The sequence below is a fragment of the Streptomyces caatingaensis genome (assembly GCF_001187435.1).
Lineage (GTDB): Bacteria > Actinomycetota > Actinomycetes > Streptomycetales > Streptomycetaceae > Streptomyces > Streptomyces caatingaensis.
This window is the reverse complement of sequence record NZ_LFXA01000009.1, coordinates 564605-677428: the sequence shown is the minus strand read 5'-3', so window position 1 is coordinate 677428 and position 112824 is coordinate 564605. Positions and strand designations below refer to the sequence as shown.

Below are 112824 nucleotides of genomic sequence, written 5' to 3'. Positions count from 1 at the left end.
GCCGAGGACGTCCAGGGCGCCTGCGACGCCTACGACCGGGCGCTCGCCGAGGCGGGCGGTGTGGACCTCCAGCTGCTGGGCATCGGCACGGACGGCCACATCGGCTTCAACGAGCCCTGCTCGTCGCTGGCGTCCCGCACCCGGATCAAGACGCTGACCGAGCAGACGCGGCAGGACAACGCGCGCTTCTTCGCCGGCATCGACGAGGTGCCCCACCACGTCATCACGCAGGGCATCGGCACGATCCTGGAGGCCCGCCACCTGGTGCTGCTGGCCACCGGGGCCGGGAAGGCGGAGGCGGTCGCCCGCTCCGTCGAGGGCCCCGTCTCCGCACTGGTGCCCGCCTCGGCGCTCCAGCTGCACCCCCACGCGACGGTGGTCGTGGACGAGGCCGCGGCCTCCCGCCTGAAGCTGGCGGACTACTTCCGGGCGACGTACGCCGCGAAGCCGGCCTGGCAGGGGCTGTAGCCCCTGCCGGGGGTGGGTGCCTTCGCGGCGGGCGCGGTGTGGCCGGGGGGTGTCGCCCCAGCCCTCAGGCGCGCCGCCCCGCGATCGCCTCCGCCGCCGCCTCGCCGCACACCCGTGCCGCGCCATGCGTGGCGATGTGCACGGCCCCCACGGGGGCTGCCTGGTTGAGCCCCATCTCGACCACGATCGTGTCGGGCCGGGCCGCCAGCAGCGCGGACAGGGCGGACGCCATCCACGGATGGCGGTGCACGTCGCGCACGACGGCGACGACCCGCCGCCCGCCCGCCGCCGCCAGCACCGCGTCCGCCGACGCCGTCGACCGGTCGTACGTCCCGTTCGTCGTCCCCGGCAGGAGCCGGCCGAGCTCCGCCCCGACGCCCCACGGCGTCTCGTCGCCGACGGCGATGTTCGCGAGCGGGGTGAACGCCGCGACGTGCACGGGACCGTCGAGCGGGACACCGCCGCCCGCCGAGGCGGTCACCCGCAGCGCCCGCCGGGCGGCTTCGAGCCCGACCCCGGGCGCGGGGACGACGGAAGAGGCCGCGCCCGCCGCCCAGGAGGCCAGCGCCCGCACCCGCCCGGCCGCGTCCGCCAGCCGCTCCTCGGCCAGCTCGCCCTCCCGTACGGCCCGCACGAGCGCGTCCCGCAGCCGGAGCACGGTCGCCTCGTCCGCGAGCCCGCCGCCGACGCAGATCGCGTCGGCTCCGGCGGCGACGGCGAGCACGCTGCCCCGCTCGATGCCGTAGCCGTCGGCGATGGCCCGCATCTCCATGCCGTCCGTGACGATCAGGCCGTCGAAGCCGAGCCCGCCCTTCTCGGCGGGCGCGCGCAGCAGCCCGTGCAGGGCGGCGGGGCTGAGGGTGGCGGGCAGCCGGGGGTCGAGGACGGGCAGCAGGATGTGCGCGCTCATCACGGCCTTGGTGCCGGCCGCGACGGCCGCGCGGAAGGGCACCAGCTCCCGCTCCTCCAGCGTCCGCAGGTCCACGTCGATCCGCGGCATGTCGTGGTGCGAGTCGACCGAGGTGTCCCCGTGCCCGGGGAAGTGCTTGGCGCAGGTGGCGACCCCGGCCGCCTGCATGCCCTCGACGTACGCCGCCGTGTGCCGGGCGACGCGCTCGGGGTCGGCGCCGAAGGACCGGACGCCGATGACGGGGTTGTCGGGGTCGGAGTTGACGTCCGCGGAGGGCGCCCAGTTGAGGTTGACCCCGCAGGCGGCGAGCCGGCGGCCCAGCTCCCCGGCGACGGCCCGGGTCAGCGCGGTGTCGTCCACCGCGCCGAGCGCGAGGTTGCCGGGGAAGGAGGAGCCGGTACGGACTTCGAGGCGGGTGACGTCCCCGCCCTCCTCGTCGATCGCCACCAGCACGTCGTCCCGTTCGGCGCGCAACTGGGCCGTCAGGACGCCCAGTTGCTCCGCCGAGGCGATGTTGCGGCCGAACAGCCCCACGGAGGCGAGCCCTTCGCCGAGCCGCCGCAGCAGCCAGTCGGGGGCGGTGGTGCCGGTGAAGCCGGGCTGGAGGACGGTCAGGGCGTCACGGGTCAGCGTGTCCATGGATGTAGTGCTAGCCCTTCACTGCGCCGGAGGTCAGTCCTCCCACGGCCCTGCGCTGGAGGATGACGAAGAGGATGAGGATGGGGACGGCGAAGAGCGAGGAGGCGGCCATGGTGGCGCCCCAGTCGTCGCCGAAGGTGGTGCGGAAGCCGGTGAGCCAGAGCGGCAGCGTCTGCGCCGCGGGGTCCTTGCTGAGGATGAGGACGTAGGGGAACTCGTTCCAGGTGGTGATGAAGCCGAACAGCGAGGTGGCCATCAGCCCCGGCGCCAGCAGCGGGAAGATGACCTTGCGGAAGGCCTGCGGGCGGGTGCACCCGTCCACCATGGCCGACTCCTCCAGCTCCCTGGGCACCGCGGCCACGTAGCCGCGCAGCGTCAGGACGGTGAACGGCAGGACGCACAGCGTGTAGATGGCGATCAGCGGCGGCAGGCTGTTCAGCATGTCGGCGTCGCGCACCATCATGTAGTACGCGATGACCATGACCTCCCAGGGCGCCATCTGGGCCATCATCATCACGAGGATGAAGCCGCGGCGGCCGCGGAAGCGCATCCGCGCGATGGCGAAGGACGCCAGCAGGGCGATGACCAGCGACAGCAGGACGGCGACCAGCGTGGTGACGAGGGAGTTGGTGACGAACGTCCAGAAGCCGTCGGCCTCGACGGCCCGCCGGAAGTGCTCGGTGGTGGGGCTGGTGGGGAACCAGACCGGGGTGTCGCCGACGATGTCCTTGTTGGCCTTGAAGGCCGTGGCGAACATCCAGTAGACGGGGAAGACGAAGGCCAGGAACAGGACGACCGCCGTCGCCCCCGGCCAGACCCGGCCGAACAGGGAGCGCCTCACAGTTCGTCCTCCTCCTGCTTGAGCACCAGGCGCAGGTAGTAGGCCGTCATCGTCACCAGGATGAGGATGGTGAGGATGGAGATGGCCGAACCCATGCCGAAGTGCTGGTTGTTCATGCCCTCGACGAACGCGTAGACCGGCAGCGTCTCGGTGAGCCGGTCGGGGCCGCCCTCGTTGATGACGAAGACCTGGGTGAACGACTTGAAGATCCAGATGACTTCGAGGAACGTCGTCGCCAGGAAGAAGGGCCTGAGGAAGGGGAAGGTCACCGAGGTGAACCGCTTCCACACGCCGGCGCCGTCCAGCGCGGCGGCCTCGTACAGCTCCTGGGGGATGGTGGTCGTCGCCGCGTAGAGGTTGACCGCCACGAACGGCACCGACTGCCAGACGATCAGTACGGTGATGACGAAGAAGGTGGAGAACTGTCCGCCGGTCCAGTTGTAGTCGGCCATCGCGTGCCAGCCGAGCCGGTCCAGCACATAGTTGACGACGCCGAAGCGCTGGGCGAACAGCCACTGGAAGACGGTGGTGGTGGCGACGACGGGCATCGCCCAGGCCAGCACGAGCCCGAGGGAGAGCAGCAGGCGCAGCTTCTTGCCCAGGCGGGCGAGCAGCAGTCCGATCAGGCAGCCGATCACCATGATCAGCACGACGTTGGCGGCGGTGAACACGATCGACCGCAGGGTCACGCGCCAGAAGTCGGAATTGCCCAGCGTGTCGGTGTAGTTGCCCAGGCCGGTCCATTCGGTGGCGCGCCGGATGAGCTGCCGCCGGTTGAGGTTCTGGAGCGACAGCAGGCCGTTCTCGACCATGATCCAGCCGAGCAGCAGCACCGTGAAGACGGCCGCGGGGAGGATCAGCAGATAGGGAACGGCGCTCCCGGCCCGGCGGCCGTCGCGGCGGCGGACGGGCGGTGCCCCGCCCCTGCCGGCCGGCGGCGCGGCCCCGGCCGTCACCTCTTCGGTCTGCGCTGACATCGTCGTCCGCCTTCTCCCCTGTTCACTTGCACGGTGGTACGGCGGGCCGGGCGGGGGCCGCGGGCGGACCGTCGTCCACGGCCCCGCCCGCCCGGGTCACTGCTTCTGGCTCAGGCGCTTGTTGACGTCGCCCTCGACCTGCTTGGCCGCGTCCTCCGGCGACTTGCCGTTCAGGACGGCGGTCATGTACGCCTTGATCGGGTTGGGGGCGTTCTCCACCGCGGCCCACTCGGGGATCAGCGGGGTGGTGCCGCCGCCCTTGGCGGCCGGGGCGGCGGCCTCGGCGGCCGCGTTGCCCTTCAGACTGCCCAGCAGGGAGTCCTTGTTGGGGATCGAGCCGACCTCCTTGGCCAGCGCGGCCTCGTTCTTGTCGGACAGCGCGATCTTCAGGAACTCCTCGGCGAGGTCCTTCTTCTTGCTGCGCTCGGCGATGGCCAGGTTGGAGCCGCCGAGGAAGACGCCCTCGGGCTTGTCCGCGGTCTCGCCCGGGATGGTGAAGTAGCCGAGGTCCTTCTCGATCCGGGGGTTGGCCTTGATGGCGGTCGCCGCCTCCCAGCCCATGCCGATGAACGCGCCGGTCTTCCCCTTGGCGAAGACGTCGGCCTGCTGCGGGGTGGCCTCGTCCTTGTCCTTGGGAGCCTTGCTGAACGCCTGGTACTGCTTGTAGATCTCCATCGCCTTGGTGACCTTGGGGTCGGCGAGGTTGGAGACGTACTTCCCGCCGTCCTTCTTCACCAGGTCGGCGCCGGTGCCGACGGTGAGGCCGGCGAAGAAGTACCAGTTCTGGCCCGGGAGGTAGAGCGGTTCGGCGTCGCCCTTCTTCTGGATCGCCTCCAGGTCCTTGAGGAACTCGGCGCGGGTCTTCGGGACGTCCTTGATGCCGGCGTCGGCCCAGACCTTCTTGTTGTAGATGACGACGCGGTTGGCGGCGTACCAGGGGGCGGCGTACTGGGTCCCCTCGAAGACGGCCGGCTTGTTGAGGGACTCGGTCCAGTCCTTGCCGATCTCCTTCTTGAGGTCGCCGAGTTCGGCGAGACCGCCGGTCTCCGCGTAGGACGGGGTCTGGGTGTTGCCGACCTCGAAGACGTCCGGCGGCGTGGACTCGGAGAGCGCGGTGGTGAGCTTCTGCTGGATGCCGTCCCACTTCTGGACCTGGATGTCAAGCTTCGCGCCGGTCTTCTGCTCGAACTCGGCCTGCACCGACTTCGTCCAGCCCGGCGGGTTCGAGCCGTCCATGAACCAGACGGTGAGGGTCTTGCCCTTGGAGTCCGAGCCGGAATCCTTGTCGCCCTTGTCGGACCCACAAGCAGCCACACTCACCAACAAGGCCGCGACACCCGTCGCCGCTATGAGCCCACGCTTCACAGCACTCTCCTCAGGACCGAAAGTGGTCTTTAATGGTTTAGACCAGTGCCCGCAGCTTGGCCTAGACCTTTTGGGGTGTCAAGGGTGTATAAGAGTCGCTGTCGGCTCCGTTACCGGACCGACACCTGAGGATGACCAGGGCATCTCCGGTCCCCTCGGGCGGTGCGCGTGCCACCATGTGACGGCGATGGACGGAGGAGCCGGTGACGGCAGCAGGAGCGGAGTCGGGAAGGCACGCCATGGCGACCGAGGGCGGGACGACGGAGAGCGGCGGCGCCGGGGGCGGTGCGCGGACCGCCCGCGTTCCCAAGTACTACCGGCTCAAACGCCACCTCCTGGAGATGACCGAAACGCTTCCCCCCGGGACGCCGGTGCCTCCCGAGCGCACGCTCGCCGCGGAGTTCGACACCTCCCGCACCACAGTCCGTCAGGCGCTCCAGGAACTGGTGGTCGAGGGGCGTCTTGAGCGGATCCAGGGCAAGGGGACGTTCGTCGCGAAGCCGAAGGTCTCGCAGGCGCTGCAACTGACGTCCTACACCGAGGACATGCGGGCCCAGGGCCTCGAACCCACCTCCCAGCTCCTCGACATCGGCTACGTCACCGCCGACGACCGGCTCTCGGCCCTGCTGGACATCGCGCCGGGCGGGCGCGTGCTGCGCATCGAGCGGCTGCGGCTGGCCAGCGGCGAGCCGATGGCCATCGAGACGACGCACCTGTCGGCCAAGCGCTTCCCGGCGCTGCGGCGGAACCTGGTGAGGTACACCTCGCTCTACACGGCGCTGGCGGAGGTCTACGACGTCCACCTCGCCGAGGCCGAGGAAACCATCGAGACCTCCCTCGCCACCCCCCGCGAGGCCGGCCTCCTCGGCACGGACACGGGCCTGCCGATGCTGATGCTCTCCCGGCACTCCCTGGACGCGGAGGGCCGCCCGGTGGAGTGGGTCCGGTCGGTCTACCGGGGCGATCGCTACAAGTTCGTGGCGAGGTTGCGGCGGCCGGCGGAGTAGCGGGCGCCCGGCGGCACGCGGTCGCGGCCGGGGGTCCGGGGGTTGCCCCCGGAACAACACGGCGTCACGCGGCTGCGACGGCCGGCGGAGTAGGCGGACGCCCGGCGGGACCCCGCGCCGCCGCAGGAGCAAAGCACGTCCGGATACGGCCATCCCGCCGCTCCCGCCCGCCGGCGGGGCCCTGGTCTATGCCTATTGACGCCCATGACGGCGGCTCATAGTGTCACGGCCGCCGACCCTCTGGCTCTGCGAGAGGACGATCGTGACATCACCCACCGCCGAAGCGGCGGGCCCGCCCGACAGTGCGCCGGCCGGCCGGGGCGCACCCGATCCGGCCCCGGCCGCCGAAGCCGTCGGCCTCGGCCCGGCCCTCTCCCCCGACAAGATCCTCGCCCACCGCGCCCTGCTGCGCCGCTTCGTGGACGGCGCCCCGCTCCGCCCCGTCCACCTGCGCGTCGCCCTCGCCCCCCGGGACACCGGGGCCGGGGACGGGCTGTCCACGGACGACACCGTCCGTCTGCTGCGGGAGTTCGCGGCCGGCGGCGGACGCGCGGTCTCCTTCCGCGGCGGCCGCGAACCGACCGCGCACCCCGGTTACCCGACGGTCTGCGACGCGGGCCACGAAGCCGGCCTGCGGCTGGGGCTGGTGACCGACGGCACCCGGCTCGGCCGCCCGGAGGTGGCGGAGTGCGTCGCGTCCACCCACACCTGGGTGCGCGTCGCCTTCGCGTACGACGCGCTGATCCTCGACGACGTCGGCCGGCTGCGGCAGTCGGCCATCGACCCGGACTTCCGCATCGGCCTGCACTATGTGATCGGCGGCCGGAACCCGGCCGGGATCCCGGCCGCCGCCCGCGCGGCCCGCGGGGCGGGCGCCCACTACATCCGCTTCGAGGCCGCCCCGGGGGCGGAGGGCCCGGAGACGGCCGCCGCGCTGGAGGAGGCCGCGCTGCTCGCCGCACGGGACTTCGAGGTCCACGTGACCGGCCGCGACCGCTCCCCGGGCGGCCGCTTCCACCGCTGCCACTACAGCCGCTTCACCGCGACGGTCGCCGCCGACGGCCACCTCTACCCCTGTCCGCAGGTGCGGGCCGACCACCGCTACCGGACCGGGGACGTGGTCGCGGACGGCTGGACGGAGACCCTCGACGGCGGCGCCCGCGCGGCCTGGGAGGCGACGGACCCCCTGCGCGCCGGACTCTGCGGCTCCTGCGCCTACCGCCCGCAGAACGAACTGCTGGAGCGCCTGCGCGAGGACCGCGGCCTGCTCCCGGAGCACGCGCCGCCCGAGACCCCGGCCGGTCTCCACGCGGACTTCATCTGACGGGGCGTCATCCACCGCAGGGCGCGCCGAGGGCGCTCAGCTCCGGCAGCCGCCGCGCCGTCGCCCCGTCGGCCGGCAGGCAGGAGACGAGAGTGACACCGGGAGTGTCCAGCTCGGCCAGCTTCACGTAGTCGAAGGACAGCCGCCCGAGCCGCGGATGGTCGAACTCCCGCCGGACCGGCCGGAATTCGGCGATGTCGTGCGTGTGCCACCACCGAGCGAACTCGGCACTTCCGGCGAGGAGTTCGCCCGTCAGCCGGGCGAAGTCCGCGTCGCCCGCGTGGCGGTCGGCCGCCGCGCGGTACTGCTCCAGGAGCATGCGCGCCTGCCCCGGCCAGTCGACCAGCAGTGCGCGCGTCGCGGGGTCCAGGAACACCCGCCGCAGCAGATTGGGCCCGGGGCCGGGCCGGCGCGCGGGGTCGCCGATCAGCCCGGCCTCGGCCCGGTTCCAGGCGAGCAGGTCCCAGGTGGGCGACACCACGTAGGCGGGGTGGGGGTCGAGGGCGTCCACCAGGCGGCGCAGGGCGGGGCCGGCTTCCCGCGGCGGCTCCGGGGGGTTCCCGTCGGGCGGTGCCTCGCCCGCGAGCGAGAAGAGGTGCCGGGTCTCGGCGGGGGACAGCAGCAGCGCCCGGGCCAGCCCGTGCAGCACCTGCCGGCTGACGCCGATCCCGCGTGCCTGCTCCAGCCAGGTGTACCAGGTGACGCTGACGCCGGAGAGCAGGGCGACCTCCTCGCGGCGCAGTCCTGGGGTGCGGCGGCGCGGGCCGGCCGGCAGGCCGACGTCGGACGGGAGCAGCCGCTCGCGGCGCGAGCGCAGGAACGCGGCCAGGGCGCGCCGGTGTCCCCGGTCCGCCGTCGTGCTCGCCATGGGGTCCTCCGGCTCGGGTGGTACTGCGGCCACCAGCATATTTTCCGTCTGGAGCGGTCCGGCGGGGCGGGCGAGCGTCGTGGTCATGAAACGGACTCCACGATCCCCCGTCCCCGCCCTGGCCGTTCTGCTCACGGGCGTCTTCATGGCCGTGCTGGACACGTTCGTCGTCCTCGTCGCCGCGCCCGCGATCCAGCGGGACCTGCGTGCGTCGGACGCCGATGTCCAGCTCGTCCTGGCGGGCTACCAGCTGGCCTATGCCGTCGCGCTGATCACCGGTGCCCGGCTGGGTGATCTCCTGGGCCGCAGACGGGTGTTCCTGACCGGCACCGCCGTCTTCACCCTGGCGTCGGCGGCGTGTGCCGCGGCCCCGGGGGCCGGTGCCCTGGTCGCCGCCCGGCTGGTGCAGGGGCTCGGCGCGGCGCTGCTGTTCCCCCAGGTCTTCTCGGTGATCCAGGTGCTCTTCCCGGCGGGGCGGGGCGCTGGGGGCGCTCGGCGCGGTGATCGGTGCGGCGGGGGTGGCGGGCCAGCTGCTCGGCGGGCTGCTGGTCCCCGCGGACCTCTTCGGCATGTCGTGGCGGCCGGTGTTCTGGGTGAACGTGCCGGTGGGGCTGGCCGTGTGCGTCCTGGCCGCCGTGCTGGTGCCGGAGTCCCGCGCCCCGGGGGCCGGCCGGCTCGACCTGGCCGGGGCGGCCGTGCTGACCGTCGCCCTGTCCCTGCTGGTGGTGCCGCTCGTGGCGGGCCGGGAGCGCGGCTGGCCGCTGTGGACGTGGCTGTGCCTGGCGTCGGCGGCGGGGGCGTTCGCGTGCTTCGCCGCGGTGGAGCGGCGGGCGCGGTCGCCGCTGGTGCGGCCGGGGCTGCTGCGCGAACGGCCCTTCGCCGTCGGCGTCGTGCTCGTCGTGCTGGTCTACTCGGGGATCAACTCCTCGTTTCTGGTGCTGTCGTTGACCGTCCAGGACGGGCTGGGCGTGGGCACGCTGGGCGCGGGGCTGGTGTATCTGCCGTTCGCGGCGGCGTTCTTCGGGGCGAGCGTGGTGGCGGGCAGGTCGTCCGGGCGGCGGCCGCTGGCGTACGGCGCGGTGGTGTGCGCCCTCGGCCACGCGGTGGACGCCGTCGTGGCGCTGCTCGCGGGCGGCGCGCTGTCCCCCTGGCACCTGCTGCCGGGCCTGGCGCTCACCGGGGCGGGCACCGGGCTCCTGGTGACGCCGCTGATCGGCGCGGTCCTGGCGCGGGTCGCGCCGGCGGAGGCGGGGACGGCGTCCGGTGTCCTTTCCACGGGGCAGCAGGTGGGCGGCGCGGTCGGGGTGGCCGTGGTGGGGGTGCTGTACTACGGGGCGGTGGGCGGGGCGCCGGGGGGTGACGTGCCGGCGTACGGGCGGGGGCTGGCGGCCGCGTCGGTGTTCGACGTGGTGGTGTGCGGGCTGTCCTTGGCGCTGCTGCCGCTGCTGCGGGAGCGGCGGCCCGCGGCGCCCGTCACTCCCCGAGCAACAGACCCGGCAGCGCCCGCATGTCGTCGAACACCACCGTCCCCTCGCCCGCCAGCCACTCCGCGGGGGTGAGCCCTCCGCAGTAGCCGAACGACCGCATGCCCGCCGCGCGGGCCGCGCGCACCCCGTAGCGGCTGTCCTCGACGACGGCGCAGCGGGCCGGTGCGGCGCCCATCGTCCGGGCGGCGTGCAGGAAGAGGTCGGGGGCGGGCTTGCCGCGGGGGACGTCCTGGGCGCTGAACACCCGTCCCGCGAAGCGCTCGTGGAGCCCGGTGATGCGCAGGCTGCGGGCTATCTTCTCGTGACTGCCGTTGGAGGCGAGGCAGATGGGGAGGTCGATCTCCTTGAGCGCCTCGACGACCCCGTCCACCGGCGTCAGCTCGTTCTCGAACGCCTCCTCGCAGGCCCGCCGGTAGGGCTCCCACCACTCCGGTTCCGGGGACCGTCCGAGCCGTTCCTCCACCGCGCGGACGAGCTCGCCGTCCGACGCCCCGAGGAACCGTTCGACGATCTCCTCCTCGGTGAGGGGGCATCCGAGGTCCGCCAGCATCCGGGCGTCCAGCCGGACGGCGATCCGCTCGCTGTCGACCAGGACGCCGTCGCAGTCGAAGATGACGAGGTCATAGGACTCCTGTGTCATGCGCGCAGCTTACGGGCGCGGACCGCGTCCCACGGCGTCCCCGGGGACGTCCCGTTCGCGCAGGCGGGACGGGCGGGCGGTCCCCGTTCTCCCGTCCCGCGGCCCGGCCGTGGCGGGACGGGAGGGGGGCCGCCGAACCTGTGGCCACGCGGCACGGCAACGGCCCCACGGGGCACCGCACACGCCGTGGCGCACACCCAGATCCCGCGTACTTCGCGCATCCACCAGGAGCAGACATGATCTCCAGCAGCATCCGCCGGCGCCTCGGCCTGGGCATCGCGACCCTCGCCATCGCCGGCACCACCGTCACGGGCACCGCGTACGCCGCCGGGAGCGGCGCCTCCGTCCAGGGGGCGGGCGCCTGCCCCAAGGGCTACCTCTGCGTCTGGGGCGGCGAGAACTTCACCGGCCGGATGCAGAAGGTGGCGAAGGACAACCCGGACCTCACGCGGTTCGGCGGTCCGTTCGCCGGCACCATCCGCTCGTACTTCAACAACGGCAAGAGCTGCGACGTCCAGGTCTTCGGCGGGAAGAACTACTCGGGCGCGTCGGTGATCTACAAGCGCGGTGAGAAGGCCGGCCACCCGCACCCGGGCAGCATCCACTCCAACCGCTGGGTCAACTGCCGCTGATCCGCGGCCGGTCCGTCCCCGGCCGGGGGACGGGGACGGACCGGCCCCGCCGCACACGCGCCCGCGCCCCCGGCGACCTGACGATTTGATACCGATATCCGGACAGGGGCTGTCGCCCGGAGGCTCCCTCCCCTAGATTGCGTGCGCATTACGCGAGTTGATCGCGCATGTGCACGCTCACCACACGGGGACGGAGCCCTCGCATGTCCGAACCACCCTCCGAGGACAGGCGCAGACCTGTCGTGACGCTCCCGCTGGCCGTGGCGGGCCTCTGCCTCGCCCTCCCGTTCGGGGCGATGCTCTGGGTCGACTCCTACGCCCGTACGACACCGGAGTTCATCGGCATCCCCTTCTTCTACTGGTACCAGATGCTGTGGGTGCCGATATCCACGGCGCTGACCGCGGTCGCCTACGTCCTGGTGCGGCGGGCCGAGCGGGCCCGGAAGGGCGGGGCGCGGCGATGAACCACGGAGTCAACGGTGTGGCGCTGACCGTCTTCGTCCTCTTCTTCCTGGCCGTCACCGTCATGGGGTTCATGGCGGCGAAGTGGCGGCGGGCGGAGAACGCCGACAACCTCGACGAATGGGGGCTGGGCGGGCGCTCCTTCGGAACCTGGATCACCTGGTTCCTGCTGGGCGGCGACCTCTACACCGCGTACACCTTCGTCGCCGTCCCGGCGGCCGTCTACGCGGGCGGGGCCGCGGGGTTCTTCGCCGTGCCGTACACCATCCTCTGCTATCCGCTGGTGTTCACGTTCCTGCCGCGGCTGTGGTCGGTGGCCCACCGGCACGGCTATGTCACCTCCTCGGACTTCGTGCGCGGCAGGTTCGGGTCCAAGGGGCTCTCCCTGGCCCTGGCCCTCACCGGCATTCTCGCGACGATGCCGTACATCGCGCTCCAACTGGTCGGCATCCAGGCGGTGCTGGACGTCATGGGGGTGGGTGGCGGTTCCAACTGGTTTATGAAGGACCTGCCGCTGCTCATCGCCTTCGGTGTACTGGCCGCCTACACCTACTCCTCGGGACTGCGGGCGCCGGCCCTCATCGCCTTCGTCAAGGACGCGCTGATCTACATCGTCATCGCGGTCGCCATCATCTACATCCCGCTCCGCCTCGGCGGATTCCACGAGATCTTCGCGAAGGCGGGCGAGGCGTTCTCCACCAAGAATCCGGCGACCGGAAAGCCGCGCGGCGCGCTCGTCTCCGGACCGGACGCGCAGTGGGCCTACGCGACGCTCGCACTGGGCTCGGCGATGGCGCTGTTCCTCTATCCGCACTCGGTGACGGCGGTGCTCTCCAGCAAGAACCGGAACGTCATCCGCCGCAACACCACGATCCTTCCGCTCTATTCGCTGATGCTCGGCCTGCTGGCCATGCTGGGATTCATGGCGGTCGCGGCCGGGATCAAGGTGAAGAACGGCCAGCTCGCCATTCCGCAGCTCTTCGACGACATGTTCCCCGACTGGTTCACCGGGGTGGCCTTCGCGGCCATCGGCATCGGCGCCCTGGTGCCCGCCGCCATCATGTCCATCGCCGCGGCGAACCTCTTCACCCGCAATATCTACAAGGACTTCCTGCGCAAGGACGCGACCCCCGAGCACGAGGCGAAGGTGTCCAAACTCGCCTCGCTGCTGGTGAAGGTGGGCGCGCTGGTCTTCGTCCTCACCATGGACAAGACGGTGGCCATCAACTTCCAGCTGCTGGGCGGCATCTGGATCCTCCAGACCGTGCCCGCCCTCGTCGGGGGGCTGTTCACCCGCTGGTTCCACCGCCGGGCCCTGCTGGCCGGCTGGGCGGTGGGCATGGCGTACGGGACCTGGCGGGCGTACGAGACACCCAGCGCCACACAGGACCATTTCGGCAACACCAACCTCATTCCGTTCATCGGCGAGAAGGGCTACATCGGCCTGACCGCCTTCGCCCTGAACGTCGCCGCCGTGATCGTCCTGACGCTCGTCCTCAAGGCCGTGAAGGCCCCGGACGGCAGGGACGAGACCCGGCCCTCGGACTACACGGCGGACGCCGGCGACCCGGACGTGGCGGTCGAGCTGCCGCCGGCCACCGCGGGGGCGCCGGGCGGGCACTGAGGGACGGCCGGGCCGCGGAGCCGCTCCGCCCCGCGGCCCGGCCGCTCCCTCCTTCCCCCAGGCCGTCAGGCGGCGGTGCCCGACGGGGTCAGGCCCAGCGTGCGGAAGGCTATGCGCTGGTCGAACCAGATCAGGGTGACGGTCGCCGCGGACATCACCAGGCCCAGGACGAGGTGGGCGGCGGCCGACTCCACGACGACGCCCGCCGCGCCCAGGACGAGGTGGAGGGCGATCCGCGCCCCGATGAGGGCGAAGAGGACCTTCCGGGCGCGGCGGTCCTTCAGCATGGCCTTCATCAGCTTCTTCCGGCGGCCCATGACCGTCAGCCCCACGGCGAAGTTCAGCAGGCCCAGGGCGAGGAGCACCATCCACGCCCGGTCCCACACCTTGAGGAAGTCGAAGGCGGCGCCCATGACGCCCTCGAAGGTGAAGAACCACACCGGCAACGGCTTGATACCGGCCGGCGCGGCCCCCCGGCCGTCCACGGTGCCGTTCTGCGGCTCGGTGATGGTGTCGCTCATGGTCTCCGCCCCTCGTCGTCTCCGAACACCCACGATCCTTCCGGGCGCCGGGCCCCGGCGGCAGAGAGAGCCGTCACCGGTCCTCCATGACAAAAGTCAGGAGGTCCCATGCGATAGCACACTCCGCCGTCGCCTCGTGACATGACGACACAACATGTGGGGGCACGCGCGGGCCGCGCCACTAGATGTATGCTCGTCCTCGCTGTCGCCGCAGGGGAATCCGGTGGAAATCCGGAACTGTCCCGCAACGGTGTACGTGTGGGCGCATACCGCCCCGCCGCAGTCCGAGGACCTGCCGACAGTACGCCCGCGCCGGCCGCCGCCGGCGTGCGGTGTCGACCACGTCCGGGCCTCGAGGGTTGGGCCGGTGGACGCCTGCGCGCATGCCTCCGTACGTCCCGTACGGGGCCCCGCATGCCCGCGCGCGGCCCCCTGCGCTCCCAAGCGGCCTCCAGCCGAGTGAGGGAGAGCAACACGTGACGATCGCGCCTGTCGATCCGGTATCGGAGCAGGCGGCGGTGTCCGCCGACGGCCCCGGGACCGCGCTGCTGCGCACCCTGACGGAACTCACCGCGGACCTGCCCGCCACCGACCCCGGCAAGGTCGCCGCCGCCGCGCTGCGCGGCCGGCACGCCGGTTCGGACGAGGCCGAGCTGCGCTCCCTGGCCACCGAGGCCGCGGCCGGACTGATCGGCGAGGAGCCCGAGTACTCGCGGCTCGCCGCGCGCCTCCTCACGCTCGCCATCGCCGAGGAGGCGGCCGGGCAGGGCGCCGTCTCCTTCTCCGCGTCCGTCGCGACCGGCCACCGCGAGGGCCTGATCGCCGACGAGACCGCCGCGTTCGTGCGCACCCACGCCGAGCGGCTGGACGCCCTGGTGGACGCCGCCCTCGCCGACGGCGCCGACGACCGCTTCGGCTACTTCGGCCTGCGCACCCTGCACAGCCGCTACCTGCTGCGCCACCCGATCACCCGGAACGTGATCGAGACCCCGCAGCACTTCCTGCTGCGCGTGGCCTGCGGCCTCGCCGAAGACCACAGCGTCCGGGCGCTGGAGGACGTCGCCGAGCTCTACCGCCTCACCAGCACGCTCTCGTACCTCCCCTCCTCCCCCACGCTCTTCAACTCCGGTACGCGGCACCCCCAGATGTCGTCCTGCTACCTGCTGGACTCGCCGCTGGACGAGCTGGACTCGATCTACAACCGCTACCACCAGGTGGCGCGCCTGTCGAAGCACGCCGGCGGCATCGGCCTGTCGTACTCCCGCATCCGCTCCCGCGGTTCGCTGATCCGCGGCACCAACGGGCACTCCAACGGCATCGTCCCGTTCCTGCGCACCCTCGACGCCTCCGTCGCCGCCGTCAACCAGGGCGGCCGGCGCAAGGGCGCGGCCTGCGTCTACCTGGAGACGTGGCACGCGGACATCGAGGAGTTCCTGGAGCTGCGCGACAACACCGGTGAGGAGGCGCGCCGCACGCACAACCTCAACATCGCGCACTGGATCCCGGACGAGTTCATGCGCCGGGTCGAGGCGGACGCCGACTGGTCGCTGTTCTCCCCGGCCGACACCCCGGACCTGGTGGACCTGTACGGCGACGAGTTCGACGCCGCGTACCGGAGGTACGAGGCCGAGGGCAAGGCCGTCAAGACCATCCCGGCCCGGGTGCTCTACGCCCGGATGATGCGCACCCTGGCGCAGACCGGCAACGGCTGGATGACGTTCAAGGACGCCGCCAACCGCACCGCCAACCAGACCGCCGAGCCCGGCCAGGTCGTCCACTCCTCCAACCTCTGCACGGAGATCCTGGAGGTCACGAACGACGGCGAGACCGCGGTCTGCAACCTCGGCTCGGTCAACCTGGCCGCGCACCTCGGCGAGGACGGCGAGATGGACTGGGAGCGGCTCGACCGCACCGTCCGCACCGCCGTGACGTTCCTCGACCGCGTCGTGGACATCAACTTCTACCCGACCGAGCAGGCGGGCGCCTCCAACTCCCGCTGGCGGCCGGTCGGTCTGGGCCTCATGGGCCTCCAGGACGTCTTCTTCCGGCTGCGCCTGCCCTTCGACTCCCCCGAGGCGAAGGCGCTGTCCACCCGGATCTCCGAGCGGATCATGCTCGCGGCGTACGAGGCCTCGGCCGACCTCGCCGAGCGGCACGGCCCGCACCCGGCCTGGTCCGCGACCCGCACCGCGCGCGGCGTGCTGCACCCCGACCACTACCCCAACACCGAGCCCACCTGGGCGGAGCGCTGGGACGCGCTGCGGGCCCGCATCGCCGCCGTCGGCATGCGCAACTCGCTGCTGCTGGCCATCGCGCCGACGGCGACGATCGCGTCCATCGCGGGCGTCTACGAGTGCATCGAGCCGCAGGTCTCCAACCTGTTCAAGCGCGAGACGCTCAGCGGCGAGTTCCTCCAGGTCAACACCTATCTGGTGGAGGACCTGAAGAAGCTCGGCGTGTGGGACCGCACCACGCGTGACGCGCTCACCGACGCCAACGGCTCGGTGCAGGACATGCGGTGGATCCCGCAGGACGTGCGCGACCTCTACCGCACCGCCTGGGAGATCCCGCAGCGCGCCCTGATCGACATGGCCGCGGCCCGCACGCCGTACCTCGACCAGAGCCAGTCCCTCAACCTGTTCATGGCCGCGCCCACCATCGGCAAGCTCAGCTCGATGTACGCGTACGCCTGGAAGCAGGGCATCAAGACCACGTACTACCTGCGTTCGCGCCCGGCGACCCGGATCGCGCGGTCGGCCGGCGCCGCCGCCACCGTCCCCGTGCAGCAGTCGGCCCCCGACGCCGACGCCATCGCCTGCTCCCTGGAAAACCCCGAGTCCTGCGAGGCATGCCAGTAATGACGACCGCTCCCGAGCGTCAGACGACGAAGAACCTGCTCGACCCCGGTTTCGAGCTCACCCTCCGCCCGATGCGGTACCCGGACTTCTACGACCGCTACCGCGACGCGATCAAGAACACCTGGACCGTGGAGGAGGTCGACCTCCACTCGGACGTCGCCGACCTCGCCAAGCTCTCCCCGGGCGAGCAGCACCTGATCGGCCGCCTCGTCGCGTTCTTCGCCACCGGCGACTCGATCGTGGCCAACAACCTGGTGCTCACCCTCTACAAGCACATCAACTCCCCCGAGGCGCGGCTGTACTTGTCGCGGCAGCTCTTCGAGGAGGCCGTGCACGTCCAGTTCTACCTGACGCTGCTGGACACCTACCTGCCCGACCCGGACGACCGGGCCGAGGCGTTCGCGGCGGTGGAGAACATCCCGTCCATCCGCGAGAAGGCCCAGTTCTGCTTCAAGTGGATGGACTCGGTCGAGAACATCGACCGGCTGGAGTCGAAGGCCGACCGCCGCCGCTTCCTGCTCAACCTGATCTGCTTCGCCGCCTGCATCGAGGGCCTGTTCTTCTACGGCGCGTTCGCCTACGTCTACTGGTTCCGCTCGCGCGGTCTGCTGCACGGCCTGGCGACCGGCACCAACTGGGTGTTCCGCGACGAGACCATGCACATGAACTTCGCGTTCTCCGTGGTCGACACCGTCCGCGAGGAGGAGCCGGACCTCTTCGACGACGCACTCCAGCAGCAGGTCACGGACATGCTCAAGGAGGCCGTCGAGGCCGAGCTCCAGTTCGCCCGCGACCTGTGCGGCGACGGCCTGCCCGGCATGAACACCGAGTCCATGCGCGAGTACCTCCAGTGCGTGGCCGACCAGCGCCTCCAGCGCCTGGGCTTCGCCCCGGTGTACGGCTCGGAGAACCCGTTCTCCTTCATGGAGCTGCAGAACGTCCAGGAGCTGACCAACTTCTTCGAGCGCCGCGCCTCCGCGTACCAGGTCGCGGTCGAGGGCACGGTCGCCTTCGACGACGAGTTCTGATCGCGCGCCCGCGCCTGTGAGCCCCGCCGGACCGGGTCCGGCGGGGCTCCCCGTTTGTCGCTCCCGGTCCGGTAAAGGTGGGAACCGTCAGGACCGAACGACGGCAGGAGGCACCCATGCGGGTCATGATGATCGTCAAGGCGACCGAGGACTCGGAGGCCGGTGTGCTGCCGACCCCGGAGCAGATGGCCGAGATGGGCGAGTACAACGACGAACTCGCCGAGGCGGGCGTGCTGCTGGCCGCCGACGGGCTGTGGGCGTCGTCGGAGGGCGCGCGGGTGGTGTTCGCGGGCGGTGTCCCCAGCGTCATCGACGGGCCGTTCGCCGAGATCGGCGAGTTGATGGCCGGCTACTGGATCATCCGGGTCGCGTCGATGGACGAGGCCCGCGACTGGGCGAAGCGGATCCCGTTCCGGGACGGGGTCGTCGAGCTGCGCCGCGTCTTCGAGCCCGAGGACCTTCCGGCGCGGTAGGGGACCCGCGGGGCGGGACGGTGAGGGGGGACCGCTGGGCCGCCCCCCTCACCGTCCCGGCCGTTCCGTCTCAGCCCACGGCCTCGCGCACCAGGACCGGTTCGGTGCCGGCGTCGTGGTGGCCCGCGGCCCAGTTCTCCAGGGCGGTGCGGCAGGCGTGGTCGAGGTGGCGCAGCCCCGTCAGGTCGAGCTCGACGGGGCGGTCCTTGGGCAGCGCCTCCAGGGTCTCCATCATGCGGGGCAGGCGGAGGAAGGTGGCGTTGCCCGTGAGGCGGGCCAGGACCCGGCCGTCGGTGAGCTCGTGGACCTCCACCTGGACCTTGGAGGTCTCCCAGGCGCACTTCACGACGGCCAGCAGGATGCCGAACAGCACGCCCTCGAACATGCTGGTCGCCAGGATGCCCACGGCGGTGGTCACCAGGATCGCCAGCTCCCCGCGGTGCCGGCGCCACAGCGGGACGAACTGCCCGAAGGGGATGAGCTTGCAGCCCGCGTGGACGAGCACGCCCGCCAGCGCGGGCAGCGGGATGATCCCGACGGCCGCCGGCAGGGCCACGACGAAGACCAGCAGCCAGCCGCCGTGCAGGACACGGGAGAGCCTGGTGCGGGCGCCGGCCCGGACGTTGGCCGAGCTGCGGACGATGACCGCGGTCATGGGCAGGGCGCCGAGCAGGCCGCACAGCGTGTTGCCCACCCCCTGGGCCAGCAGCTCCCGGTCGTAGTGGGTCTTGGGCCCGTCGTGCATCCGGTCCACGGCGGCGGCGCTGAACAGCGTCTCGGCGGAGGCGATGAGCGCGAAGGTGACGGCGGTGCCGAGCAGCGGGCCGCTGATCGACGCCAGGTCGTTCAGCTCCGGCAGGTCGATCACGCCGGACAGACCGCGCACCTGGACGTGGGGGAGGTCCAGGCCGGCCGCCCAGGTCACGGCCGTGGCCAGGGCGACGGCGGCCAGCGGCGCGGGGACGAGCCGGGCCCGCGCCGGGAGCCGTGGCCACAGGACGAGCACGGCGACGGTGCCGGCACCGACCGCGCAGGCGGTCGCGGGCGGGCCGCCGTCGAGGACGTCCCCGAGCAGCCCGGGGAGGCCGGCCAGCTTGTCGAGACCGGCGCGCGGCTGCGGGACGCCGGCCATCGTGTACAACTGGCCGAAGACCAGGACGAGTCCGATGCCGGCCAGCATGCCGTGCACGACCGAGACGGAGATGGCCCGGAACCAGCGGCCGAACCGCAGGAGCCCCAGGGCGAGTTGGAGCAGGCCGGTGCACAGCACGAGGACGCCGAGCATGCCGAGGCCGAACTCCCGCACGGCTTCGAGCACCAGCACCGTCAGGCCCGCGGCCGGGCCGCTGACCTGGAAGGTGCTGCCGGGGAGCGAGCCGACGACGAGGCCGCCCACGATGCCGGTGATCAGGCCGAGTTCGGCGGGCACACCGGAGGCCACGGCCACGCCGACGCACAACGGCAGGGCCACGAGGAAGACGACGAGCGAGGCGAGGACGTCCTGACGGAGCGTGTCCGGTCGTTTCAGGGCGGAGAGCACGGTGGAAGGTCCCTTGTCTGTCGCTGCCGGACGGTTCACAGGGGGCGGAACGGCAGGGCGCCGTCGTCGGGGCGGTAGGCGCTGACGAGGCCGGTGTGGACCTCGTAGTACCAGGCGTGCAGGGCGAGCCGGCCGCTGTCGAGGCGCTCGCGGACGCAGGGGTAGGAGCGCAGGGTCTCCAGCTGGGCGACGGTGTGCCGCTGCACCGCCTCCGCCAGGTCGGGCGCTCCGGGGCGGGCCGTGCGGGCCGGGGCCCCGGGCGGCACGGCGTGGTCGAGCCAGCCCCGCACGGCCGGCACGGCGGAGAGGTCGTCGCCGCGGACGACGGCGCCGATCGCGCCGCAGTGGGAGTGGCCGCAGACGACGATGTCGCGGACTTCGAGCACGCCGACGGCGAATTCGACGGTGGCGGCCTCGCCGGTGGGGCGGTCACTGCGGTATTCGGGGACGATGTTGCCCGCGGTGCGCAGTTCGAAGAGTTCTCCCGGACGGGCGCCGGTGATGAGCGAGGGAACGACGCGGGAATCGGCGCAGGATATGAAGAGGACTTCGGGGGACTGGCCCGCCTCCAGGGCCCTCAGGCGCCGGGCGCGCTCGGGATCGGCGGCGAGGGTGGAGGCGAAGGAGCGGGCGTGGGCGACGAGTGTTCGCATGATGGCCTGCCTCGTGGTCGGGGCACGGTCGGCGTCCTGCGCGGCATTCTGCACCACCGCGGGAGGCCATCACTTTACCGACGCATTACCGCTCTGTGAACCCTGGAATTACTCCCCCAAACCGGACACGAAACGTTTCTTTTCCTCGAATCCGTCACCCCTGAATTCCCCTCTTTCCCTGGATGGGGGAATTCCGTGGAGCAGTCTTCCCCACGCTTTTCCGGAAGCGAAACGGCCGGTCCGCCGACGCCTCCGGGGAGTGCGGGCGGACCGGCCGTTCCGGCGGTCGCGGGCCGTCAGTCGTTGGCGACGACGGGGTAGCGCGGGGTGCCCTCGGCCATCTGCCGCAGGGCGTCCTTGCGGTCGCGCTTGGAGAGGCGGTCGATGTAGAGGCGGCCGTAGAGGTGGTCCGTCTCGTGCTGGAGGCAGCGCGCGAAGTAGCCCGTGCCCCGGATCGCGATCGGGTTGCCCTGCATGTCCACCCCGCGCACCACCGCGTAGTCGGGGCGGGCCAGCTCGGCGTAGGCGGTCGGGACCGACAGACAGCCCTCGTTGGAGTCGTCGAGCACCCGGCGGTCGGCCGGCAGGTCGTCCAGGACCGGGTTGCAGATGTGGCCCACGTGCCGGACGCCCTCGTCGTCCATGCAGTCGTAGACGAACACCTTCAGGTCCACACCGATCTGGTTGGCCGCCAGGCCGACGCCCTCGGCGGTGCGCTGGCTGGCGAACATGTCGTCGATCAGCTGGGCCAGCTTGTCGTCGAACTCCGTCACGTCCCGGCACTCCCGGTGCAGGACCGGGTTGCCGTAGACGGTGATCGGACGGGAGGTGCCGCGCTCACGGTGCGCGGCCTCGCGCGCCTCGCAGTCCTCGGTGTCCACGATGAACTCGTCGTTCACCGACTGGTCGGTGTCTTGCTGCGCCATGACCGCCGTAAGCCTCTCTCACAACCCGAATGCCATATCGTCCCTGGATCCGCAGGGCCACTCCAGGGTAAGGGGGCGCCGCGGGGCCCTCAGCAGACCTCTTCCAGATCGCGCCACTCGCGGGTGTCGGGGCTGTCCGCGACCCAGCCGTCCAGCAGGCCGCGCACCAGCCCGGCGGGGGCGGCGATGCCGCACTCGCGCTCGGGCACCCACAGCAGCCCGGAGCCGGCCGTGCGGTGGCCGAGCGGGCCGGGGTGGCCGGGCTCGCTGTGGTCGTGCGGGTCCAGGTGCTCGCCGTCGCCCTCGTCGCTGGGCATCCGGCTCTCCGAACACGTGCGGCACAGCAGCCGCACCGACGACGACCAGTCCTCGGCGGCGAACCCCGCGTCGGCGGCCAGCCGCTCCAGCGCGTCCCGGTCGGCCTCGGTGGCGGCCTCCAGGAGGACGACCCAGGTCGGCACCGGGGACGGCGCCCACAGCTCGATCTCGTCGAAGACCGGGTAGGACGGCCCGGCCGCGGTCACCCGCTCGCCGTGCGGGACGCCGTCGTGCAGCACGACCTCGCCCCAGCGCCGCCCGGACGACGGCAGCGGGATCGACAGCACCTCCATGCGCGCCGGGTCCAGCCGCCGGCCCCAGACCACCTCGGCCTCGCCCTCCGGCGAGAGCCGCACGGCCGCGCTGCCCAGCTCCATGCCGGCCGGCTCACCGGCCGGGCCGCCCTCGCCGGGCACCCGCAGCCCGTACGCCTGCCAGGCCCGCCGGGCCAGCGGCCAGTCCTGGAGCGCGGTGGCGGCGATGCCCACGTTCCACCAGTCGGGCGCGCCCGCCTCGCGGTCCAGCAGCGCCACCGCCCGCAGCCCCGCGGCGCGGGCCTGCTCCCAGTCGTGCCGGAACTTGTGCAGCAGCGCGAGGTTGAACCACGACTCGGACAGCCACGGCTCCATGTCGGCGGCGCGCGTCAGCAGCGCGCCGGCGTCCTCGTACCGGCCGTCGCCGATGAGAGTGAAGGCACGGTCGGTGGCCTGCCGCCACGACGGGGAAGGCCGGTGCCGCACCCTGCCGAAGATCCTCACGATGTCCGCCTGCTGGTTTCTCGACGTCCCGCGTGCACCCACGCCGGATGGCCCAGGTGGCCGGCGCCGTCCTCCCTGACGGCGGCCCGCCACTCCTTGCTCACGACCCCGCCCGTGAGCCGGGTCGTCTCCTCGGGGAGCCGCGCCCACCACGACCTGACGTCCGCGACAGCGCTCATGACACCCCCCGGTTCCCGCGTTCTCGTCATGCCCTTCGTCGCTCTTCTTCTCTTCGCATCCAACCATGCCCCGTCGGACGCCCGCTCATTACCCATGGGTTGGCCGGGCCGCCCGCGGGGCGCCGGGCGTCTCACACCTCCGTCCGCCCCGGCGCGTCCCGCGCGAGCACCCGCGCGAGCGCCTCCACCACCCGCGGCTCGTGGTCGAGGCTCCCCGCGGCCACGGCCCGGCGCAGCAGCCCCAGGGCGGCCGCCGGGCCGTGGCCCGTCCCGCAGGCCAGGTCCTCGTAGGCGTTGACGGTGCGCACCACGCGGGCGGCGAGCGGCTGCTCCCGGTACGGGTCGGCCTGGCGTTCCACGGCGGCCGCGACCTCGGCGGCGTCCACGCCCTCCAGCGGGGCCAGCCGGGCCACCGCGCCGCCCAGCCGGGCGAGGCGCCGCCGCTCCTCGGGCGGCAGCGGCTCGGTGGCCCCGGCCGGCACGGGGTCGAGGAGCGAGAGCTGGCCCACGTCGTGCATGAGGGCCGCGTACTCGACGACGCCGAGGCCCGCCTCCGTCATGCCGAGCTCACGGCCGACGGCACGGCTGAGCTCGGCTACGCGCACCGCGTGACCCGCGGGGGTGCATCCGGCGAGCTCGGTCGCGCGGGCCAGCGAGGCGGCGGTCCGCGCGCAGGTGCGCCGGGCGGCGCCGCGGCGGCGCGCGGAGACCTGGACGACCAGCAGCGGGAGGCAGCACAGCGGCAGCACCCACAGCCCGGCGACGGACGGCGCGAGGGCGGCGGTGACGCCGGTCGCGCAGACCGCGGGACCGATGCCGGGCAGGGCGCGCAGCTCGGTGCGGAGCGCCGCGGCGTAGCGGCCGCCGGCCCGGGAGCGGGCCAGCGCGGCGGCCAGGACGGCGTCGGAGACGGCCGTCAGCGCGAGCAGGAGCAGCAGCGACAGGACGTAGTACGGGCACGGCCCGGCGCGGTGCAGCGGCTGGAAGCACAGGGCGGCCAGGGCGGTGCCCGCCATGCGGCGCGCGAGCCGGTCCGGGGCCGGCGGGCGTCCCGCGGCCCCGGCCAGCGTCGCGCCGAGCACCACGGCGACCACCTGCGGCACGCCGTGGGTGGCCGGGGCGCCGCCGACCTCGCCGAGGAGGGCGTAGGCCAGCGATCCGGCGGCGGCGACGGGGGCGGCCTCGCGGTCGTCGCCGGGCGCGCCCGGGCGGTGGCGCAGCGCCTCGCCGAGGGCGATCAGCGCGCCGTAGGCGGCGGCGGTGCCGGGCTGGGCGAGGCCGTGCCGCACGGTCCAGGCCAGGGCGAGCAGCGCGCCGGCGGCCGCGGCCAGGTGCACGGCGCGGGCCAGGCTCATCGGTCGCCCCCCGGGAGAGGCGCGGCCTCCGGGCGGGGTGCGGCTTCCGGGCGGGGTGCGGTCCGGGCGCCCGGACCGTGATCAGGAGGGACGTTTCCGCAGTCCGGAACTGCGGTTTCCCGCGTCCCGTCCACCGTCTGCCAGCCCTCCCGGGCGATCGCCCGCGCCAGCGCCGCGACCATGCGCGGGTCGAAGTGGGAACCGGCGCAGCGGCGCAGCTCCGCGAGGGCGGCGGGGACCGGGCGGGCGCGGCTGTAGGTGCGGGTGGAGGTCATCGCGTCGAACGCGTCGGCGACGGCCACGATCCGGGCCGCCTCGGGGATCTGATGCCCCGTCAGGCCGTGGGGGTAGCCGGTGCCGTCCATGCGCTCGTGGTGGTGGAGGATCGCCTCCCGGGCCTCGCCGGGGAAGCCGATGCCGCGCACCAGCTCGTGCCCGTACTCGGGGTGGCGCTGGACGATGCGCCGCTCCTCGGCGGTGAGCAGGCCGGTCTTGCGCAACAGCCGGGTGGGGACGCCGAGTTTGCCGAGGTCGTGCAGGACGCCGGCGACGCGCAGGGCCTCCAGCCGCTCGCCGCCCACCCCCAGTTCGCGGCCGATCATCACGGCGGCCCGGCCGACGCGTTCGCCGTGGCCGCAGGTGTAGTGGTCCTTGAGGTCCACCGCCCGCACCAGCGCGTGCACCGCGGCCCGGCGGTCGGCCCGGTCGCGGCGGAGGCGGTCGAGCAGCCGCGGCGAGAGGGCGACGGGCAGCAGGACCAGCAGCGCGGCCGGCGGTCCGTAGACGCTCCGCCACAGGACGGCCGCGAGCAGCGCGGTCGTGCCGTGGACGAACGCCGGGGCCAGGGCGGCGGGCCAGGGTCCGGGCCGGGCGCCGCGCACCCCGGCGTCGAGGACGGCGACGACGGCGGCCAGGGCCAGGGCGGCGGCGAGCGCGGCGGGCAGCGCCCCGGCGGGCCGGCCGGCAGCAGCCGGCGGGCGGCGGCGAAGACCCCGGCGGCGCAGGTGGCGGCGAGCGAGTACAGCGCGGCGTGCCACAGCCGGCGCAGCCACGCCGGCCCCCGGGGAGCGCTGTCCCCGGGCGGGCCGGCGAGGGCGCCGGGGACCGCGGCCAGCCCGGCGGCGGCCGGCGGCAGGAGCAGGGCGCCGGTCAGCAGCACCGGCAGCGCGGGGGAGCTCAGGGGCAGCCGTTCCGCCGCGACCAGGACGGCGGCGAGCAGGGCCACGGCCGGCCAGTCGACGGTCCGGCCGGCCCACAGGGCGGGTGCGTCGCACACGGCCGCGGCGGCCACGGCGCACGCGATCCAGCCGCGCGCGGCCGCCGGAACTGCCTCCATGGCATGTCCTCCCCATCCGGAGCTCGCTGTCGGGATGGGGAGAATAGGGTCACGGACGGTCCGCGTCGGCCGCATCCGCCCGAACCGCCGTCCGTTCGGGTGACGTTCGGGCGGCGGCCGTTTCGACGGGGAGGGGCAGGCCTGCGGGGCCGCGCCCGGGGCTCAGTCCTTCGAGGCGCCCCGCGCGTCCGCGCCCGCCGCGTGCTCGGCGACGGTCTCGGCCACCACGTCCTGCTCGGGGACGGGCTGGCCGGCGCGGATGAGCTCGATCCGGCCCATCACCTTGGACCGCAGGTCGGCGGGGACGTCGTCGTGTCCGCAGCAGCGCTTGACGAGCTTCTTGACCGCCTGCTCCAGGCCGTAGGTCTCCAGGCACGGCGAGCACTCGTCGATGTGCACCTCGAACTTGGCGCACTCGCCGTCCGGCATCTCACGGTCGAGGTACTCGTAGAGATGGTCCAGGACTTCGGAGCAGTCCGTCTCGTGCGGGTCACCGCAGCTCATGAGTCCGAGCCCTTCCGGTCGTGCGACGCGTCGGAACCGTTCGGCGCGGCGGCCCCGGCCGGGACCAGGCCGCGCTCACGGGCGTAGTCCTCCAGCAGGCCGCGGAGCTGCCGCCGGCCCCGGTGGAGACGGGACATCACCGTGCCGATGGGGGTACCCATGATGTCCGCGATCTCCTTGTAGGCAAACCCCTCGACGTCCGCGAGGTAGACCGCTATGCGGAACTCCTCGGGAATGGCCTGAAGGGCCTCCTTGACGTCGGAGTCGGGCAGGTGGTCCAGCGCCTGCGACTCGGCGGACCGCAACCCCTGGGACATGTGCGACTCGGCACGCGCCAGCTGCCAGTCCTCGATCTCCTCGGACGCGCTGCGCAGCGGCTCCCGCTGCTTCTTGCGGTACGAGTTGATGAAGGTGTTGGTGAGGATGCGGTAGAGCCACGCCTTGAGGTTGGTGCCGTCCCTGAACTGGTGGAAGGACGCGTAGGCCTTGGCGTACGTCTCCTGGACCAGGTCCTCCGCGTCCGCCGGGTTGCGCGTCATCCGCAGGGCGGCCGAGTACATCTGGTCGAGGAAGGTCAGCGCGTCGCGCTCGAAGCGCGCGTTGCGCTCCGCCGCGCTCTCCGCCTGCCGGCCGGAGGGGAGCCCCTCGTCGTTCGCCCCCACGTCGGTGCCCGCGACCGGACCCACCTCCTCCAGAACCTTGGCCGGGTCCTTGCCGGACCCGCTCGTTTCGGAGAATAGACGACGATCGGCCAGGCCCGCCGCTCCAGCCGCGGCCCCCAGGCCCGAACCCATGGCCGGCCAGCCCTGGTCGGCCGTGTGCGGGCGGGACAGGCATGCGATCGAACCCATGGCGCGGGTCTCCCGTTCCTTTGTCATGTGCCGGTGCGTGGTCGTACGCGTACGAGAACAGTGCCGGGCCCCCGGACATTCCCGGTCAGGGCAGGCCGGCGAGCCACTCCCCCGCCGCGCGGACGATCAGGGCCAGTGCGTCCTCCTGGGTGACGCCGGCGGACCGGGCGACCGCGAAGCCATGGTCGGCACCCGGGACGGCCACCGGCGCGGTGCCCGCCGGGAACTCCTCGGGCCGTCCGAACGGATCGCGGGCGCCCTGCACGACGAGCAGGGGGACGCCGGCCCCGAGCAGCTCGTCCGCTCTCGACCGGTCCGCCTTCCCCGGAGGGTGCAGCGGAAAACTCAGCGCGAGCACACCGGCCGCGCCCAGCTCGGCGGCCGTCCGGCAGGCGACGCGCGCGCCGGCGCTGCGCCCGCCGGCCACCACGGGCACGCCGCGCGCCGCCAGCTCGGGCCAGAGGGCGCGCCAGCCCTTGTCCAGCGTGGCCGGCGCGGGGGCCACCTTCTTCCCGGCCACGCGCCAGGGCTGCTCGACGAGGGCCACGGTCACACCGCGCGCGGGCAGGGCGGCGGCCAGCGCGGCGAGGTCGCGGGCCTCGACGCCGCCGCCGGCGCCGTGGCCGAGGGCGAGGACCAGGCGGGCCTTGGGGGCGGGGTGCCAGTGGACGCGGGCGTCACCGGCGGGGGTCGGTACGGTCTGCGTGTTCACGGGACCATCCTGCCGGGCCCCACTGACCATGCCCCGGCCGAAATGCGGGCTTCATAAGGGCGAGGAGCGGGTTCAGAAGAGCGTCGCCTCCTCCGGCGCCGCCAGCTCCGCCAGCAGCTCGGGCCCGTTGTTGCGGACGTCGCTGACCGCCGTCGCCACCGGATAGGCCCGCACCAGGCCGGGCGGCGGGGGCGCGAGCAGCGCGCGCAGCTCCTCCGGGTCGGTGCGGGACGGGTCGAGCCAGGCCGCCCACCGGTCGGGGGTGAGCAGCAGCGGCATCCGCGGGTGGATCTCCGCCAGCGAGCGCGGCCCGTCCTCGGGGCCGCCGTCCGCGAAGGGCTCCCGCTCGGCCTCGGTGGTGATCACCGAGCAGGTGGCCCACCACGCCTGCGGGTGGTCGTCGGGCAGCGTCCGGTCGCGCCAGAACTCGTAGAGCCCGGCCATCGCCATCACCGAGCCGTCGGCCGGCGTCACGAAGTAGGGCTGCTTGCGGGGGCGCTTCCTGCGTCCCTGCACCTCCAGCTCGCGTTCCTGGGCGCCGGTGACCCACTCGAAGTAGCCGTCCGCCGGGAGCAGACAGCGTCGTGCCGCGAAGGCCCGCCGGTACGACGGCTTCTCGTGCACCGTCTCCGCCCGGGCGTTGATCATCCGGGCGGCGCCGTCCGGCGAGGTCGCCCAGGGCGGCACCAGCCCCCAGCGCAGGGTGCGCAGCTGGCGGACCGGGCGCGGGTCGCCGGAGCCCTTGAGCGGGCGTTCGAGGATCGCGTGGACGCTCTTGGTGGGCGCGACGTTCCAGTCGGGCGCCAGGGTCTCCGCCGGCTCCCACACCTCGACGCCGAAGAGCCCGGCCAGGTCCTCCGGCCTCCGGCTCGCCGCGTACCGCCCGCACATGTCCGACCGCCCCTCCGTTCGCCCGTTCACCCTCGCGCCGGTCCTCGCACCGGCCATGGTGCCCCAGGGGCCCCACCCGCCCATCAAACCCTCCCCCGCCGGCGCCCGGGGAACCACCGTCGACTTCCGGCCGTCCCTCACGGCGTACCAGCAACCTCCGAGGAGCGGCACCGCCATGGACAGCACCACCACCGCCGGGCTCTGGGACCGGCTGGCCGGGTCGCAGCCCGGGCCCTCCCTGTGGACCGTGGTGGTGACCGGACTGCTCGCGCTCGCCGCCGTCTCCCCGCCGCGTGTCTGGCGGGTCACGCGCAACGCCGTCACCATCGCCCACGAGGGCGGGCACGCCCTGGTCGCGCTGCTCAGCGGGCGGACCCTGAGCGGCATCCGGCTGCACTCGGACACCTCCGGGCTGACCGTCTCGCGGGGCCGCCCGTCCGGCCCCGGCATGGTCCTGACCGCCGCGGCCGGCTACCCGGCCCCCTCGCTGCTGGGCCTGGCGGGGGCGTGGGCGCTGGCCACCGGGCACGTCACGGCGCTGCTGTGGGGCGCGACCGCGCTGCTCGCGGCGATGCTGGTGATGATCCGCAACGCGTGGGGCGTGCTGACCGTGGTGGTCTCCGGCGGCGCCTTCGCCCTGGTCTCGTGGCTGGCGGGCGCCGAGCTGCGGGCGGCGTTCGCGTACGGGGTGGTGTGGTTCCTGCTCCTGGGCGGCGTGCGGCCGGCCTTCGAGCTCCAGCGCAAGCGCCGGCACGGCCGCGCGCCGGACTCGGACGCCGACCAGCTCGCGCGCCTGACCGGCGTCGCCCCGGCGCTGTGGCTGCTGCTGTTCCACCTGGTCTCGCTGGTCTGCCTGGTGGCCGGCGGGCGCTGGCTCCTCGGGGTGTGAGGCCCCCGGCGAGGGGGCGTCAGAGGGCCGTTCACCTCCGAGGGCGGCCCGCTCGCCGCGGCCGGGGAGGCCGTAAGGTAAGGGCATGACCCAGAGCCCCGCGCACACCGACCTCTGGCCCGCTCCGACCGCGACCGGGGCCGTTGACGCGACCGTCACCGTGCCCGGCTCGAAGTCGGTCACCAACCGCGGCCTCGTCCTCGCCGCGCTGGCCGCCGAGCCGGGCTGGCTGCGCCGCCCGCTGCGTTCCCGCGACACCCTGCTGATGGCCGAGGCGCTGCGCGCCATGGGCGTCGGCATCGAGGAGACCGTCTCCTCCAGCTCCGAGGGCACCCCCGACGGCACCGGCGAGGCGTGGCGGGTGATCCCCGCCCAGCTGCACGGCCCCGCCACGGTCGACGTCGGCAACGCCGGCACCGTCATGCGCTTCCTGCCGCCGGTCGCCGCGCTGTCCGACGGCCCGGTCCGCTTCGACGGCGACCCCCGCAGCTACGAGCGCCCGCTGCACGGCGTGATCGACGCCCTGCGCGCCCTGGGCGCCCGCATCGACGACAACGACCGTGGCGCGCTCCCCCTGACCGTGCACGGCGCCGGCGCCCTGGAGGGCGGCCCGGTGGAGATCGACGCCTCGTCGTCCTCCCAGTTCGTCAGCGCGCTGCTGCTCTCCGGCGCGCGCTTCAACCAGGGCGTGGAGGTCCGCCACGTCGGCTCCGCGCTGCCCTCGCTGCCGCACATCCGCATGACCGTGGACATGCTGCGGGCCGCCGGCGCCCAGGTGGACACCCCCGAGGCCGGCGGCGAGCCGGACGTCTGGCGGGTCTCCCCCAGCGCCCTGCTCGGCCGCGACCTGGTCGTCGAGCCGGACCTGTCCAACGCCGCGCCGTTCCTGGCGGCCGCCCTGGTCACCGGCGGCCGGGTCACCATCCCGGACTGGCCCGAGCACACCACGCAGCCCGGCGACGCGCTGCGCGAGATCTTCACCGCCATGGGCGGCAGCTGCGAACTGACCGACGCCGGGCTGACGTTCACCGGCACCGGCCGGATCACCGGCCTCGACGCCGACCTGCACGAGGTCGGCGAGCTGACCCCGGTCATCGCCGCCGTCGCCGCGCTCGCCGACTCCGAGTCGGAGCTGCGCGGCATCGCCCACCTCCGGCTGCACGAGACCGACCGGCTCGCCGCGCTCGCCAAGGAGATCAACGAGCTCGGCGGCGACGTCACCGAGACCGCCGACGGCCTGCGCATCCGCCCGCGCCCGCTGCACGGCGGCGTCTTCCACACCTACGAGGACCACCGGCTGGCCACCGCCGCCGCGGTCCTCGGCCTCGCGGTCCCGGGCGTGCGGGTGGAGAACGTGGCCACCACCGCCAAGACGCTCCCCGACTTCCCGGAGCTGTGGCACGGCATGCTCGGATCGGTCGCGGAGACGGCGGCTCCGAGAGCCTGAGAGACCGGGTACAGCCATGCGCCGCTACGGCAAGCACACCGACGAGGACGACGTCCGCGTCCGCCCCAACCGCAAGGGCAACCGGCCGCGGACGAGCATCCGGCCCAAGCACGAGGACGCGGCCGAGGGCTTCGTCCTCACGGTCGACCGCGGCCGGCTGACCGTCCTCGTCGAGGACCGCGCCGTCGTGGCCATGAAGGCCCGCGAACTGGGCCGCAAGAGCGCGGTCGTCGGCGACCGGGTCGCGGTCGTCGGCGACCTCAGCGGCAAGAAGGACACCCTGGCCCGGATCGTCCGGGTCGAGGAGCGCCGCTCGGTGCTGCGCAGGACGGCCGACGACACCGACCCGTTCGAGCGGGTCGTGGTCGCCAACGCCGACCAGCTCGCCATCGTCACGGCGCTCGCCGACCCGGAGCCGCGCCCCCGGCTGATCGACCGCTGCCTGGTCGCGGCGTACGACGCGGGGCTCGAACCGCTGCTCGTCCTGACGAAGTCGGACCTGGCCCCGGCCGAGAAGCTGATGGAGTCCTACGGCTCGCTGGGCGTGCCGTACGTGGTCACCAACCGCGACGAGCTGGCCGAGGGCACCGCGGCCGACCGGGTCCGGGAGCGGCTGCGCGGACGGATCACCGCCTTCGTCGGGCACTCCGGCGTCGGCAAGACCACCCTGGTCAACCACCTCGTCCCCGACCGGCAGCGGGCCACCGGCCACGTCAACGCCGTCACCGGCCGCGGCCGGCACACCACGACGTCGGCGCTGGCCCTGCCGCTCCCGGACGGCGACGGCTGGGTGATCGACACCCCGGGCGTGCGGTCCTTCGGGCTGCACCACGTCGACCCGTCCCGGGTCATCCACGCCTTCCCCGACCTGGAGCCCGGCACCGAGGGCTGCCCGCGCGCGTGCAGCCACGACGAGCCGGACTGCGCGCTGGACGCCTGGGTGGCCGACGGGCACGCCGATCCGCAGCGGCTCTACTCGCTGCGGCGGCTTCTGGCCACCCGGGAGCGGCGCGAAGGCGACTGATCGCCTACGTTTGCGAATGACCGCCAGTGGCAAGTGCACCAAGCAACCGGGACGCGTGGGGCGGTCTACGACACGGGAGGCAAACTGATGGCGTGGCTGCTGGTCGTGGTCGCGGGACTGCTGGAAACGGGCTTCGCCGTCTGTCTGAAACTCTCGCACGGCTTCACCCGGCTGTGGCCGACGATCGCCTTCGCCTGCTTCGCCCTGGGCAGCTTCGGTCTGCTGACGCTCTCGCTCAAGAAGCTGGACGTCGGCCCGGCGTACGCGGTGTGGACGGGCATCGGGGCCGCGGGCACCGCGATCTACGGCATGGTCTTCCTGGACGACCTGGTCTCCACCCTCAAGCTCGTCTCCATCGCCCTGGTGATCCTCGGGGTGATCGGGCTTCAGCTCTCCGGCTCGGCGCACTGAGGCCCGGACCGGCGCACGGGGGCGTCCAGCAGCGCCCGTACGACCCGGGCGACCCGCTCGGCCGCCTCCGCGTCGGAGCCGGCCGGGGCGACCACGTACGACAGGGCCAGCCGCACCGCCGCCTCGCAGGCGCCCAGCAGGGCCTCCGGCTCCGCCGCGGCGCCCTCCCGCGTCCGCCCGGCCGCCTCGGCCGCGCCGTCGCGGATCCGCTCCACCAGCGCGGCGGGCACCGGGGCGCCCCGGGCCGCGGCGGGCACCGGCGGGGTGCGCGGGGCGGGCACGGCGGGGGCCGCCTGGGCGGGCAGCCGTTCGCCGCGGCAGCCGGTGAGGGCGGCGCGCACCAGCGGGTTGGCCCGCGCGGCGCGCAGCGTCCACACCACGGCGGCCGCGCAGCAGTCCCCGGCGTCCGCGTCGCCGCGCCCGGCGACGTCCGCCAGCGAGCGGTCGACACCGGCCAGGAAGGCGTCCGCCTCGCGCCGCACCAGGGCGCGGGCCAGGCCGTCCTTGCTGCCGAACTCGTTGTACAGGGTCTGCCGGGACACCCCGGCGGCGGCCGCCACGTCGACCATGCGGACCCCGTGCCAGGGCCGGGTGCCGAGGGCCGTGAAGGCCGCGTCCAGCAGGAGCTCTCGTGCCGCGGGCATCGTCGCCTCCCCGGCCTTGCGGCCGCACGACGGTTGTGGCCACAGAATTGACGCACCACCAGACGGTGTCAAGAGCCCGGGGAGACCGATCGCGGGTAGTGTTCCGGTTATGTCCGACTACCACGATGATCTGCGCCTGGCCCACGTCCTGGCGGACGCCGCCGACGCGGCGACCATGGACCGGTTCAAGGCCCTCGACCTCAAGGTCGAGACCAAACCGGACATGACCCCGGTCAGCGAGGCCGACAAGGCCGCGGAGGAACTGATCCGCGGCCAGTTGCAGCGGGCCCGCCCGCGGGACGCCGTCCTCGGCGAGGAGTTCGGCGGCGAGGGCCTGGGCCCCCGCCGCTGGGTGATCGACCCGATCGACGGCACCAAGAACTACGTGCGCGGCGTCCCGGTGTGGGCGACGCTGATCTCCCTGATGGTCCAGGTCGAGCGCGCCGGCCGGGTCGAGTTCGAGCCGGTGGTGGGCGTGGTCTCGGCGCCGGCGCTGGGCCGGCGCTGGTGGGCGGCACGGGGCTCCGGCGCGTACACCGGCCGCAGCCTCTCCTCGGCGACCCGGCTGGGCGTCTCGAAGGTCGAGCGGATCGCGGACGCGTCGTTCGCCTACTCCTCGCTGTCGGGCTGGGAGGAGCGCGGGATGCTGCCGGGCTTCCTGGACCTGACCCGGGACTGCTGGCGCACCCGCGGCTACGGCGATTTCTGGCCGTACATGATGGTCGCCGAGGGCACGGTGGACATCTGCGCGGAGCCGGAGCTGTCCCTGTGGGACATGGCGGCGAACGTCGTCATCGTGGAGGAGGCGGGCGGCCGCTTCACCGGTCTGGACGGCCGCGACGGTCCGCACAGCGGCAACGCGGCGGCGTCCAACGGGCTGCTCCACGACGAGCTGCTGGGGTATCTGCGCCCGAGCCGCCCCTGAGGCCCCGCGGGAGAACGGCCGGAGAGGCCGGAGCCCATCGGCGTCCGGCCTCTCCGGTTTCTTACGGCAAGCGCCCTAGCCGCGCAGGGCCTGGACCGCGGCCTCCAGCCGCTTGCCGTAGTCCTCGTCCGCCTTGCGGAAGTTGTCGATCGCGCGCTCGGCGATGTCGTCGCGCGACACCTTGGCGATGAAGCCGGCGAGGTTGGCGATCAGGCGCTCCTTCTCCGCCTCCGACATCAGCCGGTAGAGGTTGCCCGCCTGGACGAAGTCGTCGTCCTCGGCGTGCGAGGGGGCGACGTGGTTGCCCGTGGCGCCGGTGAGGGCGGACGGCTGCCACAGCGGGCGGTCGGTCTGGACCGGGCCGCCGAAGCTGTTCGGCTCGTAGTTCTTCGCCCGGCCGTGCCGGCCGTCGTAGAGGTAGCCGTCGCGGGCGTAGCCGCGGGCCTCGGTGGCGTGCGGGCGGTTCACCGGCAGGTGGTCGGCGTTGATGCCGACGCGGTAGCGGTGGGCGTCGGCGTAGGCGAAGAGCCGGCCCTGGAGCATCTTGTCGGGGGACGGGCCGATGCCGGGCACGAAGTGGGCCGGCGAGAAGATCGACTGCTCGACCTCGGCGAAGATGTTCTCCGGGTTGCGGTTGAGCTCCAGCTTGCCGATCTCGATCGGCGGGTAGTCGGCGTGCGGCCACACCTTGGTGAGGTCGAACGGGTTGAAGCGGTAGGTCGCCGCTTCCTCGGCGGGCATGATCTGCACCTGGACGGTCCAGGTCGGGAACTCGCCGCGCTCGATGGCCTCGCGCAGGTCCCGCTGGTGGCTGTCCGGGTCCTCACCGGCGAGCTTGTTGGCCTCGTCCTGGGTGAGGTTCTTGATGCCCTGGTCGGTCTTGAAGTGGTACTTGACCCAGAAGACCTCGCCCGCCTCGTTGTTCCACTGGAAGGTGTGCGAGCCGTAGCCGTTCATGTGGCGGTACGAGGCGGGGATGCCGCGGTCGCCGAAGAGCCAGGTCACCTGGTGGGTGGCCTCCGGGCTCAGGCCCCAGAAGTCCCAGACGTTGTCCGCCTCCTGCGAGCCGGTGTACGGGTCGCGCTTCTGGGTGTGGATGAAGTCGGGGAACTTGATGGCGTCCTTGATGAAGAACACCGGGGTGTTGTTGCCGACGAGGTCGTAGTTGCCCTCCTCGGTGTAGAACTTCAGCGCGAAGCCGCGGGGGTCGCGCACGGCGTCCGGGGCGCCGAGGTTGCCCGCGACGGTCGAGAAGCGGAGGAAGACCTCGGTCTCCTTGCCGATCTCGGAGAGGAACTTCGCCCGGGTGTACTTCGTGACGTCCGCGGTCACGGTGAAGGTGCCGTAGGCGCCGGCGCCGCGGGCGTGCACCACGCGCTCCGGGATGCGCTCCCGGTTGAAGTGCGCGAGCTTCTCCAGCAGCAGCTGGTCCTGCACCAGGACGGGGCCGCCGATGCCCGCGGTCTCGCTGTTCTGGTTGTCCGCGACCGGAGCTCCGGACTCCGTGGTCAGCGGACCCGTGGTCGTCCTGGCCTCGTCCTGAACCGACACGTACGCCTCCGTCATCCCATCGACTCGTCCTGTCGCACCAAGGCACTCGGCCTCGACAGGAACCGAAAGCGATCCTACATTGGACTTTGTCCAAGTCAAGATGTGGTCGCCGGGAGAATCCTCTCCATTGATGGACAAAAGGCGCTGCTAGGCTGGTGTTATCTGACTGATGGGTGATGGGCATGAGTGACCTGCTGGACCGGCTCCGCGGACGCGGCTGGCGGCTGACCGCGCAGCGGCGCGTCGTCGCCGAGGTGCTCGACGGGGACCACGTGCACTACACCGCCGACGAGGTGCACGCGAAGGCGGCCGAGCTGCTGCCGGAGATCTCCCGGGCGACCGTCTACAACACCCTCGGGGAGATGGTCTCGCTGGGCGAGGTGCTGGAGGTGAGCACCGACGGCCGCGCCAAGCGCTACGACCCCAACGCGCACCACGCGCACCAGCACCTGGTGTGCTCCCGCTGCGGCACCATCCGTGACGTGCACCCCTCGGGCGACCTGCTCGCCGGCCTCCCGGCGGAGCAGCGCTTCGGCTTCCAGGTCTCGGCGGTCGAGGTGACCTACCGCGGCCTGTGCCCCGGCTGCGCGGCGGGCTGACCACGGGACGAACGGAGCATGACGAAGGGCCCGGATCCTGAGGATCCGGGCCCTTCGTTCCAGTAGCGGGGACAGGATTTGAACCTGCGACCTCTGGGTTATGAGCCCAGCGAGCTACCGAGCTGCTCCACCCCGCGTCGATGACCCAACTGTAACCCGGTCACGGCACGCCGCGCAAACGCGGTGCCCGCCGGGACGGGCGGGGCGGGCTAGGCGGTCAGCTCCTGCTGGAGCGCGTCGCGCAGCCGGGCCGCCCGCTCGGCGACCTCCGCCGGGCCGTGCTCGACGGCCTGCGCGCACCACACCTGGGCCTGCGTCAACTCCCCGTGGCGGGCGGCGAGAAGGGCCAGCCGCAGGGCCGCGCGGCCGTGCCCGGCCTCGGCGGCGCGGGTCCACCACAGGGCGGCCTCCGGCTCGCTGCCCTCGCGGGCCAGGAGCAGCCCGAGGTTGAAGGCGCCGTTGCTGCTGCCCGCCTCGGCGGCCTCCCGGTACCAGCGGGCGGCCTCGACGACGTCGCCCCGCGCGGCCACCAGCATGCCGAGCCGCACCTGGGCGCGGCGGTGGCCCTGGCGGGCGGCCTTGGCGTACCACTCCTCGCACTCGGCGGCCGCGGCCGGATCGCTCTCGTCCCGGTCGAGCAGGGCGCCCAGCCGGAAGGCGGCCTCAGCGCTGCCGCCGCGGGCGGCCACCCGCAGGTGGCGCTCGGCCTCCTCGGCGTCGTCCTGGCCGCCGTCGCGCAGCAGCACCATGGCGACCTGGAGCGCCGCCTCGGTGTGCCCGGCGGCGGCGGCCCGCTCGTACCACTGGAGCGCCGCGCGCTCCTCGTTGCGCCCGGCGTGGAGGATGCCGAGGTTGAAGGCGGCGTCGACGCTGCCCGCCTCGGCGGCCTTGGAGAACCACGGCTCGGCGCCGGAGGCGTCGCCGTGCTGGAGCAGCAGGACGGCGAGCGCGTTGGCGGCCTCGCGGTGGCCGGCGTAGGCGGCGCGGCGGTACCACTGCTCGGCCTGGGCGGTGCGGCCCTGTTCGGCGCAGAGCAGGGCGAGGTTGTACGCGCCGTTGACGTCGCCGGCGTCGAGCGCGGCCCGGTACCAGCGCTCGGCCTGCTGCGCCTCGCCGCGGTCGGCGTGCAGGGCGCCCAGGGCGTTGGCCGCGTTGCCGTCGCCGTCCTGGGCCGCGCGGCGCCACCAGACGGCGGCGCTGTCGCTGTCGCCGGCGTCGCGCAGCAGGAAGCCGAGGGCGCAGGCGGCGCGGGACTCGCCGTCCTTGGCGGAGGTCAGGTACCAGCGGGCGGCCTCCTGGATCTCGCCGCGGGCCTCCAGCAGGGTGCCCAGGTGCAGGGCCGCGCGGCGGTGGCCGCGGGCGGCGGCCTGCCGGTACCACTGCTCGGCCTCGTCGGCGGGGCCCTTCTCGCGGCCGGCCGCGGCGGCCCGCAGGTCGCGTACGGAGGTGTCCCCGCCGCCGACGGGGGTGCGGCGGGCGCCGGCGGCCGGGACGGGGCCGGCCGGGCCGCCGGAGCGGGCGGCGGAGCCGGGGGCCCGGCCGTCGAGGATGCGGGCCAGCCGGTACGCGGCCTCGCGGTGCCCGCGCTCGGCGGCGGAGCGGAACCAGCGCTCGGCGCCCACGTCGCTGCGGTGCTCCAGCAGGTCGGCGAGGGCGTACGCGCCGAGCGCGTGCCCGGACTCGGCGGACTGCCGCAGCCAGTACTCGGCGGCCGGCTCGTCGCCGCGCTCGCGGTGGTAGCGGCCCAGCGCGTGCGCGGCGGCGGCGGAGCCGGCGACGGCGGCCACCCGCCACCAGCCGGCCGCCTCGTCGGTGTAGCCGCGCTGGTGGAGCAGGACGCCCAGGTTGTTGGCGGCGGAGCGGTCGCCCTCGGCGGTGGCGGCGCGCAGGTGCTTCTCGGCCCCGTCGAGGTCGCCGCGGCGCAGCAGCAGGGCGCCGAGCATGCTCAGCGCGGCGGGATCCCCGGACTCCTCGGCGCGGCGGCGGGCGGTCTCCAGCTCCAGGTCGGCGGCTTCGCCGGCGGCCCCGGGCGGGACCGCGGCGGCCGCGGGGGCGGACGGTACCGGCGGGGCCGACGGGGCCCGCGCAGGGTCGTACGGCGCCGGAACCCGAGCTTCCGGAATGCTCCCCGCTCCGGGAGCCTTCACAAGCCGACCTGTCTCCACCAGCCTCGCCTTGTCCCCCATACGTCCCATCGTCGCACTCCCGCAACCTGCGTACACCTGGAATACCGCAGCCAGTGAGGTCACTTCAGCGTTTTGTCGACTTCCCGACTTCCCGACACAACGGTGCTCCAAACTCTAATCAAAACCCCCGCACATAACCCGCACAGAGCAGCGTGGCGCACGATGCGAACAGTGGTCCCGCCGGTCACTCCGGCAACGAGGGCTCCCCCGAGGCCCCACGGCAGCACGACAAGGCCCGGAGTCCGAGACTCCGGGCCTTGTCTTCCAGTAGCGGGGACAGGATTTGAACCTGCGACCTCTGGGTTATGAGCCCAGCGAGCTACCGAGCTGCTCCACCCCGCGCCGTTGTGGAACAACCGTACCACGGCGCGGGACGGACGGGGCTAGCTCCCCGGTTTGCCCCCGTTCTTCTCCTCGGTGCGCGCCTCGGCCCTCGCCAGCCGGTCGAGGGCGTCCTTGAGGTCCTTCTGGGCCTTGCCGTACGCCTCCCAGTCCTGCTTCTCCAGCGCCTTCTGCCCTGCCGTGTAGGCGTCCTGGGCGTCCTTCACGGCCTGCTTGACCGTCGGGTTCGCGGCCGGCGGCTGCTTCGTGCCCTCCGGCGGCTGCTTGCCGCCCGGCTGTTGGGCGCCGAAGACCTTGTCCAGGGCCTCGCCCAGGGTGTTCTCGAAGGCGATCTTCTCGCCGTAGTTGACGAACACCTTCTTCAGCAGCGGGTAATTGGTGCGCGCGCCGCGGACGTAGACCGGTTCCACGTACAGCAGACCGCCGTTGAGCGGAACCGTGAGCAGATTTCCGTACTCGATCTCGGAATCGCCGCCCCGCAGCAGCTTGATCTCACTGGCGGCCGTCGGGTCGCTGTTGAAATTGCTCTGCGCCTGCAACGGACCCCAGACGATGTCCTTCGGCTGGAGAATTCTGATCCGCCCGTATCCGTCGCTCCGCGCGTCGGCGTCGACGGCCATGAACGCGCCCAGGTTCTGGCGGTTCTTGGGCGTGAACGTCGTGGTCAGCGAGAACGTCTGGTTCCGCTGATCGGGCATCTTCATGCTCAGGTAGTACGGCGGAACGGCGTTGCCCTTGTTGGTCGGGTCGTCCGGCACCTCCCAGCGCTGGCTGCCGGTGTAGAACGTCCCCGGGTCGGTGACGTGGTACCGGGTCAGCAGTTCGCGCTGCACCTTGAACAGGTCCTGCGGATACCGCAGATGGTCCTTGAGCGCCGCACTGATCGCGCTCTTCGGCTTCACCGTCCCCGGGAACGCCTTCATCCACGTCTTCAGCACCGGGTCCTCGGTGTCCCACTGGTACAGCGTGACCGTGCCGTCGTAGGCGTCGACCGTCGCCTTCACCGAATTGCGGATGTAGTTGACCTGGTTCTGCTGGGCCACCACCGCGCGCTGCCCGGTGGTCAGCGAATCGGCCGTGGTGTCACCGAGGGTGGTGCGGGAGGCGTAGGGATAGCCGTTGGTCGTGGTGTACGCGTCGACGATCCACTGGATGCGGTGGTTCACCACGGCCGGGTAGGCGTCGCCGTTGATGGTCAGCCAGGGCGCGACCGCCTCGACACGGGCCTTGGGCGTCCGGTTGTAGAGGATCTTCGAACCCTCGCCGATGGCGCCCGAGTAGAGGATCTTGGGCTCGCCGAAGGCCACGGCGTACGCCGCGCGGTTGACCGGGTTCGACAGGCTCACGCCGGCCTTGCCGCCGTAGCTGTAGCTCTCCTTGTTCTCGTCGCCGGGCTTGTCGAGCTCCTTCTGCGGACCGCCGACGATGGAGTACTGCGTCGTCTTCTCGCCGAAGTACACCCGCGGTTCGTACGGGCCCAGCACCTTGTCCGACTGGAAGTCCGGGCCGCCGCCCTTGGGCACCGAGTCGCCCTTGGCGGTCACCGCGCCATAGCCGTGGGTGTACTTGAAGTGGTCGTTGATCCAGTTGCGCTCGGGGATGCCCTTGATGTTGAGCTCGCGCAGGCCGATGACCGTGTCCTGGTCCTTGCCGTCCACCTTGTAGCGGTCGACGGCCAGGGTGGACGGGAACTGGTAGTACCCGCGGTCCTGGCGCTCCTGCTGGAAGGCGGGCGAGACGATGTTCGGGTCGAGCAGCCGCAGGCTGGCCGTCGAACCGGCCAGGTCGCGCAGCGTGTCCTTGTCCGTCGAGGCGTTGCCCTTGCCCGGATAGGCGTCGTCGACCTTGGTCTTGTCGATGCCGTACGCCTCGCGCGTGGCCTTGATGTTCTTCGCGATGTACGGGGCTTCCTTGGCCTGCTCGTTGGGCGAGACCTGGAACTTCTGCACGATCGCCGGGTAGAGCCCGCCGATCAGGATCGCCGAGAGCACCATCAGGCCGAAACCGATCACCGGCAGCTGCCAGGTGCGCCGCCACAGCGTCGCGAAGAAGAGCACCGCGCAGATCAGCGCGATGATGAACAGGATGGTCTTGGCCGGCAGATAGGCGTGGGCGTCCACATAGCGCAGCCCCGTCCACCCGTCCGTCGACTTCAGCCCGCTCGACTTGACGGCCAGCCCGTACCGGTCCAGCCAGTAGGCGACGGCCTTGAGCGTCACGAACAGGCCCAGCAGCACGGCCAGATGGCCCGTGGCGGCGGCCGTGGCGCGGTGGCCGGGGCTGGTGAGCCGGAGCCCCCCGTAGAGGTAGTGCACCAGGGCCGCGGCGATCAGCGACAGCACCGCCGCCGCGAAGCCGAAGCTCAACAGGAAGCGGTACCAGGGCAGATCGAAGGTGTAGAAGGAGATGTCCTTGTGGAACTGCGGGTCCTTCTGGTGGAAGGGAACCCCGTTGACCCACTGGAGCCAGGTGCGCCACTGACCCGCCGCGGACGCGCCGGCGACGAGGCCGACGAGCGCGGTGACCGCGAGCAGCACCCACTTCTTGTACGGCGCGATGCTCATCCGGTAGCGGTCGAGGGACTGCTGCTCCGCCGACATCGCGCTCAGCGGCGGCCGCAGCCGGTGCGCCAGCCAGATGTTGGTCCCCACCGCCACGGCCATCAGCACGCCGAAGACGGCGAACAGGCCGATCTTGGTGCCGAGCGTGGTGGTGAAGACCGAGGAGTAACGGACGGAGCGGTACCACAGCCAGTCCGTCCAGAACCCGGCGAACATGACGAAGAGCATGGCCAGCGCCGCCAGCACACCCAGGGTCGTCATCAGGGTCCGGACGCGACGGGAAGGCCGTCCGACTCTCATCCGCGGCCCTGAGGGGCCTCCGCCGCGGTCCGGCATCTGGAAAGCCAAGGTGCGCACCTCGAAGTTCGCTGTCAGTGGAGCTGTCGATCAGGCCCTGGCGATAGTAGGACCCACTGTGGCAACTTACCGAGGCTTTACTCGGTTCCCGATTTCGGCCCCGGTCAGGGCACGATATTGAGCATGTCCAGCAATGCCGGCTCCCCGAGCCACCCCGACCAGCCCGTCCCGGGCACGCCCCCCATGGCCGCCAGCCCGCTGACCCGCGCCGTGCTCGAGATCGACGAGTACGCCGCCGGGCGCGGCTGGGACCAGCCCGCCCGGCTCTTCGCCCTCGTCGACACCGCCAGGCTCCGCGCGCAGGAGCCCGCGCTCGCCGCGCAGCTCGGCCTCGAGGACGCCCCCGGCTCCGCCGCCCCCTCCTACACCCCGATCGAGCAGGACGAACTGCCCGCCGGGACCCCCCTCGACAAGTTTCTCGGCACGGTGGCCTGGCCGGAGGCCGTGGCGGGCTGCGCCCTGACCGTCGAGCGGCTGATGCTCCCGCCGTCGGCCGAGGGCTCGGTGCCGCACGGGATGAACGAGAAGCAGCTCGCCGAGTGGGTCGCCCGGCACCCGGACCGGCAGGAGGTCCGGATGACCGTCGCCGTGCTGCGCGACGGCGCCCGCGAGTCGGCCGTCCGGCTGCGCGAGAAGGACTCCCCCACGGAGGTGCTCACCGGCCCCGACCTGGTGCCCGGCCTGGCCGAGGCGCTCGCGGCGACGTTCGCCGACTGAGGCGGGCCCGGCGGGGCCGGGCCGCGGCGCGCGTCACTTGTTCACCGTGCACCGCGGCAGCTCCGCCGCGTCCCCCTTCCGGATCTTCTCCAGGGACTTCAGCGCGTCGCCTATCGTCTCGACCTTGACGAGGGTCAGCCCCTTGGGGGTGTCCTTGGCGGCGGCCGCGCAGTTGTCCTTGGGGGTCAGGAAGAACTCCGCGCCCTTGTTGCGGGCACCGACGGTCTTCATCTCGATGCCGCCGATCGGCCCGACCCTGCCGTTGTCGTCGATCGTGCCCGTGCCGGCGATGAACCGGCCGCCGGCGATGTTGTCCGGCGTCAGCTTGTCGACTATTCCGAGGGCGAACATCAGGCCCGCGCTCGGCCCGCCGACATCGGCCAGCTTGATGTTGATGGAGAACGGGAAGGTGTGCGCCGTCCCGGCCTGGATGCCCACGACGGCCCGCTTGTCGCCGGGGGCCTCGCGTGTGACCAGGGTGACGGTCTCCTCCGTCCTCGGCTGCCGCTTCTCCTTCTCCGCGGCGGCCGCCTCCTTGGCCGGGACGACCCGGAAGGCGACCTTCTGGCCCGGCTTGTGCCGGGTGACCAGCTTGGCCACGTCGCCGGGCTGCCCGACCGCGGTGCCGTCCACGGCCTTGATCACGTCACCGGCGTGCAGCAGGCCCTCCGCCGGGCTGCCCTTGACCACGGAGGAGACGACCACCCGGGTGCCGACCGGGATGCCCAGCTGCCTCAGCGCCGCGACCTTGGCGCTCTCCTGGGACTGGCTGAACTCCTCGGCGGTCTCCTGGTTCAGCTGGTCCGGGGTCTTGTCGTCGGGGTAGAGCGTGCCGTGCGGGACGACCAGCTTGTCGTGGTCCAGCCAGCCGTAGAGGGCCTCCACCATGTTCATCCGGTACTGCGAGCCGGTGACGCGGACCGTCGTCATGTTGAGGTGCCCGGTGGTCGGGTACGTCTTGCGGCCCGAGATCTGGAGGACCGGCTCTCCGCCGTGGTCGCCCAGGGTGTTGACCGTCGGGCCGGGCGACATCTCCGAGTAGGGCACCGGGATGAGCACGCCGGCGCAGAGGAGCGCGATCAGCATCAACAGGGAGGCGAGCATCGTCGCGGTGCGGCGGGGCATGGAACGACAGTACGGGACGGGTCCGACAGTCCACTCCCGGGGCGGTCCGTACGAGGCGGAACGCCTGGTCACGACGGGTGTCGCGGCGGGTTCAGGCGGATCCCGTCCCGGAGTCCGAGCGCTCCATGACCTCCGGGAGCTCCCGGGTCTCCCGCCGCTCCATGGCCTCGCGGAACTTCTCGTACCCGGCGAGCTCCGAGACATCGCCGGCCTTGCGGTTCCGGGCCGCCCAGCTCCCCCACAGAGCGGCGGCCAGGGCCGCGGCAACCGGAATCAGCAACCAAGCGAGCGCCGCCATAACGGCCTCCCGACCCCTTACACCTCGCGACTTACCGATGAGCACATTAATTGTCTGCCGTCTCAACGCTCACTTCAGGGACCTGGTTACGCAACCGGTGGCCGCCCGTTCCGGGCATGCACCCGTGCCCCCTACACCCCGACCCACTCCTCCGTCCCGTCCAGGAACGTCTGGTGCTTCCAGATCGGCACCTCGCGCTTGAGGTCGTCGATGAGCCGGCGGCAGGCCGCGAACGCCTCCGCCCGGTGCGGGCAGGACACGGCGACCACCACGGCCAGGTCGCCGACGACGAGGTCGCCGACCCGGTGCACGGCGGCCAGCGCGGTCACCGGGAAGTCGGCCGCCACCTTCCCGGCGACCCGGCGCAGCTCCGCCTCGGCCGAGGGGTGGGCCGAGTAGCCGAGGCCGGTGACCTCGGCGCCGCCGTCGTGGTCGCGGACGGTGCCGACGAAGAGCGCGGTGCCGCCGGCCGCGCGGTCGCCGACCGCCGCGAAGACCTCGTCCACGGAGAGCGGCGTCTCGCGGACCGCGAGGAGACGGAGGGAGGGGTGATCGTGGGACATGGCCCCATCGTGCCGCACCGCCCCGCCGCCCCGGACCCGGACGTTCGTACGAGAACTCCGGCCCGGCACCGGCTCGCCCACCGGGCCGGGGAACGAAGCGGGTGAAAGCGGGTCAGGCCCGGCGCCGCGCTTTGCGCGCCCGCCGCACCAGCGCCGCCGTGCCCAGCAGCGCCACCGTCGCCCCCGCCGCCCCCGCGGCCGTCGCGTCCTTGCGGCCCAGGCGGCGGCCGGCGACCGTGTGCCGCCCGGCGACCTCCTCCAGCAGCTCGGCCAGGACCTCCTCGTTGGTCCAGCGCGGCCGCCAGCCCGCGGCGTGCAGCCGGTGCCCGCTGACCACCCACGGGTGCATCGTGTACGCGAGGTCACCGGCCGGCGAGGGCGTCAGGCCCAGGCGGTGCAGCCGGGACGCGGCGCCGAGGGCGACCGCGGAGGGCAGCTCCATGCGGCGGATGCCGCTGAGCTCCTCGACCTCCTCCTGCTCCAGCCAGCCGTCGCAGCCGACCGCCAGTTCCCCCTCGGCCTTCTCCAGCGCCGCGAACTCCAGGGCGCTCACCAGGTCCTCGACGTGGCAGAACTGCCACACGGGCCGGGAGCCGGCGACCACCAGCAGGCGGGGCGACTCGAAGTAGCGGGTGAGCGCGGTGTCCGTGCCGCCGACCAGCACCGCCGGCCGCAGCACCGTCACGTTCAGGCCGGGGTGCGCGCGGGGCGCCCGCCGGGCCAGGCGCTCGATCTCCAGCAGGTCGCCGACGCCGGTGGCCTCGGCGGTCGCCCGCAGCTCGGCGTCCTCGTCCAGCGGCACGTCGTTGTCCGGGTGCGCCCCGTAGACCATCGCCGAGGTGCACAGCACCACGCGGTGCACCCCGGCCGCCGCGGCGGCGGTCAGCACGGTCTGGGTGCCGCGCACGTTGTAGGCGGTGCGCGCGGCGGGGTCGGTCTCCAGGTCGAGGTCGAGCGCGAGGTGGACGACGACGTCGGCCCCGCGCAGCTTCTCGGCGATCACCGGGTCGCGCACGTCCAGCACGTGCCACTGGGCCTCGCTCACGTCGCCGCGCCGCTCGTCGATCGCGAGGACGTGCTTGACCTCCTCGCACGCGGCGAGCCGCCGGGTGAGCAGCGCGCCGACGCCGCGGGCGGCACCGGTCACGGCCACCACGGGCCGGCGCCCGGACGGGCTCGTACTGTCTCGCGCGGAACCGTTTCGCGCTGCGCGAACTTCTCGGTCGGGGGAACTCACCGGGCGTCTCCAGCGGTTGTCTTCAGTACGTATGCGCCATCACCCGTGTCATGACCCGTACGTACCAGGTGAGGTCCATCCTGCCGCAGGCCCCGAGCCGGTGGAGCACCAAGCCCCGATACCGGGGAGGTGTCTACGCTGGGTGGTGTTGTCGGGCATTCGCCGTCGGCCCGAGCCGGCGGCCCTACGAGCCGAGGAAACCCGTGAGTGACACCCCATTCGGATTCGGTCTTCCGCCGGAGGAGCCGGAGGACGGCGACAACGGCAAGAAGAAGGGCGGTGACCAGGGTGGCGGCCAAGGGCCGGCGAACCCCTTCGGGTTCGGTCCGGCGGCCGGCGGCGCGGACAACCCCTTCGCCGCGCTGTTCGGCGGGGCCATGCCGGGCATGGGCCAGATGAACCCCGGCGACCTGGGCGCCGCCTTCCAGCAGCTGGGCCAGATGCTCTCGTACGAGGGCGGCCCGGTGAACTGGGACATGGCCAAGGACATCGCGCGCCGGACCGTCGCGCAGGGCACCGCCGAGGGCAGCAAGGACGCCAGCGTCACGGACGGCGAGCGGGCGGCCGTCCAGGAGGCCGTGCGCTTGGCCGACCTGTGGCTGGACGGCGTCACCTCGCTCCCCTCGGGCTCCGGCACGGCCGTGGCCTGGAGCCGCGCCGAGTGGGTCGAGGCGACCCTGCCCGTCTGGCGCGAGCTGGTGGACCCGGTCGCCGAGCGCGTCGGCTCCGCCATGGGCGACGTCATGCCGGAGGAGATGCGGGCCATGGCCGGTCCGCTGCTCGGCATGATGCGCAGCATGGGCGGCGCCATGTTCGGCACCCAGATCGGCCAGGCCGTGGGCGTGCTGGCGGGCGAGGTCGTCGGCTCGACCGACATCGGCCTGCCGCTGGGCCCGGCGGGCCGCGCCGCGCTGCTGCCGGTCAACATCGCGCAGCTCGGCTCCGGCCTGGGCGTCCCCCAGGACGAGGTCCGCCTCTACCTGGCCCTGCGCGAGGCCGCCCACCAGCGGCTCTTCTCGCACGTGCCGTGGCTGCGCTCGCACCTGTTCGGCGCCGTCGAGGGCTACGCCCGGGGCATCAAGGTCGACACCGCCAAGCTGGAGGACGTCGTCGGCCAGCTCGACCCCACGCACCCCGAGCAGATGCAGGAGGCGCTCCAGCAGGGCATGTTCCAGCCGGAGGACTCCCCGGAGCAGAAGGCCGCGCTGGCCCGCCTGGAGACCGCGCTGGCGCTGGTCGAGGGCTGGGTGGACGCGGTCGTGCACGCCGCGGCGGCCCCGCACCTGCCGTCCGCCGGGGCGCTGCGCGAGACGCTGCGCCGGCGCCGGGCGACCGGCGGCCCCGCCGAGCAGACCTTCGCCACGCTGATCGGTCTGGAGCTGCGGCCGCGCCGGCTGCGCGACGCCTCGCGGCTGTGGGCGTCCCTGACGGACGCGCGCGGCGCCGACGGCCGCGACGCCCTCTGGGAGCACCCGGACATGCTGCCGACCGCCGCCGACCTGGACGACCCGGACGGCTTCGTCCACCGCGAGCACCTGGACTTCTCCGAGCTGGACAAGATGCTCGGCGAGGCGGCCGGGGGCCCGTCCAGTCCGGACCTGAAGAAGGACGGCGGGAAGACGGACGGCGCGAAGCAGGACGGCGGGAGGCAGGAGAAGGACGCGGGCGACGAGGGCGCCGAGTGAGCCTGCACGCGGACGCGGAGCGGACCCTCAAGGAGTGGTCCGCTCCAGAGGGGGCGGCTCCGGAGGGGGCGGCTCCAGAGGGGGCCGCGGAGCAGGAGACCCTGCGGCTGGCGTACCTCGACCACCTCCAGAGCCACCCTGACGGCATGTGGAAGACGTGCCGGGACGGCCACATCACGGCGAGCGCCCTGGTCGTCGACCCGGCCGCCGGCCGCGTGCTGCTCACGCTGCACCGCAAGCTGGGCATGTGGCTCCAGCTGGGCGGGCACTGCGAGCCGGAGGACGCGACGCTGGCGGCGGCCGCCCTGCGCGAGGCGCGCGAGGAGTCGGGCATCGCCGAGGGGCTGACGCTGCTGCCGGGCGGCCCGGTCCGGCTGGACCGCCACCGCACGCCGTGCGCCTGGCACCTGGACGTGCAGTACGCGGCCGTGGCCCCCGCGGGCGCCCGGGCGGCGATCAGCGACGAGTCGCTGGACCTGCGCTGGTTCGGCTACGACGAGGTGGCCTCGGTGGCCGACGCCTCGGTGGTGCGCCTGGTGGAGCGGACGCGCGCCCTGCTGGGGTGACCCCGGCTCCGCGTCACTCGCTGCGGGCCGCCGGAAGGTGCGGGAGCCGGCCGGCGGCCACCACACCTTCGAGGTACCCCCGTGCGCGCTCGGTACGGGGGTACGCCTCCAGCAGCCGCCAGAAGGCGGGGCCGTGCCCGGGGACGAGCAGGTGCGCCAGCTCGTGCAGCAGGACGTAGTCGACGACGTACTCGGGCATGCCCTTCAGCCGGTGCGAGAGGCGGATGCTGCCCTCGGCGGGGGTGCACGAACCCCAGCGGGTGTTCTGGTTGGTGACCCAGCGGACCGTGGCCGGCCGCGCCCGCCCGTCGAGGTACTGCGCCGAGAGGCGTCCGGCGCGCTCGGCGAGCTCGGCGTCGCCCAGTATCCGCTTGCTCTCCTGCGCCGCGAGGCGGTCGAGCATCACGCCCACCCAGCGTTTCTCCTCGGCGTCCGACATCCGGGCCGGGATGAGGACGACCGTGCGGTCGCCCTCGCGGTACGCGGAGACGGTCCTGCGGCGCCGCGCGCTCCTGCGGACCTCCACCGCGTCGGTCCCGGCCGCCGTCGGCGCCCCCTCGGTGGACGGGCCACCCGGGCTCGGGGCGGCACGCTGCGTTCTGGGAGCACTGTGCAGGGGATCGACGGGCACGGCCCCGACGTTACCGGGTGCCGGCGCCGGAAGTCCCGCGCCCGCCCGGTTGGCGGGCGATCCCCGTCGGGCACACCCACTCATACGACTATCACTCCGTGCCTGTGGACAACTCCGCGCAGTGACGGCCGCGTCCGGGCATGCTGGCCCTGCCGGACCACGGGGCACCAGGCCCCGCGGGGCGACGAGGGGGGAGTCGGGAGCCATGGGAAGCGGACGTGCGTGCGGGGCGGCGGTGGCCGTGACGGAGCAGGACGCGACGCCGCCGGGCGGCGGCGGCGCCTGCGGCGAAGCCCGCGGGGAGCCCGGCCGCCGGTCTTCCGGGCCGGAGGGGCCCGGGTCCTCCGGCCCGGAGGGCCCTGGGTCTTCCGGCCCTCAGGGCCCCGGGCCGGAAGGTCCCGGAACGAAGGGCCCCGGACCGGAGGCAGTCGGGCGGAAGTCCGTCGGACCGACGGCAGTCGGACAGAGGGCAGTCGGACCGGAGACCCGGCAGCCGGTGGCCGGGCCGGGAAGTGGCGCCCCGGAAGGTTGCACCCCGGGAGGTGGCGCCCCAGGCGGCATCTCGCACCCCGTGCTCAAGCCGGCGCTGCGGCGGGCCTGGCGCAATCGCGACACCTTGCAGGTGGGGATGACGGCGGCGCACGCGACGGCGGTCGGCCCGGTGGACACGGCGACGGCGTCCTTCCTCGCCCTGCTCGACGGCACGCGGGGCCTGCCGTTGCTGCGGGCGGAGGCGACCGCGCTGGGGCTCCCGGACGGCCGGGCGGACGCGCTGGTGGCGCGCCTGGCCAGGGCGGGCCTGCTGGACGACGCACGCGGGGGCGGCGAGGCGGGGGCCGCCCTGCGGTCCCGCGGCACGGCCCTGGAGCGGCTGAGACCGGACCTGGGCTCGCTCTCGGTGCTCCATCCCCAACCCGGCGCGGCCATAGGGCTGATGGCCGCCCGGCAGGGCGCGCGGGTGCGGGTCCGCGGGGCGGGCAGGGTCGGGGCGGCCGTGGCCGCGCTGCTGTCGGCCTCGGGGGTCGGACATGTCGACGTGCTGGACGGCGGCTGTGTCGAGCCGTGGGATGTGGCCCCCGGCGGGGTCGGCGCCCGGCGGACGGGCGAGCGGCGGGACGCGGCGGCCCGCCGGGCGGTGCGCGAGGCGGCGCCGCTGCCGGTGCCCCGCTCCCGGGCCGGCCGGGCGGAGCCCCCGCCCGCGCTGACGGTGTGCGCCCCGCGCGACGGGGTGGCCGTCTGGGCGCCGGATCCGGCGGAGGCCCGGGAATTGGTGGCGTCGGGGACGCCCCACCTGTACGCGGGGGTGGCCGAGGCGACGGGGGTCGTGGGGCCACTGGTCCTGCCGGGCCGGTCGGCCTGCGCGGAGTGCCTCGACGTGGACCGCGCCGAACGGGACGCGGCGTGGCCCCGGATGCTCGCCCAGTGGAAGTCCGGCCGGCGCGCGGGGGTACCGTCGTGCGACATGGCACTGGCCACGGTCGTGGCGGGGCTGGCCGTTGCGTGGGCGCTGGCGTTCCTCGACGGCGGGTCCGCCGCGGGCACGGGGCACCGCCTGGAGCTGGCACTGCCGGGTCCGAGGTGGTCGTCGCGGCCCGTCGAGCCGCACCCGCGGTGTCCGTGCGGTGCGGCACGCCCTCCGGAAGGGGACCGTGACCGGGCCGCGGGGGCGGCGCACGGGAGAATGCGGGGGTGACCGCCGTCGCGGCGTGGCTGTACAGCTAGTTGGAGGGGCGCATGACTGATCTACCGCGCAAGGCGGTCGCTCGTACCGCCAAGTTGGCCGCGCTGCCGTTGGGGTTCGCCGGGCGCACCGCGCTGGGGCTGGGCAAGAGGATCGGCGGACGGCCGGCGGAGATGATCGCCGCGGAGCTGCAGCAGCGCACGGCGGAGCAGCTGTTCGCGACGCTGGGTCAGCTCAAGGGCGGGGCGATGAAGCTCGGACAGGCCCTGTCCGTCTTCGAGTCGGCGCTCCCCGAGCAGGTCGCGGGCCCCTACCGGGCGGCTCTGACCAAGCTTCAGGAAGCGGCGCCCCCGATGCCGGTGAAGTCGGTGCACGCGGCGCTGGCGGAGCGGCTGGGGGCCGACTGGCGGGATCTCTTCGAGGAGTTCGACGACAGGCCGGCCGCGGCGGCGTCGATCGGGCAGGTGCACCGGGCCGTCTGGCACGACGGGCGTGAGGTCGCGGTCAAGGTGCAGTATCCGGGGGCGGGCGAGGCACTGCTGTCGGACCTCACCCAACTCGGCCGTTTCGCCCGGCTGCTGGGGCCGCTGATTCCGGGGATGGATCTCAAGCCGCTCATCGCGGAGCTGAAGGACCGGGTGTCCGAGGAGCTGGACTACGGGCTGGAGGCGAGCGCCCAGATCGCCCACGCCGAGGAGTTCGCCGGGGACCCGGACGTCACGGTGCCGGCCGTGGTGCACCACGGTGACCAAGTGCTGGTGACGGAGTGGCTGGAGGGGGTGCCGTTGTCCGAGGTGATAACGGACGGCACCCGGGAGCAGCGGGACCGGGCAGGCCAGTTGCTGGCCCGCTTCCTCTTCTCGGGCACCGCCCGCACCGGCCTGCTCCACGCCGACCCGCACCCGGGCAACTTCCGTCTGGTGACCGGCGACCACCCCGACGGCCCGCCGGAGAAGTGGCGGCTGGGCGTCCTGGACTTCGGCACGGTGGACAGGCTGCCGCAGGGGCTGCCGGAGGAGATCGGGACGGCGCTGCGGCTGACGCTGGAGGGCGAGGCGGAGGCGGTCCACGAGCTGCTGCGCGACGAGGGGTTCGTCAAACCGGAGATCGATCTGGATCCGGGGGCCGTGCTCGACTACCTTCTGCCGATCATCGAGCCCGCGCAGGTGGCGGAGTTCACCTTCACCCGCGACTGGATGCGCGCCCAGGCGACGCGGATCGCCGACCCGCGCTCCCCCGCGTACCAGCTGGCCCGTCAGCTCAACCTGCCCCCGGCCTACTTGCTGATCCACCGGGTGACCACGAGCACCATAGGGGTGCTGTGCCAACTGGGCGCGACGGTGCGGCTGCGCGACGAGATGGAGGCGTGGGTCCCCGGCTTCGCGGCCGGCGGGCCGGCCGGGGAGTGCGGCCGGGAGGCCCAGGAGACCCCGGCCTGAGGGCGGTGGAGGGCGGTGCGCGGGCCGGATTGCCTCACCACCAGGCGGAGTCGAGGCGGCCCTCGATCGCTCTGAGGTTGGCGCGTGCGCAGTCGTCGCAGAAGTAGTGGCGGCCGCCGTTCTCCACGGAGCACGTCCAGGTCGGGGGGAAGCCCTCGGCGGTGGTTCCGCAACGGGCACACGTGAGGGTGGTGCCGGTGGCCTCAGGGTCCAACTGCGCTGCATCAGGCGTCTTCTGGTCCACTCCCAGACGATATCCCCGTGAACGGTGCGTGAGGGTTCAACGCACCCGAACGGTGTCCGTCGCCGGGCGCACCCGGTCCCGGACGCGCCGGGGGCCGGTCCTCGCGGACCGGCCCCCGGTTCACCAAGTCGCGTTCCGCCGGCGGGCGGCTAGTGCATCACTGCCATGGCCAAGGCCCGTCGGGCACGCAGCGAGGCCCGCTCGGCGCGGCGCTGGACGCGCCGGGCCGCCGCGAGCCGGACGGCCCTGCCCTCGTGCATATGGGCACGGGCCAGGACTTCTGGGATGAGTTGCATTTCGAGGTTCCTGTTCTGACGCGAGGTGATCGCGCCGGAGGTGGTGCGGGCGGGGAGGGCGGAGCCCGAGGGCTCGGTGGACGCGTGGTGCATCGTCGGTTCCTGCTTCATGGGGTCGTGCGCGCGGGGGAGGTCGATCGTGCCGGGGGAGGTCATGGCGAGCCTCATGCGACGACCGGGTTCTTGCGCGGACGGCCACGGGGGCGCTTGCGGGCCACGACGACGCCCTGGACGAAGAGCTCTCCGCCCCAGACGCCCCAGGGCTCGCGGCGGTCCTTGGCGCCGGCGAGGCAGGCCTCGCGCAGCGGGCAGGTCCGGCAGAGGGACTTGGCGTACTCCACGTCCGCCGGCGACTCGGCGAAGAAGACCTCCGGGTCGTAGCTGCGGCAGGGGACCGGGGTGCCCAGGTTCTCGATCGCGTCGTCGAGGTCGGTGAGCGCGGTCAGGGGGGTCAAGGTGTCCTCCGTGGGGACGGGCGGGGGGATCAGGTCGGTGGCTACTGACGGGGTGTGTGCCTTGATCTGCACGGTTGGTGTTCCTCGTCTGTTGTTCCGGCGGGTGGCCGGGCTGGTTTCCCCTGGCTGGGGGGCAAGCAAAAGGGCCGCGGATCCCGGTGTGGGTTCCGCGGCCCTGGAAGGTGCCGACCTGATCTGCCGATCAGGCTGGATCTCTCCAGGGTTCGAGCCCACGGAAGGCCCACATCGTGTGGTGCTGGTACTGCTTGGTCCGGGATTCGGCGCCCTTGGTCTCCGCCGCAAAGGCACGGAACTGTGCCACTGCCGCCGTTGCCGCTGCCGCGGGCGCCTTGGTCGGTCGCTCATTGCCCAGGGCCGGCGCGGTGGCCGGAAGGGCGGCGATGGGCAGACCGGTGCCGTTGACGGAGCCGAGACCGGAGGCGCGCACGACACCGCATACGGCGTCGGTCGCACGCAGGCCGAGCGGACGCGTGACGAAGACCGGGCGATCGGTCATTTTGTTGCTGGTGATGAAGCTGATCATTGGTCTCGCCTCCTCTCGGCGTCTCGGGACGGACCAGGGTCCGTCGAATCTTCGGTTCAGTACAGCACGGAGCCAACGAATCCTGAACGGACTCGTTGTTTCCTTGCTCGGAAGGCTATGGGTAGGCCCTCCACGCGCGCAAACTATTTTTCCGGAGAGATTTCCGGGCCCTTCTGCGACTCCGGCTCGCGGCCGGCGCACAGCGCCAGGACATCGGCTCCGAAGGTGCCGAGCTTACGTCTTCCCACCCCTGAGATGACGGCGAGCTCCGCCTCGGTTCCCGGCACGGCCTCGGCGATGGCCAGCAGGGTCTTGTCCGTGAAGACACAGAAGGCGGGCTGCCCCAGCCGCGCGGCCTGCTCGGCCCGCCAGTCGAGCAGCCGCTCGTGGAGCCCCTCGTCCAGCTCGCTGGGGCAGTCCTCGCAGCGCAGCAGCTTGATCTCGCCCGCGTCGGTCAGGGTGCGGCCGCAGACGCGGCAGCGCGCCGGTCTGCGCCGGGCGGCCCGGCCCGCACCGCCGTCGCCGGGCGAGCGCCCGCCGGAGGCGTACGCGCCGGATCCGTAGGAGACGTGGCCCAGCGGGCCCGCCGCCTCGGCCCCGCCCGGACGGGGCGCCCGGGAGCCCGGCCGCAGACCGGCCAGGAAGCGGCTGGGGCGGCGGGAGGGCCGCCCGCCCGGCGCCCGGGAGAGCGCCCAGGAGAGGGTCAGATGGCGGCGGGCGCGGGTGACGCCGACGTAGAGCAGCCGGCGCTCCTCCTCGATCTGCTCGTCCGTCTTCGCGTAGGTGATCGGGAGCATGCCCTCGGTGAGGCCGACGAGGAAGACGGCGTCCCACTCCAGGCCCTTGGCGGCGTGCAGGGAGGCGAGCGTCACGCCCTCGACGGTGGGGGCGTGCTGGGCCTCCGCCCGCTCGTGCAGCTCGGTGACGAGGTCGGCGAGGGTGGCGCCGGGGCGGGAGCGGGCGAAGTCCTCCGCGAGCCGCACCAGGGCGGCCAGGGACTCCCAGCGGTCGCGGGCCGCGCCCGAGCCGGCGGGCGGCTCGGGCGTCCAGCCGCGGGTCGAGAAGACGGCCCGGACCTGGCCGGGCAGATCCTCGGCGGCGGCCAGCCGGGGGTCGGTGCCGTCGGCCGCCCGGGCCGCGCCGCGCAGCAGCACCTGGGCCTCGCGGACCTCGGGGCGCTCGAAGAACCGCTCGGCGCCGCGCAGCTGGTAGGGCACGCCCGCGTCGGCGAGGGCCTGCTCGTAGCCCTCGGACTGGGCGTTGACGCGGTAGAGGATCGCGATCTCGGCGGCGGGCACGCCGGAGGCGATCAGGTCGCGGACGCGCCGGGCGACGCCCTCGGCCTCCGCCGGCTCGTCGGCGAACTCCGCGTAGGCCGGCTCGGGGCCGTCCTCCCGCTGGGAGACCAGCTCCAGGCGGTGGTCGGCGGCCCGGCCGCGGGCCTGGGCCAGGAGCCCGTTGGCCAGGCGCACCACCTGGGGGGTGGAGCGGTAGTCGCGGACGAGGCGGACCACGGTGGCGCCGGGGTGGCGGCTGCGGAAGTCCAGCAGGTGGTCGGGGGTGGCGCCGGTGAAGGAGTAGATGGTCTGGCTGGCGTCGCCGACCACGCAGAGGCTGTCCCGGTCGCCCAGCCAGAGCTCCAGGAGGCGCTGCTGGAGGGGGCTGACGTCCTGGTACTCGTCGACGACGAAGTGCTGGTACTGGCGGCGGACGGTCTCGGCGATGTCGTGCCGGTCCTGGAGGACGCCGACGGTGAGCAGCAGGACGTCCTCGAAGTCGATCACTCCGCGCTCGCGCTTGAGCTGCTCGTAGACGCCGTAGATCCTGGCGGTCTCGGCGGGGTCGCGGGGGGCCTCGCGGGCGCAGCGGGCGACGGCGGCCGGATACTCCTCGGGGACGGTCTGGGTGACCTTGGCCCACTCGATCTCGGAGGTGGTGTCGCGCAGCTCGCCGCGGTCGAGGCGGACCCGGCAGCGGGCCGCGGCCTCGGAGACGAGCTGGGCCTTGCGCTCGACGAGGCGGGGCAGCTCTCCGCCGACGGCCTTGGGCCAGAAGTACTGCAGCTGCCGGAGGGCGGCCGAGTGGAAGGTGCGGGCCTGGACGCCGGTGGCGCCGAGCTGGCGCAGCCGGCCGCGCATCTCGCCCGCCGCGCGGTTGGTGAAGGTGACGGCGAGCACGCTGGCGGGCTGGAGCACCCCGGAGCGGACCCCGTAGGCGATCCGGTGGGTGATGGCCCGGGTCTTGCCGGTGCCGGCGCCCGCGAGCACGCACACCGGCCCCTTGAGCGCCGTGGCCACCGCGCGCTGCTCGGGGTCGAGCCCGTCGAGCACGGCGTCGGCGGTCTCCGGCACCTGGGGGAAGAGAGGGGAGTGCGTTGCTGGTGTCACCCCGCCATGCTGCCAGGTTCCCGGAGGCGGCCGGGACGGTTGTCCACAGGCGGGGCCCCGCGGTCGTACTTATGCTGGCCGGGAATGGGCGGGGGCGGGGTGCACGTTCTACCACCGGAGCACCGCTCCCCCACCACAGCACGAACCACTGAGGAGCCCCGATGTCCGCCGTGACGATGTACAGCACCACCTGGTGCGGCTACTGCGTACGACTCAAGCGCCAGATGGAGCGGGAGGGCATCGAGTACACCGAGGTGAACATCGAGCTCGACCCGGAGTCGGCCGCCTTCGTGGAGAAGGCCAACGGGGGCAACCAGACGGTGCCGACCCTGCTGTTCGCCGACGGCTCCACGCTCACCAACCCCTCTCTCGCCCAGGTCAAGGCCAAGATCGGGGTCGGCGTCTGACCCCCGCCTTACGGCGTCCCCGCTACGGCAGGGGCTCGCCGTACCAGAGCTCGACCAGCCGGGCCGCGATCGAGATCCCGCTGGGAGGCAGCACCTCCCCGGACTTGAACGCGGCCCGCAGCTCGTCCCGGGAGAACCAGCGCGCCTCGTGGATCTCCTCGCCGTCCACCTGGATCTCGGCGGAGACGGCGCGCGCCCGGAAGCCCAGCATCAGGCTGGAGGGGAACGGCCAGGGCTGGCTGGCGACGTACTCCACCTCGCCGACCACCACGCCGGCCTCCTCGGCGACCTCCCGCCGCACCGCCTGCTCGATGGACTCGCCCGGCTCGACGAAGCCGGCGAGCGTGGAGAAGCGGCCCTCCGGCCAGTGCATCTGGCGGCCCAGCAGCGCGCGGTCCTGCTCGTCGGTGACCAGCATGATCACCGCGGGGTCGGTGCGCGGGTAGTGCTCGGCGCCGCAGGCCGGGCAGCGGCGGATGTGGCCGGCGGCGGCGATGACGGTGCGCTCGCCGCAGCGCGAGCAGAAGCGGTGCAGCCGCTGCCAGTTCTCCAGGGCCACCGCGTGCACCAGCAGGCCGGCGTCGCGCGGCGACAGCAGCAGGCCCGCCTCGCGCAGCCCGGCCGGGCGCGCCGACTGGTCCATGCGGCCGGGCAGGGCGTCCTTCTGGAGGGCGAAGTAGGCCACCCCGTCCTCGTCCTGGCCCAGGAAGTAGCGGTGGGTCTCGGTGACGGGCGCCTCGAACGCCGGCGTCATCACCAGCTCCGTGCGGCCGTCGGGGGTGTCGTCGATCAGCGCCTGGCCCCCGGAGACCACGAAGACCCGGGTGGAGGGGTGGCTCCAGGCCGCCGCCAGCCACGCCTCGTCCAGGCGGTGGTGCGCGGCGCGGTCGATGCCGCTCGCGCCGCTGAGCGTGATGGGACGGTCGGCCGGGAATGCGGTCCAGGTGGTCACGGCTGCTTCCAACTCCCCCTGTGGTGATGGTCGTGGTGCGTCTGGGGCCGGTGGTGCGGCCCTCCCCCGTCAGTGCCCGTCCGGGCCCGCGGCGAGGTCGCCCCAGAGGTGGGCCGCGGTCTCCACGCCCTTCATGAGGAGGCCGAGCTCGACCTTCTCGTTCGGCGCGTGCCAGCCGTCCGACGGCACCGAGATGCCGAGGAACAGCACCGGGACGCCCAGGACGTCCTGGAGGTCGGCGGCCGGGCCCGAGCCGCCCTCGCGGGTGAAGCGGACCTTCTGTCCGAAGGCCCGGCCCATGGCCCGGACGACGGACCGGAGCGCGGGGTGGTCCAGCGGCGTCAGGCAGGGGCGGGTGGCCCCGGTGAAGGTGATCTCGTGGCGGATGCCGGCCGGGAGGCGGGCGGCCGTCCACTCCCGCACGGCCTGCTGGATCCGGTCCGTGTCCTGGCCCGCCACCAGCCGGAACGACAGCTTCAGCATGGCCGAGGACGGCACGATCGTCTTGCCGCCGGGGCCCTGGTAGCCGCCGCCGATGCCGTTGACCTCGGCGGTCGGGCGGGCCCAGACGCGCTCCAGGGTGGTGAAGCCGGCCTCGCCCAGGGTGGCGTGCGAGTGCGCGGTGCGCTGCCAGCGCTCCTCGTCGAAGGGCAGCTCGGCGAAGAGCTCGCGCTCGGCGTCGGTGAGCTCCACCACGCCGTCGTAAAAACCGGGGATCGCCACGCGGCGGTCCTCGTCGTGCAGCGCGGCGACCAGGCGGGCGGCCTCGGTGGCCGGGTTGGGCACGGCCCCGCCGAAGGAGCCGGAGTGGATGTCCTGGTCCGGCCCGTACAGGTCGATCTGGCACTCGACGAGGCCGCGCATGCCGGTGCAGACGGTCGGGGTGTCCTCGGCCCACATGCCGGTGTCGGAGACGATCACGCTGTCGCAGGCGAGGCGGTCGGCGTGCGCGCGGACCAGCGCCGGGAAGTTCGGCGAGCCGAACTCCTCCTCGCCCTCGACCAGCAGCTTGAGGTTGACGGCCGGGGCCGTCCGGCCGGTGGCCGCCAGGTGCGCGCGGACGCCGAGCGTGTGGAAGAACACCTGGCCCTTGTCGTCGGCGGCGCCGCGCGCGTACAGCCGGCCGTCCTTCACGACGGGCTCGAACGGGTCGGTGTGCCAGCCGTCCTCGCGGGCGGCGGGCTGGACGTCGTGGTGGCCGTAGACCAGCACGGTGGGCGCGCCCTCGTCCCCCGAGGGCCACTCCGCGAAGACGGCGGGGGCGCCGGCGCCGTCGCCCGTCTCCCAGACCTCGACCGTCGGGAAGCCCGTCTCCTTGAGCTTCGCCGCCAGCCAGTCGGCGCTGCGGCGGACATCGGCGGCGCGGCCCGGGTCGGCCGAGACGGAGGGGATGCGCAGCCACTCCGCGAGGTCGTCGAGGAAGGCGGCGCGGTGCTGCTCGATGTACGCGCGGACGGCACTGTCCGGGGTGTGGCTCATGGCATCGAGCCTATCCGGACACGTGCGGTGACCGGGACCGGGTTTCCCGCTCCGGGTCCTCTGCGGGCCCGCCGGGTCCGCCGCCCCCGCCGAGCAGGATCGCCTCCAGGGCGGCGCGGCCGGGCAGGTCCGCCGGGCGGACGACCGTGCCGTCGCGGACGTGGACGAACGCGGCGGTCACCCGCGACGGGGGGACGTTCCGGCGCTCGGCCCAGGCCAGGCGGTAGATCGCCAGCTGGAGGGGGTCGGCGGTGTCCCGGTCGCGGCCGGTCTTCCAGTCGACGATCTCGTAGCGCTCCTCGGCCCCCGCCATGCGGTAGACCGCGTCGATCCGGCCGCGGATCAGGCGGCCGGCGAGGGTGATCTGGAAGGGGGCCTCCACGCGGTGGGGGACGCGGTGGGCGTACGGGGTGCGCTCGAAGGCGGCCTTGAGGGCGGCGAGGTCCTCGTCGCCGGCCACTCCGTCGTCGTCCTCCCCGTCCTCCCCGGGCCCGTCGAGGTCGCCGGGTTCCTCGAAGCCGGGCAGGAGCAGCTCTTCGACGGCTTCGAAGCGGGACTCCAGCCACGCGTGGAAGCGGGTGCCGCGGCGCGCGGCCGGGCGTGGGGGGCGCGGCATGGGGCGTGCGAGCTCGGCCGCGAACGCGTCGGGGTCGGCGGCGAGGCGCACGAGCTGCGTGGCGGTCAGCGTCGCCGGGACGGGCACGTCGCGGACGGTGGCGCGGGCGCGGCGGAGCTCTCCGGCGAGTGCCTCCAGGTCACGGTCCCAGGAGTCGACGAGGCGGGATTCCTCGGGGGTGAGGGGCTCCTCATCGGGGGCGAGGGCGGGGGCGGCGGCGGAAGCGGGGTGGCGCGCAGGGGGCGGGTGCCCCGGGCCCGGAGCGCCCTGGGGGCGGGCGGACGGGAGGGTGTCCCAGGCCGCCAGGGTGGCTTCCTCCTCTTCCTCCTCTTCCTCGTCGTAGGGGGCGGGCTCGTGGTCGGAGGAGACGGGTCCGTCGAAGGAGGCAGGCTCGCTGTAGGGGGCAGGCTCGCCACAGGGGGCGGACTCGTCGCAGGAGGCAGGCCCGTCGTCAAAGGCGGGCTCGTCGTCCTCCTCCGGTGGCGGGGGCCAGTCCGCGTCGTGGGACGGCTCGGGGGCCGGGCGGGTGCCGGGGGTGCGGCCGAGGTGGGCGCGGACGGCGTCGGCGGCGGCGCGCCGGCGCGCCAGGGAGCCGGCGTCCAGCGGGAGGGGCCAGGCGAGGTCGGTCTCCCGCTCGGCCAGGGCGGGATTCTCCGCGCCCTCCTCGGGCGCGTCCGCCCAGACCTCGATCTCGCCGTGGCCCGCCTCGCAGTGCTCGCGCAGGGCGTGGAGGAAGGCGGACGGGCCGCGGGGGCGCTTCTGCTCGGGGCCCCACCAGTGGCCGGAGCCGAGGAGCAGGGAGCGGGGGCGGGTGAAGGTGACGTAGCCGAGGCGGAGTTCCTCGACGGACTGGTGCTCCTTCATCGCGGCTTTGAAGGCGGTCATGCCCTTGGCGTCCCAGGAGCCGACGCCGGGGAGCGTGTCCGCGTCGCCGCGCAGGGCGTGCGGCAGGACGCGGGCCTGGGCCGTCCAGGACTCGCGCGGCTGCTCGCTGGGGAACGTCCGCGCGACGAGGCCGGGAACGGCGACCACGTCCCACTCCAGGCCCTTCGACTTGTGCGCGGTGAGGACCTTGACCGTGTTCTCCGCGCCGGGCAGCGAGCTGTCGAGGCCCTTCTCGTACCGCTCGGCCGTGCGCAGGAAGCCCAGGAAGGCGGAGAGCCCGGCCTCCCCGTCCAGGCCGGCGAAGCCCGCGGCGATGTCGAGGAACTGGTGGAGCGTCTCGCGGCGGCGGGCCGCGAGCGCGTGCGGGGAGGCGGACAGCTCGACGTCCAGACCGGTGGTGGCGAGGACGCGGTGCAGGACGTCCATCAGCGGATCGGCCAGGCAGCGGCGCAGCTCGCGCAGCTCCGTGGCGAGGCGGGCGAAGCGGACGCGGGCGTCGGCGGAGAACGGCAGGCCGTCGGCCGGGGCGTCCCCCGCGGCCAGGAAGGTGTCGAGCGCGTCGGCGAGGGAGATCACCTCGGCCGGGTCGCGGCCCTCGACCGCCTCGGCGAGCCGGCGCTCCGGGTCCGTCCCGGCCGCGCCGCAGGGGACGAGGGTGCGGGCGCGGCGGCCGAGGAGCGCCAGGTCGCGGGGGCCGATGCGCCAGCGCGGGCCGGTCAGCAGGCGGACGAGCGCGGCGTTGGCCGTGGGGTCGTGGAGGACCTCGCAGACGGCGACGAGGTCGGCGATCTCCGGCAGGTGCAGCAGCCCGGAGAGGCCGACGACCTCGACCGGGACGTCCCGCCCGACGAGCGCGCCCTGGATCCGGGCGAAGTCGGCGGCGGTGCGGCACAGGACGGCGACGTCGCCGGGGCGGGTGCCGGTGCGCACCAGGTGGGCGATCGAGTCGGCGAGCCAGGCCAGCTCCTCGGCCTGGGTGGGCAGCAGGGCGCAGCGCACCAGCCCGTCGTGCTCGGCGCCGGGGGCGGGGCGCAGCGCCTCGACGCCCTCGTGGCGCGCGCGCAGCGGCGCGGCCAGGCCGTTGGCGAGGCGCAGCAGGCGGCCGCCGCTGCGGCGGTTCTCCCCGAGGGCGTAGCGGGCGGCGGGGCGGCCGTCGGCGTGCGGGAAGTGGCGGGGGAAGTCGTCCAGGTTGGCGACGGAGGCGCCGCGCCAGCCGTAGATGGCCTGGCAGGGGTCGCCGACGGCGGTGACCGCGTGGCCCGTCCCGCCGCCGAACAGGGCGGCGAGCAGGAGGCGTTGGGCGACGGAGGTGTCCTGGTACTCGTCGAGGAGGACGACCTCGAACTCCTCGCGCAGGATGCGGCCGACCTCCGGGCGGGTGCGGGCGAGCGCGGCGGAGAGGGCTATCTGGTCGCCGAAGTCGAGGAGGTCGCGGCGGCGTTTCTCCGTGCGGTAGGCCTCGACGAGGCCGGTCAGCTCGCGGCGGGCGCGGGCGGTCTCGGGGACCTTGCGCAGGTCGGCGTTGGTGAGCTCGGCGCCGTCGAGGGCGGCGAGCAGCTCCTCGTCGTGGGCCCGCAGGGCGGCCGGGTCCACCAGGTGCTCGGCGAGCTCGCCGTCGAGGGCCAGGAGGTCGGCGACGAGGTCGGCGAACGGGCGGGTGAGCGCGGGGTGCGGGCCCGGTGACGTCCGCAGGACGCGGGCGGCGAGCTGGAAGCGGGTGGCGTCGGCGAGGAGGCGGGCGGTGGGCTCCAGGCCGATGCGCAGGCCGTGCTCCTTGAGGAGGCGGCCGGCGAAGGCGTGGTAGGTGGAGATCTGCGGGTCGCCGGGGCCCTCCTCGTCGGTGGCCTCGCCGGCGGCGACGCCGGCCTTGGCGAGGGCCTTGCAGACGCGGTCGGAGAGCTCGCCGGCGGCCTTGTTGGTGAAGGTGAGGCCGAGGACGCGCTCGGGGCGCACCTGGCCGGTGCCGACGAGCCAGACGACCCTCGCCGCCATGACGGTGGTCTTGCCGGAGCCGGCGCCGGCGACGATGACCTGGGGGGCGGGGGGCGCGGTGATGCAGGCCGTCTGCTCCGGGGTGAAGGGGATGCCGAGCAGGTCCTTGAGCTGCTCGGGGTCGGTGAGGCGCGGCGTCATGTCCCTCACGGTAGCCGGGCCCTCCGACAACGGCCGGGGCGCTGTCACTCCACCACCTGCCGCCCCTCCGGCCGCGCCGAGCAGGCCGCGCGGAAGGCGCAGTGCGCGCAGTGCTGCCCGGGGCGCGGGGCGAAGCGTTCGTCGAGGACGCGGCCCGCCGCCTCGGCGAGGAGTTCGCCGATCCAGCCGTCGCCGGAGTCCTCCAGGGACTCCTGCGCCTGGACCTTCGGCAGGGCGTCGCCCCCGTCCCGCCGGGCCGCGCCCAGCCGCAGCTGGACCAGTTCCGCGCCGCCGGAGCGGGGCCGTTCGCCGCCGAAGGCGTCGTCGACCGCGCCCTGCCCGACCGCCAGCTGGTAGACGGCGAGCTGCGGGTGGCGGGCGACGTCGGCGGCGCTCGGGGCGTTGCGGCCGGTCTTGAAGTCGACCACGTACGCCCGGCCCGCCGCGTCCCGCTCCACGCGGTCCATGGAGCCGCGCACCCGCACCAGGTACCGCTCGGCCTTGAGCGTGACGTCGAAGGGGTGCTCGCCGGCGACGACCTCCCGGCCGCGCTCCAGCACGTGCCAGCGCAGGAAGCGTTCGAGGGCGGCCCGCGCGTTCTCCCGCTCCTGGCGGGACTTCCAGGGGGCGTCGAAGGCGAGCGCGTCCCAGACCGTGTCCAGGCGCTCCATGAGGACGTCGAGGTCGGCCGGGGCGCGGCCGGAGGCGACGTCGTCGGCGAGGACGTGGACGACGTTCCCGAAGCCCTGCGCCGGACCCGGCGGCGCCTCCGCCCGCACCTCGCGGCCCAGGAACCACTGGAGGGAGCAGGTGTCGGCGAGCTGTCCGAGGGCCGAGCCGGAGAGGACGACCGGCAGCTCCCGGTCGCGCAGCGGCACCTCGCTGTGCGTCGGCTCGTACAGCCCCCACCAGCGGTCGGGGTCCGCGGCGGGGACGAGCGGCCGGTCCTCCTCGTCGCGCAGCGCGGCGAGCCGCGCGAGCCGGCGGGCGGCGGCGGCCCGCAGGGCGGGGGACGCGGCGGGGTCCACGGTGGTGGCCCGCAGCTCCGCGACGAGCGCGGCGACCGCGAGCGGCCGGCGCGGGCGCTGGGTGACGTCCACCGGCTCGACGCCGAGTTCGGCGAGGAAGCGGGATGGCTGGTCGCCGTCCTCCGCCGCCGCCTTGACGGCCGTCACGACGAGGCGCTCGCGGGCACGCGTGGCGGCCACGTAGAACAGCCGGCGCTCCTCGGCGAGCAACGCGCCGGGCGGCAGCGGTTCGGCGAGGCCGTCGCGGCCGATGCGGTCGGCCTCCAGGAGGGAGCCGCGGCGGCGCAGGTCGGGCCAGAGGCCCTCCTGGACGCCGGCGACGACGACGAGCCGCCACTCCAGGCCCTTGGAGCGGTGGGCGGTCATCAGCCGGACGGCGTCCGGGCGCACCGGCCGGCGGGTGAGGGTGTCGGCGGCGATGTCCTGGGCCTCCAGCTCGTCCAGGAAGTTGAGGACGTCCCTGCCGCCGACGCGCTCCTCGGCGCGGGCGGCGGTCTCGAACAGGGCGCAGACCGCGTCCAGGTCACGGTCCGCGTTGCGCCCGGCCGCCCCGCCCCGGTGCGCGGCGCGGCGCAGCCGCTCGGGCCACGGCGTGCCGTCCCACAGGATCCACAGCGCGTCCTCGGCCGTCCCGCCGGCCGCGAGCCGCTCGCGCGCGGCGCGCAGCAGCAGGCCGAGGCGCCGGGCGCCCCTGGCGTACGCGGGGTCGTGCGCGACCAGGCGCTCGGGCTCGGCGAGCGCCTGGGCCAGCAGGACGTCCGAGGGCCGGGGGACGGGCCGTCCGGCCGCGCGCTCCTCCTCGCGCAGGGCGCGGCCGAGGCGGCGCAGGTCGGTGCCGTCCATGCCGCCGAGCGGGGAGGTGAGCAGGGCGAGAGCGGTCTCGGGCGCGAGCCCGGGCCCGCCCTCGGCCGCCTCCTCGGCCCCCTCGGTCTCCTCCGCCCCTTCGGTCTCCTCCGCTCCTTCGGTCTCCTCCGCCCCCTCGGTCTCCTCCGCCCCCTCGGTCTCCTCCGCCCCCTCGGTCTCCTCCGCTCCTTCGGCCGCGTGTCCCTCCGTGCCCTCGCCCCCCGCGGCCCCGGCGGCCCCCGCCGCCACCTGTTCGGCCACCACGCGCAGCGCCGTCAGCAGCGGCGCGACGGCGGGTTCGTGGCGCAGCGGGACGTCGTCGCCGTCGACCTCGACCGGCACGCCCGCCGACGTGAGCGCGCGCCGCAGCACCGGCAGGGAGCGGGCGCCGGCGCGGACGAGGACGGCCATGTCGCCCCAGGGGACGCCGTCCTCGAGGTGGGCGCGGCGCAGGATGTCGGCGACGTTGTCGGTCTCGGCGCCGGCGGTCGGGTAGGTGTACGCCTCGACGCGGCCGCCGGGGCGGCCGGCGGTCAGCTCGCGGTGGGCGCGGACGGCCTCGGCCGGCAGGCGGGTGAGCGGCATGCGGGCGGTGAGCAGCCGGGTGGCGGCCAGCAGCGCGGCGCCGGAGCGGCGCGAGGTGGTCAGCACCCGCACCGGGGCGGGCGTGCCGTCGCGGCGCGGGAAGGCGTGCGGGAAGTCGAGGATGCCGCCCACGTCGGCGCCGCGGAAGGCGTAGATGGACTGGTCGGGGTCGCCGAACGCGACCAGCGTGCGGCCCCCGCCGGCGAGGGCGCGCAGCAGCCGCCCCTGCGCGGCGTCGGTGTCCTGGTACTCGTCGACGAGGACCGCGTCGTAGCGCGCGGCCAGCTCCGCCCCGACCTCGGGCCGCTCGGCCAGCAGGACGGCGCGGTGCACCAGCTCGGCGTAGTCGAGCACGCCGCGCGCGTCGAGGACGTCGAGGTACTCGGCGAGGAAGGCGGCCGCGGCCGCCCAGTCGCCGCGCCCGGTGCGCCCGGCGAAGGCCGCCAGCTCGCCCGGCCCGAGGCCGAGTTCGCGGCTGCGCGCGAGGACGGCGCGCACCTCGTCGGCGAAGCCGCGCGTGGTGAGGCAGGCGCGCAGTTCGTCCGGCCAGCGCACCGCCCCGCGCCCCTCGCGCTCCAGCTCGGCCTGGCCGGCGAGCAGGTCGCGCACGGTCACGTCCTGCTCGGGGCCGGACAGCAGCCGCGGCGGCCCGCCGAACAGCTCGGTGTCGCCGTGCGCGCGCACCAGCGCGTGGCAGTACGAGTGGAAGGTGGTCGCCTGCGGGGCGCGCGCGCCGCCGAGCCGGGCGGCCATGCGGTCGCGCAGCTCGACGGCGGCCTTGCGGCTGAAGGTGAGGACCAGGACGCGCTCGGGGTCCGTGCCCCGGCGCACGCGCTCGGCGACGCTCTCCACGAGCGTGGTCGTCTTGCCCGTGCCGGGCCCGGCGAGCACCAGCAGCGGTCCCCCGCCGTGCTCAACCACCGCGCGCTGCGCCGCGTCCAGGCGAGGGGGGACCACGGGCCCCGGCGGGGTGCGCACCAGGCGGTACGCGCCGGCGGCGGCCCGGTCGGTCCGCCCGTGCTCCGGACGGTCCGGGCGCGACGAGCCGGAGGGGCGGTGGGAACTCACGTGGGCTGCCGGTCCTGGTCGGTGACGGGGGCGGTCGGGACGGTCCCCGACGCTACGCCAGGAGGCGGGTGGGGCGCAGTTCGTCCCGGGAGTCGCCCCGCACCGTCGGGCACCTCATCCGTTCAGGTGACACGGATGCGCGGTGGATCAGGTGTCGCGTTTCACACCGTCCGTACCGCCGGAATCTGCGCCGGACGCGGCGTCCGCGTCGGAGCGGGCGGCGTCGTCGCCCGGCCTCCCGTCCCACCGGGCCCGCGCCATCGCGATGCGCGGCACGTTCCCCTCGGCGGCACGGCCCGCCGGCCGCAGCGGCGTGCCCTCCTCGCGGTAGTGCGCCAGGGCGCGCAGCTCGTGGCCGGGGAGCAGGACGCCGTCCGCGCGCACGACGCGCCACCACGGGACGGCACCGCCGTAGAGCGCCATGACCCGGCCCACCTGGCGGGGCCCGCCCCCCTGCGCGGGACGCCCGTCGGGCTGCTCCTCGTGCGCCAGCCACTCCGCCACGTCCCCATAGGTCATCACCCGCCCCGGCGGGATCGTCTCGGCGACGGCCAGGACCCGCTCGGCGTACTCGGGCAGCGCGTCAGGGGGCCCTCCGGGCAGTGCTTCGTCGGTCACCCGGTCCATACTGCACGCCGGGCCGGGCCCCGGGACGGCCGGGACCGCACGGAGTGCGGCACCCGACCGCAGGGCGTACGATCCGTTGTCCGCGCCCCGGAAATGCACCCTGATACACCCTCGCCCCGCCGGGCCATGCCACCATCTTCCGGGCGGTGACTGCGGTGATACGAGAACGAGAAGACCGGGACGAGACGGACGGCGAGCAGGGCGCGGGGCCTCACGACGAGGCGCGCGCCCCCCACGCGCTGCCCGGGAAGGGCGCGCCGCGGCCCTCCGAGACGAAGGACGGCGAGGTCCACATCGACAAGGTCTCCGGCGACGAGCCGCTGCTCCCGGCCCGCGTCCACCGCCCCGCCGACCTGGTGCGCATGCTGCTGGGGATCGTCGGCATCGCCCTCGTCCTCGCCCTGGCGGCGTTCGCCCACGGCACGACGACCGGGCTGGAGGCGGACGTCAAGGACAGCGCGGGCCGCGCGCCGGCCACGCTGGCGAGCGTCGCGGGGCTCACCGCCAATGTGGCGATCTTCATCGTGCCGGTGGCCTTCGCCGTCGAGCGGCTGATCAAACGGGACGGGCTGCGCATCGCCGACGGCGTCCTGGCCGCGGTCCTCGCGCACGGCGTCTCCCTGGGCGCCGCCCTCTGGGTCGCCGAGGCGGCCCCCGAGACCATCCGCGAGGCGCTCACCCGGCGCAGCCCGACCGGCCACGGCCTGACCGACCCGGTGCACGGCTACCTCGCCCCCGTGATCGCCTACATGACGGCCGTCGGCATGTCGCGACGGCCGCGCTGGCGGGTCGCGATGTGGGCGGTGCTGCTGCTGGACGCCTTCGCGGTGCTGGTCAACGGCTACTCGACGCCGTTCTCCATCGTCATCACCGTGCTCATCGGCTGGGCCGTCGCCTACGGCACGCTCTACGCCGTCGGCTCCCCCAACGTCCGTCCGACCGGCCAGCACCTGCTGCACGGGCTGCGGCGCGTCGGCTTCCGGCCGGTGACCGCGCTGCGCACCGAGGACCCGGCCGGCGACAGCGAGCCGCACGACCGCGGCCGCCGCTACGTCGTCACCCTGGAGGACGGGCCTCCGCTCGACGTCACCGTCGTGGACCGCGAGCGGCAGGCCCAGGGCTTCTTCTACCGCGTCTACCAGCGCCTGGCCCTGCGCGGCTTCACCCAGCGGCGCAGCCTCCAGTCGCTGCGCCAGGCCCTGGAGCAGGAGGCGCTGCTCGCCTACGCGGCCATCGCCGCCGGCGCCAACGCGCCCAAGCTCATCGCCACCTCCGAGCTGGGCCCGGACGCCGTGATGCTGGTGTACGAGCACATCGGCGGGCGCCGGCTCGACACCATCCCCGACGCCGAGCTGACCGACGAGCTGCTGGCCAGCGCCTTCCGGCAGGTCAAGGCCCTCCAGTCGCGGCGCATCGCGCACCGCCGGCTCGACAGCGACTCGCTCCTGGTGGATCGTTCCGGCAATGTCGTGCTCACCGACCTGCGCGGCGGGGAGATCGCGGCGGGCGACATCGTCCTGCGCATGGACATCGCGCAGTTGCTCACCACCCTGGGCCTGCGGGTCGGCGCCGAGCGCGTGGTGGCCTCGGCCGTCTCCGTCCTCGGGCCGGACGCGGTGGCCGACAGCCTGCCGCTGCTCCAGCCGATCGCCCTGACCCGCGCGAGCCGGGCCACCCTGCGCCGGCTCGCCCGCGAACGCTCCCGGCGCGAGCGGGACGCAGTGCTGGAGGCGTCCCGGATCGCCAAGGAGGAACGCGCCCGCGAACGCGCGGCCCGCGGGTCGGCGGAGGAGGACGGGCGCCGGGCGATCAAGGCCGAGAAGGCCGAGAAGCGGGCGGAGAAGAAGGCGGAGAAGCAGGCCCTCGACGTCGCGGCCGAGGAGGCCCGCGAGGAGGACCTGCTGGCGCAGATCCGCCGGCAGGTGCTGCTCATCCGGCCGCAGGCGCCGATAGAGCCCGTCCGGCTGGAGCGGATCCGGCCGCGGACGCTGATCAGCTCGATCGCGGGCGCGATCGCCGCGTACTTCCTGCTCTCCCAGCTCTCGCACGTCCGCTTCGGCGACATCGTCGAGCAGGCCAACTGGGGCTGGGTCGCGGCCGCCGCCGCGTTCTCCGTGCTGAGCTACTTCGCCGCGGCGATGCGGCTGCTGGGCTTCGTCCCGGAGAAGGTGTCCTTCCTGCGGACGGTGATGGCCCAGGTCGCGGGCTCCTTCGTGAAGCTGGTCGCGCCCGCGGCGGTCGGCGGCGTCGCCCTCAACTCCCGCTTCCTGCAACGGGCCGGGATCCGGCCGGGCCTGGCCGTCGCCAGCGTCGGCGCCTCCGAGCTGATCGGTCTCGCCGCCCACATCGTGCTCCTGCTCACCTTCGGCTACATCACCGGCACCGAGCGGACGTCGTCCCCGCTGCCGCCGTCCCGCACGGTCATCGGCGGGCTGCTGACCGCGGCGGTGCTGGTGCTGGTCGTCACGGCCATCCCGTTCCTGCGCAAGTTCGTCTCGACGCGGGTGCGGTCGCTGTTCGCGGGCGTCGTGCCGCGCATGCTGGACCTCCTCCAGCGGCCCCGGAAGCTGGTCAACGGCATCGGCGGCATGCTGCTGCTGACCGCCGCCTTCGTGATGTGCCTCGACACCTCGATCCGGGCCTTCGGCGGCGACATGAGCTACGCGAGCGTCGCCGTCATCTTCCTCGCCGGCAACGCCCTCGGCTCGGCCGCGCCGACCCCGGGCGGCGTCGGCGCCGTCGAGGGCGTCCTCATCGGCGCCCTGACCCTGGCGGGCCTCCCCGCCGAGACGGCGACCCCGGCGGTGCTCCTCTACCGCCTGCTCACCTTCTGGCTGCCGGTCCTGCCGGGCTGGCTCTGCTTCAACCAGCTGACCCGCAAGGGGGCCATCTAGTCGCGCGGGCGGCCCGTCCAGCCGGCTCGGCGGGACGCCGCCGGCACCCGCTCGCGGGCGAACACCCACGCCGTCAGCAGCGTCGTGGCGCACAGCGCCGTCCCCGCCACGACGAGGCTCGCGCGGAGGCCTGGCAGGGAGAAGGTGTCGCCGGGCCCGGCGACCAGGGTGCCGAAGACGGCGACGGACAGGGCCCCGCCGGTCTGGCGGACGGCGTTGAAGAGGCCCGAGGCCGTACCGGCCCGGTGGGCGGGGACGGCGTCCATCAGCAGGGCGGTGAGGGCGGGCATGGCGAGCGCGCCGCCCAGCCCCATCGGCACCAGCAGGAACACCACTCGCCACATCGGCGTCCCCTCACCCAGCGGGAGCAGCGCGAACATCGCCACCGCCAGCACTGCCTGGCCCACCAGGATCACCGGGCGGCGGCCCAGCCGCTCGGCCAGCCGCGGGGACAGCAGGTTCGCCGCGGTGATCACGGCGGCCAGGGGGACGAACATCAGCCCCGCCTCCGTTCCCGGCATCCCGCGCAGCTGCTGGTAGTAGAGGCCCAGCAGGAACACCACGCCGTAGAAGCCGGCGTTCGCCGCGAAGCCGATCACCAGGGGCAGGACGACGCCGCGCTGCCGGAGCATCGCCGGCGGCACCATCGGCGCCGGGTGCCGCCGCTCCACGGCGGCGAAGGCCGGGCCCGCCAGGACCGCGACGGCCGACGCGCCCGCCACCGAGGGCGCGGACCAGCCCGCGTGCCCGCCCTCGATGACCGCGAACGTCAGGGCCGCGAGCGCGAGGACGGCGGTGACCTGTCCCGCCGGGTCGAGCGGCCGGGGCCGGCGCGGGGAGGGCGCGGTCCGGGTCAGCAGCGCCAGGACCACCGCCCCGAGCGGGAGGTTGAGCAGGAAGACGGCGCGCCAGCCGGCCGTCTCGGTGAGCAGTCCGCCCAGCACGGGCCCGGCGGCCAGGGCGACCGAACCGCCCACCGTCCACAGCGCGAGGGCGCGGGCCCGGCGGGCCGGGTCCTCGTAGGCCTGCCGCAGCAGCGCCAGCGAGGCGGGCATCATCACGGCGGCGGCCGCGCCCTGGGCGATGCGCGCCCCGATCAGCCAGCCGATGCCGGGCGCGAGGGCGCAGCCGAGGGAGGCGAGGGTGAACAGCGCCACCCCCACGGTGTACGCGCGCCGGGCGCCCGCACGGTCGGCGAGCGCCCCCGCGGAGAGCATCAGCGCCGCGAACATCAGCGTGTACGCGTCGACGATCCACTGGAGCCCGGCCATGCCGCCGTGCAGGGAGGAGCGGATCGCGGGCAGCGCGAGGGTGACCGCGGAGACGTCGACGGTGATGACGGTGAAGCCGAGGAGGGAGACGATCAGCGCGGCGGAGGGGGACGGCGCCCCCGCGCGGCCCGCGGCGGGCGCGGCCGCCGGGACCGGGCGCGGGGTGGTGACGGACGGTATGCCGGACTCGTCCGACGACATGGGAACTCCTTCTCGCGGGGCCGGCGGCGGGCAACGGCCGCGCGGCACGGGGGACGTGGCCCGCGGACGGCCCCGCCGCCCCGGCCGCGGCCCGGCGCCGTGCGCCCCCTGGGTCCGCGGCGGCCGTGCCGCCCGCGGCCCTCAGTCTCGGCGGGCCGCCCGGACGACGGCAGGGCGCGCGCTTCCGGGGCGCGCCGTTCCGGGCCCTGACACGGCCCCCACCGGCGCGGGCCCAAGGAGCCAATGACCGGATGGCACACGGCACCGAGCTGGGCAGACACCTCCGCGCGCGACGGGCGCTGATCACCCCCGGGGACGTGGGACTGCCCGTCGGCGCGGGGATCCGGCGCACACCCGGACTGCGCCGCGAGGAGCTCGCGACGCTCGCCGGGGTGAGCGTCGACTGCTGCACCCGCCTGGAGCGCGGCCGCGAGACGAACCCCTCGGCCGCCGTGCTCGACGCCCTCGCCCGCGCGCTGCGCCTGCGCGGCGACGCGCACGAGCGCCTCTACGAGCCGGCCGAACACGCCTCGGGGCGGCTGACCGGACCGTCCCGCGCCGACGAGCCGACCGTGCGCCCGTCGGTCCTGCGCCTCCTGGAGGCGGTACGGCCGCTGCCCGCGTATGTGGTGAGCCGGTACAGCGACATGCCGGCCGCGAACCCGGCGGGCCGGCGCCTGATGCCGGGCCTGTGGGACTGGCCGCCGGAGCAGCGCAACCTGACCCGGTACCTCTTCCTCACCCCGCGGGCCGCACGCTCTTCCGCCCCTGGGAGGAGACCGTCGCCAAGTCGGTGGCCAACCTGCGGGCCGTCGGCGGACTGGACCCCGACTCGCCCCGCCTCACCGCACTGGTCGGGCGAACTGCTCCTGAGATCACCGGAGTTCGCGACGCTGTGGGACCGCTACGACGTGAAGGAGCGGCTGGGCGGCTCCAAGCCGTTCGCACACCCGAGGCTCGGGGACGTGACGCTCGCCTACGAGGTGATGCGGCTGGACCGGACGGGCGGCCAGCGGCTCGTCGTCTACTCGGCGCCGGAGGGCTCCCCGGAGGAGGCGGCGCTGCTGCGGCTGGACCCGGAGCGGGCGCGGCAGTTGCCAGCCTCGTAAGGCATCCGGCCTTGCACATGCGAGCCGTTTCCCCCTAACGTGCCGCGCATGCGGTCCTACACCATCGGCCGGGCGGCGCGGCTCCTCGGCGTCAGCCCCGACACCGTCCGCCGCTGGGCGGACGGCGGGCGGCTCCCCACCGCGCGGGACGAGCACGGCAAGCGGCTGATCGACGGCACCGACCTCGCGGCCTTCTCCGTCGCGCTCGCCGCCGAGGCGGCCGAGGACGGGGACGAGCCCCGCACCAGCGCCCGCAACGCCTTCCCCGGCATCATCACCGCCGTCAAGCTCGGCGACGTCGCGGCTCAGGTGGAGGTGCAGGCCGGACCGCACCGGCTGGTCTCGCTGCTGACGCGGGAGGCCGTGGAGGAACTCGGGCTGGCCGTCGGCATGGAGGCCGTGGCCCGGGTGAAGGCCACGAACGTCCACATCGACCGCGTCTGAACGCGTCCTCACCGTCCGGGAGATCCGATGCGCCGCCGCTCCGTCCGCCTCGCCGCCCTCGCCGCGGCGCTCCTGCTGCCCCTGGCCACCGCCTGCGGCGGCTCCGGGGGCGCGGGGGACGAGGGAAAGGGCGGTACGACGCTGACGGTGCTGGCCGCCGCCTCCCTCACCGACGTCTTCAAGCAGGCGCAGACCGCGTACGGGAAGGAACACCCCGGCACCACCGTGAAGTTCTCCTTCGCCGGCTCGCAGGAGCTCGCCGCGCAGGTGCGCCAGGGCGTGCCGGCGGACGCCCTCGTGACGGCCGACACCAGGACGATGGACGGCCTGGCCGAGCGGACCGGCGAACCCGTCGTCATCGCGAAGAACCGCCTCACCATCGCGACCGCCCCCGGCAACCCCAAGCACCTCAAGGGCCTCGCGGACCTCGCCAGGAGCGACCTCAAGGTCGTCCTGGCCGCGCCCGAGGTACCCGTCGGCCGCTACGGCCGGCAGATCCTCGACCGGCAGCGCGTCGCCGTGAAGCCGGTCTCCCAGGAGCCCAACGTCCGCGCGGTGCTGAGCAAGGTCGCCCTCGGCGAGGCCGACGCCGGCCTGGTGTACACCACGGACGCCACGGCGGCGGGCGGCAAGGTCGGCACGGTCGCCGTGCCCGACGCGCAGAACGCCGTCGCCTCCTACCCCGCCGCCCCGCTCAAGGGCTCCGAACACGCCGGGCAGGCCGCCGAGTTCGTGCGGTGGCTGCGCGGCGACACGGCGCGCCGGCTGCTCACCGCGGCCGGCTTCCAGCGGCCGTGAGGCGCGTCCGCCCGCCGCTGGCGCTGGTCCTGCCGGCCGCCGTCGCGGTGACGTTCCTGCTCCTGCCCCTGGCGGGCGTGCTCGCGCGCACCCCCTGGCCGACGCTCCCCGCCCGCGTCGCCTCCCCCGAGGTCGGCCACGCGCTGACCCTCTCCCTCACCGTCTCCGGCTGGGCCCTCCTCGTCTCGCTCGTCCTCGGCGTGCCGCTGGCCTGGCTGCTGGCCCGGACGGACTTCCCCGGCAAGGCGTTCGTGCGCTGCCTGGTGATGCTGCCGATGGTGCTGCCGCCGACGGTGGCGGGGGTGGCGCTGCTCCAGGGCTACGGCCGCCGCGGCCTGGCGGGCGGCGTCCTGGCGGACTGGACCGGTGTCACCCTCCCCTTCTCGACGGCGGGCGCGGTCGTCGCCTCCGCCTTCGTGGCCATGCCGTTCCTGGTGATCAGCCTCGAAGGGGCGCTGGCCGGGCTGCACCCGCGCTACGAGGAGACGGCCCTGACGCTGGGCGCGTCCCCCCTCCGCGTCTTCCGCACGATCACCCTGCCGATGATCGCCCCCGGCCTGCTGGCCGGCTCGGCCCTCTGCTGGGCCCGCGCCCTCGGCGAGTTCGGCGCCACGATCACCTTCGCCGGGAACCTCCCCGGCGTCACCCAGACCCTCCCCCTCCAGGTCTACCTCCTCCTCCAGAACGACCCCGAGGGCGCAACGGCCCTCTCCCTCCTGCTCCTCGCCATCGCAACCGCGGTCCTCCTGACCCTCCGCGGCCGCTGGACGGGCACGCCCCGGGCGGGCCGTCCGGCGGGGCGCGCTCCGGCCCGTCGGTCACTCGCCCCGGCCCGTCGACCGCTTGCCCCGGCCCGCCCGGGGCTCGATCCAGTCCGCCCGGGACGTGCGGACGAGCGGCGGAGCCGCGATACAGCCCGTCCGGGGCGCGCCGAGGAGCGGCGGAGCCTCGATACAGCCCGCCCCGCGCCTGCGGACGAACGGCGGAGGCGCACTACAGCCCGTCCGGCGTTTGAGGACGAGCGGCGGAGCCGCGATGGAGCCCGTCCGGCGTTTGAGGACGACCGCGCGGAGCGCGGTTCGGGGGGTGCAGGGGGCGGAGCCCCCGCTCACCGCGCGGCGCGCGCCCTCGCGGGCGCGGTACCGGGTCCGGGGCGTGCCCCGGAGGAAACGGTGAAAGGGCGGGACCGGGGCACAACTCCCCCCACAGCCACAGCCACCCCTACCCCCCACCCCCTCCACACCACCCTCACCGGCACCGTCACCCTCACCCTCACCGCCCCACCCGGCACCACCATCGCCGTCGTCGGCCCCAACGGCGCAGGCAAGACAACCCTCTTGAGGGCCCTCCTCGGCCTCACCCCCAGGGCCACCGCAAGCCCCCTGCACCTCGGCACCGGCACCCCCGCCGACGTCTCCCGGCTCCCCACCCACCACCGCCGCATCGCCTGGGTTCCCCAGGACGGCGCCCTGTTCCCGCACCTCACGGCCGCGGCCAACGTCGCGTACGGCCCACGGGCCCACGGCGTCCCCCGCCGCGAAGCGCTGCGCACGGCCCGCGCGCACCTGGACGAACTGGGCGTGGGCCACCTGGCCGGGCGCCGGCCGGACGCGCTCAGCGGCGGCCAGGCACAGCGCGTGGCCCTGGCCCGCGCCCTGGCCGCACAGCCGGAACTCCTGCTCCTGGACGAGCCGTTGGCGGCGCTCGACCAGTCGACGAAGGCGTCCGTACGACAGACCCTGCGCCGCCGGCTCGCCGGCTTCGGAGGCGTCTGCCTGCTGGTGACGCACGACCCGGTGGAGGCGGTGTCCCTCGCGGACAGGGTCCTCGTCCTGGAGGACGGAGCGGCCGTGCAGTACGCGCCCCCCGAGGAGGTGGCCGCACGCCCCCGCTCCCCCTGGGTCGCCCGCATGCTCGGGCGGAACGCCTGGCCGGGCACCCCGGCCGAGGACGGCACCCTCGTCCTCGACCTCGACCACGACCACGACAACACCGACGAGGACAACACCGGCTACGGCGCCAGCACCCGCCTGACCGCCACCACCCCCCTCCCGGCCGGAACGAGGACGGCCCTGGCCGTCGCGGACGCCGAGGCGGTGACCCTCCACACCGCACCCCCCGACGACGGCACGGACAACACCTGGCCCGGCACGGTCCAGGAGATCACCGCGCAGGGCGGCCGCCTGCGGATCCGCGTGGCCGGCGCCGGCCCGGAGACCGTGGCCGAACTGCCCCCGGGCGCCCTGGGCGGCCTGGCGGAGGGCGCCCGGGTATGGGTGACCGTGCCGCCGAAGGAGATCACGCTCATCCCCAGGGACAGCACCCCGTACCCCTCCGACGCCGTTTGACGCACTTCACGGCGCGCACGCCCGCACGTCCACCCGTACGCCCCGCCCTGCGCGCGCACCCCGCTCGCCCGCCCGGAGGATGAAGGCGCCCATCCCCTCCGAGCCCCCGGGAGCCGCGGTGACCAGATCGGCGACCAGACCGGCGAGCAGATCCATACGGGTACGGGCGGGCTGCCTGTTCACCGCCGGGCTGCTCACCGCCGTGGGCTGCGCGGGAGACGGCGGCGGCCCTGCCGCACAGGGCGCCCCGGCGTCACCGGCCCCCTCCAGAGCCTCGCAAGCCTCGAAGGCCCCGGCAGCCGAGCAGCGCCCCGCCCTCCGCTGGTCGTCCTGCCCGGCCCCCAACCCCCAGGAGGGCGCACCGGCCAGGCCCCCCGGCAACGACTGGGAGTGCGCGACCCTCCGCGCGCCCCTGGACTACGCCCACCCGGACCGCGGCACGCTCGACATCGCGATGATCCGCGCCAGGGCCACCGACCCGGCGCACCGCATCGGCTCCCTCGTCTTCAACTTCGGCGGCCCCGGCGGCTCCGGCGTCGCCACCCTGCCCGCGTTCGCCGACGACTACCGGGACCTGCGCAAGCGCTACGACCTCGTCAGCTTCGACCCGCGCGGCGTGGGCCGCAGCGCCGGGGTGACCTGCCTGGACGACAAGGAGCTGGACGCCTACTACGCGGCCGGCGCCACCCCGCGCACGGCCGAGGAGCAGAAGGCCCTGATCGGCCGCGTCGAGCAGTACGCGCGGGGCTGCGAGAAGCACTCCGGCAACGTGCTGCCGCACGTGGGAACGGCCGACGCGGCCCGGGACATGGACCTGATGCGGCAGGCGCTCGGCGACGACAAGCTGCACTACTTCGGCGTCTCGTACGGAACCGAACTGGGCGGCGTGTACGCCCACTTGTTCCCCCGGCGGGTGGGCCGGGCCGTCTTCGACGCGGTCGTGGACCCCACGGCCGACCCGGAGGAGGGCGCCCTCGGCCAGGCCCGCGGCTTCGAGCTGGCGCTGGGCAACTACCTGACGGCGTGCGCCGCGACGCACGACAACTGCCCGACGGAGCAGCAGATCGTCGCCCTGCTGGACCGGCTCGGCAAGAACCCCGTCCCCGGCGGCGACGGCCGGATGCTGACCCAGTCGCTGGCCACCACGGGCATCGCCCAGTCCCTGTACTCCAAGGACTTCTGGGACTACCTCACCGAGGGCCTGGAGGACGCGGAGAACGGCGACGGGAAGATCCTCATGGCGCTGGGCGACGCGATGAACGGCCGTGGCCAGGACGGGCGTTACAGCACCCTCCAGGCGTCCCTGACCGCGATCAGCTGCGCGGACTACGCCCAGCGCTACACCGCCGCGGAGGTCGCGGACAAGGTGCCCGCGTTCCGCCGGGTCTCGCCGGTCTTCGGGGACTTCATGGCCTGGAGCCTCACCCAGTGCACCGGCTGGCCCGTCAAGGGCGCCTGGCAGCGGCCGGACGTCGGCGCCAAGGGGGCGGCCCCGGTCCTGGTCGTCGGCAACACCGGTGATCCCGCGACCCCTTACGAGGGAGCGCGCAGGATGGCGCGGGCGCTGGGCGACGGCGTCGGGATCGAGATGACGTACCGGGGGCAGGGCCACGGCGCGTACGACAGCGGAAATCCCTGCGTCAAGAGGGCGGTTGACGGCTACCTGCTGGACGGTACTGTGCCGGGACGCGGGACGGTGTGCTCATAGCACCCGCCGACCGTCACACCGTACGGCGAATTCCGCTCTCTCGAATGTCAGTGGCCCGCACTACGATCGCCCGCACAAGGTCCCGCCCGCGTGCGGGGCCCCGCGGACGGAAGGAGGGGGTGTCATGCCCGACGAGCCGTCGTCGCCGGAGCCCGGCGGCGGCCCCGCGCGCAGCAGGCTCACCGGCGCGCTGGCCCTCACGGCGCTGCTGGCCGCGCTGGTGGCGCTCTGGCAGACGCAGTCGGCCCCGCTGGTCGGCCCGGAGGACGCGCCCGCGCCGCCCTCCCCGTCGACCCCGCGCCCCCCGTCCGGCACCCGGACGCCCGGCGGCCCCACGGGATACGTGACCGGCCCCGGCGAACGGCCGTTGCGGGCGATACCCGCCGGATCGTGACGCACGGTGTCCGGCCCCGGCCGTAGAGTCGGTGCATGAGTCCACCTCGGCCGAGGGCCCTCGCCCTCGCAAGCGCCTCGCTCGCGCTCGTCCTCGCCGCCGGCTGCGGCAGCGGTACGGGCGCCGTGCGCGACGACGACAGCGGCAAGGACGGGAGCGGCACCGCGGGCTCCCGCATCGACTGGAAGCCGTGCTCCGCGCCGACGGTCGCGCAGGGCGGCGGCAAGGCGCCCGGCGCGGGCTGGGAGTGCGGCACGCTGCCCGTCCCGCTGGACTACGCGCGGCCGGACGGCGCAACCGTCCCCCTCGCGCTCATCCGCGCCCGGGCGACGGACGGGAAGCGGCGCCTCGGGTCACTCGTCTTCAACTTCGGCGGCCCGGGCGGCTCCGGGGTCGCCACCCTGCCCTCCTTCGCCAAGAGCTACGCCGACCTGCGCAAGCGCTACGACCTCGTCAGCTTCGACCCGCGCGGGGTCGGCGAGAGCGCCGGCGTCCGCTGCCTCACCGACCAGGAGCTGGACGCGGCCGACCGCGTCGACGCCACCCCCGACGACGACGCGGAGGTCACGGCGGCGGTGGAGCTCAACCGCCGCTTCGCCCACGCCTGCGGTGAGCGCTCCGGGCCGGTCCTCGCCCACGTCGGCACCCTCAGCGCCGCCCGCGACATGGACCGGCTGCGCGCCGCCCTCGGCGACGACAGGCTCCACTACTTCGGCATCTCCTACGGCACCGAACTCGGCGCGGTCTACGCCCACTTGTTCCCCCGGCGGGTGGGGCGGGCCGTCCTCGACGCCGTCGTCGACCCGCGGCAGGATCCCGCGCAGGGCTCCCTGTCCCAGGCCAAGGGCTTCCAGCTCGCCCTCGACGACTACCTCGAGGACTGCGGCGCCGGCTGCCCCTCGCGGGACGAGATCTCCTCCCTGATCGAGCGGCTCGACGCGAAGCCGCTGCCCACCGGGGTCGGCCGCCCCCTCTCCCAGGACCAGGCCGTCAACGGCATCGCCGCCGCGCTCTACTCCAAGGACACCTGGAAGTACCTGACCGCCGGCCTCCGCGAGGCCCTCACCAAGGACAAGGGCACCATCCTGCTGCTCCTGTCCGACTCCCTCGCCGGCCGCGACCCCTCGGGCCACTACAGCAACCTCCAGGCCGCGAACCGCGCCGTCAGCTGCGCCGACGCGGAGCAGCGCTACGGGCCGGAGGACGTCAGGCGCCTCCTCCCCGCCTTCCGTTCCGCCTCCCCCGTCTTCGGCGAATCGGCCGCCTGGGCCCTCCTCCAGTGCACCGGCTGGCCCGTCAAGGGCGCCTGGAAGACCCCGGAGTCGTCTGTCGGCGCGAAGGGCTCCGCCCCGATCCTCGTCGTCGGCAACACCGGTGATCCGGCGACGCCTTACGAAGGCGCGCACAACATGGCCCGCGCCCTTGGCCCCCCGGCCGTCGAGGTCACCTACAAGGGCGAGGGCCACGGCGCCTACAACAGCGGCAACGCCTGCATGAAGGCGCTCGTGGACGGCTACCTGCTGGAGGGGAGGGTGCCGCAGCGCGGCGCGACCTGCTCGTAGGCGCGTCGCTTCTCCCCCACCCCGCCCCTTCCCGAACCCGGGGCCCCGGGGCTACGCCCCGCCCCCGCAACCGCCCCCGCCCGCGCGGAGCGCGGGCCGCGCTCCCGGCGGGCGCGGGCCGCGCCTCCGGCCGCGTCGGGTCGCGCAGGGGCGCAGCCCCTGTGAAAACGGATGAGGGCGGGGGTGGGGCGTCGAACCCCCGGTCAGTACACGGGCTTGTGCGGCTCGACCTGGTTGACCCAGCCGATCACACCACCCTGGACATGGACCGCGTCCGCGAAGCCGGCCGACTTCAGCACGGCCAGGACCTCCGCCGAGCGGACCCCCGTCTTGCAGTGCAGGACGATCTTCTTGTCCTGCGGCAGGTCCTGGAGCGCGTTGCCCATGAGGAACTCGTTCTTGGGGATCAGCCGGGCCCCGGGAATGGAGACGATCTCGTACTCGTTGGGCTCGCGGACGTCGATGACGTCGATGTTCTCCCCCTCGTCCAGCCATTCCTTCAGCTGCTTGGGGGTGATGGTCGAGCCGAGCGCCGCCTGCTGCGCCTCCTCGGAGACGACGCCGCAGAACGCCTCGTAGTCGATGAGCTCGGTGACCGTCGGACGGTCGCCGCAGACCGCGCAGTCGGGGTCCTTGCGCACCTTGACCTGCCGGTACGTCATCTCCAGGGCGTCGTAGATCATCAGCCGGCCGACCAGCGGATCGCCGACCCCGGCCAGCAGCTTGATCGCCTCGGTGACCTGGATGGAGCCGATCGAGGCGCAGAGGACGCCGAGCACGCCGCCCTCCGCGCAGGAGGGGACCATGCCCGGCGGCGGGGGCTCGGGGTAGAGGCAGCGGTAGCAGGGGCCGTGCTCGCTCCAGAAGACGGACGCCTGGCCGTCGAAGCGGTAGATCGAGCCCCAGACGTAGGGCTTGTTCAGGAGGACGCACGCGTCGTTGACGAGGTAGCGCGTCGCGAAGTTGTCGGTGCCGTCGACGATCAGGTCGTACTGGGAGAAGATCTCCTTGACGTTCTCCGCCTCCAGGCGCTCCTGGTGGAGGACGACGTTCACATACGGATTGATGCCGAGCACGGAGTCGCGCGCGGACTCGGCCTTGGAGCGCCCGATGTCCGACTGGCTGTGGATGATCTGCCGCTGCAGGTTGGACTCGTCGACCTCGTCGAACTCCACGATGCCGAGCGTCCCCACACCGGCCGCGGCGAGGTACATCAGGGCGGGCGAACCGAGGCCGCCGGCGCCCACGCACAGCACCTTGGCGTTCTTGAGCCGCTTCTGCCCGTCCATCCCGACGTCCGGGATGATCAGGTGGCGGGAGTACCTGCGAACCTCGTCGACGGTGAGCTCGGCGGCCGGCTCGACCAGGGGTGGCAGCGACACGGGGTCTCCGTAGGTCGGGAGAAGGGGCGGTCTTCAATTCCCGTAACACTGCCACGCCCCGGCTCATTCCGAGACACCAGGTCCGATGTTCGAGATGAATTCGTCCCAGTAGCCGGGCATGGACTCCCAGGGGTCCAGGCCGTCCCGGTCCGTGCGGTCGGTCATGTAGACCGTGCCGGCCCCCTGCCGGCGGGCGATCCACAGGGCTTCGCGCAGATGGTCGCGGGGCACGCTGTGCACCAAGTGGCAGAAGCGGCCGGGCGCGTGGTCGGCGGTCCAGTCGGCGGGGCGGGACCAGCGGTAGCGGTTCCACGGCCCGGTGAAGGTCACCAACTGGTCGGCCAGCGCGGCGTATCCGGGCACCGGGTGACTGCCGTGCGCGAGCACGAGGAACGCCCGCTCGCACAGCGTGCGCAGCGCGCCGGTCACCCGCCGGACGTCGGCGAGCGCCCCGCTGTCGGCGGGGCAGCGGGCCAGCGCGAAGCCGTCCACCTTGTACCAGTTGAGGAACCGCTGGGCGTCCGAGAGGAGTTCGCCGAAGGGCCGCGAGCCGTACCCGGCGTCCAGATGCCCCAGCACCCGGACGCCCACGTTCCGCAGGGGGGCGGCGGCAGCGGCGTAGTACGGGTCGGGCCGGCTGCCGGGGCCGCCGGACGCGCCGCCGAGCACGGCCCACTCCAGCGGGAGCCCGGCCCGGCAGAGCCGGCCCCACTCCACGGGGGCGACGAGGGGGTGGGCGAAGCCGGGGACCCCCAGCCGCAGCGGGGCCTTCCCGGCCGGGAGCGGCCGCCGGTTCCCCGAGGAGATCAGATGCGACACGCGGCCTCCATCCAGATGTCGGCCAGCGACTCCTCCAGCCCGATGCGCGGCCGCCAGCCGAGGCGGTCGCGCGCGGTGCGCACGTCGGCCTGCTGCCAGCCGCCGCAGCCGTCCGGGTACGGATAGGCGGGGGCGGCGCCCAGGTGCGGGTCGTCCAGCTCGTGGAGCGCGCCGCCGAAGCCGGCGACGCGGGCGAGCAGGGCGGCGGCCTCGCGCAGCCGGACGGCGCGGCCGGTGCCGATGTTGACGGCGCCCTGCGCGGCGGACAGCGAGGCGGCGTGCACGGCCCGGGCGATGTCGCGGACGTCGACGAAGTCCCGCTGGACGCCCAGGCCGGTGAGTTTGAGCTCGTTGTCCCCGTTCTGCATGGCCCGCCGCATGGCCTCGGCGAGCCGGCCCAGCGGGGAGCCGGCGGGGGTGCCCGGACCGACGGGCGAGAAGACGCGCAGCACGATGGCGTCGAGGCCGGAGCCCAGCACCAGTTCGGTGGCGGCGAGCTTGCTGACGCCGTACGGGCCGCCGGGGCGCGGCACGGCGTCCTCGGCGGTGGACGAGCCGGGCTGGGACGGCCCGTACTCCGAGGAGCACCCCAGCTGCACCAGGCGCGCGCCGCAGCCGCTGCGCCGCAGGGACTCGCAGACGGTGGCGACGGCGACGGTGTTGTGCCGGGTGAGCTCGCGGGCGCCACCGCGGGTGGCGCCCGCGCAGTTGATGACGACGCCGGGGTGGACGGCGTTCAGGAAGCGGGTGAGCGCGCCCGGGCTGCCGGTGGCCAGGTCGAAGCGGACGTCCGCGTCGTCGCCCCGGCCCAGGGCGGTGAGCTGGACGGCGGGGTCGGCGAGCAGCCGGTCCGCCACGAAGCGGCCGAGGTAGCCGTTGGCGCCGAGCAACAGGACCCTCATCGGTGGCGTCCTCGCTCTCGCCCGCTGGTGCCGGTGGGGTGAACGGTCATGGTGCGTGCTCCTCTGACGGGGTGGTCGGTGCGCCCGTTCCGGCCGGGGCGCCGGGGCGGACGGGCGCGGCGGACAGGTCCTCCCGGCCGTGGACGGCGGCCCGGGGCAGGACGGTCGTGGCGTGGACGAGGAGGGCGAGCGCCGGCACGGCGCACGCCACGAGCGGGAGCGCGGCCGGGCCGTGGGCGCCGGTCAGCCAGGTGACGGGCCGGTCGAGCGCGGAGCAGCCGGGCAGCCGGGCGGCGAGCAGCGCCAGCAGGGGGACGGCCTCGGCCGCGCAGGCGGCGAGGCCGGCGGCGAGGGCCGGGCGGGCCAGGCCGTGCGCCGCGCAGAGCCGGCCCAGGAAGAGCAGCGCCCCCAGGGCGACGGCGGCGAGGGCGGGCGCCGCGGTGGCCTCGGCGACGGGCAGGGCCGAGCGGGCGGAGGCGACGCAGCCGCACAGGACGCCGAGGAAGACGGCGACCGAGGCCAGCAGCGCGCGCCGGACGCGGCCGTGGAACTCGGCCAGCGACCGGCAGTCGGCGAGCCGCCTCCGCGCGTACCCGGCGACGGCGTGCGCGCACCAGGCGGCGGGGGCGGCGGCGCAGGCCAGCGCGAGGGCGGTCGGGGCGGCGGCCGCGGCGAGGGCGCGCGGGCCGGGGAGCCGGTGGCCGTGGGCCAGGGCGGCCGGCAGCAGCCCGGCGGCCGGCCCGCAGCCGGTCAGCCAGAGCCAGACGGCGAGTTCGAGGACGCCGAGCGCGCCGGGCCGGGCCGGGCACGTCCCGCCGCCGGCCGGTGCCGGGACGCCTCCGGCCCCGGGCGGCGGTCCGGTGCGCTCGGCCCGTGCGTACAGCTCCTCCGCGAGGGAGAAGACGTCGCGGTGGCCCAGGCCGGCGGCCGTGCCGTCGGTGACGCCGTGCGCCTCCAGCCCCGCCGCGATCTCCAGGGGGTCCACGGCGTCGGCGCACAGCGCGCGGTGGTCGCGCAGCAGGGCGCGGACCGGGTCGGGCCGGGGGCCGGCCGGCGCGCCGGATATGCCGACGGGACCGGGGGAGGCGGGGGCCGGCACCGGGGCCGGGGCGTGCTGGATCGGCGTCACCGGCGGCCCGCCCAGGACGGCGGGGCCGACGCGGCGGACGCGTCGAGGGCGGCGCGGGAGCGCGCCGGCCCGTCGAACGGCGACGCCAGGTCGTGCCGGACCGGGGCGCGGGAGAGGAGTTCGAGGTAGAGGGCGCCGAAGGAGGCGATGTTCTGCTCCACGGTGAAGAGTTCGAGGGCACGGGCGCGGGCCGCGGCGCCGAGCCGCCGCGCGCGCTCCGGGTCGCGCAGCAGGGCGAGGCACGCCTCGGCGAGCGCGTGGGGGTCGCGCGGGGGCACCACCAGGCCGGTGCCGCCGAGGACTTCGCGGACCGCGGTGGTGTCCGGCGCGACCGTCGCCCGGCCGCAGAACATGGCCTCGGCCAGCGGGACGGGGAAGCCGTCGCCGGGTGCGCAGACGACGACGGCGTCCGCGGCGGCGTAGTCGTCGGGGCCGCAGGCGGTGACGCGGGTGACGCCCTCGGGCAGCGGGGCGTCCGGGGCGGTGCCGGTGACGGCCGGACGCACCCGGGGCTCGGCCATCCGCAGCACGGTGAACGCCTCCCAGAGCCAGGGTTCGGGCGGGCCGCCGGCGAGCAGGACGACGGGCCCGGCCGGCCCGCCGTCCCCGCCGGCCGCCCGGGGGCACGCCTCCCCCACCGCCTCGTACAGCCCGGCGTCCACGCCCGGGGGCACCGTGCGCAGCCGGGCGGGGTCGGCGCCGCAGCGCTCCTGCCAGCGCCGCACCTGCGCGTCCCCGGCGGTGACCAGGGCCGCCCGGCCGTAGATCTCGCCGGCCAGCAGGCGGTGGAAGGCGGAGAGCAGGGTGCGGACGGACAGCGACAGCCCGGCCGGCCCGGCCAGGTAGTGCTCGCGCAGCCGGACGGTGTACTCGGTGACGAGCAGCGGCGTGCCGAAGAAGCGGTGGGCCAGCAGCCCGGGGAGGGCGGCCGGCCCGGCGGAGGCGGCGTGGCACAGGTCGACCCCCGCGAGCCCGAGGTCGCCGTCCGGGGAGCCGTACCAGTCGAGGGAGAGCGGGCGCAGCGCACGTTCCAGCAGCCCGGAGACGACGAGCAGGTCGGCGACGCGGGCGCCGTACGCGCCGGGGTGCGCGCCGGGCGCCCGGCAGGCGGCCTCCAGGGCGCGCAGGGCCGCCTCGGAGCGGAGCGCGGAGGCGAGGCCGCCCTCGTCGCGGGCGAGGTCGGCGAGGCCGTAGAGGCCCTCGGCGAAACGGTACGCCTGATCGCCCGGGGCGGTGAGGGCGGCGGCCAGGTCGCCGAAGTGGTGCGTGAAGCGGCGGCGTTCACGGCGGACGGGGGCGGTGCCCGCGGGGGCGCCCCACAGGGGGGCGGCTCTGATCCGGCGGACGTTGCCGGGCAGCGCGTACCAACCGCCTTCCTCCTGGCGGGCGCTGCGGCTCAGCGCGTAGACCTCGAACTCGTGCCGGGCCAGGCCGCGCACCAGCCGGTCGCACCACTCGCCGCCCTCCCCCGCGGCGTACGGGTACCCACCCTCGGTCAGCAGTCCCACGCGCACGAGCGCACCCCCGATCTTCTCCGTCGTACGGCAGCCGGGAGCACGCTATGGGGGGTCGCCGGTGGTGCGGCGGACGGTTGTCCGTCGCACCACCGGAAGGGGTGAATGGGCGTTACCCCGGCCCACACCGCCCCGTTATCGCGCTCCGCGCGGGGGATGCGCCCCGGGCCCCCGCGCGAAGCGCGGAGGACCTCACCCCACCCGCGGCACCGCCTCCAGCAACCCCCGCGTATACGGATGCTCCGGCCGCTCGTAGACCGCGTCCGCGGGCCCGTGCTCCAGCACGCGCCCGCCCCGCATCACGACCACCCGGTCGCTCACCTGCCGCACCACCGCCAGGTCGTGCGCGATGAACACCAGCGCGAGCCCCAGCTCCCGCTGCAACTCCCCGAGCAGCGCGACGACCTGGGCCTGTGTCGTCACGTCCAGCGCGGAGACCGGCTCGTCGCAGACGACGACCTTCGGAGAGGGGGCGAGGGCCCGCGCGATGCCGACCCGCTGGCGCTGCCCGCCGCTGAACTCGTGCGGGTAGCGGTGGTACGCGTCCGGATCGAGCCCGACCCGTTCCAGCAGATCACGCACCCGTGCGACGATCTCCTTCTCGGACGTCCGCCCGGCCGCCCGCAGCGGGTCCGCGATCGACTCCCCGACGCTGCGCCGGGGGTTGAGCGAGGAGACCGGGTCCTGGAAGACCATCTGGAGCTCGCTGCGGAAGGAGCGGAGCTCCCGCTCCCCCAGCGTGCCGATCTCCCGCCCCCGGTAGCGCAGTTCACCGCCGGACGGGCGCAGCAGCCGCACGAGCATCCGCCCCAGCGTCGTCTTCCCGCTGCCGGACTCGCCGACGACGCCGACCGTCTCCCCGGCCCGCAGGGTCAGCGAGACCCCGTCCACGGCGGTGACGGAGCGCCGACCCCGCCCGAACTCCTGCCGCAGGCCGGTCGCTTCGATGAGCGCGGGCCCCTCCGCGGAGACGGAGGGGGAGGACGGCAAGGAAGAGGAAGAGGGGGACGGCTCGCGCCGCACCTCCACGCGCGGCACGGCCGCGAGCAGGTCGCGCGTGTACGGCTCGCGCGGCGCGCGCAGCACCTCGCGCACCGGTCCGCTCTCGACCGCGCGCCCGCCCCGCATCACCAGCAGCTCGTCGACGTTGCCGGCGGCGACCCCCAGGTCGTGGGTGACGAGGACGAGCCCCATGCCCGTCTCCTCGCGCAACTCCCGCAGCAGGCCCAGGATCTGGGCCTGGACGGTGACGTCGAGCGCGGTCGTCGGCTCGTCCGCGACGAGCAGCCGCGGCTCGCAGGCGACGGCCATGGCGATCAGCGCCCGCTGCCGCTGCCCGCCGCTGAACTCGTGCGGGCGCGAGCGCGCACGCCGCGCGGCGTCCGGGATGCCGACCCGGTCGAGCACCTCGACGGCCCGCTCGCGCGCGGCGCGCCGCGAGGCGCCCCGGTGGTGGACGCGGTAGACCTCGGCGATCTGGTCGCCGACGGCCTGGTAGGGGTCGAGCGAGGAGAGCGGGTCCTGGAAGACCATGGCGGCGACGCCGCCGCGCACGGTCCGCAGCTCCGCCTCGTCCGCCGCCGTGACGTCGTGCCCGGCGACGCGTACGGTGCCCGCGACCCGCGCCCCCGTCCCGCGGTGCAGACCGAGCAGCGCGTAGGCGGCGGTGCTCTTGCCGGAGCCGGACTCACCGACGATGCCGAGCGCGCCGCCGGGCGCGAGGGCGAACGACAGGTCCTCGACGGCCCGTACCGGCGGCCCGCCCGCGGACGGGAAGGAGACCGACAGTCCCTCCACGGAAACCAGCGTCATCGCAGGGCCACCCTCCGGTCGGCGACGGCGTACAGCACGTCCGCCACGATGTTGGCGATCGCCACGGCGGCCCCGGTGACCATCACCAGCCCCACGACGACCGGCAGGTCGATGGTCTGCGTGGCGTGGACGAGCAGTTGGCCCACGCCCGGCAGGCCGAACATGGTCTCCGTCAGCATCGCGTTGCCGAACATCGACCCGAAGTCGGCGGCCGTCAGGGCGATGACGGGCGCCAGGGCGCCGCGCAGCGCGTGCCGTCCGACGATCGCCCGCTCGCCCACGCCGTAGGCGCGGAAGGTGCGGACGTGGTCCTCGGCCAGCGTCTCCAGCAGCGAACTGCGCGTCAGCCGCGCGTACTTCGCGGATTCCAGGAGCGCGAGCGCGAGGCAGGGCAGGAGCAGGTTCCACGCCCACTGCTCGGGGTCGTCCGTGAGCGGCACGTACGTCGGGAACGGCAGCCACTCCAGGTAGGCGCAGAACAGCATCAGCAGGCCGATGCCGCTGATGAAGACGGGCGTCGCGGTGCCCGCCAGGGTGATCCAGGTGAGCACCCGTTCGGTGGCGCCGCCGCGCCGCAGGACGGACAGCAGCCCGCTGCCGATGCCGATGACCAGCCAGAGCACCATGGCGCCGGCCGCGAGGGACGCGGTGGCGGGCAGCCGCTGGGCGATCAGGCCGGTGACGGACTGGTCGTTCTGGAAGGACAGCCCGAGGCAGGGCGCGTCGCAGTGCCGCACGCCGGTGCCGGTGGAGTAGTCGTGCCCGGTGACGACGCCGGTGAGGAAGTGCCAGTACTGGACGTACACCGGTTCGTCGAGCCCGAGTTGGGCCCGGACCTGGCGGACCTGCTCCGGGTCGCACTTGGGCCCGCAGGCCAGCCGGGCCGGGTCGCCGGGCGCGAGGTAGAAGGTCGCGTAGACGACGACGGACAGGACGAGGAGGACGGCGACGACGCCGAGCAGGCGGCGCGCGACGTAGGGGATCACGAGGAGCCCCCCTTGCGCCGCTCGCGCCCCACGCGCAGCCGCGACTCCTCGCGCGGGTCGAGCGCGGCGCGCACGGTGTCCCCCAGCACGGTGAAGGCGAAGGTGGTGACGAAGAGCATCAGGGCCGGCAGGACCACGTACAGCGGGTCCGCGCGGAACCAGGTGGTGGCCGAGGACAGCATCTGGCCCCAGGACGGGGTCGGCGGCTTGATGCCGACGCCGAGGAAGGACATGGACGCCTCGTTGAGCATGTTCTGCGGCAGCATCACGGCCGCGTAGGTGATCACCGGCGCGGCGAGCCCGGGCAGCAGTTCGCGCCGGGCGATCCGCCAGGTGGACGCCCCGGTGAGACGCGCCGCCGAGACGTAGTCGAGCTTGAGCAGGGAGAGCGCCTGGGCGCGCACCAGGCGGGCCATCGCGCCCCAGGCGATCAGCCCGATGACGACGACGAGCAGCAGCGGGCGCGGGAGGTCCGCGGGGGCGACGGCGGTGACGGCGATGGCGAAGACCAGCAGCGGCAGGGCCACCATCACGTCGGTGAGGTGGCTGAGGACGCTGTCGGCGAGCCGGTTGCCGAGCGCGGCGGCCAGGCCCACGGCGACGCCGACGACGACCTGGACGAGCGTGGCGCCGGCGGCGACGGCCAGCGAGACGCGGGCGCCGTAGAGAAGTCGTACGAACAGATCGCGCCCGGTGCCGGGTTCGACGCCGAGCCAGTGCTCCGCGTCGATCCCGCCGAACGGGCCGACGGGCACGCCGCCGCGCGCGGAGTCGACGAGGCCGTCGTGGTACGTGGTGGGGTCCTGGCCCTCCAGGGCCGCGAGCAGCGGCGCGGCGAGGGCGAGGAGGACGAGCAGGGCGAGGACGGCGGCGGCCGCGAGCGCGGCCTTGCGCGCGCGCAGCCGCCGCAGGACCCGGCGGGCGGCGGAGGCGGGGGCGGCGGCGCCCGCCTCCGCGCCGGCGGGTCGGGCGGGGGCGGTGAGGAGGGACGTCACTTGACCGCGACCTGCGAGACGTCGAGGACACCGGTCCAGTCGCTGATGACGACGTTCTTGACGTCCTTGCCGTAGAGGCGCTTGTAGACCGGGTGGAACAGCGGGACGGTCAGGGCCTGTTCGCCGATCTTGACGTCGAGCGCGCCCCAGCGCTTGGCGGCGGCGTCATGGTCGGTGATCTTGTTGATGGCGTCGATCTCGTCGTTGACCCGGGGGTCGTCGAGGCGGCCGGAGTTGAAGTTGTAGCCGTCCTCGACGATCTGGCGTCCGTCGAAGACCGGTGCCAGGAACGGACCGCCGGAGGGCCAGTCGGCGCCCCAGTGGGCGAGGAAGAGCCCGGGCTGGTCCTTGACGCTGTGGACCTTGTCCTCGTAGGCGTTGTCCTCCAGGCCCTCCAGCTTCACCTTGAACCCGGCCTTGTTCAGGGCCTCCTGCACGGCGGTGGCGATGTCCGGGCCGGTCTCGGCGTTCTGCGCGGTGGAGTGGGTGAGGGTGATCTCCAGCCCGTCCGGGTGGCCGGCCTCCTTCAGCAGCTCCCCGGCCTTCTCCGGGTCACCGGTCGCGCCGGCCGGGAAGTGGTCGTACGGGGTGTAGCCGTGCGGCTTCTGGTTCGGCAGGAAGGTGGTGGCCGGCTCGGCGAGCGAGGAGCCGCCGGCCGCGTTGACGACGCTGGTGCGGTTGACGGCGTAGGCGACCGCCCGGCGCACCTTGGGGTCGTCGAAGGGCTTCGACTCCGGGTTGAACGCGAGGTAGTTGGTGTAGCCGAAGTGGCCGGTGCCGACGCGCGAGGCGAGCTGCTTGTCGCCGGTGACCTGGGCGAGCTCGGCGGGGCCGAGGTTGGTGTCGGTGGTCACGGCGGCGGCGTCGGCGCCGGAGCCGGTGGACAGCCGCTGGTTGATGACGGCCGGGGAGAGGCCGGAGCGGACGTCGATGGTGTCGGGGTAGGCGTGCCGCTCCTTGTCGGTCTCCTCCGACCAGTGCGGGTTGCGCTCCAGCAGCAGGTGTTCGCCGTCGCCGGTGTTCTTGACGACCTTGTACGGGCCGGAGGACACGGGGTGTTCGGCGTACTTGGTGCCGGTGTCCTTGGCCTTGGGGACGGGCGCGAACTGGGTGGAGGTGGCGAGGTAGGGGAAGTCGCCCTCGGACTTGCGGAGGTGGAAGACGATGGTCCTGTCGTCCGGGGTCTCGATCGAGTCGAGCCCCTTCTTGTCCTTGTAGGGCCCCCGGTAGTCCTGCCCGCCGACCAGCCAGTCGCGCAGGTAGGGGCCGCCGCCGGAGAGTTCGGCGGCGAAGGAGCGCTCGATGCCGTACTTGATGTCGCCGCTGGTGATGGGCGTGCCGTCCTCGTACTTCAGACCGTCCTTGAGACGGTACGTCCACACCTTGGCGTCGTCGCTCGGCCTGCCGGTGTCGGTGGCGAGGTCGGGAACGACCTTGGTGCCCTCGGCGCCGTTGGCGCGGTGGCGGGTGGTCAGGGTGCGGAAGACCAGCGAGGGAACGTTTCCGCCGCCGGAGGTGTAGAGCCGGGCGGGGTCGAACTGCTTCTGCGGCGCCCGGTTGAGGACGGTCAGCGTGCCGCCCTTCCCGGGCGCGCCGTCGCTCCCGGCGGCTCCGCCGCCGTCCTTGGGGCCGCAGGCCGCGGCCGTGGTGACGACGGCGACGACGAGGGCGGCCGCGGCGACGCTGCGGCGGTGGGCGGACGGATGACGCATGACGGGCCATGCCTTTCGCGGGAGCGGGGAGGGTGAGAGGGGGCCGGGACAGGAGGCACCCGCGGAAGGCGGTGGAACAGGGACGCGACGGCACGCGCGGGACCGCCCCCCGGCGACGCGGGCGCGGGGGAGGAAACGGCCTTCAGCGACAGTGGATGTCGGCGACGGCGTGCGCGGCCACACCGATCAGCGCCAGCTCGAAGCCGGCGTGCTCGTAGGTGTGGTGGTGGCGCGACATGCAGAGCAGCCTGAACGAATTTCCAGTCGCTGACAAAGGTGTCTCACGATGGGAGACCAAACGTCCCGCATCGCGAGAAACGATCAAGGGCGGTCAACGCCCGGGGTACGGCCAGGGGTTGGGCCGGCAGGTGTTCCCGTCCGTCGTCAGGAACTTGGTCTGCTGCATCATCACCGGGGCCAGCGCCCCGGACTTCGCGCAGGACTCGTGGTTGTGGCCGAGGCGGTGGCCGACCTCGTGGTTGATGAGCATCTGCCGGTACTCCAGCATCCGGTCGCCGTAGGTCTCGGCGCCCTGCGCCCACCGATAGGCGTTGATCATGACGCGGTCCGTGGCGGCGGAGTCGCAGGAGACGTTGTCCACGGTGGTGTCCAGATCCGACTTGGCGCACCAGCGCGCCGTCGTCCCCGGGCTGGCGAGGGTCACCACGAAGTCGGCCGGGCCGGAGGAGACCCGCTCGAAGGTGCGGGTGCCGCCGTGGCCCCAGCTCCGGTCGTCGTTGAGGGTCCGGTGGACGGCGGTGGCGAAGAGCGCCCCGTCCAGCGGGAGCCCCTTCTCCACGTCAACGCGGAAGCGGAGGACTTCACCCTTTCCGGGGGCCTTGTCGTGGCCCGGGACGACCGAGAACTCCCCCGAGCCCTTCGCCGCCCGGTCCAGCGGGTACTTGAGGGCCATCTTCTGGTCGTACGTGGCCGGCACCGCCGCGCCGCCGTGCGGCGTCGGCCGGCTGTCCGAGCGGGAGGCCGCCCCCATGGTGTCCCCGCCGCGGCCCCGGTCGGCGTCCTGGGTACGGGCCTGGGCCCGGCTCTCCGTACCGTCCTCGACCTGGCCCGCCACGACCACGGCCAGCACGGCCGTCACCACCGCGGCGGCCACCCCGGTGACCGTGCGGACCGCGCCGCCGCCGGCCCGGTGCGCCCCGCCGGACGCACCGCCGCGGGCGGCCCGCCGGCCCCCGCCGTCCCGGGCCGGGGCGGGCGGGGACGCGGGCGCGGCGGGCGGCCGGCCGCCCTGCCGCCCGATGACGCCCCAGCCGATGGCCGGCCCGCGGACCGCGGAGCGGCCCACCGGCTCCCAGGGGTCGGTCCGTACGGCACCCCGCGCCGCGGCGGCGGGGACGACCGGGACCTCCCCGGTGGCCTCCCGCTCGGCCTGGGGGGCACGTGCGCTGTGTTTACCCACGGGGCGTGGCGCTCCGTTCCGACGTCGTGGCGGTGTCCGCGAGGAGTTCGCGGACGGCACGGGCCACCGCGTCCGGGTCCTCCATCATCGCGACGTGGCCCGAACCCAGCAGGGTCAGCAGCCGCGCGTCGCGGAACGCCCTGCCCGCCCGGCGGGCCATGCGGTACGAGACGAGGCGGTCGCGCGTTCCGTACACCAGCAGGGTAGGGGCAAGGACGCGCTCGGCCTGCCGCCACAGCGAATGCTGACCGCCCAGGGTGTACGCGTCCACCACCCCGCGGGCCGAGCGCGCCATCACGTCCCAGAAATAGGGGAGCTCCAGCCGGCGCTCGTACTCCTCGACCGCTCGCGCGAACCCCTCCGGCGTCACCCGTTGGGGGTCCCCGTAGCAGAGCGCCAGCAGTTCACGCGTGCGCTGCTCGGGCGTCCAGTCCCGGGTCAGCCGGGCGTAGAGCGGGACCAGGCCGGGGACGGCCATCAGCGCGGTGGGCAGCGCGGTGCGCTGGGGCCGCAGCTCGGGGAGGGCGGGCGAGACGAGGGTGAGGGTGCGCACCAGGTCGGGGCGGACGGCGGCGACGCGCGTGACGATCGCCCCGCCCATCGAGTTGCCGAAGAGGTGCACCGGGCCGCGCCCGGCGGCCTCCAGGTAACGGATGACCACCCGCGCGTAGGCGGTGATCGAGTGGTCGCCGTCGTCCGGCGGGGGCGACTCGCCGAAGCCGGGGAGGTCGACGGCCTCGCAGTCGAGGTCGTCCGCGAGCAGCTCCATCAGCGGCGACCAGTTCTGCGACGAGCCGCCGAGGCCGTGGACGAGGAGCGCGGGCCCGGCGCCCGGATCCGGCGTCGGCCGGTACCGGACCGTCAGCGTCGCCCCCGGCACGGACACCGTGCGCAGCCGCTCGCCCTCGCCGGGCCGCGGCGGCGGCCCGGGCGGCACCACGGGCACGGCGCGGGCGGCCGGCGACTCGGTCTCGGACATGCGGGCAATGTTACGAGACGATCACGCCGGAAACCCCTGTGGTGGCCGTCACAGATCGCCTGGCGGTACGGGGCCGCGTCTCCTAGGCTCATAGGCGGGAGCACGCTCATGGGCGGGAACACAGGGCGCTCATCCTGGAAGCCGTGGTGATGCAAGGGATGACGGAAGGGATTCGCATGCCTGTCGATCCGACCGACCCGGAGACCTTCGCGGACGAGGACGCCGTCCCCGTCGAGTTCGACGTCGAGGCTCCCGAGGCGGACGCGGCCGAGCAGCACACCGACCTGGCCCCCCACCGCGACGAGGAGCCGACGACCACCGACCCGGAGACGAACGAGGCCGACCGTGCCGAGCAGGCGCGGGTCGTGGAGCTGGACGAGGACGACTACCGGTGACCGGCGGGCCCGTCGCGGCGGACCCGACGGGCGGGTGGGAATTGTCGGATTTTTGTGGGCTTCCCACAGGGTCCACACCGTGAAATTCTCCGCTCCGGCCACGCGTGGTCCGGTTACCCAAAAGTACGATGGCGGGCGCGGTGCACACCGTGCAGGAACGAACATGGGAGGCGGCGTGACAGCCATCGAGCAGACCGAGGCGCGCCCGCGGGGCACGCGCCTGCCGCGCCGAGCCCGACGCAATCAGCTCCTGGGCGCGGCCCAGGAGGTCTTCGTCGCGCAGGGGTACCACGCCGCGGCCATGGACGACATCGCCGAGCGCGCCGGCGTGAGCAAGCCCGTGCTGTACCAGCACTTCCCCGGCAAGCTCGACCTCTACCTGGCCCTGCTGGAACAGCACTGCGACAACCTGCTCCAGGCGGTCCGCACGGCGCTCGCGTCCACCACGGACAACAAGCAGCGCGTCGCGGCCACCATGGACGCCTACTTCGCCTACGTCGAGGACGAGGGCGGCGCCTTCCGCCTGGTCTTCGAGTCCGACCTGACGAACGAGCCCGCCGTGCGCGAGCGCGTCGACCGGGTCTCCCTCGCCTGCGCCGAGGCCATCAGCGAGGTCATCGCCGAGGACACCGGCCTGGCCAAGGAGGAGGCCATGCTGCTGGCCGTCGGCCTCGGCGGCGTCTCCCAGGTGGTCGCCCGCTACTGGCTCTCCAGCGGCAGCACCGTGCCCCGGGCCACCGCCGTCCAGCTGCTGACCTCGCTGGCCTGGCGCGGCATCGCGGGCTTCCCGAAGAACGGCTCCGAGCACTGACACCCGGCCCGCGGCCCCGCGTGTTCGCTGCGAGCGTGTGCGGCCGGGGCCCGGCCCGCCGGGACAGCGGGCTAATGTGTGGACCGTACGGCGCGGCCGGTCCGCGCACCCCTCCCCCGGGGCCACACCGTGGGGACCGCACACCTTCGGAGGGACAGTAGCCGTGGAGGTCAAGATCGGCGTGCAGCACGCGCCCCGCGAGATCGTTCTGGAGAGCGGCCAGTCCGCCGACGAGGTCGAGCGCGTGGTCGCCGACGCACTGGCCGGGAAGGCTCCGCTGCTGAGCCTGACGGACGAGCACGGCCGCAAGGTCCTCGTCCCGTCCGAGCGGCTGGCCTATGTGGAGATCGGCCAGCCCACCGCTCGGCGGGTCGGCTTCAGCACGATCTGAGCGGGCGTCACCACGGAAGGGCCCCGGTGCGGTGCACCGGGGCCCTTCCGTGCGCCCTGCCCTTTCCGTTCGCCCCGCCGCACAGGGTTGCCCGGGGCGGACCGGGGGTAAGACCGCCTACGACCGTTTTGCGCCTGCTGCCGGTCTGCGGTTACGCGGTTACGCGGTTACGGGAGGGAAGACCGAATGATCTTCTGGGAAGCGCTGGGCTCGGTACTCATCGGCCTCGCCGTCTCGTACGCGGCCCTGCGCTGGCTGCCCGCCCGCTTCGGGCGGTTCGGCTCCCGGGCGCTGACCCTGGGCACCGGCCCGGTGGCCGCCCTCTTCGGCGCCCTCCTGGCCCACTCGGTCCTCGGCCCCGGCCACGTCGCCGGCGCGCTCGCCGCGGCGCTGGTGCTGTCCGTCGCCCTGCTCTCCCTGCTGCTGCGCCCCGCCGGGCCGCCCCGCCGATCGGCCACGGTCTGAGGCGGACCGACGGGACCCGGGGTGATACGGCGTGCGCCGCCCGCGCGGATCAGGCGGCCAGCCCCAGCGCGGCCATCCGCTTGGTGTGCGCCTCCGTGATGCGCGAGAACATCTTCCCGACCTCCGCCAGGTCGAAGCCGTCGGCCACCCCGCCCACGAGCATCGTCGACAGGGCGTCCCGGTCGGCGACCACGCGCTGCGCCTGCGAGAGCGCCTCGCCCATCAGCCGCCGCGCCCACAGCGCCAGCCGGCCGCCGACCCGCGGGTCCGCCTCGATGGCGGCCCGCACCTTCTCGACCGCGAAGGTGGCGTGGCCGGTGTCGTCGAGGACGGCGAGCACCAGCGCCCGGGTGTCGGAGTCGAGCCGGGCCGCCACCTCCCGGTAAAAGTCACTGGCGATCGAGTCGCCCACGTACGCCTTGACCAGGCCCTCCAGCCAGTCGGACGGCGCGGTCTGGCGGTGGAACTCGTCGAGCGGGGCCGCGAAGGGCTCCATGGCCCCGGTCGGCTCGGCGTCGATCGCCGCCAGCCGGTCGCGCAGCCGCTGGAAGTGCTGGAACTCCGCGGCCGCCATCTTGGCCAGCTCCGCCTTGTCGCCCAGCGTCGGCGCCAGTTTGGCGTCCTCCGCGAGCCGCTCGAAGGCGGCCAGCTCGCCGTACGCGAGGGCGCCGAGCAGGTCCACCACCGCGGCGCGGTAGCGGGGGTCGGCGGACGCCTGCGCCCAGTCCTGGGCGGCGATTCCGGTGGGTTCTTCGGCAGGGCCTTCTGCGGCCGCTGCGGCCTTGTCGGACGTCTCCATGAACGGAACCATAGCCCGCCGCGCCGTGGAGGGAAGGGCCTGGTCAGCCACTCGTCCGAGCCCTTCGGGACGAACGGCCCGGGCACATGTGCGCCTTTCCGGGGTAGAGTGCTATACGGCCGGCCGCGCATCCGGCGGGCCGTCTCCATGCAGGTTCTTCCGGGAGCGAGTCCCCGGAGCGCCAGCGGATGCCCGGTCGGTGGCCCGATCGGCTTCCACACAACCGACCGCCCTCCCCGCGGTGCGTACGAGGCGTACGCAGACCAGGAGGGATCCGCTCGCGGCACGTGTGCTCGCGCGAAGGCAGTGGTCCCGCGCCAACCGGCTCCCGGCCGGTGAGTCACTACGGCGCGGTACGTACGGACTCCTCGTACGACCCCCTTCGCCGCCACTCGCCGCGTCTCACAGAAGAGGCAGCACCCTGAACACGCCGGACACCCCCGAGATCCGCACCACTTTCCGAGAACTCGGCATCCTCCCCGAGACCGCCGAGGCGCTCGAAGCCGTCGGCATCGTCCACCCCTTCCCGATCCAGGAGCTGACGCTCCCGGTCGCCCTCTCCGGCGCCGACGTCATCGGCCAGGCCAAGACCGGCACGGGCAAGACCCTCGGCTTCGGCCTCCCCCTGCTGGAGCGCGTCGTCGTCCCCGCCGACGTCGAGGCGGGCCGGGCGGAGCCCGGGCAGCTCACCGACGCCCCCCAGGCGCTGATCGTCGTCCCCACCCGCGAGCTGTGCCAGCAGGTCACCAACGACCTGCTCACCGCCGGCAAGGTCCGCAACGTCCGCGTCCAGGCCATCTACGGCGGCCGCGCGTACGAGCCGCAGGTCGAGGCGCTCAAGGCCGGCTGCGACGTCGTCGTCGGCACGCCCGGCCGGCTGCTCGACCTGGCCGGCCAGAAGAAGCTGAGCCTCGCGCACGTCAAGGCGCTCGTCCTGGACGAGGCCGACGAGATGCTCGACCTCGGCTTCCTGCCCGACGTCGAGCGCATCATCACCATGCTGCCGGCCAAGCGGCAGACCATGCTCTTCTCGGCGACCATGCCGGGCGCGGTCATCTCGCTCGCCCGCCGCTACATGGACCGGCCCACGCACATCCGCGCCACCTCGCCGGACGACGAGGGCCAGACCCACGCCAACATCGCGCAGCACGTCTTCCGCGCCCACTCCATGGACAAGCCGGAGATGGTCGCCCGGATCCTCCAGGCCGAGGGCCGCGACCGCGCGATGATCTTCTGCCGGACGAAGCGGACCGCCGCCGACATCGCCGACCAGCTCACCCGCCGCGGGTTCGCCTCCGGCGCGGTCCACGGCGACCTCGGCCAGGGCGCCCGCGAGCAGGCGCTGCGCGCCTTCCGCAACGGCAAGATCGACGTGCTCGTCTGCACCGACGTCGCCGCGCGCGGCATCGACGTCGACAACGTCACGCACGTCGTCAACTACCAGACCCCCGAGGACGAGAAGACCTACCTGCACCGCATCGGCCGCACCGGCCGCGCGGGCAAGTCCGGCACCGCCGTCACGCTCGTGGACTGGGACGACGTCCCGCGCTGGAAGCTCATCAACAAGGCGCTGGACCTGAACTTCGACGAGCCGGCGGAGACGTACTCCACGTCGCCCCACCTGTTCGAGGCGCTGGGCATCCCCGCCGGGACGAAGGGCGTCCTGCCGCGCTCCGAGCGGACCCGCGCCGGGCTCGCCGCCGAGGAGATCGAGGACCTCGGCGAGACCGGCGCCCGCGGGGCGGGCCGCGGCCGCGGCCCCAAGGCCGCCGCCGAGCCCGCCGAGCGCCCGGAGCGGACGCGCACGCCGCGCCAGCGGCGGCGCACGCGCGGCGGTGCCGCGCTGGACGCGCCGGCGCCGGCTCCGGCTCCGGCTCCGGCCGAGGCCCCCGCCGTGGCCGTCGCCGAAACCCCCGCCGAGAGCTCCGGCGAGACCTCCGCCCCGGCGACCCCGGCCCGCCCGCGGCGCCGTCGGCGTACGCGGAGCTCCGCCGCCACGTCCGTGAGCGCTCCGGTCCGCGCCCGGATCGCGCCGGAGGCTCCCGCCCCGGCGCAGGCCCCCGCCCCGGCGAAGGCTCCGGAGCCGGCGGCTCCGGCCGCTGCTCCGCGCCGCCGCGCGGCCGCCGTGCCGGTCCAGGCCCCGCCGGTCCGCCGGGCGCCCGTCCGCCGGATCCTCCCGCCGGTGGAGCCGGCCGCGAACGTCGACTTCGAGACGGTCGAGGCCGCCATCCTGCGCCAGGCCGCCGCCGCGGCCGCCGCCGCGACGGCTCCCGCCCGGACCCCGGCCGCACCGGCGGAGACCGACTCCAAGCCGAAGCGCCGCCGCACCGTCCGCGAGTCCACGGCGGAGACCGCCCCGGCGGCCGCCGAGGAGAAGCCGAAGCGGCGCCGGGTCGTCCGGGCGTCCACGGCGGAGGCCGCAGAGGTCGTCGAGCCCGCCGCGACCGCCCCGGCCGTCGAGGAGAAGCCGAAGCGCCGCCGCGTCGTCCGCCCGGCGACGACGGAGGTCACCGAGCCCGCCGTCGCGGAGGCCCCCGCGGCCGTGGAGGCCGTGGAGGCCGTGGAGGACAAGCCCAAGCGCCGCCGCGTCGTCCGTGCGGCCACCACGGAGGCCGCCGAGGCCGTCGTCGCCGAGGCCCCCGAGACCGTCACGGCGGTCGAGGACAAGCCCAAGCGCCGCCGCGTCGTCCGTGCGGCCACGACGGAGGTCACCCAGCCCGCCGCCGGGGCTGTCGCGGCCGTCGAAGCCGTCGAGGAGAAGCCGAAGCGCCGTCGCGTCGTCCGCAAGGCCACCACGGAGACCGCCGTCGAGCCCGCGCCCGTGGCCGACGCACCCGTCGCGGTCGTCGAGGCTGTCGAGGCTGTCGAGGAGAAGCCCAAGCGGCGCCGGGCCGTCCGCAAGGCCGCCACGGAGGCCGCCGAGCCGACTGCTGCCGAGGCCCCCGAGGTCGTCACGGCCGTCGAGGCTGTCGAAGACAAGCCCAAGCGCCGCCGGGCCGTCCGTAAGGTCGCCGCCGAGGCCGCCGAGGCCGCCGCCGAAGTGCCGGCGAGCCCGGAGGCGGAGGAGAAGCCGAAGCGGCGGCGGGCCGTGAAGAAGGCCGCCGCCCCGGTGGAGGCCGCCGAGCCCACCGCCGTCGAGGAGAAGCCGAAGCGGACCCGTACGGCCAAGAAGGCCGCCCCGGCGGTCGCGGGCGCCGAGGGTGCGGAGCCGGAGGCCCGGCCCAAGCGGAGCCGTACGGTCAAGAAGGCGGCCGCCGCCGAGGGCGAGGCCGAGGGCGCGCCCAAGCGGACGCGGGTGGCCGAGAAGGCCGCCGCCGTGGAGGGCGCGGAGGAGAAGCCGAAGCGGCGGCGGGCCGTGAAGAAGGCCGCCGCCCCGGTGGAGGCCGGGGCCACGGCCTAGGGGTCACCGGGCGCCGGACGGGCTGGAATCAGCCCGTCCGGCGCCCTCTCTCCCCCACCCGTTAGCCTCGGCACATGAGCAGGCCCCCCTTCCTCACCTTGCCCCCGTGCGCGCGGGCGCACCGTCTCGCCACCTCCCGTGGGGAGTTCGCCGTACTCGACGCACTCCCGGAGGGCGGCGGAGGCCGCGCGACGGCGCTGCTCCTGCCCGGATTCACGGGCAGCAAGGAGGACTTCATCGCGCTCCTGGAGCCGCTGGCGCGAGCCGGCGTGCGGGCCGTGGCGGTGGACGGCCGGGGCCAGTACGAGAGCCCCGGTCCGGACGACGAACGGGCCTACGCGCTGGCCGAGTTGGCCGAGGACGTGCACGCCCAGGCGGCCGCCCTCGGCGAGGGCCCGGTCCACCTGGTGGGCCACTCCTTCGGCGGGCTGGTGGCCCGCGCGGCCGTCCTCGCCGACGCCCGCCCCTTCCGCTCGCTGACTCTGATGAGCAGCGGCCCGGCCGCCGTCGCCCCCGGACAGCGCGACAGGACGCGGATGCTGATCCACGCCCTGGCGGAGCTGAGGCTCGACATGGAGAGCGTGTGGCGGGAAAAGGTGCTGCTGGACGGCCCGTTGTCGGACGACGCGTTCCAGCGCCGACGCTGGCTCGCCACCGCCCCGGCCCAACTGGTCGGCGCCGGACGCCACTTGATCGACACCGCCGACCGGACGGCGGAGCTCGCCGCGACCGCGTTGCCCAAGCACGTCCTGTCCGGCGAGGAGGACTTCGCCTGGCCGGTACCGGTGATGGACGCGATGGCCGCCGCGCTGGGCGCCCGCCGCACGGTGATCGGGGGCGCGGGCCACTCCCCCGCCGCGGAGCGCCCGGCTCCGACGGCCGCCGCCCTGCTCGCCTTCTGGGAGGCGGTCAGTCCGGCGGCCCCGACGTCACCGTGAAGATCCCGCCCTCCGGGTCGCACAGCGTGGCCTCGTGGCCGACCATCGAGAGGCCCGGTTCGGCGGCGACCGAGCCGCCGGCCAGGAGGGCCGCCTCGACGGCCTTCTCGACGTTGTCGACGCGGAAGTAGACGTGCCAGCGCGGCCGGACCTTGGGGTCGGGGGCCGCCTCGACGCCGCCGCCGCGCAGGCAGGCGACCGTGTGCCCGCCGACGCTGACCATCACCACGTCGTCCTCGTAGCGCACGTCCGTCTCCTGGCTCTGGTCCCACAGGAAGATGCCGCTGTAGAAGAGGGCGGCGTCGAAGCAGTCGCGGGTGCGCAGCTCCAGCCAGGCGGGGGCGACGCCGTGGCCGATGCGCCAGTCGCGCAGGACCCGGCCCTCCCAGAAGCCGAAGACCGCCCCGGCCGGGTCGGCCGCCAGGGCGGCGCGGCCGTTGCCGAAGGCGAGCGGGCCGACCGCGACCGTGCCGCCGCGCTCGCGCACCCGCGAGGCGACCGCGTCGGCGTCGTCGACGGCGAAGTAGCTGGTCCAGGAGACGGGGACGCCCATGGCACGGGCGACGTTGCCGAGGCCGGCGACGGCCCGGCCGCCGGAGAGCGCCACGCGGAAGTCCTCGCCGAGCGAGCCGGGCCGGAAGGTCCAGCCGAGGACCGCGCCGTAGAACTTCTGGGCCGCCGTGAGGTCAGCGGTCTGCAGGCTCACCCAGCAGGGCGTCCCCGGCCGCGCGTGCTCGGTAGCGGCCATGGCCGATCGCCTCGATTCTGTCCGTGACGTCCGTGACGTGCGTGACGTCCGTGACGTGCGTGGCGGAGCGCGCGGTGCGCTGCGGCGGCGGTGGGCACGGCCGGGACGCGGACGGCCCGGCCCACCCGTAGCCAGGGAACCGCATCCGGCTCAGAACTGCATCCGCAGATGGTCCCAGAAGCCGTCCCGCACGGCGCGGCGCAGGTCGGCGTGGCCGCGCAGGGACAGGCCGAGCAGGCCCTCCGCCTCGACGAGCAGCTCCTGGTCCACCGCGCCGGGCAGATAGGGGTGGCCGGGCAGCAGGTCGGCCAGGGTGTCGCGGCCGCGGGCGCCCAGCCACTGGGCGGCGACGCGGGCGCCGACGAAGCGGACGTCCTCGCGGGCGGGGACGGGCCCGCGGTGCGGGGCGGGCTCGGAGAGCGGTTCGTAGGCGGCGCGGCGGGTGACGTAGGGCTTGCAGAAGTCGAGGTCGAAGGTGCGCTGGCTGTCCACCTCCCACAGCAGCGGCTCGGCCTGGTTGCGCCCGCCGACGGCCTCGATGCCCCAGAGGTGGACGCGGGCGCCGTAGCCCTGGGCCGCCTCGACGGCGGAGACCAGGTCCTCGTCGCCGCCGATGAGGACCGCGTCGCTGATGGCGCGGTGCCGGGCGAGGGACTCCAGGTCGCTGCGGATGAGGGAGTCGACGCCCTTCTGCTGGTTGTTGGCGTTGAGGTTGCCGAGTCTGACCTTGACGTCGGGGAGTTCGGCGATGCCCTGCTGCTCGGCGGTGTGGATGCGGCGGCGGGCCCCGTCGTACCAGTAGACGCGGAGCAGCCGGCTGTCGGGGAAGATCGTGCGGGCCTTGTCGATGAAGGCCTCGATGATCCCCTCGGCGTCGAGCTCGAAGGCCCGCCGGTCCTCGGTGCCGGCGACGAGGCGGCCGGCGGCGGCGTAGACGTAGCCCGCGTCCACGAAGACGGCGTGGGTGGAGGGCGTGGTGGCGACCTCGGCGAGGACGCGGGTCAGCAGTTCGTTGGTGCGCTCGATGCCCGCGAGGACCGCGGCCAGGTCGGTGGTGTCGGCTCCGGTTTCCCGGTGGTGGGGCGGTAGGTGCTGATCATTCATGGGGACTCGCTCATCCGGTGGTCACGCAAGGGTGGGGGGACGTCCGGCTGCCGGCCTTTCGGCGCTTACTTATTAGTCAGTTTAAAAATTTCCTTAGCGTAGGGAATGTTTGAGGCAGGGGCCACGTTGGTCCCTGTGGAACGCGCCGCAGTGCCGCGGCGCGCTTCCTCGAGCTCTGTGAAGTTCTCCTCAGGAGGATCGGACGAAGGGAGAAGCCCATGCGCTTCGAGATCATGCGCCTGGACGACATCGACGGCACCGCTGTCGACAGCACCGTCGTGGACGCCGCCTCCGTCAACCGGATCGTGCAGCAGGCCGCCTCGATCGGCCAACGCCTCTACATCCGTCCTGCCGACGCCGCGACCCGGTGACGCGCTAAGGGTACGCAGTCGTCGGCCCGGCAGGACGCGGAACGCCCCCGTACGGAACGGCCGTACGGGGGCGCTTCGCGTGCGCGGCGGACCGCCGTCACACAGGGCCGCGGGGAACTCAGCGGTGCGTGATCACCTGGGTGACGCCGTTGATGATCTGCTGCACGGCGAGCGCGGAGAGCATCATGCCCGCGAGCCGGGTGACCAGCACCACGCCGCCGTCCTTGATGACCCTGATGATCAGCAGCGAATAGCGCATCACCAGCCACAGCACGACGTGCATGGCCGCGATCGCGCACCACACCGACACCTGCGCGGTCACCGAGTCCGCGCGCTGCACGGCGAGGATCACCGACACGATCGCGCCGGGACCGGCCAGCAGCGGCATGCCGAGCGGGACGAGGGCGACGTTGACGTCCTTGGTCTGCTTCGGCTCCTCGGACTTGCCGGTGAGCAGGTCCAGCGCGATCAGCAGCAGGAGCAGCCCGCCCGCGATCATCAGCGCCGGGGTGGTGATGTGCAGGTAGTCCAGGATCTGCCGGCCGCAGACGCCGAAGACGGTGATGACGCCGAAGGCGACGGCCGCCGCCTGCCAGGCCATACGGCGCTGGACCTTGGCGGGCCGCCCGGAGGTCAGGGCGAGGAAGATCGGGGTGATCCCGGGCGGATCCATGATCACGAACAGGGTGAGGAAGAGGGAGCCGAAGACAGCGAAGTCGAACACGGTAGGGCCTTGCGTGTGGTGCCGAGCGGGGAAGGGGGCGAGCACGTGCGCGCGGGTGCGCGAGGGCCCGGGCCCCGTGGGGGTGCCCGACCGCGCGGTCGCCTCGTGACGGGGTGCGGGATCAGCCGCCCGCGCCCGGAACGGGGAACGCTCCCGTCGCGCGGCGCGTGATCTCCCCGTAGATCTCCGGGTCGGTGGTGAACTCGCCGAGTTCACAGGTCTTGTTGCGGCCGTGGTAGTCGCTGGAACCGGTGGTCAGCAGGCCGAGGTCGGCGGCGAGGCCGCGCAGCCGGGCACGGGTGGGCGCGTCGTGGTCCATGTGATCGACCTCGACGCCGTCCAGCCCCGCCGAGGCCAGCTCGGCTATCGCGCCCTCCGGCAGCACCACGCCGCGCTTGACGGCCATGGGGTGCGCGAGGACGGTGACCCCGCCGGCGGCCTTGACCAGGCGGACGGCCTCGAAGGGGTCGAACTCGTGCTTCTCGACGTACGCGCGGCCGCCGTTGCCCAGCCACTCGGGCGCGAAGGCGGCGGAGACGGAGGGGATCACGCCCTGTTCGACCATGGCGGCGGCCACGTGCGGCCGGCCGACGGCCCCGCCGCGCGCCAGCTCCGCGACGCGCTCCCAGGCGACCGGCACCCCCAGCTCGTTCAGCCGCGCGACCATGGCGCGGGCCCTCGGCTCGCGGCCGTCGCGGACGAGCTCGCGCTCGCGGGCGAACTCGGGCTCCGCCGGGTCGAAGAGGTAGGCCAGCAGGTGCACGCCCACCCCGCCCAGCCGGCAGGAGAGTTCGGCGCCGGTGACGAGGGTGAGGCCCGGCGGCAGGGCGGCGATCGCCTCGGCGTGCCCGCCGGTGCCGTCGTGGTCGGTCAGCGCGACGACGTCCAGCCCCGCGGCGGCCGCGTTGCGGACCAGCTCGGCGGGGGTGTCCATACCGTCGGAGGCCGTGGAGTGGGTGTGCAGGTCGATGCGCACGACACGGGCCTCCCTGTCTGGCGGTCTGACGGCGAACACGAGAACCGGTTCAGGATAACCGCCGTGCGCACCGGCCCCGGCGCGGTCAGGGGGCGACGATCCGCGGGGAGAGCGCCCCGCAGGGCACCAGGTCCACCTCGGCGCCCGCGTCCCGGAGATCGGTGATGACCAGCTCGTCGTACATCAGCAGGCTCGACTGCTCGGGCCAGACGACGGCCCACAGCCACAGGCCCCGGGCCTCGCCCGCGAAGACCGCCCGGTCCTCCGGCACCCCCTCCACGTGCCACAGCGGGGTGGGCCGGCCGGCCGCGAGGACCTTGGCGTGCGGGGCGCGGTCGACGCTCATGCGGCGGCCGGGGTCGGGGCCGTCGATGCCCGCGTACCGCGCGCCCAGGCCCACGCCCAGCTCCTCCGCGATCAGCAGCAGCTCTCCCGGGCCGCCCAGCGGGCCGGGCCCGGAGCAGGCGACGGCGGTGGCGCGGCCCCCGCTGCGGTCGTCCCCGGCGCAGACGACCCCGGTGAACAGCCAGCCGACCGGCAGCGGCCAGGGCATCCAGACGGGCACCCGGGACCGGTTCACGACGACGGCGAGCGCCTCGACGCTCGGCGGGACCACGGGCTGGAGAGGGTGCACCGTTCCGTGCGCGGCGCACTGCCACGAGTCGGCGAAGAGACCGGGCGCTCGCACCCGGCCACCGCACTTCGGGCAACTGGGTTCGCCCCTCATAACTTCCAACGGTCCTCCGCGGCCGCCGCCGCGTCAAGGACGATCACCCGTCCGGAGGGCCGCTTCCGGGGGCCCGGCGAACCCCCTGTCCCGCGGGTCCGCCGTCACCCCAGGGGCACGCCCGCGCGCAGGGGATCGCGGAGGTCCGTACCGTGCCTCAGCCAGCGCTCGCGCAGGGCGGCGGCGCCCTGGACGCGTTTCCACGCCGCCTCGTTGGGGGTCATGGGCAGCAAGGGGAGGAAACGGACGGGCTCCATGGGGGCGTCGAGCTCCAGGTCCTCGACGAGGCCGCCGGGCTCGGCGACGAGGACGGAGGTGAAGGGGGCGCCCGGCCACAGCGGTTCACCGGTGTCGAGCGAGGCGCCGGGCGCCACGACGAGCCCCTCGACCTGGGGCGAGGCGGCGAGGACGGCGAGGGGGCGCAGGACCTTGTCGGTGTCGGCGCGGCCGGGGCGGACGGTGAGGACGAGTTCGGCGCGCGGGCCCCGCACGGGGTCGGCGAGGGAGACGGAGAGGGGCGCGGCGAAGCCGCTCGGCGAGGGGGGCCCGCCGGGCGACGGGCGGCCGGGATCCGCCATCGGCTGGGCGGACATGCCGAGAGTGACGTAACGCACGACGTCCTCCCCGGCGTTGCCGTCCGCGGGCCCGGTGAAGCGCAGGACCTCGATCCGGTCGGCGCCGAGGAAGGTCACCGCGGCGCGGGCGTCCGGCTCCCCGAAGGTGGTGTGCAGCCTGGCCTCGACCAGTGCGAGAACGTCCGACATGCGCCCGAGCATAGAACGTGTATCGAACAGGCAAAGCGGGGGCTTGACGTCCCGGGCGGCTGCTAGCCTTGGCCTCTGGTCAGGGAGTTACGTCCGTCCCTCAGCGGGGACCGGCCGGAGGAGGTGGGGCTGCGGTGGATCCTAGTCGACCGTGCAGTACCGACAGTTCCCCCGTTTCTCCGCTCCGGACGCGCGCTTCGTGAACTAGAAGCGGCTCTTTCGCCCGCCGGCCCTCGGTCCCGGCCCTCCGGAAGTCCCTTCGCGCCCGCGGCACTTGACGGGGGAGCGCTGCCCTCACACGCCCTCCTGCAATGCCCTCTGCGAGTTCTCCGCGAACTGCCGCCAGCCGCACGCACCGCACGGAGCGCGGTCCGCCGCAGGGACGTCCGTCCGCCTGGCCCTGCCGACAGGCGCCCGCACGTCCCCGTCGCGGATCGCGGTGCCGTGCGTCCCGGCCGGTGGCGGCCCGTGAATGGAGCCAGCCATGTCGATGATCCGTGACCTGCGTGCCGCCGTCCGCCCCGCCCTGCGCAAGGGCGGCGGCCCCTACGAGCCGTACGCGTGCGACTCCGGCCGCGACCCGTCCGCCAACAGCGCGGTGGTGGACTGCGCCGTCTACCGCGAGGGGCGGCGGGTGAACACCCCGTGCGGGCCGGCGGAGGCCATGCGGCGGGTGCGCGCCGAGGGCGGGTTCGCCTGGATCGGGCTGCACGAGCCCACGGAGCAGGAGTTCGCCGGCATCGCCCGGGAGTTCGGGCTGCACCCGCTGGCGGTGGAGGACGCCGTCCACGCCCACCAGCGGCCCAAGTTGGAGCGTTACGACGACACGCTCTTCACGGTCTTCAAGACCATCCACTACGTCGAGCACGCCGAACTCACCGCCACCAGCGAGGTGGTGGAGACCGGTGAGGTGATGTGCTTCACCGGCGAGGACTTCATCATCACCGTCCGGCACGGCGGGCAGGGCTCGTTGCGCGCCCTGCGGCACCGGCTCCAGGAGGACCCGCAGCTGCTGGCCAAGGGCCCCTCGGCCGTTCTGCACGCCATCGCCGACCAGGTCGTGGACGGTTACATAGCGGTGGCCGACGCGGTGCAGGACGACATCGACGAGGTGGAGATCGACGTCTTCTCCGCGCCGGACAAGGGCTCCCGGCGGGGCGGCGACGCGGGCCGCATCTACCAGCTCAAGCGGGAGGTGCTGGAGTTCAAGCGGGCGGTGACGCCGCTGATGCGGCCGATGCAGCTGCTCAGCGAGCGGCCGATGCGGCTCGTGGACCCCGACATCCAGAAGTACTTCCGGGACGTCGCCGACCACCTCGCCCGGGTGCACGAGCAGGTGGTCGCCTTCGACGACCTGCTCAACTCGATCCTCCAGGCCAACCTCGCCCAGGCGTCCGTCGCGCAGAACGAGGACATGCGCAAGATCACGTCCTGGGCGGCGATCTTCGCGGTGCCCACGATGATCGCCGGCATCTACGGCATGAACTTCAAGTACATGCCGGAGCTGGGGTGGAAGTACGGCTACCCCACGGTCATGGTCGTCACCGTGGTGATCTGTGTGACCATCCACCGCGGCTTCAAGCGGAACGGCTGGCTCTAGCCCGCTCCGCCGCGACCGGCTCCGCCGCGGCGGGACGGCCGGCCCGCCGGCGGTCGGCCAGGATCACCAGGGCCAGGCCGCCCAGGATCACCGCCAGCGCGGGGTACGCCGCCACCGGCGGCGTCTGCCCCAGCCAGAGCGCGGCTATCAGCGCGGCGCCCGGGGTCTCCAGCAGGATCGCCGTCGAGGTCACGGAGGGGCCCAGGCTCTTGACGACCCGGTTGATCAGCGAGTGGCCGAGCAGCTGCGCGGTGGCCGTCAGAAGGACGAGCTTGCCCCAGGTGCCCCCGTCGTACCCGGCGAGCGCGGAGCCGGAGACCAGGCAGGCGACGAGCAGCAGCACGGTCGTGGTCGTGTAGCAGACGTAGGTGTACGCGACGGTGCCCACCGTCCGGCGGACCTCGGCGCCCAGCAGGACGTACCCGGCGGCGGCCACGCCGCCCGCCAGCGCGAGGGCGTCCCCCGCCAGGGCGCGCGGCGAACCGGAGAGGTCCACGCCGGTGAGGATCACCACGCCGAGGAAGGCGAGGGCGGTGCCTGCCCAGACCAGGCCCGGCTGGCGCCGGCCGCCGAGCCGCATCAGGACCACCGTCCATATCGGGGTGGTGGTCACCAGCGCCGTCGAGGAGGCCACCGAGGTCATCGACAGGCTCGGCAGCCACACGCCGAAGTGCACGGCGAGCAGCGCCCCGCTCGCGACCGCGAGCAGCCCGGCCCGGCGGCCGACGGCCCGCAGCTCCGCCCGGTGGCGCAGCAGCACCAGCGGGGTGAGCGCGCCCACCGCCATGGCGTTCCGCCAGAAGGCGATGGCGAGCGCCGGGGCGGCCGTGACGGAGGCGATCAGCGGGGCGGACAGGGTGATGCCGGAGACGGCGACCAGGAGCAGGGCCAGGTCGAGGCGGTGGAGGGCGGAGAGGCTGCGGACGGCGGTCACCGCTTCAGCCTAGGCCCGAAGGTGGCTCTGGGTAACCGGGATCATGGGCGCACGGGCGGACGTACCGGCGCGTACCACCGGAACACGTGCCCCTAGAGTGGGGCGCATGACGCAGACGCTGGCGCTGATCGAAGAGGCCGCGAAGAAGTCGGCTCTCCTCTGGGTGCAGGGCCCGACGGGGCCGAGCCGTGCCCTGTGGCACGTCTGGCACGCCGGGGCGGCCCTCGTCGTCGGCGGCCCCGGGGAGCAGCCGGTGGACGACCTCGGGCTCGCCGACGGGGCGGTCGCGAAGGTCACCGTCCGCAGCAAGGACAAGGGCGGCCGGCTGGTCACGTGGACGGCCCGGGTGGCCGAGCTGCCGGCGGGCGGCGAGGCGTGGGGGGAGGCGGTGGCGGAGCTCAAGGGCAAGCGGCTCAACGCCGTGGGCTTCGACTCCCTGGAGGAGCGGTGGGCCCGTGAGTGCCGGGTCCTGCGGCTGGAGCCGACGGGCGCGTCGGATCCCCTGCCGTCGACGTCGCTCGCGGCCGTGCCGCTGCCGACGCCGGCGACGACGCGCCGCCCCATGCCGGCGGCCCTGCCGCGCCTGCTCCGCCGCGGCCGGAGGAAGTAGCCCCCCTCAGCGGCCCCCCGCGGGGATCCGCGACCCGTAGTCCACGACCTCCCCCTTCCCCGGCACCCGCAGCGGGAAGTCCTTCCCCCAGTCGCCCAGGTTCAACTGCCCCGCCCCGCCCGCCCGTTGCACCCGCAACGGGTACGGCGTCCCGACGAGGGAGACGTCCAGCACCCCTCCCGACCCCTTCGCGTCCCCCGCGTTGAGCCGGATCGAGCGCACCCCCCCGACCGTCCCGTGCTCGCCCCGCGACAGCGTGCCGCGCAGCCCGAGGAGCCCGTCCAGCAGGACGTCCTTGTCGGTGAAGCCGCGCAGCTGCCGGTACGCGGGATCCCCGGAGGGAACCTTCACGTACTTGCCGTTGAGCTTCGCCGCGGCCGTCCCCGGCTTCGGACGCCCCGGGGCGGCGGACGCCCCCGCCCCGCCCCGGCCCCAGAACGCCGCGTCCCCCTTGACGAAGAGCTCGTCGCCGACCCGGAGCAGTTCGAAGGAGACGTCGCCCGAGGCGACCCGCCCCGTCCCGCCGTCCTTCTTCAGCCGCACGTCGATGCGGTACGTCCGCCCCTGGCTGACCACGGCCCCCGACAGCCGCACCGCGCCGGCGCCCTTCGCCGCCGCCCGCGCCCGGTCCTGGATGACCGCGGGCCGGAGCTTTCCCACGCCGTTGGTCCCCGCGTCGGGGTCCTCGCCGCCGCCGCAGGCCGCGAGGGCCGGGGACAGCACGGCGCACAGGGCGGCCCCCACGAGGGCCGCGTTCCGCGTTCGCACCTGCTCCTGCCTCCTGTCAGCACTGGATACGGCAGCGTACTCGCGCCCGTTCCCCGCCACCGGCGCGGAGCGGCAGCGCGCGGCCGGTCACGTTAGCCTGAACCGGGAAACGCCGGAGGCGGCGGCGGCTGAGGAGGTGCACGGCATGGCGGCGAGCGCCCGCGTGTTCGTCTCGCACCTGTCCGGCGTGGCCGTCTTCGACCCCAACGGCGACCGGGTCGGCAGGGTCCGCGACGTCGTCGCGATGCTCCGCGTCGGCAACCGCCCGCCGCGGGTGCTGGGCCTGGTGGTGGAGGTCGCGAGCCGGCGCATCGTCTTCCTGCCCATGACCCGGGTGACGGGCGTGGAGTCCGGCCAGGTCATCTCCACCGGCGTGATCAACATGCGGCGGTTCGAGCAGCGGCCCACCGAGACCCTCGTCCTCGGCGAACTCCTCGACCGGCGCGTGCGGCTGGTGGCCACCGGCGACGAGGTCACCGTCCTCGACGTGTCGATCACCCAGCTCCAGGCCCGCCGCGAGTGGGAGATCGACAAGGTCTTCGTCCGCCGCGGCAAGGGCGGCGCGCTGCGCCGCAAGGGCGAGACCCTCACCGTCGAGTGGTCGGCCGTCACCGGCTTCTCCCTGGAGGAGCACGGCCAGGGCGCCGCCAGCCTCCTCGCCACCTTCGAGCAGCTGCGCCCCGCCGACCTCGCCAGCGTCCTGCACCACCTCTCCCCCAAGCGGCGCGCCGAGGTGGCCGCCGCCCTCGACGACGACCGGCTCGCGGACGTCCTGGAGGAGCTGCCGGAGGACGACCAGATCGAGATCCTCGGCAAGCTCAAGGAGGAGCGCGCCGCCGACGTCCTGGAGGCGATGGACCCGGACGACGCCGCCGACCTGCTCTCCGAGCTCCCCGAGGCGCACACCGAGCGGCTGCTGGCGCTGATGCAGCCGGGCGACGCGGCGGACGTACGCCGGCTCATGGCCTACGAGGAGCGCACCGCCGGCGGCCTGATGACGACGGAGCCGATCGTGCTGCGCCCGGACGCCACCGTCGCCGACGCCCTCGCCCGCGTCCGCAACCGGGACCTGTCCCCCGCGCTCGCCGCGCAGGTCTACGTCTGCCGGCCGCCCGACGAGACGCCGACGGGCAAGTACCTGGGCACGGTGCACTTCCAACGGCTGCTGCGCGACCCGCCGTTCACCCTCGTCGCCTCGATCACCGACACCGAGCTGCGCCCGCTGCACCCCGACACCCCGCTGCGCGCCGTGACTAGCTACCTCGCCACGTACAACATGGTCGCGGCCCCCGTGGTGGACTCCGGCGGTTCGCTGCTGGGCGCGGTCACCGTGGACGACGTGCTGGACCACCTGCTGCCGGACGACTGGCGCGAGACGGAGCTGCACCAGGGCGCGTTCGGCATGGACGTGCCCGAGGACCCGGGGGAGGCGGGCGGACGATGAACGCCGAAGGGCGGGAGACCCCGCGGGAGCGGCTCGAGCGGCAGCGCGAGCGCCTGCGGGAGCGGGAGCGCCAGCGGGAACGGGAGCGGCAGAAGGAACGGTCCGCTGCCGCGGCCCAGCCGGAGCGGCGCGTTCGCCTCGACCAGCCGCAGCTCAAGCGGCGCAGCTGGCTGCCCGAGTACGACCCGGAGGCGTTCGGCCGCACCTCGGAGCGGATCGCCCGCTTCCTGGGCACCGGGCGGTTCATCGTCTGGATGACGGTCGTCATCGTGGTGTGGGTGGTGTGGAACACCACCGCCCCGCCCCATGTGCGGTTCGACCCCTACCCGTTCATCTTCCTGACCCTGGTGCTCTCCCTCCAGGCGTCCTACGCCGCCCCGTTGATCCTGCTCGCCCAGAACCGGCAGGACGACCGGGACCGGGTCAACCTCGAACAGGACCGCGAGCAGAACGAACGCTCCATCGCCGACACCGAGTACCTCACGCGCGAGGTGGCCGCGCTGCGCATGGGGCTCGGCGAGGTCGCGACCCGCGACTGGATCCGCTCCGAGTTCCAGGAACTGATCAAGGAGCTCGAACAGCGCAGGGTATTCCCCGCCGAGAGTGAGGAACGCGACCGCTGACGGCCCTTCCCCGGCCGTCGGTGGTGCGCCGTACCATCGGGGCATGGCTACCGAGACCCCCAGCTCCGTCCCCGCCGAAGAGGCGGTGCGCGCCGCGCTCGCGACGGTGGACGACCCCGAGATCCACCGGCCGATCACCGAGCTCGGCATGGTGAAATCCGTCGACGTCGCGGCGGACGGGACGGTCGCGGTGGCGGTCTACCTGACGGTCGCCGGCTGCCCGATGCGGGCGACGATCACGGAGAACGTCCGCAAGGCGGTCGCCGGTGTGGCGGGCGTGAAGGACGTGACGGTCGAGCTCGACGTGATGAGCGACGAGCAGCGCCGCGAACTGGCCGCCTCCCTGCGCGGCGGGACGGCCGAGCGCGAGGTGCCGTTCGCCAAGCCCGGCTCGCTGACCCGGGTCTACGCGGTGGCCTCCGGCAAGGGCGGCGTCGGCAAGTCCTCGGTCACGGTCAACCTGGCCGCGGCGATGGCCGCCGACGGGCTCAAGGTCGGCGTCGTCGACGCGGACATCTACGGCCACTCCGTCCCGCGCATGCTGGGCGCCGACGGCCGGCCCACCCAGGTGGAGAACATGATCATGCCGCCGTCGGCCAACGGCGTGAAGGTCATCTCCATCGGCATGTTCACCCCGGGCAACGCCCCGGTCGTCTGGCGCGGCCCGATGCTGCACCGCGCCCTCCAGCAGTTCCTCGCCGACGTCTACTGGGGCGACCTCGACGTCCTCCTCCTCGACCTGCCGCCGGGCACCGGCGACATCGCCATCTCCGTCGCCCAGTTGGTGCCCAACGCCGAGATCCTGGTGGTGACGACGCCCCAGCAGGCCGCCGCCGAGGTCGCCGAGCGGGCCGGCGCGATCGCCGTCCAGACCCACCAGAAGATCGTCGGCGTCGTGGAGAACATGTCCGGGCTGCCCTGCCCGCACTGCGGCGAGATGGTCGACGTCTTCGGCACCGGCGGCGGCCAGCTCGTGGCCGACGGGCTGACCCGCACCACCGGCGCCACCGTCCCCGTCCTGGGCTCGATCCCCATCGACGTCCGGCTGCGCGAGGGCGGCGACGAGGGCAGGCCCGTCGTCCTCACCGACCCGGAGTCCCCCGCGGGCAGCGCGCTGCGCGCCATCGCCGGCAAGCTGGGCGGGCGGCAGCGCGGGCTGTCGGGGATGTCGCTCGGCATCACGCCGCGCAACAAGTTCTGAGGGCGGCACCGGTCCCGGGGCGTCCTCCCCGGGACCGGGCCGGTTCCCCCTCGCTCTCCCTCAGTTCGCGTAGGCGGTGATGTCGCCGATCGCCGAGAAGCCCATCCCGTAGGCGCTCATCCCACGCCCGTACGCCCCCAGATGCACCCCTCCGCCCTCCGCGGAGCCGGCGAGCACCCAGCCGTACTCCGACTCGCGGTAGCGGAAGTCGGTCGAGACGCCGTCCACCGGCAGCGAGAGCGTCGACCAGGGGGCCTCGTCCAGGTGGTCCGCCAGCTCCCAGGCGAGCGCGGTCTGCTGGTCGAGCCAGTTCTGCCGCAGGGCCCGCTCCATGCGGTCGGGCCAGGTGTACGAGAGCAGGCCCGCGCCGGCGAGCCAGGCGGCCGAGGAGACGGACGTGGCCTCCAGCACCCCCGTGCCGTCCGCGCTGCGCCGCACCGGGCGGCTGGCGACGGTGACGACCACCGTGAAGCGCCGGTCGGCGGACGGGGGCGCCATCCGGTCGGGGCGGCCCGAGGGGGGGCCGGGTTCCGTGCCGTGCCCCGTCGAGCCGTGCTCCACGGTGCCGTCGGCGGCCGTGCCCACCTGCATCAGCCAGCGGCGTCCCGTGAAGGCGTCGTCCAGGCCGTACCAGGGGAACGACGCCTGCAGATAGTCGTCGACCGGACGCCGGACGCCGGACGCGCCCGGCGGGGCGCTCCCCTCCGCGCCGGTGTCCTCTCCGGCGGGTGCCCCCGCCGCCCCTGCCCGACTCGTGGTCTCCATCTGCGCGGCGCCTCCTCGTAGCCCCGTCTGCCCTGCCGGCCCGCACACGGGCACGGCCAACCCGGACAAGGGGAGGATAGCCACCCCCGTCAATGGGGCACGGCAGGCGAGGCTCAGGTGGCGTCGGCGTCGAAGGGGGGCCGTTCGCCCGGCCGCAGCGGCTCCTTCTTCTTGAGGAGGTCGGGGCCGCCGGTGGCGGAGTGCGGGGCGGGCTCCGGGTCGCGGCCGTTGACGGCGTCCGTGACCTCGGCCATCTCGGACCTGAGGTCGAAGCCGTTGCGGATCTCCTTGAGCCCCAGCTCGTCCTTGTCCA

At 74.3% G+C, this 112824-nt stretch carries 101 protein-coding genes, 2 tRNA genes, 2 pseudogenes and 1 riboswitch (2 of these 106 only partly in view); of the genes and pseudogenes, 42 read left to right on the top strand and 63 right to left on the bottom strand.

Translation table 11 applies throughout. The annotated features are described in order from the left end of the window. Positions 1 to 468, top strand: partial view of a glucosamine-6-phosphate deaminase gene (nagB, locus tag AC230_RS16305; RefSeq protein ID WP_049716886.1) — the 3' portion only. It extends 315 nt beyond the left edge of the window; the window shows 468 of its 783 coding nt (coding positions 316-783); its start codon lies off the left edge, out of view; it ends in the stop codon at positions 466 to 468. Positions 469 to 532: 64 nt separating this feature from the next. Here nagB and AC230_RS16300 read toward each other — a convergent pair whose 3' ends face one another. The 4 genes from AC230_RS16300 to AC230_RS16285 form a co-directional block, all read right to left on the bottom strand. Next, complete coding sequence (locus tag AC230_RS16300; protein WP_049716885.1) at positions 533 to 2017, bottom strand: glycoside hydrolase family 3 protein; 1485 nt, start codon at positions 2015 to 2017, stop codon at positions 533 to 535. A gap of 10 nt (positions 2018 to 2027) precedes the next feature. Beyond that, positions 2028 to 2858 carry a carbohydrate ABC transporter permease gene (locus AC230_RS16295; protein WP_049716884.1) on the bottom strand — a complete coding sequence of 277 codons (831 nt, stop codon included), beginning with the start codon at positions 2856 to 2858 and terminating at the stop codon, positions 2028 to 2030. Then, positions 2855 to 3835, bottom strand: coding sequence for a carbohydrate ABC transporter permease (locus tag AC230_RS16290; protein ID WP_049716883.1), 981 nt, complete (start codon positions 3833 to 3835; stop codon positions 2855 to 2857). Before AC230_RS16290 ends, AC230_RS16295 begins: the two co-directional genes overlap by 4 nt. Before the next feature lie 96 nt (positions 3836 to 3931). Beyond that, entirely contained in the window at positions 3932 to 5200 is a 1269-nt protein-coding gene (locus AC230_RS16285; protein ID WP_049716882.1) for an extracellular solute-binding protein, read from the bottom strand. Between the two features lie 239 nt (positions 5201 to 5439). On the opposite strand from AC230_RS16285, the gene AC230_RS16280 reads away from it, so the two are divergent. Both AC230_RS16280 and AC230_RS16275 read left to right on the top strand, forming a co-directional pair. Further along, complete coding sequence (locus AC230_RS16280; protein WP_049716881.1) at positions 5440 to 6207, top strand: GntR family transcriptional regulator; 768 nt, start codon at positions 5440 to 5442, stop codon at positions 6205 to 6207. Between the two features lie 262 nt (positions 6208 to 6469). Continuing rightward, a complete protein-coding gene (locus tag AC230_RS16275) occupies positions 6470 to 7531 on the top strand; it encodes a hypothetical protein (RefSeq protein WP_049716880.1) in 1062 nt (353 codons plus the stop codon). A gap of 7 nt (positions 7532 to 7538) precedes the next feature. Here AC230_RS16275 and AC230_RS16270 read toward each other — a convergent pair whose 3' ends face one another. Beyond that, a complete protein-coding gene (locus AC230_RS16270) occupies positions 7539 to 8486 on the bottom strand; it encodes a helix-turn-helix transcriptional regulator (RefSeq protein WP_241833239.1) in 948 nt (315 codons plus the stop codon). On the opposite strand from AC230_RS16270, the pseudogene AC230_RS16265 reads away from it, so the two are divergent. Next, positions 8398 to 9958, top strand: a pseudogene (locus AC230_RS16265) (MFS transporter). The gene AC230_RS16270 and the pseudogene AC230_RS16265 sit on opposite strands and share 89 nt — an antisense overlap. On the opposite strand, the gene AC230_RS16260 reads toward AC230_RS16265, so the two are convergent. Next, a complete protein-coding gene (locus AC230_RS16260; RefSeq protein WP_049716878.1) occupies positions 9873 to 10526 on the bottom strand; it encodes an HAD family hydrolase in 654 nt (217 codons plus the stop codon). The pseudogene AC230_RS16265 and the gene AC230_RS16260 overlap by 86 nt on opposite strands. Before the next feature lie 236 nt (positions 10527 to 10762). Between AC230_RS16260 and AC230_RS16255 the strand changes: the two genes are divergently transcribed. The 3 genes from AC230_RS16255 (at position 10763) to mctP (ending at position 13244) form a co-directional block, all read left to right on the top strand. Further along, positions 10763 to 11158 carry a peptidase inhibitor family I36 protein gene (locus AC230_RS16255; protein WP_049716877.1) on the top strand — a complete coding sequence of 132 codons (396 nt, stop codon included), beginning with the start codon at positions 10763 to 10765 and terminating at the stop codon, positions 11156 to 11158. 203 nt (positions 11159 to 11361) lie between these two features. Next, a complete protein-coding gene (locus AC230_RS16250; protein ID WP_049716876.1) occupies positions 11362 to 11622 on the top strand; it encodes a DUF3311 domain-containing protein in 261 nt (86 codons plus the stop codon). Next, entirely contained in the window at positions 11619 to 13244 is a 1626-nt protein-coding gene (mctP, locus tag AC230_RS16245) for a monocarboxylate uptake permease MctP (protein ID WP_049716875.1), read from the top strand. The genes AC230_RS16250 and mctP overlap by 4 nt, the downstream gene beginning before the upstream one ends. A 65-nt stretch (positions 13245 to 13309) precedes the next feature. Here mctP and AC230_RS16240 read toward each other — a convergent pair whose 3' ends face one another. Beyond that, positions 13310 to 13765 carry a hypothetical protein gene (locus tag AC230_RS16240; RefSeq protein ID WP_241833237.1) on the bottom strand — a complete coding sequence of 152 codons (456 nt, stop codon included), beginning with the start codon at positions 13763 to 13765 and terminating at the stop codon, positions 13310 to 13312. 202 nt (positions 13766 to 13967) lie between these two features. Further along, positions 13968 to 14067: riboswitch (adenosylcobalamin-variant (AdoCbl-variant) riboswitch) on the top strand. Between the two features lie 174 nt (positions 14068 to 14241). On the opposite strand from AC230_RS16240, the gene AC230_RS16235 reads away from it, so the two are divergent. The 3 genes from AC230_RS16235 (at position 14242) to AC230_RS16225 (ending at position 18124) form a co-directional block, all read left to right on the top strand. Next, the gene (locus AC230_RS16235) at positions 14242 to 16623 is read left to right on the top strand and encodes a ribonucleoside-diphosphate reductase subunit alpha (RefSeq protein ID WP_049716874.1); all 2382 of its coding nucleotides are present in this window, start codon (positions 14242 to 14244) and stop codon (positions 16621 to 16623) included. Further along, positions 16623 to 17651, top strand: coding sequence for a ribonucleotide-diphosphate reductase subunit beta (locus AC230_RS16230; RefSeq protein ID WP_049716873.1), 1029 nt, complete (start codon positions 16623 to 16625; stop codon positions 17649 to 17651). The genes AC230_RS16235 and AC230_RS16230 overlap by 1 nt, the downstream gene beginning before the upstream one ends. Before the next feature lie 116 nt (positions 17652 to 17767). Next, positions 17768 to 18124, top strand: a complete 357-nt coding sequence (locus tag AC230_RS16225; RefSeq protein WP_049716872.1) for a YciI family protein — start codon at positions 17768 to 17770, stop codon at positions 18122 to 18124. Positions 18125 to 18194: 70 nt separating this feature from the next. On the opposite strand, the gene AC230_RS16220 is transcribed toward AC230_RS16225, so the two are convergent. From AC230_RS16220 to AC230_RS16170, 11 genes and pseudogenes are all read right to left on the bottom strand, one after another. Next, on the bottom strand, positions 18195 to 19664 hold the full coding sequence (locus tag AC230_RS16220) for a SulP family inorganic anion transporter (protein WP_049716871.1): 1470 nt from the start codon (positions 19662 to 19664) through the stop codon (positions 18195 to 18197). A 35-nt stretch (positions 19665 to 19699) separates the two neighbouring features. After that, complete coding sequence (locus AC230_RS16215) at positions 19700 to 20317, bottom strand: carbonic anhydrase (RefSeq protein ID WP_049717061.1); 618 nt, start codon at positions 20315 to 20317, stop codon at positions 19700 to 19702. Between the two features lie 296 nt (positions 20318 to 20613). Continuing rightward, the gene (gene def / locus AC230_RS16210; RefSeq protein WP_049716870.1) at positions 20614 to 21243 is read right to left on the bottom strand and encodes a peptide deformylase; all 630 of its coding nucleotides are present in this window, start codon (positions 21241 to 21243) and stop codon (positions 20614 to 20616) included. A gap of 89 nt (positions 21244 to 21332) precedes the next feature. Next, a complete protein-coding gene (locus AC230_RS16205) occupies positions 21333 to 22319 on the bottom strand; it encodes a tetratricopeptide repeat protein (RefSeq protein ID WP_049716869.1) in 987 nt (328 codons plus the stop codon). Continuing rightward, positions 22316 to 22498 carry a hypothetical protein gene (locus tag AC230_RS16200; RefSeq protein ID WP_049716868.1) on the bottom strand — a complete coding sequence of 61 codons (183 nt, stop codon included), beginning with the start codon at positions 22496 to 22498 and terminating at the stop codon, positions 22316 to 22318. Before AC230_RS16200 ends, AC230_RS16205 begins: the two co-directional genes overlap by 4 nt. A gap of 131 nt (positions 22499 to 22629) precedes the next feature. After that, a complete protein-coding gene (locus tag AC230_RS16195) occupies positions 22630 to 23853 on the bottom strand; it encodes an HD-GYP domain-containing protein (RefSeq protein WP_049716867.1) in 1224 nt (407 codons plus the stop codon). Continuing rightward, positions 23850 to 25189 (bottom strand): annotated as a pseudogene (locus AC230_RS16190) (HD-GYP domain-containing protein). The gene AC230_RS16195 and the pseudogene AC230_RS16190 overlap by 4 nt, the downstream one beginning before the upstream one ends. A gap of 162 nt (positions 25190 to 25351) precedes the next feature. Then, positions 25352 to 25693: a mycothiol system anti-sigma-R factor gene (gene rsrA / locus AC230_RS16185; protein WP_049716866.1), complete on the bottom strand. Its 342-nt coding sequence runs from the start codon at positions 25691 to 25693 to the stop codon at positions 25352 to 25354. After that, positions 25690 to 26379 (bottom strand): sigma-70 family RNA polymerase sigma factor, encoded by a 690-nt coding sequence (locus AC230_RS16180; protein ID WP_049716865.1) that lies wholly within the window; start codon positions 26377 to 26379, stop codon positions 25690 to 25692. Before AC230_RS16180 ends, rsrA begins: the two co-directional genes overlap by 4 nt. A gap of 250 nt (positions 26380 to 26629) precedes the next feature. Next, complete coding sequence (locus AC230_RS16175; protein ID WP_049716864.1) at positions 26630 to 27286, bottom strand: alpha/beta hydrolase family protein; 657 nt, start codon at positions 27284 to 27286, stop codon at positions 26630 to 26632. A 42-nt stretch (positions 27287 to 27328) separates the two neighbouring features. Further along, positions 27329 to 28147, bottom strand: a complete 819-nt coding sequence (locus AC230_RS16170) for an SOS response-associated peptidase (protein WP_049716863.1) — start codon at positions 28145 to 28147, stop codon at positions 27329 to 27331. A gap of 175 nt (positions 28148 to 28322) precedes the next feature. Between AC230_RS16170 and AC230_RS16165 the strand changes: the two genes are divergently transcribed. The 4 genes from AC230_RS16165 (at position 28323) to AC230_RS16150 (ending at position 31918) form a co-directional block, all read left to right on the top strand. Next, a complete protein-coding gene (locus tag AC230_RS16165; protein WP_049717060.1) occupies positions 28323 to 29036 on the top strand; it encodes a M50 family metallopeptidase in 714 nt (237 codons plus the stop codon). An 85-nt stretch (positions 29037 to 29121) separates the two neighbouring features. Beyond that, complete coding sequence (aroA, locus tag AC230_RS16160; RefSeq protein ID WP_049716862.1) at positions 29122 to 30483, top strand: 3-phosphoshikimate 1-carboxyvinyltransferase; 1362 nt, start codon at positions 29122 to 29124, stop codon at positions 30481 to 30483. Positions 30484 to 30499: 16 nt separating this feature from the next. Further along, on the top strand, positions 30500 to 31507 hold the full coding sequence (gene rsgA, locus AC230_RS16155) for a ribosome small subunit-dependent GTPase A (RefSeq protein WP_049716861.1): 1008 nt from the start codon (positions 30500 to 30502) through the stop codon (positions 31505 to 31507). An 87-nt stretch (positions 31508 to 31594) separates the two neighbouring features. Beyond that, on the top strand, positions 31595 to 31918 hold the full coding sequence (locus AC230_RS16150; protein ID WP_049716860.1) for a DMT family transporter: 324 nt from the start codon (positions 31595 to 31597) through the stop codon (positions 31916 to 31918). Here the strand turns inward: AC230_RS16150 and AC230_RS16145 are convergent. Further along, positions 31894 to 32562, bottom strand: coding sequence for a TetR/AcrR family transcriptional regulator (locus AC230_RS16145; RefSeq protein ID WP_049716859.1), 669 nt, complete (start codon positions 32560 to 32562; stop codon positions 31894 to 31896). The genes AC230_RS16150 and AC230_RS16145 overlap by 25 nt on opposite strands. A gap of 109 nt (positions 32563 to 32671) precedes the next feature. Here AC230_RS16145 and hisN point away from each other — a divergent pair, with 109 nt between their 5' ends. Next, a complete protein-coding gene (gene hisN / locus AC230_RS16140) occupies positions 32672 to 33487 on the top strand; it encodes a histidinol-phosphatase (protein WP_049716858.1) in 816 nt (271 codons plus the stop codon). A gap of 75 nt (positions 33488 to 33562) precedes the next feature. On the opposite strand, the gene AC230_RS16135 is transcribed toward hisN, so the two are convergent. After that, positions 33563 to 35053 (bottom strand): catalase, encoded by a 1491-nt coding sequence (locus AC230_RS16135; protein ID WP_198535536.1) that lies wholly within the window; start codon positions 35051 to 35053, stop codon positions 33563 to 33565. 167 nt (positions 35054 to 35220) lie between these two features. On the opposite strand from AC230_RS16135, the gene AC230_RS16130 reads away from it, so the two are divergent. Continuing rightward, positions 35221 to 35637, top strand: coding sequence for a Fur family transcriptional regulator (locus tag AC230_RS16130; RefSeq protein ID WP_049717058.1), 417 nt, complete (start codon positions 35221 to 35223; stop codon positions 35635 to 35637). Between the two features lie 63 nt (positions 35638 to 35700). Here AC230_RS16130 and AC230_RS16125 read toward each other — a convergent pair. From AC230_RS16125 to AC230_RS16110, 4 genes are all read right to left on the bottom strand, one after another. Further along, positions 35701 to 35774 (bottom strand) — tRNA-Met (locus AC230_RS16125). 72 nt (positions 35775 to 35846) lie between these two features. Then, entirely contained in the window at positions 35847 to 37832 is a 1986-nt protein-coding gene (locus tag AC230_RS16120) for a tetratricopeptide repeat protein (protein WP_049716857.1), read from the bottom strand. 259 nt (positions 37833 to 38091) lie between these two features. Further along, a tRNA-Met gene (locus tag AC230_RS16115) sits at positions 38092 to 38165 on the bottom strand. A 41-nt stretch (positions 38166 to 38206) separates the two neighbouring features. Beyond that, entirely contained in the window at positions 38207 to 41062 is a 2856-nt protein-coding gene (locus AC230_RS16110) for a UPF0182 family membrane protein (protein ID WP_078871283.1), read from the bottom strand. A gap of 144 nt (positions 41063 to 41206) precedes the next feature. Between AC230_RS16110 and AC230_RS16105 the strand changes: the two genes are divergently transcribed. Next, positions 41207 to 41800 carry a PPA1309 family protein gene (locus tag AC230_RS16105; protein ID WP_049716855.1) on the top strand — a complete coding sequence of 198 codons (594 nt, stop codon included), beginning with the start codon at positions 41207 to 41209 and terminating at the stop codon, positions 41798 to 41800. A gap of 33 nt (positions 41801 to 41833) precedes the next feature. Here the strand turns inward: AC230_RS16105 and AC230_RS16100 are convergent, their stop codons facing one another. From AC230_RS16100 to AC230_RS16085, 4 genes are all read right to left on the bottom strand, one after another. Further along, positions 41834 to 42925 carry a YlbL family protein gene (locus AC230_RS16100; RefSeq protein WP_049716854.1) on the bottom strand — a complete coding sequence of 364 codons (1092 nt, stop codon included), beginning with the start codon at positions 42923 to 42925 and terminating at the stop codon, positions 41834 to 41836. Positions 42926 to 43016: 91 nt separating this feature from the next. Then, positions 43017 to 43223 (bottom strand): hypothetical protein, encoded by a 207-nt coding sequence (locus AC230_RS16095; RefSeq protein WP_049716853.1) that lies wholly within the window; start codon positions 43221 to 43223, stop codon positions 43017 to 43019. Between the two features lie 131 nt (positions 43224 to 43354). Beyond that, a complete protein-coding gene (locus AC230_RS16090; protein WP_049716852.1) occupies positions 43355 to 43786 on the bottom strand; it encodes a molybdenum cofactor biosynthesis protein MoaE in 432 nt (143 codons plus the stop codon). A gap of 112 nt (positions 43787 to 43898) precedes the next feature. Then, entirely contained in the window at positions 43899 to 45023 is a 1125-nt protein-coding gene (locus tag AC230_RS16085) for an SDR family oxidoreductase (RefSeq protein WP_049716851.1), read from the bottom strand. Positions 45024 to 45226: 203 nt separating this feature from the next. Between AC230_RS16085 and AC230_RS16080 the strand changes: the two genes are divergently transcribed. Next, complete coding sequence (locus AC230_RS16080) at positions 45227 to 46708, top strand: zinc-dependent metalloprotease (protein ID WP_049716850.1); 1482 nt, start codon at positions 45227 to 45229, stop codon at positions 46706 to 46708. Next, positions 46705 to 47274: an NUDIX domain-containing protein gene (locus AC230_RS16075; protein ID WP_049716849.1), complete on the top strand. Its 570-nt coding sequence runs from the start codon at positions 46705 to 46707 to the stop codon at positions 47272 to 47274. Before AC230_RS16080 ends, AC230_RS16075 begins: the two co-directional genes overlap by 4 nt. Positions 47275 to 47287: 13 nt before the next feature. Here the strand turns inward: AC230_RS16075 and AC230_RS16070 are convergent, their stop codons facing one another. After that, positions 47288 to 47905 (bottom strand): M48 metallopeptidase family protein, encoded by a 618-nt coding sequence (locus AC230_RS16070; RefSeq protein WP_049716848.1) that lies wholly within the window; start codon positions 47903 to 47905, stop codon positions 47288 to 47290. Between the two features lie 571 nt (positions 47906 to 48476). Here AC230_RS16070 and AC230_RS16065 point away from each other — a divergent pair. After that, the gene (locus tag AC230_RS16065; protein WP_107082161.1) at positions 48477 to 49598 is read left to right on the top strand and encodes a ThiF family adenylyltransferase; all 1122 of its coding nucleotides are present in this window, start codon (positions 48477 to 48479) and stop codon (positions 49596 to 49598) included. Between the two features lie 41 nt (positions 49599 to 49639). Continuing rightward, the gene (locus AC230_RS16060; RefSeq protein WP_049716847.1) at positions 49640 to 51025 is read left to right on the top strand and encodes an ABC1 kinase family protein; all 1386 of its coding nucleotides are present in this window, start codon (positions 49640 to 49642) and stop codon (positions 51023 to 51025) included. Positions 51026 to 51059: 34 nt separating this feature from the next. Here AC230_RS16060 and AC230_RS16055 read toward each other — a convergent pair whose 3' ends face one another. From AC230_RS16055 to AC230_RS16035, 5 genes are all read right to left on the bottom strand, one after another. Beyond that, positions 51060 to 51239 carry a hypothetical protein gene (locus AC230_RS16055; protein ID WP_422125599.1) on the bottom strand — a complete coding sequence of 60 codons (180 nt, stop codon included), beginning with the start codon at positions 51237 to 51239 and terminating at the stop codon, positions 51060 to 51062. Positions 51240 to 51418: 179 nt separating this feature from the next. After that, positions 51419 to 51721: a hypothetical protein gene (locus AC230_RS16050; protein WP_049717056.1), complete on the bottom strand. Its 303-nt coding sequence runs from the start codon at positions 51719 to 51721 to the stop codon at positions 51419 to 51421. A gap of 8 nt (positions 51722 to 51729) precedes the next feature. Next, positions 51730 to 52092, bottom strand: a complete 363-nt coding sequence (locus AC230_RS16045; protein WP_049716845.1) for a WhiB family transcriptional regulator — start codon at positions 52090 to 52092, stop codon at positions 51730 to 51732. Between the two features lie 130 nt (positions 52093 to 52222). Then, a complete protein-coding gene (locus AC230_RS16040) occupies positions 52223 to 52564 on the bottom strand; it encodes a hypothetical protein (RefSeq protein ID WP_049716844.1) in 342 nt (113 codons plus the stop codon). 143 nt (positions 52565 to 52707) lie between these two features. Continuing rightward, positions 52708 to 54951 (bottom strand): ATP-dependent DNA helicase UvrD2, encoded by a 2244-nt coding sequence (locus tag AC230_RS16035; RefSeq protein ID WP_049716843.1) that lies wholly within the window; start codon positions 54949 to 54951, stop codon positions 52708 to 52710. A gap of 161 nt (positions 54952 to 55112) precedes the next feature. Here AC230_RS16035 and AC230_RS16030 point away from each other — a divergent pair, with 161 nt between their 5' ends. Next, positions 55113 to 55358, top strand: coding sequence for a mycoredoxin (locus tag AC230_RS16030; RefSeq protein WP_049716842.1), 246 nt, complete (start codon positions 55113 to 55115; stop codon positions 55356 to 55358). A 22-nt stretch (positions 55359 to 55380) separates the two neighbouring features. Here AC230_RS16030 and nudC read toward each other — a convergent pair whose 3' ends face one another. The 5 genes from nudC to AC230_RS16005 form a co-directional block, all read right to left on the bottom strand. Next, the gene (gene nudC, locus AC230_RS16025) at positions 55381 to 56310 is read right to left on the bottom strand and encodes an NAD(+) diphosphatase (protein ID WP_049716841.1); all 930 of its coding nucleotides are present in this window, start codon (positions 56308 to 56310) and stop codon (positions 55381 to 55383) included. A gap of 69 nt (positions 56311 to 56379) precedes the next feature. Further along, entirely contained in the window at positions 56380 to 57789 is a 1410-nt protein-coding gene (locus AC230_RS16020; RefSeq protein WP_049716840.1) for a dipeptidase, read from the bottom strand. Between the two features lie 10 nt (positions 57790 to 57799). Beyond that, positions 57800 to 61423, bottom strand: coding sequence for an ATP-dependent DNA helicase (locus AC230_RS16015; protein WP_049716839.1), 3624 nt, complete (start codon positions 61421 to 61423; stop codon positions 57800 to 57802). Positions 61424 to 61467: 44 nt separating this feature from the next. Next, positions 61468 to 64857 carry an ATP-dependent helicase gene (locus AC230_RS16010; protein ID WP_078871314.1) on the bottom strand — a complete coding sequence of 1130 codons (3390 nt, stop codon included), beginning with the start codon at positions 64855 to 64857 and terminating at the stop codon, positions 61468 to 61470. A 237-nt stretch (positions 64858 to 65094) separates the two neighbouring features. Next, a complete protein-coding gene (locus AC230_RS16005) occupies positions 65095 to 65574 on the bottom strand; it encodes an MGMT family protein (RefSeq protein ID WP_049716837.1) in 480 nt (159 codons plus the stop codon). A gap of 155 nt (positions 65575 to 65729) precedes the next feature. Here AC230_RS16005 and AC230_RS16000 point away from each other — a divergent pair, with 155 nt between their 5' ends. Beyond that, positions 65730 to 68468 carry a lysylphosphatidylglycerol synthase transmembrane domain-containing protein gene (locus AC230_RS16000; protein WP_049716836.1) on the top strand — a complete coding sequence of 913 codons (2739 nt, stop codon included), beginning with the start codon at positions 65730 to 65732 and terminating at the stop codon, positions 68466 to 68468. Here AC230_RS16000 and AC230_RS15995 read toward each other — a convergent pair. After that, positions 68465 to 69940 (bottom strand): MFS transporter, encoded by a 1476-nt coding sequence (locus AC230_RS15995; protein WP_078871281.1) that lies wholly within the window; start codon positions 69938 to 69940, stop codon positions 68465 to 68467. The two genes, AC230_RS16000 and AC230_RS15995, sit on opposite strands and share 4 nt — an antisense overlap. 251 nt (positions 69941 to 70191) lie before the next feature. On the opposite strand from AC230_RS15995, the gene AC230_RS15990 reads away from it, so the two are divergent. The 7 genes from AC230_RS15990 (at position 70192) to AC230_RS15960 (ending at position 78303) form a co-directional block, all read left to right on the top strand. Continuing rightward, positions 70192 to 71049: a helix-turn-helix domain-containing protein gene (locus tag AC230_RS15990; RefSeq protein WP_241833235.1), complete on the top strand. Its 858-nt coding sequence runs from the start codon at positions 70192 to 70194 to the stop codon at positions 71047 to 71049. A gap of 48 nt (positions 71050 to 71097) precedes the next feature. Then, complete coding sequence (locus tag AC230_RS15985) at positions 71098 to 71493, top strand: TOBE domain-containing protein (protein ID WP_049716835.1); 396 nt, start codon at positions 71098 to 71100, stop codon at positions 71491 to 71493. Positions 71494 to 71520: 27 nt separating this feature from the next. After that, positions 71521 to 72291, top strand: coding sequence for a molybdate ABC transporter substrate-binding protein (modA, locus tag AC230_RS15980; protein ID WP_049716834.1), 771 nt, complete (start codon positions 71521 to 71523; stop codon positions 72289 to 72291). Continuing rightward, positions 72288 to 74639, top strand: a complete 2352-nt coding sequence (locus AC230_RS15975) for an ABC transporter permease (protein WP_049716833.1) — start codon at positions 72288 to 72290, stop codon at positions 74637 to 74639. Before modA ends, AC230_RS15975 begins: the two co-directional genes overlap by 4 nt. A gap of 79 nt (positions 74640 to 74718) precedes the next feature. Further along, positions 74719 to 76347 carry an alpha/beta hydrolase gene (locus tag AC230_RS15970; RefSeq protein ID WP_078871280.1) on the top strand — a complete coding sequence of 543 codons (1629 nt, stop codon included), beginning with the start codon at positions 74719 to 74721 and terminating at the stop codon, positions 76345 to 76347. A 124-nt stretch (positions 76348 to 76471) separates the two neighbouring features. Next, the gene (locus tag AC230_RS15965; protein WP_049716832.1) at positions 76472 to 76741 is read left to right on the top strand and encodes a hypothetical protein; all 270 of its coding nucleotides are present in this window, start codon (positions 76472 to 76474) and stop codon (positions 76739 to 76741) included. A 35-nt stretch (positions 76742 to 76776) separates the two neighbouring features. Then, positions 76777 to 78303, top strand: coding sequence for an alpha/beta hydrolase (locus AC230_RS15960; protein ID WP_049716831.1), 1527 nt, complete (start codon positions 76777 to 76779; stop codon positions 78301 to 78303). 203 nt (positions 78304 to 78506) lie between these two features. On the opposite strand, the gene moeZ is transcribed toward AC230_RS15960, so the two are convergent. From moeZ to AC230_RS15905, 12 genes are all read right to left on the bottom strand, one after another. After that, complete coding sequence (gene moeZ, locus AC230_RS15955) at positions 78507 to 79685, bottom strand: adenylyltransferase/sulfurtransferase MoeZ (protein WP_049716830.1); 1179 nt, start codon at positions 79683 to 79685, stop codon at positions 78507 to 78509. A 63-nt stretch (positions 79686 to 79748) separates the two neighbouring features. Then, positions 79749 to 80495, bottom strand: a complete 747-nt coding sequence (locus tag AC230_RS15950) for a spherulation-specific family 4 protein (protein ID WP_241833253.1) — start codon at positions 80493 to 80495, stop codon at positions 79749 to 79751. Then, positions 80492 to 81406 (bottom strand): NAD-dependent epimerase/dehydratase family protein, encoded by a 915-nt coding sequence (locus AC230_RS15945; protein WP_049716829.1) that lies wholly within the window; start codon positions 81404 to 81406, stop codon positions 80492 to 80494. The genes AC230_RS15950 and AC230_RS15945 overlap by 4 nt, the downstream gene beginning before the upstream one ends. 46 nt (positions 81407 to 81452) lie before the next feature. Continuing rightward, on the bottom strand, positions 81453 to 82535 hold the full coding sequence (locus AC230_RS15940) for a hypothetical protein (protein ID WP_049716828.1): 1083 nt from the start codon (positions 82533 to 82535) through the stop codon (positions 81453 to 81455). Continuing rightward, positions 82532 to 84043 carry a DUF3492 domain-containing protein gene (locus AC230_RS15935; RefSeq protein WP_422125592.1) on the bottom strand — a complete coding sequence of 504 codons (1512 nt, stop codon included), beginning with the start codon at positions 84041 to 84043 and terminating at the stop codon, positions 82532 to 82534. Before AC230_RS15935 ends, AC230_RS15940 begins: the two co-directional genes overlap by 4 nt. 198 nt (positions 84044 to 84241) lie before the next feature. Further along, positions 84242 to 85861, bottom strand: coding sequence for a dipeptide ABC transporter ATP-binding protein (locus AC230_RS15930; RefSeq protein ID WP_049716827.1), 1620 nt, complete (start codon positions 85859 to 85861; stop codon positions 84242 to 84244). After that, positions 85858 to 86847 (bottom strand): ABC transporter permease, encoded by a 990-nt coding sequence (locus AC230_RS15925; RefSeq protein WP_049716826.1) that lies wholly within the window; start codon positions 86845 to 86847, stop codon positions 85858 to 85860. Before AC230_RS15925 ends, AC230_RS15930 begins: the two co-directional genes overlap by 4 nt. Beyond that, positions 86844 to 87842, bottom strand: coding sequence for an ABC transporter permease (locus AC230_RS15920; RefSeq protein ID WP_049716825.1), 999 nt, complete (start codon positions 87840 to 87842; stop codon positions 86844 to 86846). The genes AC230_RS15925 and AC230_RS15920 overlap by 4 nt, the downstream gene beginning before the upstream one ends. Then, positions 87839 to 89554: an ABC transporter substrate-binding protein gene (locus AC230_RS15915; RefSeq protein ID WP_049716824.1), complete on the bottom strand. Its 1716-nt coding sequence runs from the start codon at positions 89552 to 89554 to the stop codon at positions 87839 to 87841. The genes AC230_RS15920 and AC230_RS15915 overlap by 4 nt, the downstream gene beginning before the upstream one ends. A 142-nt stretch (positions 89555 to 89696) precedes the next feature. Continuing rightward, positions 89697 to 89792 carry an Ms4533A family Cys-rich leader peptide gene (locus tag AC230_RS34525; protein WP_338399801.1) on the bottom strand — a complete coding sequence of 32 codons (96 nt, stop codon included), beginning with the start codon at positions 89790 to 89792 and terminating at the stop codon, positions 89697 to 89699. A gap of 93 nt (positions 89793 to 89885) precedes the next feature. Continuing rightward, positions 89886 to 90974 carry a DUF3152 domain-containing protein gene (locus tag AC230_RS15910; RefSeq protein ID WP_049716823.1) on the bottom strand — a complete coding sequence of 363 codons (1089 nt, stop codon included), beginning with the start codon at positions 90972 to 90974 and terminating at the stop codon, positions 89886 to 89888. Further along, positions 90967 to 91953, bottom strand: coding sequence for an alpha/beta fold hydrolase (locus tag AC230_RS15905; RefSeq protein ID WP_049716822.1), 987 nt, complete (start codon positions 91951 to 91953; stop codon positions 90967 to 90969). Before AC230_RS15905 ends, AC230_RS15910 begins: the two co-directional genes overlap by 8 nt. A gap of 176 nt (positions 91954 to 92129) precedes the next feature. Here AC230_RS15905 and AC230_RS15900 point away from each other — a divergent pair, with 176 nt between their 5' ends. The 4 genes from AC230_RS15900 to AC230_RS15885 all read left to right on the top strand — a co-directional run bounded on the left by AC230_RS15900 (position 92130) and on the right by AC230_RS15885 (position 94015). Continuing rightward, a complete protein-coding gene (locus tag AC230_RS15900; RefSeq protein ID WP_049716821.1) occupies positions 92130 to 92348 on the top strand; it encodes a hypothetical protein in 219 nt (72 codons plus the stop codon). Between the two features lie 175 nt (positions 92349 to 92523). Beyond that, positions 92524 to 93159 (top strand): TetR/AcrR family transcriptional regulator, encoded by a 636-nt coding sequence (locus AC230_RS15895; protein WP_049717051.1) that lies wholly within the window; start codon positions 92524 to 92526, stop codon positions 93157 to 93159. A gap of 163 nt (positions 93160 to 93322) precedes the next feature. After that, positions 93323 to 93550 carry a DUF3107 domain-containing protein gene (locus AC230_RS15890; protein ID WP_049716820.1) on the top strand — a complete coding sequence of 76 codons (228 nt, stop codon included), beginning with the start codon at positions 93323 to 93325 and terminating at the stop codon, positions 93548 to 93550. A gap of 186 nt (positions 93551 to 93736) precedes the next feature. Continuing rightward, the gene (locus AC230_RS15885) at positions 93737 to 94015 is read left to right on the top strand and encodes a hypothetical protein (protein ID WP_198535533.1); all 279 of its coding nucleotides are present in this window, start codon (positions 93737 to 93739) and stop codon (positions 94013 to 94015) included. Between the two features lie 49 nt (positions 94016 to 94064). Here AC230_RS15885 and AC230_RS15880 read toward each other — a convergent pair whose 3' ends face one another. Then, positions 94065 to 94814 (bottom strand): ferritin-like fold-containing protein, encoded by a 750-nt coding sequence (locus AC230_RS15880; protein ID WP_049717049.1) that lies wholly within the window; start codon positions 94812 to 94814, stop codon positions 94065 to 94067. A 538-nt stretch (positions 94815 to 95352) separates the two neighbouring features. On the opposite strand from AC230_RS15880, the gene AC230_RS15875 reads away from it, so the two are divergent. Both AC230_RS15875 and AC230_RS15870 read left to right on the top strand, forming a co-directional pair. Then, the gene (locus AC230_RS15875) at positions 95353 to 98214 is read left to right on the top strand and encodes a DEAD/DEAH box helicase (RefSeq protein WP_049717048.1); all 2862 of its coding nucleotides are present in this window, start codon (positions 95353 to 95355) and stop codon (positions 98212 to 98214) included. 74 nt (positions 98215 to 98288) lie between these two features. Then, positions 98289 to 99152, top strand: a complete 864-nt coding sequence (locus AC230_RS15870) for an alpha/beta fold hydrolase (RefSeq protein ID WP_049716819.1) — start codon at positions 98289 to 98291, stop codon at positions 99150 to 99152. On the opposite strand, the gene AC230_RS15865 is transcribed toward AC230_RS15870, so the two are convergent. Both AC230_RS15865 and AC230_RS15860 read right to left on the bottom strand, forming a co-directional pair. Continuing rightward, positions 99124 to 99900, bottom strand: coding sequence for a VOC family protein (locus AC230_RS15865; RefSeq protein ID WP_049716818.1), 777 nt, complete (start codon positions 99898 to 99900; stop codon positions 99124 to 99126). The genes AC230_RS15870 and AC230_RS15865 overlap by 29 nt on opposite strands. Before the next feature lie 150 nt (positions 99901 to 100050). Beyond that, entirely contained in the window at positions 100051 to 101004 is a 954-nt protein-coding gene (locus AC230_RS15860; protein WP_049716817.1) for an NYN domain-containing protein, read from the bottom strand. Positions 101005 to 101222: 218 nt separating this feature from the next. Here AC230_RS15860 and AC230_RS33025 point away from each other — a divergent pair, with 218 nt between their 5' ends. Then, positions 101223 to 101375 carry a hypothetical protein gene (locus tag AC230_RS33025; RefSeq protein ID WP_198535532.1) on the top strand — a complete coding sequence of 51 codons (153 nt, stop codon included), beginning with the start codon at positions 101223 to 101225 and terminating at the stop codon, positions 101373 to 101375. 118 nt (positions 101376 to 101493) lie between these two features. Here AC230_RS33025 and AC230_RS15855 read toward each other — a convergent pair whose 3' ends face one another. The 4 genes from AC230_RS15855 to AC230_RS15840 all read right to left on the bottom strand — a co-directional run bounded on the left by AC230_RS15855 (position 101494) and on the right by AC230_RS15840 (position 104566). Next, complete coding sequence (locus AC230_RS15855) at positions 101494 to 102099, bottom strand: MarC family protein (RefSeq protein WP_049716816.1); 606 nt, start codon at positions 102097 to 102099, stop codon at positions 101494 to 101496. A 121-nt stretch (positions 102100 to 102220) separates the two neighbouring features. After that, complete coding sequence (locus AC230_RS15850; protein WP_049716815.1) at positions 102221 to 103075, bottom strand: PHP domain-containing protein; 855 nt, start codon at positions 103073 to 103075, stop codon at positions 102221 to 102223. An 85-nt stretch (positions 103076 to 103160) separates the two neighbouring features. Continuing rightward, on the bottom strand, positions 103161 to 103802 hold the full coding sequence (locus AC230_RS15845) for a DUF6758 family protein (RefSeq protein WP_049716814.1): 642 nt from the start codon (positions 103800 to 103802) through the stop codon (positions 103161 to 103163). Positions 103803 to 103906: 104 nt separating this feature from the next. After that, positions 103907 to 104566, bottom strand: coding sequence for a suppressor of fused domain protein (locus tag AC230_RS15840; RefSeq protein WP_049717047.1), 660 nt, complete (start codon positions 104564 to 104566; stop codon positions 103907 to 103909). Positions 104567 to 105050: 484 nt separating this feature from the next. On the opposite strand from AC230_RS15840, the gene corA reads away from it, so the two are divergent. Continuing rightward, on the top strand, positions 105051 to 106166 hold the full coding sequence (corA, locus tag AC230_RS15830; protein WP_049716812.1) for a magnesium/cobalt transporter CorA: 1116 nt from the start codon (positions 105051 to 105053) through the stop codon (positions 106164 to 106166). Here corA and AC230_RS15825 read toward each other — a convergent pair. Then, positions 106144 to 107100: a DMT family transporter gene (locus AC230_RS15825; protein WP_049716811.1), complete on the bottom strand. Its 957-nt coding sequence runs from the start codon at positions 107098 to 107100 to the stop codon at positions 106144 to 106146. The two genes, corA and AC230_RS15825, sit on opposite strands and share 23 nt — an antisense overlap. 106 nt (positions 107101 to 107206) lie before the next feature. Between AC230_RS15825 and AC230_RS15820 the strand changes: the two genes are divergently transcribed. Beyond that, positions 107207 to 107710: a hypothetical protein gene (locus AC230_RS15820; RefSeq protein WP_049716810.1), complete on the top strand. Its 504-nt coding sequence runs from the start codon at positions 107207 to 107209 to the stop codon at positions 107708 to 107710. Between the two features lie 6 nt (positions 107711 to 107716). On the opposite strand, the gene AC230_RS15815 is transcribed toward AC230_RS15820, so the two are convergent. Beyond that, the gene (locus tag AC230_RS15815; protein ID WP_049716809.1) at positions 107717 to 108478 is read right to left on the bottom strand and encodes a hypothetical protein; all 762 of its coding nucleotides are present in this window, start codon (positions 108476 to 108478) and stop codon (positions 107717 to 107719) included. A gap of 145 nt (positions 108479 to 108623) precedes the next feature. Between AC230_RS15815 and AC230_RS15810 the strand changes: the two genes are divergently transcribed. The 3 genes from AC230_RS15810 to AC230_RS15800 are packed head-to-tail and all read left to right on the top strand — an operon-like array spanning position 108624 to position 111746. Next, positions 108624 to 109922, top strand: a complete 1299-nt coding sequence (locus AC230_RS15810) for a magnesium transporter MgtE N-terminal domain-containing protein (RefSeq protein WP_049716808.1) — start codon at positions 108624 to 108626, stop codon at positions 109920 to 109922. Beyond that, positions 109919 to 110545, top strand: coding sequence for a DUF1003 domain-containing protein (locus tag AC230_RS15805; RefSeq protein WP_241833234.1), 627 nt, complete (start codon positions 109919 to 109921; stop codon positions 110543 to 110545). Before AC230_RS15810 ends, AC230_RS15805 begins: the two co-directional genes overlap by 4 nt. 43 nt (positions 110546 to 110588) lie before the next feature. After that, a complete protein-coding gene (locus AC230_RS15800; RefSeq protein WP_049716807.1) occupies positions 110589 to 111746 on the top strand; it encodes an Mrp/NBP35 family ATP-binding protein in 1158 nt (385 codons plus the stop codon). Between the two features lie 60 nt (positions 111747 to 111806). On the opposite strand, the gene AC230_RS15795 is transcribed toward AC230_RS15800, so the two are convergent. Beyond that, positions 111807 to 112511 carry a hypothetical protein gene (locus tag AC230_RS15795; RefSeq protein WP_049716806.1) on the bottom strand — a complete coding sequence of 235 codons (705 nt, stop codon included), beginning with the start codon at positions 112509 to 112511 and terminating at the stop codon, positions 111807 to 111809. A gap of 113 nt (positions 112512 to 112624) precedes the next feature. Further along, positions 112625 to 112824, bottom strand: partial view of a sec-independent translocase gene (locus AC230_RS15790; RefSeq protein ID WP_049716805.1) — the end only. Its footprint extends 229 nt past the window's final position; the window shows 200 of its 429 coding nt (coding positions 230-429); its start codon lies off the right edge, out of view; it ends in the stop codon at positions 112625 to 112627.

What these genes read in the sequence shown, in the direction of transcription:
- AC230_RS16290 (WP_049716883.1), bottom strand. Translation starts at nt 3,835, where the DNA reads ATGTCAGCGCAGACCGAAGAGGTGACGGCCGGGGCCGCGCCGCCGGCC.
- AC230_RS15885 (WP_198535533.1), top strand. Translation starts at nt 93,737, where the DNA reads ATGATCTTCTGGGAAGCGCTGGGCTCGGTACTCATCGGCCTCGCCGTC.
- AC230_RS16105 (WP_049716855.1), top strand. Translation starts at nt 41,207, where the DNA reads ATGTCCAGCAATGCCGGCTCCCCGAGCCACCCCGACCAGCCCGTCCCG.
- AC230_RS33025 (WP_198535532.1), top strand. Translation starts at nt 101,223, where the DNA reads ATGCGCTTCGAGATCATGCGCCTGGACGACATCGACGGCACCGCTGTC.
- AC230_RS16150 (WP_049716860.1), top strand. Translation starts at nt 31,595, where the DNA reads ATGGCGTGGCTGCTGGTCGTGGTCGCGGGACTGCTGGAAACGGGCTTC.
- AC230_RS16130 (WP_049717058.1), top strand. Translation starts at nt 35,221, where the DNA reads ATGAGTGACCTGCTGGACCGGCTCCGCGGACGCGGCTGGCGGCTGACC.
- AC230_RS15970 (WP_078871280.1), top strand. Translation starts at nt 74,719, where the DNA reads ATGAAGGCGCCCATCCCCTCCGAGCCCCCGGGAGCCGCGGTGACCAGA.
- AC230_RS16300 (WP_049716885.1), bottom strand. Translation starts at nt 2,017, where the DNA reads ATGGACACGCTGACCCGTGACGCCCTGACCGTCCTCCAGCCCGGCTTC.
- AC230_RS15845 (WP_049716814.1), bottom strand. Translation starts at nt 103,802, where the DNA reads ATGAGGGGCGAACCCAGTTGCCCGAAGTGCGGTGGCCGGGTGCGAGCG.
- AC230_RS16135 (WP_198535536.1), bottom strand. Translation starts at nt 35,053, where the DNA reads ATGACGGAGGCGTACGTGTCGGTTCAGGACGAGGCCAGGACGACCACG.
- AC230_RS15990 (WP_241833235.1), top strand. Translation starts at nt 70,192, where the DNA reads ATGGCACACGGCACCGAGCTGGGCAGACACCTCCGCGCGCGACGGGCG.
- AC230_RS16145 (WP_049716859.1), bottom strand. Translation starts at nt 32,562, where the DNA reads ATGCCCGCGGCACGAGAGCTCCTGCTGGACGCGGCCTTCACGGCCCTC.
- AC230_RS16100 (WP_049716854.1), bottom strand. Translation starts at nt 42,925, where the DNA reads ATGCCCCGCCGCACCGCGACGATGCTCGCCTCCCTGTTGATGCTGATC.
- corA (WP_049716812.1), top strand. Translation starts at nt 105,051, where the DNA reads ATGTCGATGATCCGTGACCTGCGTGCCGCCGTCCGCCCCGCCCTGCGC.
- AC230_RS15865 (WP_049716818.1), bottom strand. Translation starts at nt 99,900, where the DNA reads ATGGCCGCTACCGAGCACGCGCGGCCGGGGACGCCCTGCTGGGTGAGC.
- AC230_RS15805 (WP_241833234.1), top strand. Translation starts at nt 109,919, where the DNA reads ATGAACGCCGAAGGGCGGGAGACCCCGCGGGAGCGGCTCGAGCGGCAG.
- AC230_RS16260 (WP_049716878.1), bottom strand. Translation starts at nt 10,526, where the DNA reads ATGACACAGGAGTCCTATGACCTCGTCATCTTCGACTGCGACGGCGTC.
- AC230_RS15840 (WP_049717047.1), bottom strand. Translation starts at nt 104,566, where the DNA reads ATGTCGGACGTTCTCGCACTGGTCGAGGCCAGGCTGCACACCACCTTC.
- AC230_RS15810 (WP_049716808.1), top strand. Translation starts at nt 108,624, where the DNA reads ATGGCGGCGAGCGCCCGCGTGTTCGTCTCGCACCTGTCCGGCGTGGCC.
- rsgA (WP_049716861.1), top strand. Translation starts at nt 30,500, where the DNA reads ATGCGCCGCTACGGCAAGCACACCGACGAGGACGACGTCCGCGTCCGC.
- AC230_RS16270 (WP_241833239.1), bottom strand. Translation starts at nt 8,486, where the DNA reads ATGACCACGACGCTCGCCCGCCCCGCCGGACCGCTCCAGACGGAAAAT.
- AC230_RS15860 (WP_049716817.1), bottom strand. Translation starts at nt 101,004, where the DNA reads ATGAATGATCAGCACCTACCGCCCCACCACCGGGAAACCGGAGCCGAC.
- AC230_RS16040 (WP_049716844.1), bottom strand. Translation starts at nt 52,564, where the DNA reads ATGATCAGCTTCATCACCAGCAACAAAATGACCGATCGCCCGGTCTTC.
- AC230_RS15795 (WP_049716806.1), bottom strand. Translation starts at nt 112,511, where the DNA reads ATGGAGACCACGAGTCGGGCAGGGGCGGCGGGGGCACCCGCCGGAGAG.
- AC230_RS16225 (WP_049716872.1), top strand. Translation starts at nt 17,768, where the DNA reads ATGCGGGTCATGATGATCGTCAAGGCGACCGAGGACTCGGAGGCCGGT.
- AC230_RS15945 (WP_049716829.1), bottom strand. Translation starts at nt 81,406, where the DNA reads ATGAGGGTCCTGTTGCTCGGCGCCAACGGCTACCTCGGCCGCTTCGTG.
- AC230_RS16255 (WP_049716877.1), top strand. Translation starts at nt 10,763, where the DNA reads ATGATCTCCAGCAGCATCCGCCGGCGCCTCGGCCTGGGCATCGCGACC.
- AC230_RS16230 (WP_049716873.1), top strand. Translation starts at nt 16,623, where the DNA reads ATGACGACCGCTCCCGAGCGTCAGACGACGAAGAACCTGCTCGACCCC.
- AC230_RS16200 (WP_049716868.1), bottom strand. Translation starts at nt 22,498, where the DNA reads ATGAGCGCTGTCGCGGACGTCAGGTCGTGGTGGGCGCGGCTCCCCGAG.
- AC230_RS15905 (WP_049716822.1), bottom strand. Translation starts at nt 91,953, where the DNA reads ATGTCCGAGACCGAGTCGCCGGCCGCCCGCGCCGTGCCCGTGGTGCCG.
- AC230_RS15800 (WP_049716807.1), top strand. Translation starts at nt 110,589, where the DNA reads ATGGCTACCGAGACCCCCAGCTCCGTCCCCGCCGAAGAGGCGGTGCGC.
- AC230_RS16030 (WP_049716842.1), top strand. Translation starts at nt 55,113, where the DNA reads ATGTCCGCCGTGACGATGTACAGCACCACCTGGTGCGGCTACTGCGTA.
- AC230_RS15995 (WP_078871281.1), bottom strand. Translation starts at nt 69,940, where the DNA reads ATGTCGTCGGACGAGTCCGGCATACCGTCCGTCACCACCCCGCGCCCG.
- hisN (WP_049716858.1), top strand. Translation starts at nt 32,672, where the DNA reads ATGTCCGACTACCACGATGATCTGCGCCTGGCCCACGTCCTGGCGGAC.
- AC230_RS16175 (WP_049716864.1), bottom strand. Translation starts at nt 27,286, where the DNA reads ATGGTCAGTGGGGCCCGGCAGGATGGTCCCGTGAACACGCAGACCGTA.
- AC230_RS16020 (WP_049716840.1), bottom strand. Translation starts at nt 57,789, where the DNA reads ATGAGCCACACCCCGGACAGTGCCGTCCGCGCGTACATCGAGCAGCAC.
- AC230_RS16240 (WP_241833237.1), bottom strand. Translation starts at nt 13,765, where the DNA reads ATGAGCGACACCATCACCGAGCCGCAGAACGGCACCGTGGACGGCCGG.
- AC230_RS16015 (WP_049716839.1), bottom strand. Translation starts at nt 61,423, where the DNA reads ATGACGCCGCGCCTCACCGACCCCGAGCAGCTCAAGGACCTGCTCGGC.
- AC230_RS16060 (WP_049716847.1), top strand. Translation starts at nt 49,640, where the DNA reads ATGACTGATCTACCGCGCAAGGCGGTCGCTCGTACCGCCAAGTTGGCC.
- AC230_RS15965 (WP_049716832.1), top strand. Translation starts at nt 76,472, where the DNA reads ATGCCCGACGAGCCGTCGTCGCCGGAGCCCGGCGGCGGCCCCGCGCGC.
- AC230_RS34525 (WP_338399801.1), bottom strand. Translation starts at nt 89,792, where the DNA reads ATGTCGCGCCACCACCACACCTACGAGCACGCCGGCTTCGAGCTGGCG.
- AC230_RS15820 (WP_049716810.1), top strand. Translation starts at nt 107,207, where the DNA reads ATGACGCAGACGCTGGCGCTGATCGAAGAGGCCGCGAAGAAGTCGGCT.
- AC230_RS16110 (WP_078871283.1), bottom strand. Translation starts at nt 41,062, where the DNA reads ATGCCGGACCGCGGCGGAGGCCCCTCAGGGCCGCGGATGAGAGTCGGA.
- def (WP_049716870.1), bottom strand. Translation starts at nt 21,243, where the DNA reads ATGGCGCAGCAAGACACCGACCAGTCGGTGAACGACGAGTTCATCGTG.
- AC230_RS16165 (WP_049717060.1), top strand. Translation starts at nt 28,323, where the DNA reads ATGGACAGCACCACCACCGCCGGGCTCTGGGACCGGCTGGCCGGGTCG.
- AC230_RS16195 (WP_049716867.1), bottom strand. Translation starts at nt 23,853, where the DNA reads ATGAGCCTGGCCCGCGCCGTGCACCTGGCCGCGGCCGCCGGCGCGCTG.
- AC230_RS15930 (WP_049716827.1), bottom strand. Translation starts at nt 85,861, where the DNA reads ATGACGCTGGTTTCCGTGGAGGGACTGTCGGTCTCCTTCCCGTCCGCG.
- AC230_RS16170 (WP_049716863.1), bottom strand. Translation starts at nt 28,147, where the DNA reads ATGTGCGGGCGGTACGCGGCGAGCCGGAGGCCGGAGGACCTGGCCGGG.
- AC230_RS16095 (WP_049716853.1), bottom strand. Translation starts at nt 43,223, where the DNA reads ATGGCGGCGCTCGCTTGGTTGCTGATTCCGGTTGCCGCGGCCCTGGCC.
- AC230_RS16250 (WP_049716876.1), top strand. Translation starts at nt 11,362, where the DNA reads ATGTCCGAACCACCCTCCGAGGACAGGCGCAGACCTGTCGTGACGCTC.
- AC230_RS16120 (WP_049716857.1), bottom strand. Translation starts at nt 37,832, where the DNA reads ATGGGACGTATGGGGGACAAGGCGAGGCTGGTGGAGACAGGTCGGCTT.
- AC230_RS16005 (WP_049716837.1), bottom strand. Translation starts at nt 65,574, where the DNA reads ATGGACCGGGTGACCGACGAAGCACTGCCCGGAGGGCCCCCTGACGCG.
- AC230_RS15880 (WP_049717049.1), bottom strand. Translation starts at nt 94,814, where the DNA reads ATGGAGACGTCCGACAAGGCCGCAGCGGCCGCAGAAGGCCCTGCCGAA.
- AC230_RS16050 (WP_049717056.1), bottom strand. Translation starts at nt 51,721, where the DNA reads ATGACCTCCCCCGGCACGATCGACCTCCCCCGCGCGCACGACCCCATG.
- AC230_RS15915 (WP_049716824.1), bottom strand. Translation starts at nt 89,554, where the DNA reads ATGCGTCATCCGTCCGCCCACCGCCGCAGCGTCGCCGCGGCCGCCCTC.
- AC230_RS15870 (WP_049716819.1), top strand. Translation starts at nt 98,289, where the DNA reads ATGAGCAGGCCCCCCTTCCTCACCTTGCCCCCGTGCGCGCGGGCGCAC.
- AC230_RS15960 (WP_049716831.1), top strand. Translation starts at nt 76,777, where the DNA reads ATGAGTCCACCTCGGCCGAGGGCCCTCGCCCTCGCAAGCGCCTCGCTC.
- AC230_RS15900 (WP_049716821.1), top strand. Translation starts at nt 92,130, where the DNA reads ATGCCTGTCGATCCGACCGACCCGGAGACCTTCGCGGACGAGGACGCC.
- modA (WP_049716834.1), top strand. Translation starts at nt 71,521, where the DNA reads ATGCGCCGCCGCTCCGTCCGCCTCGCCGCCCTCGCCGCGGCGCTCCTG.
- mctP (WP_049716875.1), top strand. Translation starts at nt 11,619, where the DNA reads ATGAACCACGGAGTCAACGGTGTGGCGCTGACCGTCTTCGTCCTCTTC.
- AC230_RS16215 (WP_049717061.1), bottom strand. Translation starts at nt 20,317, where the DNA reads ATGCGAACACTCGTCGCCCACGCCCGCTCCTTCGCCTCCACCCTCGCC.
- AC230_RS15985 (WP_049716835.1), top strand. Translation starts at nt 71,098, where the DNA reads ATGCGGTCCTACACCATCGGCCGGGCGGCGCGGCTCCTCGGCGTCAGC.
- AC230_RS16090 (WP_049716852.1), bottom strand. Translation starts at nt 43,786, where the DNA reads ATGTCCCACGATCACCCCTCCCTCCGTCTCCTCGCGGTCCGCGAGACG.
- aroA (WP_049716862.1), top strand. Translation starts at nt 29,122, where the DNA reads ATGACCCAGAGCCCCGCGCACACCGACCTCTGGCCCGCTCCGACCGCG.
- rsrA (WP_049716866.1), bottom strand. Translation starts at nt 25,693, where the DNA reads ATGAGCTGCGGTGACCCGCACGAGACGGACTGCTCCGAAGTCCTGGAC.
- AC230_RS16280 (WP_049716881.1), top strand. Translation starts at nt 5,440, where the DNA reads ATGGCGACCGAGGGCGGGACGACGGAGAGCGGCGGCGCCGGGGGCGGT.